Source organism: Pseudomonas sp. Van50, assembly GCF_055390755.1.
Map to the genome: position 1 here is coordinate 1,886,800 of NZ_AP024343.1, position 113,889 is coordinate 2,000,688.

At 59.4% G+C, this 113,889-nt stretch carries 106 protein-coding genes and 2 pseudogenes (2 of these 108 cut by a window edge); 90 read left to right on the plus strand and 18 right to left on the minus strand.

The window, feature by feature from the left end; all coding sequences use genetic code 11:
- The 32 genes from fliF to ACZ5M5_RS08450 form a co-directional block, all read left to right on the plus strand.
- On the plus strand, positions 1 to 192 hold the 3' end of the coding sequence (gene fliF, locus ACZ5M5_RS08295) for a flagellar basal-body MS-ring/collar protein FliF (RefSeq protein WP_060738649.1). It extends 1,593 nt beyond the left edge of the window; 192 of the gene's 1,785 nt are visible here — the last part of the coding sequence; the start codon falls outside the window, past its left edge; the stop codon is at positions 190 to 192.
- Entirely contained in the window at positions 185 to 1,204 is a 1,020-nt protein-coding gene (fliG, locus tag ACZ5M5_RS08300) for a flagellar motor switch protein FliG (protein ID WP_024778656.1), read from the plus strand. The genes fliF and fliG overlap by 8 nt, the downstream gene beginning before the upstream one ends.
- A gap of 7 nt (positions 1,205 to 1,211) precedes the next feature.
- The gene (gene fliH, locus ACZ5M5_RS08305) at positions 1,212 to 2,057 is read left to right on the plus strand and encodes a flagellar assembly protein FliH (protein ID WP_060738648.1); all 846 of its coding nucleotides are present in this window, start codon (positions 1,212 to 1,214) and stop codon (positions 2,055 to 2,057) included.
- Positions 2,047 to 3,405 carry a flagellar protein export ATPase FliI gene (fliI, locus tag ACZ5M5_RS08310; protein WP_003199089.1) on the plus strand — a complete coding sequence of 453 codons (1,359 nt, stop codon included), beginning with the start codon at positions 2,047 to 2,049 and terminating at the stop codon, positions 3,403 to 3,405. Before fliH ends, fliI begins: the two co-directional genes overlap by 11 nt.
- 6 nt (positions 3,406 to 3,411) lie before the next feature.
- On the plus strand, positions 3,412 to 3,861 hold the full coding sequence (gene fliJ / locus ACZ5M5_RS08315) for a flagellar export protein FliJ (RefSeq protein WP_053182982.1): 450 nt from the start codon (positions 3,412 to 3,414) through the stop codon (positions 3,859 to 3,861).
- Positions 3,862 to 3,963: 102 nt separating this feature from the next.
- Complete coding sequence (locus ACZ5M5_RS08320) at positions 3,964 to 4,269, plus strand: STAS domain-containing protein (protein WP_060738647.1); 306 nt, start codon at positions 3,964 to 3,966, stop codon at positions 4,267 to 4,269.
- A gap of 5 nt (positions 4,270 to 4,274) precedes the next feature.
- Positions 4,275 to 5,981: an ATP-binding SpoIIE family protein phosphatase gene (locus ACZ5M5_RS08325; protein WP_060738646.1), complete on the plus strand. Its 1,707-nt coding sequence runs from the start codon at positions 4,275 to 4,277 to the stop codon at positions 5,979 to 5,981.
- Positions 5,982 to 6,012: 31 nt separating this feature from the next.
- Positions 6,013 to 6,357 carry an Hpt domain-containing protein gene (locus ACZ5M5_RS08330; RefSeq protein WP_053178502.1) on the plus strand — a complete coding sequence of 115 codons (345 nt, stop codon included), beginning with the start codon at positions 6,013 to 6,015 and terminating at the stop codon, positions 6,355 to 6,357.
- 88 nt (positions 6,358 to 6,445) lie between these two features.
- Positions 6,446 to 7,819: a flagellar hook-length control protein FliK gene (locus tag ACZ5M5_RS08335; RefSeq protein ID WP_464738890.1), complete on the plus strand. Its 1,374-nt coding sequence runs from the start codon at positions 6,446 to 6,448 to the stop codon at positions 7,817 to 7,819.
- A 231-nt stretch (positions 7,820 to 8,050) separates the two neighbouring features.
- Complete coding sequence (gene fliL / locus ACZ5M5_RS08340) at positions 8,051 to 8,554, plus strand: flagellar basal body-associated protein FliL (protein WP_060738644.1); 504 nt, start codon at positions 8,051 to 8,053, stop codon at positions 8,552 to 8,554.
- Between the two features lie 9 nt (positions 8,555 to 8,563).
- The gene (gene fliM, locus ACZ5M5_RS08345) at positions 8,564 to 9,532 is read left to right on the plus strand and encodes a flagellar motor switch protein FliM (protein ID WP_053120288.1); all 969 of its coding nucleotides are present in this window, start codon (positions 8,564 to 8,566) and stop codon (positions 9,530 to 9,532) included.
- 71 nt (positions 9,533 to 9,603) lie between these two features.
- Entirely contained in the window at positions 9,604 to 10,062 is a 459-nt protein-coding gene (gene fliN, locus ACZ5M5_RS08350; RefSeq protein ID WP_060738643.1) for a flagellar motor switch protein FliN, read from the plus strand.
- Positions 10,063 to 10,500 (plus strand): flagellar biosynthetic protein FliO, encoded by a 438-nt coding sequence (fliO, locus tag ACZ5M5_RS08355; protein WP_060738642.1) that lies wholly within the window; start codon positions 10,063 to 10,065, stop codon positions 10,498 to 10,500.
- Entirely contained in the window at positions 10,500 to 11,249 is a 750-nt protein-coding gene (fliP, locus tag ACZ5M5_RS08360; RefSeq protein WP_060738641.1) for a flagellar type III secretion system pore protein FliP, read from the plus strand. The genes fliO and fliP overlap by 1 nt, the downstream gene beginning before the upstream one ends.
- 23 nt (positions 11,250 to 11,272) lie before the next feature.
- Positions 11,273 to 11,542, plus strand: a complete 270-nt coding sequence (gene fliQ / locus ACZ5M5_RS08365) for a flagellar biosynthesis protein FliQ (protein ID WP_038858957.1) — start codon at positions 11,273 to 11,275, stop codon at positions 11,540 to 11,542.
- A gap of 4 nt (positions 11,543 to 11,546) precedes the next feature.
- Positions 11,547 to 12,329, plus strand: a complete 783-nt coding sequence (gene fliR, locus ACZ5M5_RS08370) for a flagellar biosynthetic protein FliR (protein WP_060738640.1) — start codon at positions 11,547 to 11,549, stop codon at positions 12,327 to 12,329.
- A 3-nt stretch (positions 12,330 to 12,332) separates the two neighbouring features.
- Positions 12,333 to 13,469, plus strand: a complete 1,137-nt coding sequence (flhB, locus tag ACZ5M5_RS08375) for a flagellar biosynthesis protein FlhB (RefSeq protein ID WP_060738639.1) — start codon at positions 12,333 to 12,335, stop codon at positions 13,467 to 13,469.
- A 127-nt stretch (positions 13,470 to 13,596) separates the two neighbouring features.
- Complete coding sequence (locus ACZ5M5_RS08380) at positions 13,597 to 14,277, plus strand: hypothetical protein (RefSeq protein ID WP_464738891.1); 681 nt, start codon at positions 13,597 to 13,599, stop codon at positions 14,275 to 14,277.
- 136 nt (positions 14,278 to 14,413) lie between these two features.
- Positions 14,414 to 16,543 carry a flagellar biosynthesis protein FlhA gene (gene flhA, locus ACZ5M5_RS08385; protein ID WP_060738637.1) on the plus strand — a complete coding sequence of 710 codons (2,130 nt, stop codon included), beginning with the start codon at positions 14,414 to 14,416 and terminating at the stop codon, positions 16,541 to 16,543.
- Between the two features lie 11 nt (positions 16,544 to 16,554).
- Positions 16,555 to 17,904 carry a flagellar biosynthesis protein FlhF gene (gene flhF, locus ACZ5M5_RS08390; protein ID WP_060738636.1) on the plus strand — a complete coding sequence of 450 codons (1,350 nt, stop codon included), beginning with the start codon at positions 16,555 to 16,557 and terminating at the stop codon, positions 17,902 to 17,904.
- 115 nt (positions 17,905 to 18,019) lie between these two features.
- Positions 18,020 to 18,850: a flagellar synthesis regulator FleN gene (fleN, locus tag ACZ5M5_RS08395; RefSeq protein ID WP_003184001.1), complete on the plus strand. Its 831-nt coding sequence runs from the start codon at positions 18,020 to 18,022 to the stop codon at positions 18,848 to 18,850.
- A complete protein-coding gene (fliA, locus tag ACZ5M5_RS08400; RefSeq protein WP_014337177.1) occupies positions 18,847 to 19,590 on the plus strand; it encodes an RNA polymerase sigma factor FliA in 744 nt (247 codons plus the stop codon). Before fleN ends, fliA begins: the two co-directional genes overlap by 4 nt.
- A 166-nt stretch (positions 19,591 to 19,756) precedes the next feature.
- Complete coding sequence (locus ACZ5M5_RS08405; RefSeq protein ID WP_003199125.1) at positions 19,757 to 20,128, plus strand: chemotaxis response regulator CheY; 372 nt, start codon at positions 19,757 to 19,759, stop codon at positions 20,126 to 20,128.
- Between the two features lie 18 nt (positions 20,129 to 20,146).
- A complete protein-coding gene (locus ACZ5M5_RS08410) occupies positions 20,147 to 20,932 on the plus strand; it encodes a protein phosphatase CheZ (RefSeq protein ID WP_060738635.1) in 786 nt (261 codons plus the stop codon).
- A gap of 30 nt (positions 20,933 to 20,962) precedes the next feature.
- Positions 20,963 to 23,215: a chemotaxis protein CheA gene (locus tag ACZ5M5_RS08415; protein WP_060738634.1), complete on the plus strand. Its 2,253-nt coding sequence runs from the start codon at positions 20,963 to 20,965 to the stop codon at positions 23,213 to 23,215.
- A 48-nt stretch (positions 23,216 to 23,263) separates the two neighbouring features.
- A complete protein-coding gene (locus ACZ5M5_RS08420; RefSeq protein ID WP_464738892.1) occupies positions 23,264 to 24,397 on the plus strand; it encodes a protein-glutamate methylesterase/protein-glutamine glutaminase in 1,134 nt (377 codons plus the stop codon).
- On the plus strand, positions 24,397 to 25,137 hold the full coding sequence (locus tag ACZ5M5_RS08425) for a flagellar motor protein (RefSeq protein ID WP_003199135.1): 741 nt from the start codon (positions 24,397 to 24,399) through the stop codon (positions 25,135 to 25,137). The genes ACZ5M5_RS08420 and ACZ5M5_RS08425 overlap by 1 nt, the downstream gene beginning before the upstream one ends.
- Positions 25,138 to 25,152: 15 nt before the next feature.
- Positions 25,153 to 26,037: a flagellar motor protein MotD gene (motD, locus tag ACZ5M5_RS08430; RefSeq protein ID WP_060738632.1), complete on the plus strand. Its 885-nt coding sequence runs from the start codon at positions 25,153 to 25,155 to the stop codon at positions 26,035 to 26,037.
- A 49-nt stretch (positions 26,038 to 26,086) separates the two neighbouring features.
- Positions 26,087 to 26,878: a ParA family protein gene (locus ACZ5M5_RS08435; protein WP_060738631.1), complete on the plus strand. Its 792-nt coding sequence runs from the start codon at positions 26,087 to 26,089 to the stop codon at positions 26,876 to 26,878.
- Between the two features lie 96 nt (positions 26,879 to 26,974).
- Positions 26,975 to 27,850 carry a CheW domain-containing protein gene (locus ACZ5M5_RS08440; protein ID WP_103307868.1) on the plus strand — a complete coding sequence of 292 codons (876 nt, stop codon included), beginning with the start codon at positions 26,975 to 26,977 and terminating at the stop codon, positions 27,848 to 27,850.
- A gap of 72 nt (positions 27,851 to 27,922) precedes the next feature.
- Complete coding sequence (locus tag ACZ5M5_RS08445) at positions 27,923 to 28,408, plus strand: chemotaxis protein CheW (RefSeq protein WP_003199144.1); 486 nt, start codon at positions 27,923 to 27,925, stop codon at positions 28,406 to 28,408.
- Positions 28,409 to 28,804 carry a DUF2802 domain-containing protein gene (locus ACZ5M5_RS08450; RefSeq protein ID WP_060738629.1) on the plus strand — a complete coding sequence of 132 codons (396 nt, stop codon included), beginning with the start codon at positions 28,409 to 28,411 and terminating at the stop codon, positions 28,802 to 28,804. It begins immediately after the preceding gene.
- Between the two features lie 585 nt (positions 28,805 to 29,389).
- Here ACZ5M5_RS08450 and ACZ5M5_RS08455 read toward each other — a convergent pair.
- The gene (locus ACZ5M5_RS08455; protein WP_060738627.1) at positions 29,390 to 29,719 is read right to left on the minus strand and encodes an EscU/YscU/HrcU family type III secretion system export apparatus switch protein; all 330 of its coding nucleotides are present in this window, start codon (positions 29,717 to 29,719) and stop codon (positions 29,390 to 29,392) included.
- Positions 29,716 to 31,287, minus strand: coding sequence for a flagellar hook-length control protein FliK (gene fliK, locus ACZ5M5_RS08460; protein WP_103307867.1), 1,572 nt, complete (start codon positions 31,285 to 31,287; stop codon positions 29,716 to 29,718). The genes ACZ5M5_RS08455 and fliK overlap by 4 nt, the downstream gene beginning before the upstream one ends.
- A gap of 199 nt (positions 31,288 to 31,486) precedes the next feature.
- Here fliK and ccmA point away from each other — a divergent pair, with 199 nt between their 5' ends.
- The 11 genes from ccmA (at position 31,487) to ACZ5M5_RS08515 (ending at position 41,354) form a co-directional block, all read left to right on the plus strand.
- Entirely contained in the window at positions 31,487 to 32,122 is a 636-nt protein-coding gene (gene ccmA / locus ACZ5M5_RS08465; RefSeq protein ID WP_060738625.1) for a cytochrome c biogenesis heme-transporting ATPase CcmA, read from the plus strand.
- The gene (ccmB, locus tag ACZ5M5_RS08470; RefSeq protein ID WP_003183957.1) at positions 32,119 to 32,787 is read left to right on the plus strand and encodes a heme exporter protein CcmB; all 669 of its coding nucleotides are present in this window, start codon (positions 32,119 to 32,121) and stop codon (positions 32,785 to 32,787) included. Before ccmA ends, ccmB begins: the two co-directional genes overlap by 4 nt.
- A 94-nt stretch (positions 32,788 to 32,881) precedes the next feature.
- Positions 32,882 to 33,637, plus strand: coding sequence for a heme ABC transporter permease (locus ACZ5M5_RS08475; RefSeq protein ID WP_103307865.1), 756 nt, complete (start codon positions 32,882 to 32,884; stop codon positions 33,635 to 33,637).
- Positions 33,634 to 33,810: a heme exporter protein CcmD gene (gene ccmD / locus ACZ5M5_RS08480; protein WP_003199159.1), complete on the plus strand. Its 177-nt coding sequence runs from the start codon at positions 33,634 to 33,636 to the stop codon at positions 33,808 to 33,810. Before ACZ5M5_RS08475 ends, ccmD begins: the two co-directional genes overlap by 4 nt.
- A complete protein-coding gene (gene ccmE / locus ACZ5M5_RS08485) occupies positions 33,807 to 34,262 on the plus strand; it encodes a cytochrome c maturation protein CcmE (RefSeq protein ID WP_060738623.1) in 456 nt (151 codons plus the stop codon). The genes ccmD and ccmE overlap by 4 nt, the downstream gene beginning before the upstream one ends.
- Positions 34,263 to 34,265: 3 nt before the next feature.
- Complete coding sequence (locus tag ACZ5M5_RS08490) at positions 34,266 to 36,254, plus strand: heme lyase CcmF/NrfE family subunit (RefSeq protein ID WP_060738622.1); 1,989 nt, start codon at positions 34,266 to 34,268, stop codon at positions 36,252 to 36,254.
- Positions 36,251 to 36,787, plus strand: a complete 537-nt coding sequence (locus tag ACZ5M5_RS08495; RefSeq protein WP_060738621.1) for a DsbE family thiol:disulfide interchange protein — start codon at positions 36,251 to 36,253, stop codon at positions 36,785 to 36,787. The genes ACZ5M5_RS08490 and ACZ5M5_RS08495 overlap by 4 nt, the downstream gene beginning before the upstream one ends.
- Complete coding sequence (locus ACZ5M5_RS08500) at positions 36,784 to 37,257, plus strand: cytochrome c-type biogenesis protein (RefSeq protein WP_060738620.1); 474 nt, start codon at positions 36,784 to 36,786, stop codon at positions 37,255 to 37,257. Before ACZ5M5_RS08495 ends, ACZ5M5_RS08500 begins: the two co-directional genes overlap by 4 nt.
- On the plus strand, positions 37,250 to 38,452 hold the full coding sequence (gene ccmI, locus ACZ5M5_RS08505; RefSeq protein WP_464738893.1) for a c-type cytochrome biogenesis protein CcmI: 1,203 nt from the start codon (positions 37,250 to 37,252) through the stop codon (positions 38,450 to 38,452). The genes ACZ5M5_RS08500 and ccmI overlap by 8 nt, the downstream gene beginning before the upstream one ends.
- Before the next feature lie 14 nt (positions 38,453 to 38,466).
- Complete coding sequence (locus ACZ5M5_RS08510; RefSeq protein WP_060738618.1) at positions 38,467 to 38,874, plus strand: hypothetical protein; 408 nt, start codon at positions 38,467 to 38,469, stop codon at positions 38,872 to 38,874.
- Positions 38,875 to 39,260: 386 nt separating this feature from the next.
- A complete protein-coding gene (locus ACZ5M5_RS08515) occupies positions 39,261 to 41,354 on the plus strand; it encodes an LTA synthase family protein (protein WP_192259489.1) in 2,094 nt (697 codons plus the stop codon).
- A gap of 63 nt (positions 41,355 to 41,417) precedes the next feature.
- Here the strand turns inward: ACZ5M5_RS08515 and ACZ5M5_RS08520 are convergent, their stop codons facing one another.
- Complete coding sequence (locus ACZ5M5_RS08520) at positions 41,418 to 41,570, minus strand: DUF3309 family protein (protein ID WP_003183939.1); 153 nt, start codon at positions 41,568 to 41,570, stop codon at positions 41,418 to 41,420.
- Between the two features lie 230 nt (positions 41,571 to 41,800).
- On the opposite strand from ACZ5M5_RS08520, the gene ACZ5M5_RS08525 reads away from it, so the two are divergent.
- The 3 genes from ACZ5M5_RS08525 to csrA all read left to right on the plus strand — a co-directional run bounded on the left by ACZ5M5_RS08525 (position 41,801) and on the right by csrA (position 43,358).
- Positions 41,801 to 42,616 (plus strand): SDR family oxidoreductase, encoded by an 816-nt coding sequence (locus ACZ5M5_RS08525; RefSeq protein WP_103307863.1) that lies wholly within the window; start codon positions 41,801 to 41,803, stop codon positions 42,614 to 42,616.
- Between the two features lie 57 nt (positions 42,617 to 42,673).
- Positions 42,674 to 43,006: a YnfA family protein gene (locus ACZ5M5_RS08530; RefSeq protein ID WP_060743066.1), complete on the plus strand. Its 333-nt coding sequence runs from the start codon at positions 42,674 to 42,676 to the stop codon at positions 43,004 to 43,006.
- A 151-nt stretch (positions 43,007 to 43,157) separates the two neighbouring features.
- On the plus strand, positions 43,158 to 43,358 hold the full coding sequence (csrA, locus tag ACZ5M5_RS08535) for a carbon storage regulator CsrA (protein WP_060738615.1): 201 nt from the start codon (positions 43,158 to 43,160) through the stop codon (positions 43,356 to 43,358).
- On the opposite strand, the gene ACZ5M5_RS08540 is transcribed toward csrA, so the two are convergent.
- The 5 genes from ACZ5M5_RS08540 to mnmC form a co-directional block, all read right to left on the minus strand.
- Entirely contained in the window at positions 43,347 to 43,574 is a 228-nt protein-coding gene (locus tag ACZ5M5_RS08540) for a YheU family protein (protein ID WP_003199186.1), read from the minus strand. The genes csrA and ACZ5M5_RS08540 overlap by 12 nt on opposite strands.
- Positions 43,575 to 43,755: 181 nt before the next feature.
- Positions 43,756 to 44,946: an osmoprotectant NAGGN system M42 family peptidase gene (locus ACZ5M5_RS08545; protein ID WP_060738614.1), complete on the minus strand. Its 1,191-nt coding sequence runs from the start codon at positions 44,944 to 44,946 to the stop codon at positions 43,756 to 43,758.
- 201 nt (positions 44,947 to 45,147) lie between these two features.
- Positions 45,148 to 46,893 carry an N-acetylglutaminylglutamine synthetase gene (ngg, locus tag ACZ5M5_RS08550; RefSeq protein ID WP_060738613.1) on the minus strand — a complete coding sequence of 582 codons (1,746 nt, stop codon included), beginning with the start codon at positions 46,891 to 46,893 and terminating at the stop codon, positions 45,148 to 45,150.
- 3 nt (positions 46,894 to 46,896) lie between these two features.
- A complete protein-coding gene (locus ACZ5M5_RS08555; RefSeq protein ID WP_464738894.1) occupies positions 46,897 to 48,669 on the minus strand; it encodes an N-acetylglutaminylglutamine amidotransferase in 1,773 nt (590 codons plus the stop codon).
- A 283-nt stretch (positions 48,670 to 48,952) separates the two neighbouring features.
- Positions 48,953 to 50,935 (minus strand): bifunctional tRNA (5-methylaminomethyl-2-thiouridine)(34)-methyltransferase MnmC2/FAD-dependent 5-carboxymethylaminomethyl-2-thiouridine(34) oxidoreductase MnmC1, encoded by a 1,983-nt coding sequence (gene mnmC, locus ACZ5M5_RS08560; protein WP_464738895.1) that lies wholly within the window; start codon positions 50,933 to 50,935, stop codon positions 48,953 to 48,955.
- 151 nt (positions 50,936 to 51,086) lie between these two features.
- Here mnmC and pap point away from each other — a divergent pair, with 151 nt between their 5' ends.
- Entirely contained in the window at positions 51,087 to 52,601 is a 1,515-nt protein-coding gene (pap, locus tag ACZ5M5_RS08565) for a polyphosphate:AMP phosphotransferase (RefSeq protein ID WP_060738610.1), read from the plus strand.
- A gap of 103 nt (positions 52,602 to 52,704) precedes the next feature.
- The gene (locus tag ACZ5M5_RS08570; protein WP_464738896.1) at positions 52,705 to 53,889 is read left to right on the plus strand and encodes a thiolase family protein; all 1,185 of its coding nucleotides are present in this window, start codon (positions 52,705 to 52,707) and stop codon (positions 53,887 to 53,889) included.
- A 177-nt stretch (positions 53,890 to 54,066) separates the two neighbouring features.
- On the opposite strand, the gene ACZ5M5_RS08575 is transcribed toward ACZ5M5_RS08570, so the two are convergent.
- Positions 54,067 to 54,264, minus strand: a complete 198-nt coding sequence (locus ACZ5M5_RS08575; protein WP_060738608.1) for a DUF6316 family protein — start codon at positions 54,262 to 54,264, stop codon at positions 54,067 to 54,069.
- Between the two features lie 191 nt (positions 54,265 to 54,455).
- Between ACZ5M5_RS08575 and ACZ5M5_RS08580 the strand changes: the two genes are divergently transcribed.
- Entirely contained in the window at positions 54,456 to 55,418 is a 963-nt protein-coding gene (locus ACZ5M5_RS08580) for a DMT family transporter (protein ID WP_041475797.1), read from the plus strand.
- A gap of 185 nt (positions 55,419 to 55,603) precedes the next feature.
- Here ACZ5M5_RS08580 and ACZ5M5_RS08585 read toward each other — a convergent pair whose 3' ends face one another.
- A complete protein-coding gene (locus ACZ5M5_RS08585; protein WP_464738897.1) occupies positions 55,604 to 56,998 on the minus strand; it encodes a class II fumarate hydratase in 1,395 nt (464 codons plus the stop codon).
- Positions 56,999 to 57,200: 202 nt separating this feature from the next.
- Here ACZ5M5_RS08585 and ACZ5M5_RS08590 point away from each other — a divergent pair, with 202 nt between their 5' ends.
- The 7 genes from ACZ5M5_RS08590 (at position 57,201) to ACZ5M5_RS08620 (ending at position 65,191) form a co-directional block, all read left to right on the plus strand.
- Positions 57,201 to 57,719 carry a DUF2059 domain-containing protein gene (locus tag ACZ5M5_RS08590; protein WP_060738605.1) on the plus strand — a complete coding sequence of 173 codons (519 nt, stop codon included), beginning with the start codon at positions 57,201 to 57,203 and terminating at the stop codon, positions 57,717 to 57,719.
- Positions 57,720 to 57,731: 12 nt separating this feature from the next.
- Positions 57,732 to 58,031 (plus strand): BolA family protein, encoded by a 300-nt coding sequence (locus ACZ5M5_RS08595; protein ID WP_060738604.1) that lies wholly within the window; start codon positions 57,732 to 57,734, stop codon positions 58,029 to 58,031.
- Between the two features lie 270 nt (positions 58,032 to 58,301).
- Entirely contained in the window at positions 58,302 to 59,243 is a 942-nt protein-coding gene (trhO, locus tag ACZ5M5_RS08600) for an oxygen-dependent tRNA uridine(34) hydroxylase TrhO (RefSeq protein ID WP_192259503.1), read from the plus strand.
- Positions 59,244 to 59,279: 36 nt separating this feature from the next.
- A complete protein-coding gene (locus tag ACZ5M5_RS08605; RefSeq protein WP_177431752.1) occupies positions 59,280 to 59,882 on the plus strand; it encodes a DsbA family protein in 603 nt (200 codons plus the stop codon).
- A complete protein-coding gene (locus ACZ5M5_RS08610; RefSeq protein WP_060738601.1) occupies positions 59,875 to 61,701 on the plus strand; it encodes an ABC transporter ATP-binding protein in 1,827 nt (608 codons plus the stop codon). The genes ACZ5M5_RS08605 and ACZ5M5_RS08610 overlap by 8 nt, the downstream gene beginning before the upstream one ends.
- Before the next feature lie 181 nt (positions 61,702 to 61,882).
- A complete protein-coding gene (locus ACZ5M5_RS08615) occupies positions 61,883 to 64,342 on the plus strand; it encodes an EAL domain-containing protein (protein ID WP_060738600.1) in 2,460 nt (819 codons plus the stop codon).
- A gap of 78 nt (positions 64,343 to 64,420) precedes the next feature.
- Positions 64,421 to 65,191 carry a TenA family transcriptional regulator gene (locus ACZ5M5_RS08620; RefSeq protein WP_219734601.1) on the plus strand — a complete coding sequence of 257 codons (771 nt, stop codon included), beginning with the start codon at positions 64,421 to 64,423 and terminating at the stop codon, positions 65,189 to 65,191.
- A gap of 272 nt (positions 65,192 to 65,463) precedes the next feature.
- Here the strand turns inward: ACZ5M5_RS08620 and ACZ5M5_RS08625 are convergent, their stop codons facing one another.
- From ACZ5M5_RS08625 to ACZ5M5_RS08645, 5 genes are all read right to left on the minus strand, one after another.
- Positions 65,464 to 66,390 (minus strand): GGDEF domain-containing protein, encoded by a 927-nt coding sequence (locus ACZ5M5_RS08625; RefSeq protein WP_060738598.1) that lies wholly within the window; start codon positions 66,388 to 66,390, stop codon positions 65,464 to 65,466.
- A gap of 348 nt (positions 66,391 to 66,738) precedes the next feature.
- A complete protein-coding gene (locus ACZ5M5_RS08630) occupies positions 66,739 to 67,479 on the minus strand; it encodes a YciK family oxidoreductase (RefSeq protein ID WP_060738597.1) in 741 nt (246 codons plus the stop codon).
- 183 nt (positions 67,480 to 67,662) lie between these two features.
- Positions 67,663 to 68,334 (minus strand): N-acetylmuramic acid 6-phosphate phosphatase MupP, encoded by a 672-nt coding sequence (mupP, locus tag ACZ5M5_RS08635; protein WP_060738596.1) that lies wholly within the window; start codon positions 68,332 to 68,334, stop codon positions 67,663 to 67,665.
- 4 nt (positions 68,335 to 68,338) lie between these two features.
- Entirely contained in the window at positions 68,339 to 69,037 is a 699-nt protein-coding gene (gene ubiG / locus ACZ5M5_RS08640) for a bifunctional 2-polyprenyl-6-hydroxyphenol methylase/3-demethylubiquinol 3-O-methyltransferase UbiG (protein ID WP_060738595.1), read from the minus strand.
- 61 nt (positions 69,038 to 69,098) lie between these two features.
- Positions 69,099 to 70,430 carry a TRZ/ATZ family hydrolase gene (locus tag ACZ5M5_RS08645; RefSeq protein ID WP_207281339.1) on the minus strand — a complete coding sequence of 444 codons (1,332 nt, stop codon included), beginning with the start codon at positions 70,428 to 70,430 and terminating at the stop codon, positions 69,099 to 69,101.
- Positions 70,431 to 70,536: 106 nt separating this feature from the next.
- Between ACZ5M5_RS08645 and mtnA the strand changes: the two genes are divergently transcribed.
- The 28 genes and pseudogenes from mtnA (at position 70,537) to ACZ5M5_RS08785 (ending at position 104,764) form a co-directional block, all read left to right on the plus strand.
- Positions 70,537 to 71,613, plus strand: a complete 1,077-nt coding sequence (mtnA, locus tag ACZ5M5_RS08650) for an S-methyl-5-thioribose-1-phosphate isomerase (protein ID WP_060738593.1) — start codon at positions 70,537 to 70,539, stop codon at positions 71,611 to 71,613.
- Between the two features lie 445 nt (positions 71,614 to 72,058).
- Positions 72,059 to 74,722, plus strand: a complete 2,664-nt coding sequence (gyrA, locus tag ACZ5M5_RS08655) for a DNA gyrase subunit A (RefSeq protein ID WP_060738592.1) — start codon at positions 72,059 to 72,061, stop codon at positions 74,720 to 74,722.
- A 324-nt stretch (positions 74,723 to 75,046) separates the two neighbouring features.
- Positions 75,047 to 76,132 (plus strand): 3-phosphoserine/phosphohydroxythreonine transaminase, encoded by a 1,086-nt coding sequence (serC, locus tag ACZ5M5_RS08660; RefSeq protein WP_041024563.1) that lies wholly within the window; start codon positions 75,047 to 75,049, stop codon positions 76,130 to 76,132.
- Complete coding sequence (pheA, locus tag ACZ5M5_RS08665; RefSeq protein WP_003199233.1) at positions 76,132 to 77,226, plus strand: prephenate dehydratase; 1,095 nt, start codon at positions 76,132 to 76,134, stop codon at positions 77,224 to 77,226. The genes serC and pheA overlap by 1 nt, the downstream gene beginning before the upstream one ends.
- Positions 77,227 to 77,239: 13 nt before the next feature.
- Complete coding sequence (gene hisC / locus ACZ5M5_RS08670) at positions 77,240 to 78,352, plus strand: histidinol-phosphate transaminase (RefSeq protein ID WP_192259521.1); 1,113 nt, start codon at positions 77,240 to 77,242, stop codon at positions 78,350 to 78,352.
- Positions 78,353 to 78,380: 28 nt separating this feature from the next.
- The gene (locus ACZ5M5_RS08675) at positions 78,381 to 80,588 is read left to right on the plus strand and encodes a bifunctional prephenate dehydrogenase/3-phosphoshikimate 1-carboxyvinyltransferase (protein ID WP_464739342.1); all 2,208 of its coding nucleotides are present in this window, start codon (positions 78,381 to 78,383) and stop codon (positions 80,586 to 80,588) included.
- Complete coding sequence (gene cmk, locus ACZ5M5_RS08680) at positions 80,585 to 81,274, plus strand: (d)CMP kinase (protein ID WP_014337227.1); 690 nt, start codon at positions 80,585 to 80,587, stop codon at positions 81,272 to 81,274. The genes ACZ5M5_RS08675 and cmk overlap by 4 nt, the downstream gene beginning before the upstream one ends.
- A gap of 120 nt (positions 81,275 to 81,394) precedes the next feature.
- Positions 81,395 to 83,089 (plus strand): 30S ribosomal protein S1, encoded by a 1,695-nt coding sequence (gene rpsA / locus ACZ5M5_RS08685; RefSeq protein ID WP_060738589.1) that lies wholly within the window; start codon positions 81,395 to 81,397, stop codon positions 83,087 to 83,089.
- A 231-nt stretch (positions 83,090 to 83,320) separates the two neighbouring features.
- On the plus strand, positions 83,321 to 83,599 hold the full coding sequence (locus ACZ5M5_RS08690) for a hypothetical protein (RefSeq protein WP_092167526.1): 279 nt from the start codon (positions 83,321 to 83,323) through the stop codon (positions 83,597 to 83,599).
- A gap of 144 nt (positions 83,600 to 83,743) precedes the next feature.
- A complete protein-coding gene (ihfB, locus tag ACZ5M5_RS08695; protein WP_003199243.1) occupies positions 83,744 to 84,040 on the plus strand; it encodes an integration host factor subunit beta in 297 nt (98 codons plus the stop codon).
- A gap of 26 nt (positions 84,041 to 84,066) precedes the next feature.
- Positions 84,067 to 84,291: a lipopolysaccharide assembly protein LapA domain-containing protein gene (locus tag ACZ5M5_RS08700; protein ID WP_041475801.1), complete on the plus strand. Its 225-nt coding sequence runs from the start codon at positions 84,067 to 84,069 to the stop codon at positions 84,289 to 84,291.
- Positions 84,292 to 84,467: 176 nt separating this feature from the next.
- Complete coding sequence (locus tag ACZ5M5_RS08705) at positions 84,468 to 85,523, plus strand: LPS O-antigen chain length determinant protein WzzB (RefSeq protein ID WP_060738587.1); 1,056 nt, start codon at positions 84,468 to 84,470, stop codon at positions 85,521 to 85,523.
- Between the two features lie 618 nt (positions 85,524 to 86,141).
- The gene (wbpA, locus tag ACZ5M5_RS08710; protein WP_060738586.1) at positions 86,142 to 87,455 is read left to right on the plus strand and encodes a UDP-N-acetyl-D-glucosamine 6-dehydrogenase; all 1,314 of its coding nucleotides are present in this window, start codon (positions 86,142 to 86,144) and stop codon (positions 87,453 to 87,455) included.
- Positions 87,456 to 87,472: 17 nt separating this feature from the next.
- The gene (wbpB, locus tag ACZ5M5_RS08715; protein WP_464738898.1) at positions 87,473 to 88,423 is read left to right on the plus strand and encodes a UDP-N-acetyl-2-amino-2-deoxy-D-glucuronate oxidase; all 951 of its coding nucleotides are present in this window, start codon (positions 87,473 to 87,475) and stop codon (positions 88,421 to 88,423) included.
- 110 nt (positions 88,424 to 88,533) lie between these two features.
- Complete coding sequence (locus ACZ5M5_RS08720) at positions 88,534 to 90,384, plus strand: acyltransferase family protein (RefSeq protein ID WP_103308851.1); 1,851 nt, start codon at positions 88,534 to 88,536, stop codon at positions 90,382 to 90,384.
- Positions 90,381 to 90,956: a UDP-2-acetamido-3-amino-2,3-dideoxy-D-glucuronate N-acetyltransferase gene (wbpD, locus tag ACZ5M5_RS08725; RefSeq protein WP_060738584.1), complete on the plus strand. Its 576-nt coding sequence runs from the start codon at positions 90,381 to 90,383 to the stop codon at positions 90,954 to 90,956. Before ACZ5M5_RS08720 ends, wbpD begins: the two co-directional genes overlap by 4 nt.
- 2 nt (positions 90,957 to 90,958) lie before the next feature.
- Positions 90,959 to 92,041 (plus strand): DegT/DnrJ/EryC1/StrS family aminotransferase, encoded by a 1,083-nt coding sequence (locus ACZ5M5_RS08730; protein WP_464738899.1) that lies wholly within the window; start codon positions 90,959 to 90,961, stop codon positions 92,039 to 92,041.
- Positions 92,042 to 92,044: 3 nt separating this feature from the next.
- Positions 92,045 to 93,361, plus strand: a complete 1,317-nt coding sequence (locus ACZ5M5_RS08735; protein ID WP_203225775.1) for a hypothetical protein — start codon at positions 92,045 to 92,047, stop codon at positions 93,359 to 93,361.
- Positions 93,358 to 94,593: an oligosaccharide flippase family protein gene (locus tag ACZ5M5_RS08740; RefSeq protein ID WP_060738582.1), complete on the plus strand. Its 1,236-nt coding sequence runs from the start codon at positions 93,358 to 93,360 to the stop codon at positions 94,591 to 94,593. Before ACZ5M5_RS08735 ends, ACZ5M5_RS08740 begins: the two co-directional genes overlap by 4 nt.
- On the plus strand, positions 94,590 to 95,198 hold the full coding sequence (gene hisH / locus ACZ5M5_RS08745; protein ID WP_060738581.1) for an imidazole glycerol phosphate synthase subunit HisH: 609 nt from the start codon (positions 94,590 to 94,592) through the stop codon (positions 95,196 to 95,198). The genes ACZ5M5_RS08740 and hisH overlap by 4 nt, the downstream gene beginning before the upstream one ends.
- A complete protein-coding gene (locus ACZ5M5_RS08750) occupies positions 95,198 to 95,959 on the plus strand; it encodes an AglZ/HisF2 family acetamidino modification protein (RefSeq protein WP_060738580.1) in 762 nt (253 codons plus the stop codon). The genes hisH and ACZ5M5_RS08750 overlap by 1 nt, the downstream gene beginning before the upstream one ends.
- A 101-nt stretch (positions 95,960 to 96,060) precedes the next feature.
- Entirely contained in the window at positions 96,061 to 97,194 is a 1,134-nt protein-coding gene (locus ACZ5M5_RS08755; RefSeq protein ID WP_103308852.1) for an N-acetyl sugar amidotransferase, read from the plus strand.
- A 30-nt stretch (positions 97,195 to 97,224) separates the two neighbouring features.
- Positions 97,225 to 98,325: a glycosyltransferase family 4 protein gene (locus tag ACZ5M5_RS08760; protein WP_310650536.1), complete on the plus strand. Its 1,101-nt coding sequence runs from the start codon at positions 97,225 to 97,227 to the stop codon at positions 98,323 to 98,325.
- A gap of 7 nt (positions 98,326 to 98,332) precedes the next feature.
- Complete coding sequence (wecB, locus tag ACZ5M5_RS08765; RefSeq protein ID WP_103308842.1) at positions 98,333 to 99,397, plus strand: non-hydrolyzing UDP-N-acetylglucosamine 2-epimerase; 1,065 nt, start codon at positions 98,333 to 98,335, stop codon at positions 99,395 to 99,397.
- A 46-nt stretch (positions 99,398 to 99,443) separates the two neighbouring features.
- Positions 99,444 to 100,664 carry a glycosyltransferase family 4 protein gene (locus tag ACZ5M5_RS08770; protein ID WP_158249654.1) on the plus strand — a complete coding sequence of 407 codons (1,221 nt, stop codon included), beginning with the start codon at positions 99,444 to 99,446 and terminating at the stop codon, positions 100,662 to 100,664.
- Positions 100,665 to 100,678: 14 nt separating this feature from the next.
- Complete coding sequence (locus ACZ5M5_RS08775) at positions 100,679 to 101,635, plus strand: NAD-dependent epimerase/dehydratase family protein (protein WP_464738900.1); 957 nt, start codon at positions 100,679 to 100,681, stop codon at positions 101,633 to 101,635.
- 4 nt (positions 101,636 to 101,639) lie between these two features.
- Positions 101,640 to 102,655: pseudogene (locus ACZ5M5_RS08780) on the plus strand (MraY family glycosyltransferase).
- A gap of 114 nt (positions 102,656 to 102,769) precedes the next feature.
- Positions 102,770 to 104,764: a polysaccharide biosynthesis protein gene (locus ACZ5M5_RS08785; RefSeq protein ID WP_060738573.1), complete on the plus strand. Its 1,995-nt coding sequence runs from the start codon at positions 102,770 to 102,772 to the stop codon at positions 104,762 to 104,764.
- 55 nt (positions 104,765 to 104,819) lie between these two features.
- On the opposite strand, the gene ACZ5M5_RS08790 is transcribed toward ACZ5M5_RS08785, so the two are convergent.
- Entirely contained in the window at positions 104,820 to 105,782 is a 963-nt protein-coding gene (locus ACZ5M5_RS08790) for an acyltransferase family protein (RefSeq protein ID WP_464738901.1), read from the minus strand.
- A gap of 391 nt (positions 105,783 to 106,173) precedes the next feature.
- Here ACZ5M5_RS08790 and ACZ5M5_RS08795 point away from each other — a divergent pair, with 391 nt between their 5' ends.
- The 3 genes and pseudogenes from ACZ5M5_RS08795 (at position 106,174) to ACZ5M5_RS08805 (ending at position 108,198) form a co-directional block, all read left to right on the plus strand.
- Positions 106,174 to 106,509: a ComEA family DNA-binding protein gene (locus tag ACZ5M5_RS08795; protein ID WP_060738571.1), complete on the plus strand. Its 336-nt coding sequence runs from the start codon at positions 106,174 to 106,176 to the stop codon at positions 106,507 to 106,509.
- A 169-nt stretch (positions 106,510 to 106,678) separates the two neighbouring features.
- Positions 106,679 to 107,332, plus strand: coding sequence for a GntR family transcriptional regulator (locus ACZ5M5_RS08800; protein ID WP_103308845.1), 654 nt, complete (start codon positions 106,679 to 106,681; stop codon positions 107,330 to 107,332).
- Between the two features lie 15 nt (positions 107,333 to 107,347).
- Positions 107,348 to 108,198 (plus strand): annotated as a pseudogene (locus ACZ5M5_RS08805) (urea carboxylase-associated family protein).
- 184 nt (positions 108,199 to 108,382) lie between these two features.
- Here the strand turns inward: ACZ5M5_RS08805 and ACZ5M5_RS08810 are convergent.
- Positions 108,383 to 108,550, minus strand: coding sequence for a DUF2897 family protein (locus tag ACZ5M5_RS08810; protein WP_003183831.1), 168 nt, complete (start codon positions 108,548 to 108,550; stop codon positions 108,383 to 108,385).
- A gap of 119 nt (positions 108,551 to 108,669) precedes the next feature.
- A complete protein-coding gene (gene eat, locus ACZ5M5_RS08815; RefSeq protein ID WP_014337249.1) occupies positions 108,670 to 110,034 on the minus strand; it encodes an ethanolamine permease in 1,365 nt (454 codons plus the stop codon).
- 396 nt (positions 110,035 to 110,430) lie between these two features.
- On the opposite strand from eat, the gene kdpF reads away from it, so the two are divergent.
- The 3 genes in view from kdpF to kdpB are tightly spaced (at most 10 nt apart) and all read left to right on the plus strand, a layout consistent with a single transcriptional unit that may run on beyond the window.
- Positions 110,431 to 110,520 carry a K(+)-transporting ATPase subunit F gene (gene kdpF / locus ACZ5M5_RS08820; protein WP_003218754.1) on the plus strand — a complete coding sequence of 30 codons (90 nt, stop codon included), beginning with the start codon at positions 110,431 to 110,433 and terminating at the stop codon, positions 110,518 to 110,520.
- Positions 110,521 to 110,528: 8 nt separating this feature from the next.
- Complete coding sequence (kdpA, locus tag ACZ5M5_RS08825; RefSeq protein ID WP_464738902.1) at positions 110,529 to 112,223, plus strand: potassium-transporting ATPase subunit KdpA; 1,695 nt, start codon at positions 110,529 to 110,531, stop codon at positions 112,221 to 112,223.
- Positions 112,224 to 112,233: 10 nt separating this feature from the next.
- Positions 112,234 to 113,889, plus strand: the 5' portion of a protein-coding gene (gene kdpB / locus ACZ5M5_RS08830) for a potassium-transporting ATPase subunit KdpB (RefSeq protein WP_103308848.1). The gene runs 399 nt beyond the window's last position; the window shows 1,656 of its 2,055 coding nt (coding positions 1–1,656); the start codon lies at positions 112,234 to 112,236; its stop codon lies beyond the right edge, outside the window.

A 113,889-nucleotide genomic window follows, 5' to 3' on the forward strand; every position in this document is an offset into this window, starting at 1 on the left:
CTGGGCGGCATGGGCGGCCTGGATGGCGAATTGGCCAATGATCGCGTCAGCCTCGGCGGGCCGCAGAGCATTCTGCTGCCAAGCCCGAGCGAAGGCTATGACGCTCAGTTGAACGCTATCAAGAGTCTGGTGGCAGAAGACCCGGGTCGTGTGGCCCAGGTCGTGAAAGAGTGGATTAACGCAGATGAGTGATAATCGAGCCGCTGTTGCCAAATTGTCCCGGGTCGACAAAGCCGCAATCCTGCTGCTGTCCCTGGGTTCGACCGACGCCGCCCAAGTGCTGCGCCACATGGGACCCAAGGAGGTCCAGCGTGTGGGCGTGGCCATGGCGCAGATGGGTAACGTGCACCGTGAGCAGGTCGAGCAGGTGATGAGCGAGTTCGTCGATATCGTCGGCGATCAGACCAGCCTGGGCGTGGGTTCCGACGACTATGTGCGCAAGATGCTCACCCAGGCACTGGGCGAGGACAAGGCCAACGGTCTCATCGACCGGATCCTGCTGGGTGGCAATACCAGCGGCCTGGACAGCCTCAAGTGGATGGAGCCGCGGGCGGTTGCCGACGTGATCCGTTACGAGCATCCGCAGATCCAGGCGATCGTGGTGGCTTACCTCGACCCGGACCAGGCCGGCGAAGTGCTGGGCAACTTCGACCACAAGGTGCGCCTGGACATCATCCTGCGTGTTTCTTCGCTCAATACCGTGCAGCCGGCGGCCCTGAAGGAATTGAACCAGATTCTCGAGAAGCAGTTCTCGGGCAACTCCAATGCCTCGCGCACCACCCTGGGTGGCATCAAGCGTGCGGCGGACATCATGAACTTCCTCGACAGCTCGATCGAAGGTCAGTTGATGGACTCGATCCGCGAATTCGACGAAGACCTGTCCGGTCAGATCGAAGACCTCATGTTCGTGTTCAACAACCTGGCCGATGTCGACGACCGGGGCATCCAGGCCCTGTTGCGCGAAGTGTCGTCCGACGTGCTGGTACTGGCCCTCAAGGGCTCGGACGAAGGCGTCAAGGAAAAAATCTTCAAGAACATGTCCAAACGGGCGGCCGAACTGTTGCGCGACGACCTCGAGGCCAAAGGCCCGGTGCGCGTCAGCGATGTGGAAACCGCACAGAAGGAAATCCTCACCATCGCCCGCCGCATGGCCGAAGCCGGGGAGATCGTTCTCGGTGGCAAGGGCGGCGAAGAGATGATCTAAGGTCGTTATGTCTGCCAAGAGTGATGAAGCGCCCAGCGACCTGATCCGCGCCCGGGACGTCGGTGGTTTCGACGTCTGGTCGCTGCCCAGCTTCGACCCCCATGTGCCCGAGCCTGAGCCGGAACCGGTGGAAGAGCTGCCGGAGATGGAGGAGGTGCCGCTGGAAGAAGTCCAGCCACTGACCCTCGAAGAAGTCGAGAGCATTCGCCAGGAAGCCTATAACGAAGGCTTTGCCGTGGGTGAAAAGGAAGGCTTCCACAGCACCACGCTCAAGGTTCGCCAGGAAGCCGATGTGGCGCTGACGGCCAAGCTCCGTGCGTTGGAATCGCTGATGCTCAACCTGTTCGACCCCATCGCCGAGCAGGACACCCAGATCGAGAAATCCCTGGTGGGCCTGGTGCAACACATCGCCAAGCAAGTGATCCAGCGCGAACTGGCCATCGATTCGAGCCAGATCGAACACGTCATGCGTGAGGCGCTCAAGTTGTTGCCGTTGGGCGTGGGTAACGTGCGGCTGTACATCAATCCCCAGGACTTCGAACTGGTCAAGGCCCTGCGCGAGCGCCATGAAGAAACCTGGCGCATCGTCGAGGACGCGGCGCTGCTGCCGGGTGGTTGCCGGGTGGAAACCGAACACAGCCGCATCGACGCCACCGTTGAAACCCGCATCAGCCAGATCATGGCCAAATTGTTCGACCAACTGCACGAACAGGCCCTGCATCCGGCCGCCGCCGACCTGAGCCTGGAGTTGCCGGACGATCCGCAGATCAGTGCCGATGCCGCGCCGGCCGATGTGGAGCTGGAGGTGCCTGAATTGGACGCTTCTGTACCGGACAACCGCGATGCGCCTTGAGCGAACCAGCTTCGGCAAGCGCCTGGGCAGCTACGCCGAGGCCAGTGAACTGGCCGGCCAACCGATCCTGGAAGGTCGCCTGCTGCGCATGGTCGGCCTGACCCTTGAAGCCGAGGGCCTGCGTGCCGCCATGGGTAGCCGCTGCATGGTGATCAACGACGACAGCTACCACCCGGTACAGGTCGAAGCCGAAGTCATGGGCTTCTCCGGCAGCAAGGTCTTCTTGATGCCGGTGGGCAGCGTCGCCGGTATCGCACCGGGCGCGCGCGTCGTGCCCCTGGCCGACAATGGTCGCTTGCCCATGGGCATGAGCATGCTCGGGCGTGTGCTGGACGGGGCCGGGCGCGCGCTGGACGGCAAGGGCGGCATGAAGGCCGAGGATTGGGTGCCGATGGACGGCCCGACGATCAACCCCCTCAAGCGTGACCCCATCAGCGTGCCGCTGGACGTGGGTATCCGTTGCATCAACGGTTTATTGACGGTCGGTCGCGGCCAACGCCTGGGCCTGTTTGCCGGTACCGGGGTGGGTAAGAGTGTGCTGTTGGGCATGATGACCCGCTTCACCGAAGCCGACATCATCGTGGTGGGGCTGATCGGTGAGCGGGGCCGTGAGGTCAAGGAATTCATCGAGCACATCCTCGGCGAGGAAGGGCTCAAGCGTTCGGTGGTAGTGGCTTCGCCAGCGGACGATGCGCCGTTGATGCGGCTGCGGGCTGCCATGTATTGCACGCGCATCGCCGAGTATTTCCGCGACAAGGGCAAGAACGTCCTGTTGCTGATGGATTCGCTGACCCGCTTCGCCCAGGCCCAGCGGGAAATCGCCCTGGCCATTGGCGAACCGCCGGCGACCAAGGGCTATCCGCCTTCGGTCTTCGCCAAGCTGCCGAAACTGGTGGAGCGCGCCGGCAATGCGGAAAAGGGTGGCGGCTCGATCACCGCGTTCTATACCGTGCTGTCCGAAGGTGACGACCAGCAAGACCCCATCGCCGACTCGGCCCGGGGTGTGCTGGACGGTCACATCGTGCTGTCCAGGCGCCTGGCCGAAGAAGGTCACTACCCGGCCATCGACATCGAGGCTTCCATCAGCCGGGTCATGCCGTCGGTGATCAGTGCCGAACACATGAAACGGGCCCAGCAGTTCAAGCAGTACTGGTCGCGCTATCAGCAAAGCCGTGACCTGATCAGCGTCGGTGCCTATGTGCCCGGCGGTGACCGCGAGACCGACACCGCCATCAGTCTTTACCCGGCCATGGCCGTCTACCTGCGCCAAAGCTTGAACGACAACATCGGCATGGGCGCCAGCGAGGCGCACTTGCAGACTATTTTCGCCCCGGTCTCAGGCACGTAACCGGCCATGGCCACGAGTCGTGCGGCGCGCCTGGCACCGGTGGTGGACATGGCGGAAAAGGCCGAGAAGACCGCCGTCCAGCGGCTGGCGTATTTCCAGGGGCAAGTGGCCGTTGCCGAGAGCAAGCTGGCAGACCTGGAGAACTTTCGACTCGAATACCAGGAGCAGTGGATTGCCCGGGGCAGCCACGGGGTGTCCGGGCAATGGTTGCTGGGTTACCAGGGGTTCCTGGCGCAGCTGGGTACCGCCATCGACCAGCAGCGCCAGAGCCTGGTCTGGCACCAGAACAACCTGGAGAAGGCTCGCCAGAGCTGGCAAGAGGCGTTTGCCCGGGTCGAAGGGTTGCGCAAACTGGTGCAGCGCTATATCGATGAGGCGCGACAGTTGGAAGACAAGCGCGAACAGAAACTGCTCGATGAGCTGTCCCAGCGCCTGCCACGCCAGAATCCTTATTGATGCGAAACCAGGATTTTGTCGTATGAACTAGGCAAAACCTTGCTCAGACCTTTACCAGATGCTACACCTTGTACACGTATGTCCATGACAAGGAAGCCGATCATGTCAGTCGTTACCGAAGTATCCCCCGATAGGCAGAAATTGACGATTTCGATCAAGGGTCGATTCGATTTCGGTCGGCATCAAGAGTTTCGTGAGGCGTATGAGCGGCTCGATCCATTGCCAGGATCCGTCGTGGTGGATTTGAAAGACGCGACTTATCTCGACAGTTCCGCCTTGGGCATGCTCCTGCTGTTGCGCGATCATGCTGGCGGCGATGAGTCGGATATCCGGGTCGTCAACAGCAGCTCCGACGTCAAGAAAATCCTCGCGATCTCCAATTTCGACAAGCTGTTCGACATCAGTTGATCGCCATGCAATCGTCGTCGGAGTCACTGACGGTCCTGATTGCCGAAGACAGTGCCGCTGATCGACTGCTGTTGTCGACCATTGTCCGCCGCCAGGGTCACCACGTGCTTACCGCGGCCAATGGCGCCGAAGCGGTCGACGTCTACCTGGAGCAGCGTCCGCACCTGGTGCTGATGGACGCGATGATGCCCGTGATGGACGGCTTCGAAGCTGCGCAGAGAATCAAGCAACTGGCTGGGGACCAATTGGTCCCGATCATTTTCCTCACCTCCCTGACTGAGAGCGAAGGCCTGGCCCGTTGCCTGGAAGCGGGCGGCGACGACTTCCTGGCCAAGCCCTATAACCAGGTGATCCTGGCAGCCAAGATCAAGGCCATGGACCGCTTGCGCCGGTTGCAGGCCACGGTGGTGGAGCAGCGCGACCAGATCGCCCGGCACCATGACTACCTGCTCAACGAACAACGGGTCGCCAAGGCCGTGTTCGACAAGATCGCCCACTCCGGCTGCCTGAGCGCGCCGAACATCCGCTACCTGCAATCACCTTACGCCTTGTTCAATGGCGACTTGCTGCTGGCCGCGTTCAACCCGGCTGGCGACATGCACGTCTTGCTGGGGGATTTCACCGGGCACGGTTTGCCGGCGGCGGTCGGGGCGATGCCGCTGGCGGAAGTGTTCTACGGGATGACGGCCAAGGGCTACGGCCTGGCGCAGATCCTGCGGGAGATGAATGCCAAGCTCAAGCGCATCCTGCCGGTGGATATGTTCTGTTGTGCAACGCTGTTGTGCCTCAGTTTCCAGCGTTGCACGGTGGAAATCTGGAACGGTGGCATGCCCGATGGTTACCTGCATGACAGCCTCAGCGGCGAGCGTACGCCGTTGCCGGCGCGGCACTTGCCGTTGGGCGTGCTCACGCCGCACTTGTTCGATGACCGCACCGAAGTGCATTCGATGTCGCTGGGAGACCGGGTGTTCCTGTTGTCCGATGGCGTAATAGAGACCAGTGACCGCGATGACCAGCCGTTTGGCGTGGAGCGGTTGCAGCAGGTGTTTTCGGCCAACCGTGAACCTGACTGTCTTTTTGAGGACATCCAGCAGGCCCTGCGGGATTTTCGCGGTGAGGCCCGTGACGACTTCAGCATGGTCGAGGTGCGGCTGGTCGCACCGACACAACTCAATCCGCCGCCACCGGTCTATTCCGATAGTGGACAGTCCAGCCCACTGGACTGGTCGGTGAGCTTCGAGTTCCGGGCGCAGACCCTCAAGCGCTTCAACCCGATGCCCTACCTGTTGCAGTTGCTGCTTGAGGTCCATGGGCTCAGGGCGCAGAGTGGCGCCCTTTATAGCGTCATGTCTGAGCTCTATTCCAATGCGCTGGATCACGGGGTGCTGGGGCTCGACTCGAGCCTCAAGCGTGATGCGGCGGGTTTTGCTCGCTACTACAGCGAGCGCAATACGCGCCTGGATGAACTGAGTGACGGTTACGTGCGGGTGCACTTGCACGTTTCGCCAAACGGCGAGGGTGGTCGCCTGGCCATCGAGGTTGAAGACAGCGGCGAGGGTTTCGATGTCGCCCGGGTGCTGGCACGGCCCGTGGACAGTGATCGGTTGTCGGGGCGTGGCGTGAGCCTGGTGCGCCAGTTGAGCCATCAGGCCTGCTGGTCAGACGATGGTCGTAGTGCGCGCGTGGAGTTTTTCTGGGAGGCTCTGGCATAATTGGCGCTATTCTTGATCAGGGAGCGAACAAGTGAACGAGATTCATCTGGACCGCGACGTGCTCAGCACGTTGAAGGAAGTCATGGAGGAGGGGTATCTGGAGTTGCTGGATACGTTTCTCAACGACTCCGAGGCTCGCCTGCGTGTGCTGCATGAAGCGCGGGACGCTGAAAAATTGAGCGCCACCGCCCACAGCTTCAAGGGCAGCAGCAGCAACATGGGCGCCATCCGCCTTGCTGAGCTGTGCGGCGAACTGGAACAGCGTGCCAAGCAGCCGTCACTGGGCGGTATCGAAAATCTGGTCAACGAAATCGACAGCGAGTTCGCCCATGTCCGCAAGCTTTGCCGGGAGGAGCGTGAAGGCTTCCACTGCTGAGATTTGACGGCCACGCAAACGTTGGCCCGTGCCTTGCATTGTCTAGTCTCGACTGTACCTATGATTCCAGTGCAGCGGAGACCTTTTTATGCCCGTTACCCCCAATTCACTGCTTCAGGCCTCTGTCCAGGCCAAGCCCAAGGTCGCCGTCAATTCGCCGGCAGCGGCCCCGGACCTCGGGGATAGAGCCTCCAGCTTCGCTCAAGTCTTCGCCAAGCAGGCGCCTGCCAAAGCGGCGGCGGCCCCGGAGCCCGTGGTGAAATCGGCGCGCGACAAGGCCGCCGATAACACCGTCAAAAAAGACACCGGCAACGAAAGCCCTGCCGCCCCGGAACCGACGGTTGCCGATAGCGGCAAACCCTTGCCCGCGGACAAACCAGCCAGCACCGACGACAAGGCCGCCAGCGATACCAGCGCCGACTCGGCTGAAACGCCCGTGGCGGATGCGGCGCCGGTCGATCCGAGCCTTGATCCTGGTGTGCTGCCGGACATGACGGTGCCGGTCGCGACAGCTCCGGCGGAACCTGCCCCCGTGGCGGTCACGGCTGAGGCCCCGGTCGCCACGGCAGTCGCGGCGCCCGTTGTCCCTTTGGCCGCCGCGGCCCAGCCAGCAGCCCCGGTCGTCGATCCAGCCTTCGACCCGGAAGCCGACCCTCTCGACGCATTGCCCGCCTTGCGCTTGGCGATGGAGCAGGGCGGTCATGTTTCCGCCACCAGCCAGGCGCAGCCCAAGAGCGCTGCCCCGGTGTCGCTCGACGGTGAGCCAACGTCAGCGCAGACCTTTGCCGCCGGTATGGCCAGCATGCTCAGCGTGCAAGCCGATCAGAACAGTACCGAATCCGGTAGCCAGGGGGGCGACAAGGCTTTCGGCGGCTTGATCAGCGAAGGCCTCAAGGACCTGGGCGCCGCGTCCAGCGACACCCGCGTGGATGATTTCGCCAACCGCCTGGCCGCACTGACCCAGGCCGCTACACCCAAAACCGCCAACGCAGTGCCAGTCAACCAACCTATCGCGATGAATCAGAGCGGTTGGACCGAAGAGGTGGTCAACCGGGTGATGTACCTGTCCAGTGTCAATCTCAAGGCGGCCGACATCCAATTGCAGCCTGCGGAGCTCGGACGCCTGGATATCCGGGTGAACATGGTTCCGGACCAGCAGACCCAGGTCACGTTCATGAGCGCCCACTCCGGCGTTCGTGAAGCCCTCGAAGGCCAGTTGCATCGCCTGCGGGACAGTTTTAGCCAGCAGGGCATGGGCCAGGTCGACGTCAGCGTGTCGGATCAATCCCGGGGTTCGCAGAACCAGGAGCAGCAAACCCAGCAGCAGGCCCGGGCCGGACGTACGACGACATCTGGCGGGCGGGTGGATTCAGCGGAGGAGGCAGGCCCGGCCGGCATCGCTGAAGTGGCCGCCAGCACGACCAGCGTCATTGGCACCAGCGCGGTGGACTACTACGCCTGATCCAACGATGCACACCCCTGTGGGAGCGAGCTTGCTCGCGATAGCCGATTGTCAGTCATCCTTGCAGGGGCTGGTTCATCGCTATCGCGAGCAAGCTCGCTCCCACATTGGTTTCATGGGGACTGAAGAGCGTATCTGCCCGTCATCCCAAGTACCGACACTTCTGGCATAACACTTGCTCCTGCCTTGCCGTGCAACAGTGAAAACCCCGATTAGTGACGGATTATTGGCATGGCGAAGAGTGAAGCAGCAGCTGTAAAAGACCCTGCAACCAAAGGCAAACTCAAGCTGATCATCATGATCGTGGTGGGTTTGCTCCTGGCGATCGGCGTGTCCGTGGGGGCGACCTGGTATTTCATGCACAGCGCTCAAAGCAAGCCGGCAGTGGCGGTCGAGGCTGCGCCGGTGGGCAAGCAGCCGGCGATTTTCGAACCGATGGCGCCCGCCTTCGTGGCCAACTACACCGTGAACGGTCGTCAACGCTACATGCAGGTCAGCATTACTCTGCAGGGTCGCAACCAGGCTGACCTGGAAGCGCTGCGGGTACACATGCCACTGATCCGCAATAACCTGGTGATGCTCTTTTCCGGACAGAGTTTCGACACCTTGGCCACGCCCGTCGGCCAGGAAATGCTGCGCCAGAAAGCCACGGCCAGCGTGCAGGAAGTGGCTCAGAAAGAGCTTGGCAAAGTGGTGATCGAACAGTTGCTCTTCACTAACTTCGTATTGCAGTAGGAACACGACATGGCCGTGCAGGACCTGCTGTCCCAGGACGAAATCGACGCGCTGTTGCATGGTGTCGACGATGGTCTGGTACAGACCGAAAACGCTGCTGAACCGGGCAGCGTCAAAAGCTACGACCTGACCAGCCAGGATCGCATCGTTCGCGGACGCATGCCGACCCTGGAAATGATCAACGAGCGTTTCGCCCGGTACACTCGCATCAGCATGTTCAACATGCTGCGCCGCTCGGCCGACGTGGCTGTCGGCGGCGTGCAGGTGATGAAGTTCGGCGAGTACGTGCATTCGTTGTACGTGCCCACCAGCCTCAACCTGGTGAAGATCAAGCCGTTGCGTGGCACCGCGTTGTTCATCCTCGACGCCAAGCTGGTGTTCAAGCTGGTGGACAACTTCTTTGGTGGTGACGGTCGTCACGCCAAGATCGAAGGGCGTGAATTCACCCCGACCGAGCTGCGGGTGGTGCGCATGGTGCTGGAACAGGCCTTCATCGATTTGAAGGAGGCCTGGCAGGCGATCATGGAAGTGAACTTCGAGTACATCAACTCGGAAGTGAACCCGGCCATGGCCAACATCGTCGGGCCGAGCGAAGCCATCGTGGTCTCGACCTTCCACATCGAACTCGATGGCGGTGGCGGCGACCTGCACGTGACCATGCCGTATTCGATGATCGAGCCGGTGCGCGAAATGCTCGACGCCGGTTTCCAGTCGGACCTCGACGACCAGGACGAACGCTGGATCAACGCCTTGCGCCAGGACGTGCTCGATGTCGATGTACCGATCGGCGCGACGGTCGCCCGGCGCCAACTGCGTCTGCGGGACATCCTGCACATGCAGCCGGGGGACATCATCCCCGTCGAGATGCCGGAAGATATGATCATGCGCGCCAATGGCGTGCCGGCCTTCAAGGTCAAGATGGGCTCTCACAAAGGCAACCTGGCGTTGCAGGTGATCGAGCCGATCGAACGCCGCTGAGCGGTGTCAACTTCTTAAGTTTGTAACGGATTTTACGTTTTTTACTGATTTTTGCCCGCCGAGGACAAATGATGGCTGACGATATGAATACCCAGGATGACCAGGCGCTGGCCGACGAATGGGCTGCGGCCCTGGAAGAAACCGGCGACGCCGGGCAGGCTGATATCGATGCCTTGCTGGCCGCCGATAGCGGCAATCAGGGGTCCAGCCGCCTGACGATGGAAGAGTTCGGCAGCGTGCCCAAGAGCAACGAGCCAGTCACGCTGGATGGGCCGAACCTGGATGTGATCCTCGACATCCCGGTATCCATCTCCATGGAAGTGGGCAGCACCGATATCAACATTCGCAACCTGCTGCAGCTCAACCAGGGCTCGGTGATCGAGTTGGACCGCCTGGCCGGCGAGCCGCTCGACGTGCTGGTCAACGGCACCTTGATCGCCCATGGCGAAGTGGTGGTGGTCAACGAGAAGTTCGGCATTCGCCTGACGGACGTGATCAGCCCGAGCGAACGCATCAAGAAGCTGCGCTGAGTGAAAGGTTTCTTCGCCGCAGCGTCGATGCTGCCATTGAGCGTGCTGGCGGCCGAACCGGTTGCCACGGCGGCCGTTGCGCCGGCGGCAGGCAGCGGGGTCGCCGGGCAACTGGCGCAACTGGTGCTCGGTTTGCTGTTGGTGCTGGGCTTGATCTTCTTTCTCGCCTGGTTGTTGCGCCGCGTGCAACAGGCGGGACCGACCGGCAAGGGCCAGGTCATCGACATCGTCGGTTCGCGCGCGCTCGGGCCGCGCGACCGGCTGGTGCTGGTGCAGGTCGGCAACGAGCAGATCCTGCTGGGCCTGAGCCCGGGCACCATCACCGCCTTGCACGTCCTCAAGGAGCCGGTGCAGGTACCCTCCACCGAGCCGGCCAGCCCCGAATTTGCCCAGCGCCTCATGGAGCTGCTGGGGAAAGACCAGAAGGATAAAAAGTAATGCCGTTGCGCATTCTGTTGGCATTGGCCCTGATGCTGGCCGCACCGTTGGCGTTCGCCGCCGACCCGCTGTCGATCCCGGCGATCACCCTGGGGACCAACGCCGAAGGGGCCCAGGAATACTCGGTCAGCCTGCAGATCCTGCTGATCATGACCGCGCTGAGTTTCATTCCGGCGTTCGTCATGCTGATGACCAGTTTCACCCGCATCATCATTGTCTTTTCGATCCTGCGCCAGGCCCTGGGCCTGCAACAGACCCCCTCGAACCAGATCCTCACCGGCATGGCGCTGTTCCTGACCATGTTCATCATGGCGCCCGTGTTCGATCGGGTGAACCAGGATGCGCTGCAACCCTACCTGGCAGAAAAAATCACTGCCCAGGATGCCGTGGCCAAGGCTCAGGTGCCGATCAAGGATTTCATGCTGGCCCAGACCCGCAGCAGTGACCTGGAGCTGTTCATGCGCCTGTCCAAGCGCACCGACATCCCCAGTGCCGACCAGGCGCCACTGACCATCCTGGTGCCGGCGTTCGTGACGTCCGAGCTGAAAACCGCGTTCCAGATCGGTTTCATGATTTTCATCCCGTTCCTGATCATCGACCTGGTGGTCGCCAGCGTGCTGATGGCCATGGGTATGATGATGCTGTCGCCGCTGATCATTTCCCTGCCGTTCAAGATCATGCTGTTTGTGCTGGTGGACGGCTGGGCGTTGATCATCGGTACGCTGGCGGGCAGTTTCGGCGGTGTTTAGGCCTTTTGTGCGGGTAGGACGATATGACGCCTGAAGTAGCGGTAGACCTGTTCCGTGAAGCGCTCTGGCTGACGACCATGATGGTTGCCATCCTGGTGATCCCCAGCCTGCTGGTGGGGTTGCTGGTGGCGATGTTCCAGGCCGCGACCCAGATCAACGAACAGACCTTGAGCTTCCTGCCGCGCCTGCTGGTGATGCTGGTGACGTTGATCGTCGCCGGCCCCTGGATGGTACAAACCTTCATGGAATACATCCTGCAGCTGTACGGCAGTATTCCGCAGTTGATCGGCTGACCCCATGTCGATGCTCGCGCTGACGGACACCCAGATCAGTTCCTGGGTGGCATCGTTCATCCTGCCCTTGTTTCGTGTCACCGCGGTGCTGATGAGCATGCCGGTCTTCGGCACGACCCTGGTGCCCCGGCGTGTGCGCTTGTATTTCGCCCTGGCGATCACAGTGGTCATCGCGCCCGGGCTACCCCCGATGCCGCCGGTCAATGCCCTGGACCTCAGCGCGCTGATGCTGGTGGCCGAGCAAATTCTCATCGGTGCCTTGATGGGGTTCTCGCTGCAGCTGTTCTTTCAGGCTTTCGTGGTGGCCGGGCAAATCATTTCGATCCAGATGGGCATGGCCTTCGCGTCCATGGTCGACCCCACCAATGGCGTGACGACGGCGGTGATCGGTCAGTTCCTGACGATGCTGGTGACGCTGTTGTTCCTCGCCATGAATGGGCATCTGGTGGTGTTCGAGGTGTTGACCGAGAGCTTTACCACCATGCCGGTGGGCAGTGCGTTCCTGGTCAATCACTTCTGGGAAATCGCCGGCAAGCTCGGCTGGGTTCTGGGTGCGGCGATGGTGCTGGTATTGCCGGCGATCACCGCGTTGCTGGTGGTCAACATCGCGTTTGGCGTGATGACCCGCGCGGCGCCGCAATTGAATATTTTCTCCATTGGCTTCCCGCTCACCCTCGTGCTGGGCATGGTGATTTTCTGGGTCAGCCTGGGGGATATCCTCAATCAGTATCAGCCGCTGGCCACCCAGGCCTTGCAGCTTTTACGCGACATGGCACAGGCACGCTGAACCATGGCCGAGAGCGAGAGTGGTCAGGACAAGACAGAAGACCCCACGGAAAAGCGCCTGCGCGAGTCCCGGGAAAAGGGCGAGACCGCCCGTTCCAAGGAACTCAACACGCTGGCGATCATGCTGGCCGGGGCGGGTGGGTTGCTGATTTATGGCGGCGGGTTGGCCCTGGACCTGCTGGAAATCATGCGCCTGAATTTCTCCCTGCCCCGCGAGGTGCTGCTGTCTCCGGGGGCCATGTCCCAGCATCTGCTGCACTCGGGCAAGATCGCGATCCTGGCGGTGCAGCCGGTCTTGATCTGCTTGCTGCTGGCTGCTCTCATCGGCCCGATTTCCCTGGGCGGCTGGTTGTTCGCTGCCGGTAGCCTGGCTCCCAAGTTCAGCCGGATGAACCCGGCCGCCGGTCTCAAGCGCATGTTTTCCACCACGGCGCTGATGGAGTTGCTCAAGGCGTTTGGGAAATTCCTGCTGGTGCTGTTCGTGGCGCTGACGGTGTTGCAGGCCGACATCGATGATCTGCTGCGCATTGCCCACGAACCGCTGGAGCAGGCGATTATCCACAGCGTGCAGTTGGTGGGCTGGAGTACGTTGTGGATGGCTTGCGGCCTGATCCTGATCGCGGCCATCGACGTGCCGATCCAGCTGTATCAGAGCAAGCAGAAGCTGATGATGACCAAGCAGGAAGTGCGCGACGAGCACAAGGACGCGGAGGGCAAGCCGGAGGTCAAGCAGCGTATCCGTCAATTGCAGCGCGAGGTCTCCCAGCGGCGGATGATGGCGGCCATCCCCGATGCCGATGTGGTCATCACCAACCCGACTCACTACGCCGTCGCCCTCAAGTACGACCCTGAAAAAGGCAACGCGCCCGTGTTGCTGGCCAAGGGCAGTGACTTCCTGGCGCTGAAGATCCGTGAGATCGCCGTGGCCAATGAGGTGATGCTGCTCGAGTCCCCGGCGCTGGCGCGATCGATTTACTACTCCACCGAACTCGACCAGGAAATCCCTGGAGGCCTGTACCTGGCCGTGGCCCAGGTATTGGCCTATGTCTACCAGATCCGCCAGCACCGCGCGGGCAAGGGCAAGCGCCCCGAACCGCTCAAGGACCTGCCGATCCCGCCGGATTTGCGCCGCGATTCCTGAGTCAGGCCTCCGTCCCGGCCTGCGACGGGCGCTTGGTGTGCCCTGTACCTGTCAGTCCTGACAGTAGACAGCTGTTTTCTCTAGCCATGTAATGCTTCTGGATGCTCACTCAACCCAGGGGTATGACATGACAATGCGCGAATACAAGAATCTTGGAGGCATGGCGCTGGAGTTTGTGACGGGGGTGGTCGAAGCCAATTTCGGCGAACGGGCTATCGCTTGTGCGTTCACGTTTGACCTGGCACTCGATTTCGCGCGCTTCAAGGCCGCGGCAAACAAGTACGTGCCCAGTTATCTGGAGAATGAGATCAATGCCATTCGGCCGGAATTGGAAGGCCTGGCTTACCACATCTCCTACGATTACTTCGCTGATCAGGCAGGAAAAATCACCAGCAACGAGGTGCTGTTTCATATTTTCACCGGTGCTGACAGCTATTTTGACGGGTGGTCGAGTGGGGTCATGGAGCAGCGTTATCACAAACCGATTTTCCAGATCCTTGACGGTAAATTGAGGCTGGCCGCGCGTACGGATTTTCGATGGGAGGACCCCCAGCGGCTCATCACGATCGCGGATCTCCCGATCATTCGGTTCCAATGGGCGCTCAACGTGATGGAGGGCCACCAGATAAACGCGCCTGAACAACCTTTGTCCGATACCAAGGCGCCGACTTCGATGGTGGTGTTCACGTACACGAGCGAAGACCGGGTTGAAGTCGATGGTCAGCAAATGTACAGGGGGACGCGTTATGTCAGGGGCTGGAAACTGGATTTTGGCCCGATCACACCGCAGCAGATACTGACAGCGTAGTGACCAACCGGTGAGTTGAACCCGGCTGAATGCATGCTGTTGCGAATGTTGGCTGCAAGTTGGAAGGCTTCTTGCAATACCCCGTCTGCGCCCCTTCGGGCGTCAAAAGTTTGCTTCACAGGAACGGGGAAAATCGGTGGATCGCTCACAGTTATTCAGCACTGCGCGCAGCAATGTCGTAGACCTCAGCCGGGGTAATCTGGGCGTGCCGCTGTTGCTGCTGGTCATGCTTGCCATGATGATGCTGCCGGTGCCGCCGTTCCTGCTGGACGTGTTCTTCACGTTCAACATCGCCCTGTCGATCGTCGTGCTGCTGGTATGCGTCTACGCCCTGCGGCCACTGGATTTTGCCGTCTTCCCGACCATCCTGCTGGTGGCCACGCTGCTGCGCCTGGCGCTGAACGTGGCGTCCACCCGCGTGGTGATGCTCCACGGCCAGGACGGGCACGCCGCCGCCGGTAAGGTGATCCAGGCCTTCGGTGAGGTGGTGATCGGCGGTAACTACGTGGTCGGTATCGTGGTCTTCGCCATCTTGATGATCATCAACTTCGTCGTGGTGACCAAGGGTGCCGGGCGGATTTCCGAGGTGAGCGCGCGTTTCACCCTCGATGCGATGCCCGGCAAGCAGATGGCGATCGACGCCGACCTCAACGCCGGTCTCATCGACCAGAGCCAGGCCAAGCTGCGTCGCCTGGAAGTGGCCCAGGAAGCCGAGTTCTACGGTTCCATGGACGGTGCCAGCAAATTCGTGCGCGGTGACGCCATCGCCGGCCTGCTGATTCTGTTCATCAACCTGATCGGCGGCATGGCTGTCGGCATCTTCCAGCACAACATGTCGTTTGGCGACGCCGGCAGGGTCTACGCCTTGCTGACCATTGGTGACGGTTTGGTGGCGCAATTGCCATCACTGTTGTTATCCACAGCGGCCGCGATCATGGTGACCCGTGCTTCGGGCTCCGAAGACATGGGCAAGCAGATCGGTCGGCAGATGTTCGCCTCGCCCAAGGCCCTGGCCGTTGCCGCCGGCCTGATGGCCGTGATGGGCCTGGTGCCGGGGATGCCGCACATTTCCTTCCTGACCATGGCCGCCGCCGCCGCGGGTGGTGCCTACCTGTTCTGGAAGAAGCAGAACGTGCAGAAAGTCCAGGCCCTGCAAGAGGTCAAGCGTCAGCAGGAGTTGCTGCCGTCGCCGGCCCGCGCCATGGAAACCAAGGAGCTGGGCTGGGATGACGTGACCCCGATCGACATGATCGGCCTGGAAGTCGGCTATCGCCTGATTCCCTTGGTCGACCGTAACCAGGGTGGGCAGTTGCTGGCGCGGATCAAGGGCGTGCGCAAGAAGCTCTCCCAGGACCTTGGCTTCCTGATGCCCACCGTACACATTCGCGACAACCTCGACCTGGCGCCGAGCGCCTATCGCCTGACCTTGATGGGGGTGATCCTGGCCGAAGCCGAGATCTACCCCGACCGCGAATTGGCGATCAACCCTGGCCAGGTCTATGGCAGCCTCAACGGCATCACCGCCAAGGATCCGGCTTTCGGCCTGGAAGCGGTGTGGATCGAAATCAGCCAGCGGGCCCAGGCCCAGTCCCTCGGTTATACCGTGGTGGACGCCAGTACCGTGGTGGCGACCCACTTGAACCAGATCCTGTACAAGCACTCCAGCGAGCTGATTGGCCACGAAGAAGTCCAGCAACTCCTGCAAGTGCTGGCCAAAGGCTCGCCGAAGCTGGCTGAAGAGCTGGTGCCGGGTGTGGTTTCGTTGTCGCAGTTGCTCAAGGTGCTGCAGGCGCTGCTGGCCGAACAAGTGCCCGTGCGCGACATACGCAGTATCGCCGAGGCCATCGCCAACAACGCCTCCAAGAGTCAAGATACCGCCGCCTTGGTGGCTGCGGTTCGGGTCGGTGTGTCCCGCGCAATCGTCCAAAGCATTGTAGGCACTGAGTCTGAGCTGCCTGTGATCACCTTGGAGCCAAGGTTGGAACAGATATTGCTCAATAGTCTGCAGAAGGCAGGACAAGGCTCGGAAGAGGGTGTTCTGCTGGAGCCAAGCATGGCCGAGAAGCTGCAGCGTTCGCTGATCGAAGCAGCCCAGCGGCAGGAGATGCAAGGCCAACCGGTGATCCTGCTGGTGGCCGGTCCGATTCGCGCGATGCTCTCGCGATTCGGTCGCCTCGCGGTCCCGGGGCTGCATGTGTTGGCGTACCAGGAAATACCGGACAACAAGCAAGTGACCATCGTTGCGACAGTAGGGCCCAACGGCTGAGGTAGTGGTTTATGCAAGTGAAGCGTTTTTTCGCCGCCGACATGCGTCAGGCCATGAAACTGGTTCGTGACGAGCTGGGCGCTGAAGCAGCCATCATTGGCAACCGTCGTATCGCCGGCGGTGTCGAGCTGACGGCGGCCCTGGATTACAAACTGTCTGCGCTGGCCCCGCGGGTTCCGAACATGGAACTCGAAGACGAGCTGCGCAAGACCCAGTCGCGCATCGCCAGCGCGCAGGCCGAACTGAGCCTGCGCAGCAGCGAAGGCGAGGGTGCCGCGGGCACCAATCGTCAATTGTTCGCCGGTCAGCCGCTGACCGCCGGCCTGCCGTTGACCGCTGCCGAGCCGCTGATCGAGCAGGCCCAGGCCGAACCGCGTCGTCCGGAGCCGGCACCCGCCGCGCCTGCCCGCGGGCTCGACCCGCGCGCCCTGGACTCGATGCGCTTCGAGCTCAACAGCCTGCGCGAGCTGATGGAAGTCCAACTCGGCTCCCTGGCCTGGAACCAACTGCAAGGCAGCCGTCCGGCCCAGGCCAACCTGTGGCGTCGCCTGCAACGCATCGGCTTGTCCGGCCCGTTGTCCCGAGACCTGCTGGCGCTGATCAATGGTATCGAAGAGCCTCGCCAGGCCTGGCGCATGTTGCTGGCGCACCTGGCGCGGATGATCGCCACGCCGGAAGTCGAGCCGCTGGAGGAGGGCGGGGTGATTGCCATGGTCGGTCCTGCCGGCATGGGCAAGACCACCACCCTGGCCAAGCTCGCCGCCCGCTATGTACTCAAGTACGGCGCCCAGAGCATCGCCCTGGTGAGCATGGACAGTTTCCGCATCGGTGCCCAGGAACAACTCAAGACCCTGGGCCGGATCCTCAATGTGTCGGTGACCCATGTGGATCCGGGCCAATCCCTGGCCCAGGCGCTGGAGCCGCTGCTGCGCAAACGCGTCGTGCTGATCGATACCGCCGGCCTGCAAGCCAGCGATCCGGCCCTGCGCATGCAGCTCGAAAGCCTGGCCGGACGCGGTATCAAGTCAAAAAATTATCTCGTGTTGGCAACCACCAGCCAGAAACAGGTTCTAACCGCCGCATACCACAGCTACAAACGCTGCGGACTGGCTGGCTGCATCCTGACTAAGCTGGACGAAACGGCAAGCCTGGGCGAGGTGTTGAGCCTGGCGATCGGTCATGAACTGCCGGTGGCCTACCTGACCGATGGGCCGCGGATCCCGGATGATTTGCATCTGCCGCGCCGTCATCAACTGGTCAGTCGTGCCGTGAGTGTGCAAATGCAGGAAGAACCCAGCGAAGAAGCCATGGCTGACATGTTCGCTGACATCTACCACAGCCCGACCAAGCAGGTCGGCTGAGGTAATCATGAATATTTTTTGTACCTACATCGATGGTCTGCCATGCATTGTTCCTTATGCGAACGCGCAGCCAGTAATGTGGCCTCCGTCTAAGAAGACAAGGTAAAGAACGAACATGGGCAGCATGCATCCCGTACAGGTGATCGCGGTGACCGGCGGCAAAGGTGGCGTCGGGAAGACTAACGTGTCAGTGAACTTGTCCCTGGCTCTGGCAGAGCTTGGCCGACGGGTCATGCTGCTGGACGCCGACCTGGGCCTGGCGAACGTCGACGTGCTGCTGGGGCTTACCCCCAAACGCACCCTGGCGGACGTGATCGAGGGCCGTTGCGAACTGCGCGACGTGCTGTTGCAGGGACCTGGCGGGATTCGCATCGTGCCGGCTGCCTCCGGTACCCAGAGCATGGTCCACCTGACCCCGGCCCAGCACGCGGGCCTGATCCAGGCCTTCAGCGACATCGGCGACAACCTCGATGTGCTGGTGATCGACACCGCGGCCGGCATCGGCGACTCGGTCGTCAGTTTCGTCCGCGCCGCCCAGGAAGTGCTGCTGGTGGTCTGCGACGAACCGACGTCCATCACCGATGCCTACGCCCTGATCAAACTGCTGAACCGCGACTATGGCATGAACCGCTTCCGCGTCCTGGCCAATATGGCCCAGAGCCCGCAGGAAGGGCGCAACCTGTTCGCCAAGTTGACCAAGGTCACCGATCGCTTCCTGGACGTCGCCCTACAATACGTCGGCGCCGTGCCGTACGACGAAAGCGTACGCAAGGCCGTCCAGAAGCAACGCGCCGTTTATGAAGCTTTTCCACGTTCCAAATGCGCGCTGGCGTTCAAGGCGATCGCCCAGAAGGTCGATACCTGGCCACTGCCGGCCAACCCCCGCGGGCATCTGGAATTTTTCGTCGAGCGTCTTGTGCAACAAACAGCAGGGCCCGTGCTATGACAGCCAGCGGTTACAACCATCTCTACAAAAAATCGGCACGGGACGCCCAATACGAATTGATCGAGCGTTATGCGCCACTGGTCAAGCGTATTGCCTACCACTTGCTGGCGCGGTTGCCGGCCAGTGTCCAGGTCGAGGACTTGATCCAGGCCGGCATGATCGGCCTGCTTGAAGTGTCGAACAAATACGACGCCAGCAAAGGTGCCAGTTTCGAGACCTATGCCGGTATCCGCATTCGCGGGGCGATGCTCGATGAGGTCCGCAAGGGCGATTGGGCGCCGCGTTCGGTGCACCGCAATACCCGCATGGTCAGTGACGCGATTCGGGCAATTGAAGCTAAAACCGGGCGTGACGCTAAAGATCACGAAGTTGCGGCCGAACTCCAGTTGAGTCTCGACGATTATTACGGGATTTTGAACGATACCTTGGGCAGCCGCCTGTTCAGTTTCGACGACCTGTTGCAGGACGGCGAACACGAAGGGCTGCACGAGGATAACGCGAGTGCTCACATGGAGCCGTCGCGTGACCTGGAAGATGAACGTTTCCAGAGTGCGCTGGCGGATGCGATTGCCAATTTGCCGGAGCGTGAGCGGCTGGTCTTGGCGCTGTACTACGACGAAGAGCTGAACCTCAAGGAAATCGGTGAGGTCCTGGGGGTCAGCGAATCGCGGGTCAGCCAGTTACACAGCCAGTGCGCGGCCCGTTTGCGGGGGCGTTTGGGGGAGTGGCGAGCGCGTTGACAGGCAGTGTGGGGACACTGCGACGAGGCTGGCCTGGCAGGTGCTGTGCCAGTCTCCATCCGTTGTGCTCCAGACCGTTGTCGAGTGTTGTGCCGGATTGATTGAAATGGCGCGTCCAGGTGCTGGGCGCGTTTAAGACTGCTTGGAGGTCGAATTGGACAAGAACATGAAAATCCTCATCGTTGATGACTTCTCAACGATGCGGCGGATCATTAAAAACCTGTTGCGTGACCTTGGGTTCACCAACACGGCCGAAGCAGATGACGGGACCACTGCGCTCCCGATGTTGCACAGTGGCAACTTCGATTTTCTGGTCACCGACTGGAACATGCCAGGCATGACCGGTATCGACCTGCTGCGCCAGGTGCGTGCCGACGAAAAACTCAAGCATCTCCCGGTGTTGATGGTCACTGCCGAAGCCAAGCGCGAGCAGATCATCGAAGCGGCCCAGGCCGGTGTAAACGGCTATGTGGTCAAACCCTTCACGGCCCAGGCGTTGAAAGAGAAGATCGAAAAAATCTTCGAACGCATCGGTTAACGGCGCCACGGGGGAGCTATGGACAACGAATCTTCAATGGGCGATTTCGAATCGACCCTGAAAAAACATGCCCGCGAACTGGTCGACAGCCTTGAAAAAGGTCGCTTTGGCGATGCGGTTCAAATGATCCATGAGCTCAACCAGACCCGTGACCGCGGTCTGTATCAGGAAGTGGGCAAGCTCACGCGTGAACTGCACAGCGCGATTGTCAATTTCCAGATCGACCCGCACATGCCGCAGGCCGAGGAAGTCTCGCAGATCACCGACGCCACCGAGCGCCTGGGGTATGTGGTCAAACTGACCGAAGCCGCGGCCAACCGCACCATGGATCTGGTGGAAAGCGCAACGCCGCTGGTCAATGGCCTGAGCGAAGAGGCCCAGGCCTTGAGCACCGACTGGGGCCGGTTCATGCGTCGTGAAGTCGGTGCTGAAGAGTTTCGGGAGCTGGCCCGCCGGGTCGACGGTTTCCTGACGCGCAGCAGCACCGAGAACCGCGCCGTGGCAAGCAACCTCAACGACATTCTGCTGGCCCAGGACTATCAAGACCTGACCGGCCAGGTAATCAAGCGTGTGACCCAGTTGGTCACCGAAGTGGAAAGCAACCTGCTCAAACTGGTGTTGATGGCCAGCCAGGTCGACCGCTTTGCAGGCATCGAACACGACCGTGAAGCGATGCTTGCTGAAAAAGATCCACAAAAACATCTCTCTCAGGGTGAAGGTCCGCAAATTCATGCCGATAAAAGAGAAGACGTTATGTCCGGTCAGGACGATGTGGACGATTTGCTGTCCAGCCTTGGATTCTGAGTTTTAGCCCTGTTTTAGGAGCAGCCATTAATGAGCTTCGGCGCCGATGAAGAGATCCTTCAGGATTTCCTGGTTGAGGCCGGCGAGATTCTAGAGCAACTGTCTGAGCAACTGGTCGAGCTGGAAAGTCGACCCGATGATGCAGACTTGCTCAATGCAATTTTTCGCGGTTTCCACACTGTAAAAGGAGGCGCCGGCTTCCTCCAGCTCAACGAGCTGGTGGAGTGCTGTCACATTGCCGAGAACGTGTTCGACATCCTGCGCAAGGGTGAGCGTCGCGTTGACTCGGAATTGATGGACGTGGTGCTCGAAGCGCTGGATGCGGTCAACAGCATGTTCAGCGAAGTGCGCGAGCGCTCGCCGATCACCCCTGCCACCCCTGAGTTGCTCGCCGCGCTGGCACGCCTGGCCGAGCCGCAATCGGCTGACGAAGCGGCGCCGGTTGCCGAAGCGGTGGTTGAAGAGCCGGTCGCCGAAGAATCGGGCGACATCACCGATAACGAATTCGAACAACTGCTGGACTCCCTGAATACCGTCAAGGCCGAGGCCGAGGCGCCGGCTGCTCAGGTCGCACCTGCTGCACAAGCCGCCGGGGCTGCCAGCGATGAAATCACCGATGCCGAGTTCGAGTCGCTGCTCGACCAGCTTCACGGCAAGGGCCAGTTCGCGCCGGATGCGGTCGTCCCGCCGACGGCACCGGTCGCCGCGAAAGCGGCGGGCGACAGCTCCGACATCACCGACGACGAATTCGAAGCGTTGCTCGACCAGTTGCATGGCAAGGGCACCTTTGCCGTTGACGCACTGGATTCGGCCATCGCTTCGGCGCCGACCCCGGCCAAGCCGGCCGCCGCTGCCGCTGGCAGCGATCTGATCAGCGACCACGAATTCGAATCGCTGCTCGATGAGCTGCATGGCAAGGGCAAGTTCAGCGAAGTCGGTACGGCGTCTGCCGCGCCTGCCGCCACCGCGGCGGCACCGGCGGCCAAGGCTGCGCCCAAACCCGCTGCCAAGGCACCGGAACCCAAGGCCGAGCCCGCCAAGCCTGCCGCTGCCGCCGCCGCGGCGCCAGCCCGGGCTCCGGCGGCTGCGCCAGCGGAAAAACCGGCCAGCGAAGCCGAGACCACCGTTCGGGTCGACACGGCACGCCTGGACGAGATCATGAACATGGTCGGCGAACTGGTGCTGGTGCGTAACCGTCTGGTGCGCCTGGGCCTCAACAGCCAGGACGAAGCCATGTCCAAGGCCGTGTCGAACCTCGACGTGGTCACGGCCGACTTGCAGACCGCGGTCATGAAGACCCGGATGCAGCCGATCAAGAAAGTCTTCGGGCGCTTCCCGCGCCTGGTTCGCGACCTGGCTCGCCAGCTCAAGAAAGAAATCAACCTGGAACTGGTGGGTGAAGAGACCGACCTCGACAAGAACCTCGTCGAGGCCCTGGCCGATCCGCTGGTCCACTTGGTGCGCAACGCGGTCGACCACGGCATCGAGTCGCCGGAAGAACGCGAAGCCTCGGGCAAGGTCCGCAGCGGCAAGGTAATCCTGGCCGCCGAGCAGGAAGGCGACCATATCCTGCTGTCGATCTCCGATGACGGCAAAGGCATGGACCCGAACGTGCTGCGTTCCATCGCGGTGAAACGCGGTGTAATGGACAAGGATGCCGCCGACCGCCTGAGCGACACCGAGTGCTACAACCTGATCTTCGCCCCGGGTTTCTCGACCAAGACCGAGATTTCCGACGTGTCGGGCCGTGGCGTGGGCATGGACGTGGTGAAAACCAAGATTTCCCAGCTCAACGGTTCGATCAACATCTACTCGACCAAGGGCCAGGGCTCGAAGATCGTCATCAAGGTCCCGTTGACCTTGGCGATCATGCCGACCTTGATGGTGATGCTGGGCAATCAGGCCTTCGCCTTCCCGCTGGTCAACGTCAACGAGATCTTCCACCTCGACCTGTCGCGCACCAACGTGGTGGACGGCCAGGAAGTGGTGATCGTACGGGACAAGGCATTGCCGCTGTTCTACCTCAAGCGCTGGCTGGTCAGCTCCGCGGCTCATGTGGAGCAGGGCGAGGGCCATGTGGTGATCCTTTCGGTGGGCACCCAGCGGATCGGCTTCGTCGTCGACCAGTTGGTGGGCCAGGAAGAAGTGGTCATCAAGCCGTTGGGCAAGATGCTCCAAGGCACCCCGGGCATGTCCGGCGCCACCATCACCGGCGACGGCCGCATCGCGTTGATTCTCGATGTGCCAAGCATGCTCAAGCGTTACGCCGCCCGGCGTATTTGATTCTGGAGGGGGGCGGCCCAGCGCCGCGCCTCGTCTAACGGAGTGTTTATGGTAGTTAAAGTCCTGGTGGTGGACGATTCGGGTTTTTTCCGTCGCCGCGTCTCGGAAATTCTTTCGGCGGACACGAGTATTCAGGTCGTCGGTACCGCGACTAATGGCAAAGAGGCGATCGATCAGGCCCTGGCACTCAAGCCGGACGTGATTACCATGGACTACGAGATGCCGATGATGGATGGCATCACGGCCGTGCGGCATATCATGCAGCGCTGCCCGACCCCGGTCTTGATGTTCTCGTCCCTGACTCACGAAGGCGCCCGGGTAACCCTCGATGCGCTGGACGCCGGGGCGGTGGATTTCCTGCCGAAGAATTTCGAAGACATTTCGCGCAACCCCGACAAAGTCCGGCAGTTGCTGTGCGAAAAGGTCCATAGCATTTCCCGCAGCAATCGTCGTGTCGGTGCCTACAGCGCACCGGCGTCAGCCCCGGTTGCGGCGCCAAGCCCTGCGCCAGCGCCGACGGCATCGAGCAGCTTCAATCCGGCCCCGGTACGCAGCGCCCCGGCACCCGCGCCGACGCGTTCGGCACCTGCCAGTGCAACGTCGCCGGCACCCAAGCGCAAAGCCTACAAGCTGGTGGCGATCGGGACGTCCACGGGCGGCCCGGTGGCACTGCAACGGGTCCTGACCCAATTGCCGGCCAACTTCCCGGCGCCCATCGTGCTGATCCAGCACATGCCGGCGGCGTTCACCAAGGCGTTTGCCGAGCGTCTGGACAAACTGTGCAACATCAACGTCAAGGAAGCCGAGGATGGTGACATCCTGCGTCCGGGCCTGGCATTGCTGGCGCCGGGTGGCAAACAGATGATGATCGACGGCCGTGGTGCGGTGAAAATCCTGCCGGGCGATGAGCGCCTGAACTACAAGCCGTGCGTGGACATTACCTTCGGTTCCGCGGCCAAGTCCTACGGTGACAAAGTTCTGGCGGTGGTGCTCACCGGCATGGGCGCCGACGGTCGCGAAGGCGCACGGTTGCTCAAGCAGGGCGGCAGTGCGATCTGGGCCCAGGACGAAGCCAGTTGCGTGATCTACGGCATGCCGATGGCCATCGTCAAAGCCGATCTTGCCGACGCGGTGTACGGGTTGGACGACATCGGTAGACACCTGGTCGAGGCCTGCCTGTAATGGATGTGCTCAGCCTGATTGGCATCATCATGGCGTTCGTCGCCATCATTGGCGGCAATTATCTGGAAGGCGGTCATCTGGGCGCGTTGGCCAACGGCCCTGCGGCGTTGATCGTGCTCGGTGGCACCATTGGCGCGGCGCTGTTGCAGTCGCCCATGAGCGCTTTCAAGCGGGCCATGCAGGTGCTGATCTGGATTCTGTTCCCGCCTCGTGTCGACCTGGCCGGTGGCATCGACCGCGTGGTGAACTGGAGCCTGACCGCTCGCAAGGAAGGCCTGCTGGGCCTGGAAGGAGTGGCCGACGCCGAACCCGACAGCTACTCACGCAAAGGCCTGCAATTGCTGGTGGACGGCGCCGAGCCGGAAGCCATTCGCAGCATTCTGGAAGTGGATTTCTACACTCAGGAAAGCCGCGACATCGAAGCGGCCAAAGTATTCGAAAGCATGGGCGGCTACGCGCCGACCATCGGCATCATCGGTGCGGTGATGGGCCTTATCCACGTAATGGGCAACCTGGCTGATCCATCGCAGTTGGGCAGTGGTATCGCCGTGGCGTTCGTCGCCACGATCTACGGCGTGGCCAGTGCCAACCTGGTGTTGTTGCCGATCGCGGCCAAACTCAAGTCCATCGCGTTGCGCCAGTCGCGCTATCGCGAAATGCTGCTGGAAGGGATCCTGTCGATCGCCGAAGGTGAAAACCCGCGCTCCATTGAGTTGAAGCTCCAGGGCTTCATGGACTGATGGGAGACATGGAAAATGGCACGTCGCAGGCATCGTGAAGAACACGTCAACCATGAACGCTGGCTGGTTTCCTACGCCGACTTCATCACGCTGCTGTTCGCTTTTTTCGTGGTCATGTATTCGATTTCATCGGTCAACGAAGGCAAGTACAAAGTCATTTCCGAGGCGTTGATCGGGGTCTTCACCGATTCCGACCGAGCCCTCAAGCCCATCCCCATCGGCGAGGAGCGGCCCAAGACCACCACCCCGGCCAAACCCTTGGTCAAGGACAGCGAGCAGGTCGATGCCGGTATCGCCGGCAGCAGCGATCCGTTGAAAAGCATCGCCGACGATATCAGCGCGGCGTTCGGTGACCTGATCAGCTCCAACCAGATGACCGTGCGTGGCAACGAGCTGTGGGTCGAGATCGAACTCAATTCCAGCCTGTTGTTCGGCAGCGGCGATGCCATGCCCAGCGACATGGCGTTCAACATCATCGATAAGGTCGCGGCGATCCTCAAGCCCTTCGACAATCCGATCCATGTCGAAGGCTTCACGGACGACCAGCCGATCCGTACCGCGCAATACCCGACCAACTGGGAACTGTCCTCGGCCCGTTCGGCGAGCATCGTGCGCATGCTGGCGATGCAGGGTGTGAACCCCGGTCGCCTGGCCTCGGTGGGCTACGGTGAGTTCCAGCCAGTGGCCAACAACGCCACGGCCGAGGGGCGTGCGCGCAACCGGCGGGTGGTGCTGGTGGTGTCGCGTAACCTCGATGTACGTCGTAGCCTGACCGGTACCGGTACGGCCAATGCAACCCCGGATGCGGCATTGAAGCGGGCTGGCACACAAACTGCACCGGCTCCGGTCAAGTCGCCGGGAAGACAGAGTGCCGTCAATTCTCCGTCACCCGCTTTATAACCGAGCTATTTCTCGGTCGAGCCTGTTTCGGCCGGGAGGAACGATCCGAATGAGAGTCTGGGCAGTCGCCAATCAAAAAGGTGGTGTGGGCAAGACCACATCTTCCATCGCTTTAGCCGGGTTGCTGGCCGAGGCGGGCAAGCGCGTGGTCATCGTCGATCTGGACCCCCATGGCTCGATGACCAGCTATTTCGGTTACGATCCCGACAGCCTGGAGCACAGCAACTTCGACCTGTTCCTGCACAAAGGCGTCGTGCCCGAGGGCTTGCCGGGGCAATTGTTGTTGTCCACCAGCGACGAGCGGATTTCCCTGTTGCCGTCGAGCACCGCCCTGGCCACCCTGGAGCGACAATCGCCCGGGCAGAGCGGTCTGGGCCTGGTGATCGCCAAGAGTCTGGCGCAGCTTTGGCAGGATTTCGACTACGCGATCATCGACAGCCCGCCGTTGCTGGGGTTGCTGATGGTCAATGCCCTGGCCGCCAGTCAGCAATTGGTGATCCCCGTGCAGACCGAGCATTTGGCCGTCAAGGGGTTGGAACGCATGGTCAATACACTGGCAATGGTCAACCGCTCGCGCAAACAGACGCTGGCCTTCAACATCGTGCCGACGCTGTTCGACCGTCGCACCCAGGCGTCCCTGGGAACCCTGCGGGTGTTGCGGGACAAGTACCCGGATGACATCTGGCAGGGTTATATCCCCGTCGACACCCGGCTGCGGGATGCCAGCCGGGCCGGTGTGACCCCTTCGCAATTCGATGGCAAGAGCCGTGGCGTGCTGGCTTACCGAGCGCTGCTCAAGCATCTGCTGGCCCAACAGCTTGTTCCGCAGCAGGTGGCTTAAGGTGACGAGGCTTTCCATTGGTAGTGTGTTCGCTTGCGAACGCTCAAGTCCTGCCGCATTCATGCCGATAACCTCTTCAAGTGGCGCACTGTTCCCATGAACCGCCCAGTAAAGACAACCTCGCGTCCGCAAATGGCCCTGCAGTCCTATCTGGATGGGCTGTTGCAGGAAGCGACCGAAGAACTGCCACCGCCGCCAAGCGTGATCGAGGCGTTGCCCGAACACGTCGAAGCCGAGGGTGTGCTGGATGAATTTCAAGCGGCCGTGCTCGAAGAGCAGGCCCGTGACGCACGGAAATCAGTGGTGGCCGCGGCGGTCGAAGCACCGTTCATCAAGCCACAGCTGGCGGTAATGGAGGCACCTGCTCCGATCCTGGCGCCGGTCTCGACCGTTGCCCCGTTGCTGCAGGGGCTGGTGACGCCAGTGGTGGAAGTCCACTTGCCACCGAGCAACCCACCGCCACCGGTGCCGGGCGACGACCGTCCGGCCTGGGCTGCCGAGCCGTTCGAGTGTTTGTTGTTCGATGTGGCCGGGTTGACCCTGGCGGTGCCGCTGGTTTGCCTGGGATCGATTTACTCCCTGGCCGGGCAGGAGCTGACGCCGTTGTTCGGCCAGCCGGAATGGTTTCTCGGGATCCTGCCGAGCCAGGCGGGCAACCTGAAGGTACTGGATACGGCGCGCTGGGTGATGCCGGACCGTTATCGCGATGATTTTCGCCAGGGCCTGCAATACGTGATTTCGGTGCAAGGTTACGAGTGGGGATTGGCGGTGCACCAGGTCAGCCGTTCGCTGCGCCTGGATCCGAACGAGATCAAGTGGCGCAGCCATCGAGGGCAACGGCCATGGCTGGCCGGTACGGTGATCGAGCACATGTGCGCCTTGCTGGACGTTGCCGAGCTGGCGGAGTTGATCGCCAGCGGCGGGGCAAAACACCTGGGTGGCAGCAAGAAGCCGGTCCAGAAACCGAAATAAGACAACCGGTGGCGCACAGCGTCGCCGGACAGAATACACGCCGCCACAGGCGGTTTTTCGAGGGGTCAAGGTATGAATGATAAGGCGTCGTCTCAAAAGGGTTCTGAAGATCCGATTCTGCAATGGGTGACCTTCAAGCTCGATAACGAAACCTACGGCATCAACGTGATGCGCGTTCAGGAAGTGCTGCGCTATACCGAGATCGCCCCGGTACCGGGTGCACCCAGCTATGTGCTGGGCATCATCAACCTGCGTGGCAACGTGGTCACCGTGATCGATACCCGTCAGCGCTTCGGCCTGATGAACGCCGAGATCAGCGACAACACCCGGATCGTCATCATCGAAGCCGACAAGCAAGTGGTTGGCATCATGGTCGACAGCGTCGCCGAAGTGGTTTACTTGCGCCAGTCGGAAATCGAGACGGCGCCGAACGTGGGTAACGAAGAATCCGCCAAGTTCATTCAAGGCGTGTGCAACAAGAATAACGAGTTGCTGATTCTGGTTGAACTGGACAAGATGATGAGCGAAGAAGAGTGGTCGGAACTGGAGAGTATCTGATTGATTCTTGAGGTAGCAGTCATTGTCCTGTTCCTTTTCTGGGCAGGTACGCTGGCGATGTTCTTGGCATACATACGTGGCCAGCGGCAGATTGCCGCTCAGCAGGCCCAGGGCGATGCGCTGCGCGACCAGCGCATCAAGGACCTGGCCAAGCGCGTCGACGATTACCAGAACGGCACCGTGCGCATGGGCGAAGCGCTCCATGAGCTGCGTGCCGTGGTTGCGCCGTTGCCGGACAAACTCGCCCAGTTGGAACAGCGTGACCCCTCCAGCCTGTCCTTCGCTCAGGCCGCCCGCCTGGTGGGCATGGGCGCCAGCGTCGACGAACTGACCCAAGCTTGCGGCCTGACCCAAGCCGAGGCGGAGTTGATGAGCAAGCTGCACCGAGGCGGCTGATCGTTTTCTTCACAGACCCCATGTGGGAGCGAGCCTGCTCGCGATAGCGGTGTGACCGTCGACAGCGATGTTGAATGTGCGCCCGTCATCGCGAGCAAGCTCGCTCCCACAGGTTTTTCTGGCGTTCACACTGATCGTTCCAGCCTGCCGGCGAGGGAGCTTGCTCCCGCTGGCCTGGAAAGCGGGCCCCAGCATTTTGCCCGTACTCTGTCGCAGACCCCATGTGGGAGCGAGCTTGCTCGCGATAGCGGTGTGACCGTCGACAGCGATGTTGAATGTGCGCCCGTCATCGCGAGCAAGCTCGGCTCCCACAGGTTTTTCTGGTGTTCACACTGATTGTTCCAGCCAGCCCATAACCCCTGTGGCGAGGGAGCTTGCTCCCGCTGGCCTGGGAAGCAGGCCCCAGCATTTTGCCCTTACTCTGTCGCAGACCCCATGTGGGAGCGAGCTTGCTCGCGATAGCGGTGTGACCGTCGACAGCGATGTTGAATGTGCGCCCGTCATCGCGAGCAAGCTCGCTCCCACAGGTTTTTCTGGTGTTCACTTCTGATCATTCCAGCCAGCCTATCGCTCTTGTGGCTGTGATCAGTAGTCGTCGCCGCGGTCGGTCACATCCTTTTCGACACTCGGCGCATTCGGGTCATGGCCTTGGGGGAACTTGCCCTTGAGGTTCCAGGCGAACGCGATGATCTCGGCAATCGTGCGGTACAGCTCTTCCGGGATGCTATCGCCCAATTCCATCCGTGCCAGCAGCTTCACCAGCTCGGCATTTTCATAGATCGGTACTTCACTGTCCCGGGCGATGCGCAGGATTTCCTCGGCCAGGGCTTCGTCGCCCTTGGCAGTAAGGGTCGGGGCGTGGTGGCCGTCGTATTTGAGGGCGATGGCCTGGCGGGGTTCGGTGTGGGTTGTCATGCGGTTTCGTCCACCCAGCGTTGTTCCAGGCGAGTCTTGGGGCCTTGGGGCGGGGTGCCAAGGTGGCAGTCCAAGTCGCCGACGTTCAGGCCACAGGTCACCAGGCGCTCACGCAGTGCTGTCAGGTTGCTTTCGATCAGGCTCGCGGTGTACGGCCGTTCTGCCCACAATTGGCTGGACAGGCTGCCGCTGAGCAACTGGGCTTGAATCTGCAGCGGACCGAGCGGTTCCATGTCGAATGCCAGTTCGACCCGCCAGAGCTGCTGTTTCGGCTCGCGTTCTTCCCTGCGTTCGTCTGGTTGCTCCCGGGGCGGGGTTTCCTCGCGCTGGAACTTGACCTGCAACGGCACGATGTCCTGCAGGTTGCGCATCGGGATCTCCAACTGCCAGGTGCTCATCAAGCGACCGTCGTCGGTCAGGCCGGTTTGTTCCAGGCTCGACAACTGATGGCTTTGCAGACGCGACACGGCAGCGGCGGCCAGACGCAGCAGGTGCTCCAGATCACCGCCTTCGTCCTGGTCTTTCAACTGGCGCGAGGGCAGCGGAAAACTGGTGGGTTGCGGCTTGGCGCTGACCTGGCCGAGCATCCCCAGGGCGCTGCGCACGAAACTCGGCAGGACCTGGGCCAGCGTATTGGCGGCAATGATGGCGCTGAGGTTGGTGGAGGCGGGCAGGGCCGGTGTCAGTTGGGCAATCAGTTTCAGCAGGTCGCCTTTCATGTCCGGCGCCAGGCTCGGTGGCTGGCCGGCGAGCAGTTTGCTTTCCAGGAACACCCCGCTGGCGACCATGGCCTGGGCCAAGCCCTTGGGCGTGCTCAGTTGCTGGACATCCGGCAGCCCAGCCAGCAAGCGAGTCACCGCGGCGCGCAGCTCGGTGCCGGTGTCGTCGGTGACCGGCAGGTTTTGCAGGGCAGTGATCAGGCTGTCCAACGAGCCCTGGCGGCTCACTTGGGTGAGCAGTTGCTGGCTCACCGCCAGTTGCTCCTGGCGGTTGCTCAGGGGAACGAATTTCAGCGTCTGGGCATCTTGCACCTGGGCGCTCAAGAGCGTGCCGATGCGCAGCGGTCGGGGGCTGTCGATGTCCAGGGTACTGCCGGCCTGGGCGGTGTTGAGCAGGCTCACCAATGACCGGTAGACCGCCGGCTGCCCAGGCAATGACGGCAATGCCTGGCTGGTCAGCACCTTGCCTTGCAGCAGCGTGCCGACCGGCATCTGCGCCGTGTCGATGCGCGTCAAGGTGGCGACGCTGGAGGCGACGGCCTGCTGCACGGCAATCGTCAGGTTGCTGGGGGACGGTTGGGTCACGGCCAGGCTGGTGCCCTGGGGTAATGGCTGGGTGCTGGTGGCTTGCACGGTGGTCTGGCGGCCGCTCTCCAGGGTGACCTTGAGCAACAGCTGGAAAGTCTGGTCGGCCTGCTTGAGCGACAGCACTTCGGCCTGGGCGGTCTGGCCGGGGCCGATCAGCCCTTCGGCCGGAGCCAGCAATTTGAGCAGCTCCCCCGTCACCGCTGGCATACGCGCCGTTGCCGTGGCCTGGGGCAGCGGCGGGATGTTGATGTCGCCTGTCATCTGCGGTCTTACCCTGGGGAAAATAAGCCCTCTTGAGAGTAGGGCATCACATGTATAATGCCGCCCGTCTTTCAGGGAGTGGCGAAAACCTTGCAATTGTTTGACGCAGCTCTGTGGAACAGGCCGTCAAAGCATCTATGCTGCACCTCTTTAACGGCCGCTGCACCGCCGACTTGAACCGTATAAGGCCCGCGATCCCTTGACCAGTCCTCTCCTGCAAACCGTTGGCCTCGCCTGTGAGCGAGACTTGCGGCTGCTTTTCGAAAATCTCGAATTGAGACTCTCGCCTGGCGATATGGTGCAGATCAGTGGCCCCAACGGTAGCGGCAAGACCAGCCTGTTGCGCCTGCTCGCCGGATTGATGCAGCCCACCGCAGGCCAAGTGTTGCTCAATGGCCAGCCCTTGCACAGCCAGCGCAGCGAGCTGGCCCGTAACCTGCTCTGGATCGGCCATGCCGCCGGCATCAAGGACTTGCTCACCCCCGAAGAAAACCTCAGTTGGCTCTGCGCTCTGCATACGCCGGCCGGTCGCGAGGCGATCTGGCAGGCGTTGGCGGCGGTCGGGCTGCGGGGCTTCGAGGATGTACCGAGCCACACCCTGTCCGCTGGCCAGCAGCGCCGGGTGGCCCTGGCCCGGTTGTACCTGGACGGTCCACCGCTGTGGATCCTCGACGAGCCGTTCACTGCCCTGGACAAGCAGGGCGTCGCGCAGCTCGAGGAACACCTGGCACGGCATTGCGAAAACGGCGGCATGGTGCTGTTGACCACCCACCATACGCTGGCGCGGATGCCGTCCGGCTATCGCAACATCGATCTGGGGAACTGGGCCGTATGAGTGTGTTTGGCCTGTTACTGGCCCGCGAGGCGCGCCTGCTTTTTCGTCGTCCGGCCGAATTGGCCAATCCGTTGGTGTTCTTCGCGATCGTCATCGCGCTGTTCCCGCTGGCGGTCGGTCCGGAGACTCAATTGTTGCAAACCTTGTCTCCGGGACTGGTCTGGGTGGCCGCGCTTTTATCGGTCCTGCTCTCGCTGGACGGGCTTTTCCGCAGTGATTTCGAAGACGGTTCCCTGGAACAGTGGGTCCTTTCGTCGCACCCCCTGGCCCTTCTGGTTTTGGCCAAGGTACTGGCACACTGGGTTTTTTCCGGGCTGGCGCTGGTGCTGCTGTCGCCGCTGTTGGCGATGATGCTGGGTTTGCCTGCCGCGTGCATGCCGGTGTTGCTGGTATCGCTGCTGCTGGGCACGCCGGTGTTGAGCCTGCTCGGTGCGGTAGGCGCGGCGTTGACGGTGGGGTTGAAGCGCGGTGGCCTGTTGCTGGCGCTGCTGATCCTGCCCTTGTATATCCCGGTGCTGATCCTGGGCAGTGGTGCCTTGCAAGCGGCGTTGCAAGGCATGCCCGCGACCGGTTATCTGCTGTGGCTTGGGAGCCTGACCGCCCTGGCGATAACCCTGACACCCTTTGCAATAGCCGCTGGCCTGAAGATCAGCGTCGGCGAATAATAATGAGGCCTGGTCAAGCATTGACCACTTCTGCGGAAGTTAAGGCAGACCTGGCAGCTCGTGATGACGAGCCGCAACCGTGATGGAAACAGCAATGAACTGGACCTGGTTTCATAAGCTCGGCTCACCCAAGTGGTTCTACGGCATCAGCGGCAAGATGCTGCCCTGGTTGAGCATCGCCGCTCTGCTGCTGATCGGCTCCGGCGTCGTCTGGGGCCTGGCCTTCGCCCCACCGGATTACCAGCAGGGCAACAGCTTCCGCATCATCTACATCCACGTTCCCACCGCGATGCTGGCCCAGTCCATCTACGTGATGCTGGCCGTGTGTGGTGTGGTCGGGCTGGTGTGGAAGATGAAGCTGGCCGACGTGGCCCTGCAATGCGCCGCGCCCATCGGCGCCTGGATGACCGCCGTGGCGCTGGTCACCGGGGCCATCTGGGGCAAGCCGACCTGGGGGTCGTGGTGGGTCTGGGATGCCCGACTGACGTCGATGCTGATCCTGCTGTTCCTGTACTTCGGTCTTATTGCGCTGGGCAACGCCATCAGCAATCGTGACAGTGCCGCCAAGGCCTGCGCGGTGCTGGCGATTGTCGGTGTGATCAACATCCCGATCATCAAGTACTCGGTGGAGTGGTGGAACACCCTGCACCAGGGCGCGACGTTCACCCTCACCGAAAAGCCGGCGATGCCCGTGGAAATGTGGCTGCCGCTGTTGCTCACCGTATTGGGCTTCTACTGTTTCTTCGGCGCGGTGCTGTTGCTGCGCATGCGCCTGGAAGTGCTCAAGCGCGAATCCCGGGCCAGTTGGGTGAAGGCCGAAGTACAGAACAGCCTGGAGGCCGCTCGATGAGTTTCGCTTCATTCGGCGATTTCCTCGCCATGGGTCATCATGGCCTGTATGTCTGGTCAGCCTATGGCATTTGCCTGGTGGTGCTGGCCCTCAACGTGGCGGTGCCGATCCTGGCCCGCAAGCGGTATCTGCAACAAGAGGCGCGTCGTCTGCGCCGGGAGAACGGTCAGTGAATCCGCTGCGCAAAAAACGTCTTGTCATCATTCTGGCGATCCTGGTGGGTGTCGGTGCCGCGGTCGGCCTGGCCTTGAGTGCCTTGCAGCAGAACATCAACCTGTTCTACACCCCGACCCAGATCGCCAGTGGCGAAGCGCCCAAGGACACCCGCATACGCGCTGGCGGCATGGTGGAAAAAGGCTCGCTGGTGCGCTCCGGGGATTCACTGGACGTGAAATTCAATGTCACCGACTTCAACAAGACCGTGACCATCACCTATCGCGGCATCCTCCCGGACCTGTTCCGCGAAGGGCAGGGCATCGTCGCCCTGGGCAAGCTCAACGCTGATGGCGTGGTGGTGGCCGACGAAGTGCTGGCCAAGCACGATGAAAAATACATGCCGCCGGAAGTGACCAAGGCCTTGAAAGACAGCGGCCAGTCGGCGCCCGCTCCCGTGAAGGAGGGCTGATCGATGACTGCTGGCATCTTTATTCCCGAGTTGGGCCACCTGGCGATGATCCTGGCCCTGTGTTTCTCCCTGGTACAGGCCGTGGTGCCCTTGCTCGGTGCCTGGCGCGGCGACCGCTTGTGGATGAGCCTGGCCCAGCCGGCGGCGTGGGGGCAGTTCGCCTTCATGCTGTTCGCCTTCGGTTGCCTGACCTATGCGTTCATGGCCGACGACTTTTCCGTGGAGTACGTCGCCAGCAACTCCAACAGCGCCTTGCCCTGGTACTACAAGTTCAGCGCCGTGTGGGGCGCCCACGAAGGTTCGCTGTTGCTTTGGGCGTTGATCCTCGCCGGCTGGACTTTCGCGGTCTCGGTGTTTTCCCGGCAGTTGCCCCAGGTGATGCTGGCACGGGTGTTGGCGGTGATGGGCATGATCAGTACCGGCTTCCTGTTGTTCCTGATCGTCACGTCCAACCCGTTCAAGCGCATCCTGCCGCAGATGCCGATGGATGGCCGCGACCTCAACCCATTGCTGCAGGACATCGGCCTGATCGTTCACCCACCGATGCTCTACATGGGCTACGTCGGTTTTTCCGTGGCCTTCGCCTTCGCCATCGCCGCGTTGCTCGGCGGTCGCCTCGATGCCGCGTGGGCACGCTGGTCGCGCCCGTGGACCATCGTCGCTTGGGCCTTCCTCGGTATCGGCATCACCCTCGGTTCGTGGTGGGCCTACTACGAACTCGGTTGGGGCGGCTGGTGGTTCTGGGACCCGGTGGAAAACGCCTCGTTCATGCCCTGGTTGGTGGGCACGGCGCTGATTCACTCCCTGGCTGTCACGGAAAAACGCGGTGTGTTCAAGAGCTGGACCGTGTTGCTGGCCATCGCGGCGTTCTCCCTGAGCCTGCTGGGAACGTTCCTGGTGCGTTCCGGCGTGCTGACGTCGGTGCATGCCTTCGCCTCGGACCCTGAGCGTGGCGTGTTCATCCTGATGTTCCTGCTGTTCGTCGTCGGCGGTTCGCTGACGTTGTTCGCCCTGCGTGCGCCAGTGGTCAAGAGCCAGGTCGGTTTCAACCTCTGGTCACGGGAAACCCTGTTGCTGGGCAACAACCTGGTGCTGGTGGTGGCCGCGTCGATGATCCTGTTGGGGACGTTGTACCCGCTGGTGCTCGATGCGCTGTCCGGCGCCAAGCTGTCGGTCGGCCCGCCGTATTTCAACGCGTTGTTCATCCCGCTGATGGCAATCCTGATGGTGGTGATGGCCATCGGTGTGCTGGTGCGCTGGAAGGACACGCCGGTCAAGTGGCTGCTGGGCATGTTGACCCCGGTGCTGCTGGGCACGGCCGCCCTGGCCGTGGTGGCCGGCGTGGCCTATGGCGACTTCAATTGGGCGGTGCTGGCGACGTTCGTGCTGGCGGCCTGGGTGTTGCTGGCCGGTGTCCGGGATATCTTCGACAAGACCCGCCACAAAGGCCTGATCAAAGGCCTGCCGACCCTGACCCGCAGTTACTGGGGCATGCAGATCGCCCACCTGGGCATCGCCGTCTGCGCCCTGGGCGTGGTGCTGTCCAGCCAGAACAGTGCCGAGCGCGACCTGCGCCTGGCGCCGGGCGAGTCCATGGACCTGGGCGGTTATCAATTCGTGTTCGAGGGCGCCAAGCATTTCGAGGGGCCGAACTTCACGTCCGACAAAGGCACCGTGCGGGTGATTCGCAACGGTGAGGAAATCACCGTGCTGCATCCGGAAAAACGTCTCTATACCGTGCAGAACTCGGTCATGACCGAGGCTGGGATCGATGCCGGTTTCACCCGCGACCTCTACGTGGCCTTGGGCGAATCCCTGGGCGACGGCGCATGGGCGGTGCGGGTCCACGTCAAGCCGTTCGTGCGCTGGATCTGGTTCGGTGGCTTGCTCACCGGCCTGGGTGGGGTGCTGGCGGCGCTGGATCGGCGCTATCGGGTCAAGGTGAAAACCCGGGTGCGTGAAGCCCTGGGCGTGACGGGAGCCACTGCATGAAACGTTGGTTGATGGTGTTGCCGCTGGCGCTGTTCCTGTTGATGGCGGTGTTTTTGTTCCGGGGGTTGTACCTGAACCCGAGCGAATTGCCCTCGGCAATGATCGGCAAGCCGTTCCCGGAGTTTTCCCTGCCCTCGGTGCAAGGTGACAAGACCCTGACCCGCGCCGACCTGCTGGGCAAGCCGGCGCTGGTCAACGTGTGGGGCACCTGGTGCATTTCCTGCCGGGTCGAACACCCGGTACTGAACAAGCTGGCCCAGAACGGCGTGGTGATCTACGGCGTCAATTACAAGGACGTCAATGCCGACGCCTTGAAGTGGCTGGCCGAATTCCACAACCCGTATCAATTGGACATTCGTGATGAAGATGGCTCCCTGGGCCTGAACCTGGGTGTCTATGGCGCACCGGAAACCTTCTTCATCGATGCCAAGGGCGTGATCCGCGACAAGTTCGTCGGCGTGATCGACGAGCAGGTCTGGCGCGAGAAACTGGCCGCCAAGTACCAGGCCCTGGTGGATGAGGCCAAGCCATGAAGCGTTGGTTAGCCGCCGCCATCCTCGGCTTGAGCCTGGTCGGTGTGGCCCAGGCCGCCATCGACACCTACGAATTCGCCAACGATGGCGAGCGCGAGCGGTTTCGCGAACTGACCAAGGAACTGCGCTGCCCCAAGTGCCAGAACCAGGACATCGCCGACTCCAACGCCCCGATTGCCGCCGACCTGCGCAAGGAAATCTTTCGCATGCTCGGCGAGGGCAAGGACAACCAGCAGATCATCGACTTCATGGTCGATCGCTACGGTGAGTTCGTGCGCTACAACCCCGCCCTGTCCTCCAAGACCGCGCTGCTCTGGTTCGGCCCCGCCGGGCTGTTGCTCGGCGGTTTCGTTGTCATCGCGGTGATCGTGCGCCGCCGCCGGGTCCAGCGTACAGCCGCCCCGGACACGCTTTCCGTCGAAGAGCGCCAGCGCCTCGACCAACTGTTGGATAAAACCAAGCATGATTGATTTCTGGCTCGCCGCAGGTCTGCTTCTCCTGATTGCCCTGAGTTTTCTGTTGATCCCTGTGCTGCGTGGTCGTCGCGCTCAACGCGAAGAGGACCGAACTGCGCTCAACGTGGCGCTGTATCAGGAGCGCGTCGCCGAATTGCAGGCTGAACGGGAGGAGGGCGTGCTCAACGCCGCGCAACTGGACACCGGTCGCGCCGAAGCCGCCCGTGAACTGCTCGCCGACACCGAGGGTGCCGACGCACCGCGCGAATCCCGGCTGGGCAAGCCATTGCCGTTGCTCGCCGCCGTGCTGGTGCCGGTGTTGGGCCTGGCGCTGTACCTGCATTTCGGTGCCAGTGACAAGGTCGAGCTGACCCGTGAATTCGCCCAGGCGCCGCAGTCGATGGAAGAGATGACCCTGCGCCTGGAACGCGCGGTGGCGGCGCAGCCGGATAATGCCGAGGGGCTGTACTTCCTCGGGCGTACCTACATGGCTCAGGATCGGCCGGCGGACGCGGCGAAGGTCTTCGAGCGCACCGTGGCCGTCGCCGGTCGTCAACCGGAACTGTTGGGCCAGTGGGCCCAGGCGCAGTACTTCGCCGATGGCAAGAAATGGTCGGATAAAGTCCAGGCCTTGACCGACGAAGCGCTCAAGCTCGACCCGAAGGAGGTTACCAGCCTCGGCCTATTGGGCATCGCCGCGTTTGAAGGAGAGCGTTATCAGGATGCGATCGACTACTGGGGGCGTCTGCTCGCGCAACTGCCGGAAGGCGACAAATCCCGCGAGGCGCTGCAGGGCGGTATTACCCGTGCCACCGAGAAGCTGCAAGCCAGCGGTGGCAAAGTCACCCAGGCCCCGGTGGCCAAGACCGGGGCGTTGCTCAAGGTCCGCGTCGATCTGGCCCCGGCACTCAAGGCCAAGGTGCAGCCGGGCGACAGCGTGTTCATCTTCGCCCGTGCCGTTTCCGGCCCACCGGCGCCGTTGGCCGCCAAACGCCTGACGGTGGCCGATCTGCCGGTCACGGTGGAATTGGGCGATGCGGACGCCATGATGCCGCAGTTGAAACTGTCGAACTTCCCCGAAGTCCAACTGATGGCGCGCATCTCCCGGGCCGGTCAGCCGACCGCCGGTGAGTGGATCGGCCGCAGCCAGCCCCTGGCGAGCAGCACCACGGCGCAACAACAATTGACCATCGACAGCCCGGACAAATAACAGGAATTCGCACCATGACCGCCATCGCTCGTATCACCCTGCTCACGCTCGTCATGGGCCTGAGCGCTTGTGCGGTCCAGCGTCCGTCGGAGCCCTCGGCGCCGCTGCCACCGATTCCACCGTCGACCCCAACCACCAAGCCGGCCCCGTCCACGCCGCCAGGCAAGCCGGCCATCCCGAACAAACCGGCCAAGCCGCTGCCGCGCACTTCCGCCAGCTTCGCCCCGCCACCGGGTGGCAACAGCCATTGGGACGCCAAGCTGGGGGTCTACGTGCTGGACAACCAGACCAATACGTTCTATCGCCAGCGTACCTATTACCGCTGGAACAACGGCTGGAGCCGTTCCGTCAGCCCGAATGGCCCATGGGAAGACACCACCATCGAAGGCGTGCCGGCGGGTCTTGGACGGCAATTTCACTGAGCACCGGGCTCCTGGAGCCAGGGGCATCTGTGGGAGCAAAGCTTGCTCGCGATGAAGGCGATGCGGTCTTTCAGAAATTGTGGCGTCTGTTTCGCGAGCAAGCTTTGCTCCCACAGATAAATCCCCTCGCCACCCTAGTGTTCGGCTCAACCGCATTACCAGGCCGGGGATTTTGTGTTTCTGGATATTCTTTGAACGAAATTTTCACTAAATCTTGCGGACAATCCCCCGCGCTCATATCGCCGTCGGTTATTTAATGGCAATGCCATAGCCGTTCGTGCAACATTTGCGCACTCGCGCAAGCCCCGGGGCCAGGCTTTGGCCAACAGAGGGCGCGCCGTTGTTTCTCTTTTGTCACTCCAATTCCAATAGGGTCCTTAAACGACATGGCAATCCCGGACGCCCTGAGTCAGCAGCGCACCACGCATCGCCTGCTGCAACCGACCGTCAAATCGCACCTGGCCTACACGTTGCTTTGCGCCCTGGTGATGATGGTTATGTTAAGCCTGCTGCGCGTGGCGCTGCTGGTCTATAACCGCGAGATGATTCTCGACACCCCGGCCTCGACCTTCGTTGAAGCGTTCGCCAACGGCCTGCGCTTCGACTTGCGCCTGGTGGTCTACCTCTGCATCCCGTTGCTGCTGGCGTTGTTCAGCGCAAGGGCCATGGCTGCCCGTGGGTTTTTTCGTTTCTGGCTGACCGTCACCTCCAGCATCGCGCTGTTCCTCGGCTTGATGGAGATGGACTTCTACCGTGAATTCCACCAGCGCCTCAACGGCCTGGTCTTCCAATATGTGAAGGAAGACCCGAAAACCGTGATGAGCATGCTCTGGTACGGTTTCCCGGTGGTGCGCTACCTGCTGGCCTGGGTCGGCGGCACCCTCATCCTCGCCCTGGCGTTCAAGGGCGCCGACCGCGCCACCCGTCCCCGTGGGCCGTTCAGTGGCGGTACTATCGGCACCCGGCAGATCGCCCCGTGGTATGGGCGTGTCGCGGTGTTCATGGTTTGCCTGCTGGTGGCCGTGGCCGCCGCGCGCGGCACCTTGCGCCAAGGTCCGCCGCTGCGTTGGGGGGATGTCTACACCACCGATTCGAACTTCGCCAACCAGTTGGGACTCAATGGCACGTTGTCGCTGGTGGCGGCGGCCAAGAGCCGGATGTCCGAAGACCGTGACAACATCTGGAAAGCCACCCTCGAGCAGCCGCTGGCGCAGCAGACCGTGCGTGACATGCTGGTGATGTCTGACGACAAACTCGTGGACACCGAGACCGCCGCCGTGCGCCGCGACTACACGCCGCCGGCGGACAAGACCCTGCCGATCAAGAACGTGGTCGTGATCCTCATGGAAAGCATGGCCGGTCACTCGGTGGGCGCCCTGGGCGCGCCGGGCAACATCACGCCTTACATGGACAAATTGTCCAAGGAAGGTCTGCTGTTCGACCGTTTCTTCTCCAACGGCACCCACACCCACCAGGGTATGTTCGCCACCATGGCGTGCTTCCCGAACCTGCCGGGTTTCGAATACCTGATGCAGACGCCGGAGGGCAGCCACAAGCTGTCAGGCTTGCCGCAACTGCTCAGCGCCCGGGACTACGACGACGTGTATGTCTACAACGGTGATTTCGCCTGGGACAACCAGTCGGGGTTCTTCAGCAGCCAGGGCATGACCAATTTCATCGGGCGTAACGACTTCGTGAACCCGGTGTTTTCCGACCCCACCTGGGGCGTGTCCGACCAAGACATGTTCGACCGTGGCCTGATCGAGCTCAAGGCGCGGGAAAATGGCAAGCCGTTCTATGCCTTGCTGCAAACCCTGTCCAACCACACGCCTTATGCGTTGCCGACACCGTTGCCGGTCGAGCCGGTCACCGACCGTGGCAGCCTGAACGAACACTTGACGGCCATGCGCTACGCCGACTGGGCGCTGGGCCAGTTCTTCGAGAAAGCTCGCAAGGAGCCTTACTTCAAGGAAACCCTGTTCGTGGTGGTGGGCGACCATGGCTTTGGCAACGAACGCCAGATCACCGAAATGGACCTGGGCCGTTTCAACGTGCCGATGCTGTTGATCGGCCCGGGCGTCCAGGAAAAATTCGGCCAGCGCAGCCACACCGTGGGGACCCAGGTCGACATCGTGCCGACCATCATGGGCCGGCTCGGTGGGCAGGTACGGAACCAGTGCTGGGGCCGTGACCTGTTGAACCTGCCGGAAGGCGACACCGGTTTTGGCGTGATCAAGCCGTCGGGCAGTGAACAGACGACGGCGATCATTCGCGACGACAAGATCCTGGTCCTGCCGAAGGAGAAGGAAATGCCGCCGAAGATGTACCGTTATGAACTGGGCGCCAACCCTCATGCGCAAATCATCCCGGACGCACCGGACACCGCCGAGATGAAACTCAAGCTCGAATCGTTCCTGCAAACCGCGACCAAGAGCCTGTTGGATAACACCGCCGGCGTCGTCGACGGCAAGCCGGACTGATAAACGGCGAGCATAAAAAAGAGGCCTGTAAAGGCCTCTTTTTTTTTGCGCTTACTTAGTGGTTTATATCTTGCCCAGTAATAGCAGGACCAACAGCACCACCAACACTACACCAATGATACCGGACGGACCGTAACCCCAACTTCTGGAGTGCGGGAAGACCGGAAGACCACCGATCAGCAGGAGGATCAGGATGATGATAAGTATTGTGCCCATTTGTAGATTTCCTTATTGGTCAGTTTTGGAGTGTTGTAACTTCCAACTACCAGCACGCATGCGTTAAATCCGGGCGGCTTAATAAGTCCGACCGTAACGTCTGGTAAAAAATTCAAAGTTTTTGTAGCGGCTACGGTTTGCCCTCGCCATTCAGCAATTTGATGGAGCGTGGGTCCGGCAGGCGCCTTCGCTACACTCGGCCTATCTCTCCCGGAACAAGGCTGTTTGCTATGCAAAATCGCATGATGATCACTGGCGCCGGCTCCGGCCTGGGTCGCGAAATCGCGCTGCGTTGGGCCCGCGAAGGCTGGCACCTGGCCTTATCGGATGTCAGCGAACCAGGCCTTGTGGAAACCCTCAAACTCGTGCGCGCGGCAGGTGGCGACGGCTTCACCCAGCGCTGCGATGTGCGCGACTACAGCCAATTGACTGCGTTCGCCCAGGCTTGCGAAGAGAAGCTCGGCGGCATCGATATCATCGTCAACAATGCCGGCGTCGCTTCGGGCGGGTTCTTCAGCGAACTCTCCCTGGAGGATTGGGACTGGCAGATCGCGATCAACCTGATGGGCGTGGTCAAGGGCTGCAAGGCGTTCCTGCCGCTGCTGGAAAAAAGCCGCGGCAAGATCATCAACATTGCTTCCATGGCCGCCCTGATGCAGGGGCCAGCCATGAGCAACTACAACGTGGCCAAGGCCGGTGTGGTGGCGTTGTCGGAAAGCCTGCTGGTTGAACTGGCGCAGCAGGAGGTGGGCGTACACGTGGTGTGCCCGTCGTTCTTCCAGACCAATCTGCTGGACTCCTTCCGCGGTCCGACCCCGGCCATGAAAGCCCAGGTTGGCAAATTGCTGGAAAGCTCGCCGATCAGCGCCGCCGACATTGCCGACTACATCTACCAGCAAGTCGCCCAGGGCCAGTTCATGATCCTGCCCCATGAACAGGGACGCATGGCGTGGGCCCTCAAGCAGAAGAACCCACAGTTGCTGTACGACGAAATGACCGTCATGGCCGACAAGATGCGCGCCAAGGCCCGGCAGAACCTGAATTGACCTGGCTGCCCGATGTCCTCAGGATGGCGCCATTCGGCCTTCCTGATGGACATCTGCATGCTCAATTACTTGTGGTTTTTTCTCGCCGCGCTGTTTGAAATCGCCGGTTGCTACGCCTTCTGGATGTGGCTGCGCCAGGGCAAGAGCGCGTGGTGGATCGCCCCGGCGCTGCTCAGCCTGACCTTGTTCGCCCTGTTGTTGACTCGCATCGAAGCGACGTACGCCGGGCGTGCCTACGCCGCCTATGGCGGCATCTATATCATTGCCTCGATTGGCTGGCTGGCCGTGGTGGAGCGGGTCCGGCCACTGGGTTCCGACTGGATTGGCGTGGCACTCTGCGTGTTGGGGGCGAGCGTGATTCTATTCGGCCCACGGCTCTCGGCGTCCTGAAATAACCTACGGTTCGGCAGGGTTTTGCAGGAAGTTTCCTTCAGTCGCAAGAACTTTGCTTGTAGGGCCTTACTGAATTCTCGACGGTGTCTTGAGAACGGAAAGCAGGCCGGGCATGGTCAGGGTCCAGACATTCTTAAGGACAAGAACCATGCTCGTATTAAGCCGCGCTGTGGGTGAGTTGATTTCCATCGGTGACGATATTTCCGTCCGTGTGTTGTCGGTCAGCGGCACCACCGTGCGTTTTGGCGTGGAAGCGCCACGGCACGTCGATGTCCATCGCTCCGAAATCTACGAAAAGATCCAGAGGAAAAAGGCCCACGCCGCCCGCAAGGCGTGTTCAGTCGAATAGGTGCTTGGGCACGTCGTGCTTGAGCATCAGTTGGCACTGTTCGCTTTCGGGGTCGAAGACGATCAACGCCTGGCCTTTGGTCAGCGCTTGCCGGACCCGTAGAACCCGCGTTTCCAGGGGCGTGTCGTCACCGTTGTCGGTGCCGTCGCGGGTCACGAAGTCCTCGATCAGGCGAGTGAGTGTGTCGACTTCGAGTTGGTCGTGGGGGATGAGCATGGGGTACCTCGGCTAGACAATGAGGCGATGCTACGGCCAATGGGCTTTTGCGGCTAGCCTTGGGTTTTGTGGGGCCTGTTCTGGCCTCATCGCGAGCAAGCTCGCTCCCACAGGGGAATGCATCTCAAGTGTGGGAGCGAGCTTGCTCGCGATGGCAATAGCCCAGGCAGTGAATGTTGGATCAGCTATCCGACCGCTGCCCCACCAGGCTATCCACCGACGGCACTCGGGTATCGCTTTCCATCTGTGCATCGTGCTCGATCTGGTGACTGAAGCGGTCCAGCGAGCCTTGGGCCGGTTGTGCGTCGCTGGCGAACACCGGTGGGCTGAGAATGTAGGCGCCGAGCAGGCGGCTGAGGGCGGCCAGGCTGTCGATGTGGGTGCGTTCGTAGCCATGGGTGGCGTCGCAGCCGAAGGCGAGCAGGGCGGTACGAATATCGTGGCCGGCGGTGATGGCCGAATGAGCGTCGCTGAAGTAATAGCGGAACAGGTCCCGGCGTGCCGATATGTCGTTCTCCTTGGCCAGTTTCAGCAAGTGCCGCGACAGGTGATAGTCGTAGGGGCCTCCGGAGTCCTGCATCGCTACGCTGACCGAATGCTCGCTCGAGTGCTGGCCGGGGGCGACGGGGGCGATGTCGATGCCGACGAATTCACTGACGTCCCAGGGCAGCGCGGCCGCGGCGCCGCTACCGGTTTCCTCGGTGATGGTGAACAGTGGGTGACAATCGATCAGCAGTTCTTCACCGCTGTCGACAATCGCCTTGAGCGCCGCCAGCAGCGCCGCGACCCCGGCCTTGTCGTCCAGGTGCCGGGCGCTGATGTGGCCGCTTTCGGTGAATTCCGGCAGGGGATCGAAGGCCACGTAATCGCCGATGCCCACCCCGAGGGTTTCGCAGTCGGCGCGGGTGGCGCAATAGGCGTCCAGGCGCAATTCGATGTGGTCCCAACTGATGGGCATTTCGTCCACGGCGGTGTTGAACGCGTGCCCGGACGCCATCAATGGCAGTACGCTGCCGCGAATCACGCCGGTGTCGGTAAACAGGCTGACCCGGCTGCCTTCGGCAAACCGGCTGGACCAGCAACCTACCGGGGCCAGGGTCAGGCGACCGTTGTCCTTGATGGCCCGCACCGCGGCACCGATGGTATCCAGGTGCGCCGAGACGGCCCGGTCGGGGCTGCTCTTGCGGCCCTTGAGCGTGGCGCGGATCGTGCCGCGACGGGTCATTTCGAACGCGATACCCAGCTCCTCGAGCCGCTCGGCGACGTAGCGCACGATGGTGTCGGTAAAGCCGGTAGGGCTGGGAATGGCGAGCATTTCCAGCAGGACTTTCTGCAGGTATTCGAGATCCGGTTCGGGAATTTTACTGATCATGGAAACTCCTGATGGGTTGAGCGCATCGATGGTTTCGATGAGTGAGTCCGACTGTTGGATGACGGTGCCTGCACTGGCCTTATCGCGAGCAAGCTCGCTCCCATAGAGTTTTTGCAGTGAACACAGAATGTATAAACACCAAAAATTCCATGTGGGAGCGAGCTTGCTCGCGATGAGGACTGTTCAGGCACCACAGTTCTGCTAGGCCACCGTCTGGCTATGAGGAAACAACAAATCCACAAAGCGCTCGGCGGTGGGCTGGGGTTCGTGGTTGGCCAGGCCGGCGCGTTCGTTGGCTTCGATGAACACGTACTCGGGTTGATCGGCCGCCGGCACCAGCAGGTCGAGGCCGACCATGGGAATGTCCAACGCCCGCGCGGCGCGCACCGCCGCATCGACGAGGGTCGGATGCAGGATGGCGGTGACATCCTCCAGCACGCCGCCGGTATGCAGGTTTGCCGTACGCCGGACGAACAGGTGTTCCCCGGCCGGCAGCACGCTGTCGTAGTCGAACCCCGCCGCGTTGAGTGTGCGCAGGGTCTCGGCATCCATCGGGATCTTGCTTTCGCCGCCCGTGGCGGCCTGCCGTCGGCGGCTTTGGGCTTCAATCAACGCGCCGATGGTGTGCCGGCCGTCGCCGATCACCTCCGCCGGACGCCGGATCGCCGCCGCCACCACTTCAAAGCCGATCACCAGGATGCGCAGGTCCAGCCCTTCGTGGAAGCTTTCCAGCAACACCTGGCTATCGAACTGCCGAGCCGTCTCGATGGCGCTCTGCACTTCCTCGATGGTGCGCAGATCCACCGCCACGCCTTGGCCCTGTTCCCCGTCCAGCGGCTTGACCACCACCCGTTCGTGCTCATCGAGGAACGCCAGGTTGTCATCGGCATTGCCCGCCAACTGTTGGGCCGGCAGGTTCAGGCCGGCGCTTTTCAGTACCTTGTGGGTCAGGCTTTTGTTCTGGCACAAGGTCATGCTGATGGCGCTGGTCAGGTCGCTCAGGGATTCGCGGCAGCGCACCCGGCGGCTGCCGTGGACCAGGGTGAACAAGCCGGCCTCGGCATCGTCCACCTGCACTTCGATGCCTCGACGGTGAGCTTCTTCGACAATGATCCGCGCATAAGGATTGAACTGCGCCTCGGGACCTGGGCCGAGGAACAACGGCTGGTTGATGCCGTTCTTGCGCTTGATGGCGAAGGTCGAGAGATGGCGAAAACCGAGTTTGGCGTAGAGGTTTTTCGCCTGGCGATTGTCATGCAGCACCGACAGGTCGAGGTAACTCAAGCCCCGGCTCATGAAATGCTCGATGAGGTGACGCACCAGCACTTCGCCCACACCGGGCCGTGGGCATTGCGGATCGACGGCCAGGCACCAGAGGCTGCTGCCGTTTTCCGGGTCGTTGAAGGCCTTCTGATGATTCAGGCCCATGACGCTGCCGATTACCGTACCGGTGTCGTCGTCTTCGGCCAGCCAGTAGACCGGGCCGCCCTCGTGGCGCGGGGTCAGTCGCAGCGGGTCGATGGGCAACATGCCCCGGGCCTGGTAGAGCTGGTTGATGGCCTGCCAGTCGGTCTCGCTCTGGGCCCGGCGAATTCGGAAACCGCGAAACACCCGGGTGGACTGGCGATAGTCGCTGAACCACAGGCGCAAGGTGTCGGATGGATCGAGGAACAGTTGCGCCGGTTCCAACCCCAGCACTTGCTGGGGCGCGGCCACGTACAAGGCAATGTCGCGTTCACCGGGTTGTTCGTTGAGCAGTTCCCGGGCCAGGCTCGCCGGGTCCGGGAAGGTGTGGCCGATCAGCAGTCGGCCCCAGCCGCAATGCACCGCGATCGGGTCGGCGCCCAATTCGCTGCCGTCTTCGGCCAGGCGTGCCTGCAGGCGTTCGTAAGAAGGCGCCTGGCCGCGCAAGAGGCGTTGGTTGTGAACGGTTGCGTGAGGTTTCATCGATCAGATTCCTTGCTCGCTGAGCCACAGGTTCAGCGCCGCCAGTTGCCACAGTCGCGAACCGCGCAACGGCGTGAGCTGGCCGTTGGGGTCGGTGAGCAGGCGGTCGAGCATGGCCGGGTTGAACAGGCCGCGATCCTGGCTCGGATCCAGCAGCAGCTCGCGGACCCAGGCCAGGGTATGGCCTTCCAGGTGCTTGAGGCCCGGCACCGGGAAATAACCTTTCTTGCGGTCGATCACCTCGCTGGGGATCACCCGTCGGGCGGCTTCCTTGAGCACCTGCTTGCCGCCATCGGGCAACTTGAACTGCGCCGGGACCCGGGCCGAAAGCTCCACCAAGCGGTAGTCCAGGAACGGCGTGCGCGCTTCCAGGCCCCAGGCCATGGTCATGTTGTCGACGCGCTTGACCGGGTCGTCCACCAGCATCACGGTGCTGTCCAGGCGCAGGGCCTTGTCCACCGCGGCATCGGCTCCGGGTTGGGCGAAATGTTCCTTGACGAAGTCACCGGCCGCATCATTGGCCGTCAGCCAGTTGGGTTGCACAGTGGCGGCATATTCTTCGTAGCTGCGGTCGAAGAACGCAGCGCGATAGGCGGCGTACGGATCGCTGGCGCCATCGACCTGCGGGTACCAGTGGTAACCGGCGAACAGCTCGTCGGCACCCTGGCCGCTTTGCACGACTTTGCAATGCTTGGCCACCTCCCGCGACAGCAGGTAGAAGGCGATGCAATCGTGGCTGACCATCGGCTCGCTCATGGCGCGGAACGCGGCGGGCAGTTGCTCGATGATCTCTTTTTCGTCGATGCGCAGTTGGTGGTGGCGGGTGCCGTAGTGCTTGGCGATCAGGTCCGAATATTGGAATTCGTCACCGCGTTCGCCGCCGGCATCCTGGAAACCGATGGAGAACGTGGAAAGGTCTTCCCCGCCCACTTCCCGCAACAGACCCACCAACATGCTTGAGTCGACGCCCCCGGACAGCAGCACGCCGACATCCACGGCGGCACGCTGGCGAATGGCGACGGCTTCACGGGTGCTGTCGAGCACACGGTCGATCCAGTCTTCCAGGTTCAGGTGCTGTTCGTCGGCCCGAGGGCCGTAGGGCAGGGTCCACCAGGTTTTCTGCTCGGTGGTGCCGTCGGCTTCGATTCGCATCCAGGTAGCGGGCGGCAGTTTTTCAACACCGGCCAGCAAGGTACGGGGCGCCGGAACCACGGCGTGGAAATTCAGATAATGGTTGAGAGCCACCGGGTCGAGCATGGGGTTGATGTCGCCGCCCTTGAGCAACGCCGGCAATGCCGAGGCGAAGCGTAGCCGCTGGCCGGTGCGCGACAGGTACAGCGGCTTGACGCCGAGGCGGTCGCGGGCGATGAACAGCCGCTTGGCATCGCGCTCCCAGATAGCGAACGCGAACATGCCGTTGAGCTTGGGCAGCAGCGCTTCGCCCCAGGCGTGGTAGCCCTTGAGCAGCACTTCGGTGTCGCCACCGGAATAGAAGGTGTAGCCCAGGGCTTCGAGTTCGGTGCGCAGTTCCGGGTAGTTGTAGATCGCGCCGTTGAAGGCCAGGGACAGGCCCAGTTGATTGTCGATCATCGGCTGGGCCGAGCCGTCCGACAGGTCCATGATTTTCAGGCGCCGATGGCCCAAGGCGATCGGCCCCTGGCTATGAAAACCCCACGCATCGGGGCCGCGAGGGGCCAGGTGATGGGTGATCCGCTCTACGGCCGCAAGGTCCGCAGGTTGTTGATCGAAACGTAACTCTCCAGCTAATCCGCACATAAGTCCTTACCGGTTTTTCCGTTGGGGAGGGGTCAAGCAGCACGCGCCAAAAGGGCGGGTACCCTGAAACTGACCGGAGGGATTGCTGTGAGTTTTAGATCGATGCGTTATAAGCCGGCGGGTGGGTGGGTTGGTCTGCCATGGGATTTAAAGATAGGCGAGCCTGTGGGGGCTGAGCTTGCTCGCGATGGCGGTGGATCAGCCGGCATCTTAGTAGGCTGACACATCGCCATCGCGAGCAAGCTCAGCTCCCACAGGGTTTGTTGTGAGCCATCCATCGGGGTCAGGCCTTGCCCCGAATCAAGGCCCGCAACGCAAACCGGTTCGGGTGGCAGGCCTCGGCCACGCTGCGGGGCAGTGGCAGGGGTTCGTTATCCAGCCAGGCGGCGATCAGTTCGCCCGACAGGGGCGCGGTGATCAGGCCTCGGGAACCGTGGCCGCTGTTGATGTACAGGCCCGCGAGCCACGGGCAAGGGGCGTCCGGTACTTGGCGGGCGTCTTTGCCCAGGGCCGCATAGGCGTCGGTAAAGGCCTGGCGGTCGGCCAACGGTCCGACAATCGGCAGGTAGTCCGGGCTGGTGCAGCGAAACGCCACGCGGCCTTCGAGGTGCTCCGGGTCCAAGGTAGCGGCGTTCAAGCGCTGCACCAGGTCTTGGGAGATTTCTTCGAGCATGCGCAGGTTGCCGGCGTGCTCGGCGGCGGTGGGGGTCAGGTCGTCGCTGTTGAAGTCGAAACTGGCGCCCAGGGTGTGTTCGCCCTGCCGCGGCGGCGCCACATAACCTTCGGCGCAGACCACCGTCGCCAGGCTCTGGCTGCGGTGGGTTTGCGGCAGACGGGTGATCTGCCCGCGAATGCGCTTGAGCGGCAAGTCGGCAGCCGGTTCGAAGCGTTTGATCTCGGCAGCACTGGCGAGAATCACCACCGGTGCGCTGGCCAGGCAGCGTTCGCTGTCCCACGCCTGCCATTGGCCGTCGACGCGGCGCAGGTGCAGCACGTCATGATGGGGTTGCACATCGATCGCCGGTCCCGAGGCTTGCCAGCGACACAATGCTGGCGGATGCACCCAGCCGCCCTCGGGATAAAACAAGCCTCCACAAGCCAGGCCGATGCCGGATCGGGCCTGGGCTTCGGACTGATCCAGGGTGTGCAGTAAATCCGTTGGGAACGCCTCGGCCAATTGCGCCTGACGCTCGGCTTCCTTGCTGTTGAAGGCCAGTTGCAAGACGCCACAGGCATCCCAATCAACGCCGCGTTGCAGTTGCTCCAGCACACGTCGGGTGTAGCCGAAGCCGCTGAGGATCATCTGTGACAATGCGGTGCCGTGGGCCGACAACTTGAGGTACAGCACGCCCTGGGGGTTGCCGGAGGCCTCCTCGGCCAACCCGGCATGCCGCTCCAGCAGTGTCACCTGCCAGCCACGGGCGGCGAGGCTCGCCGCGCTGGCACAACCGGCCAGGCCACCGCCGATCACCAGGGCCCGGCGCTCGCCGGTGGGTGGCACGGGGCGGGCGTACCAGGGTTTTGCCGGGGACGGCGTCGCTGTCTGCTCCGGCCAGCCAAGAAACACGCCCCGCAGGATTTCCCACTTATGGCCGATGCCCGGCGTGCGCTTCATCTTGAAGCCCGCCGCGTTCAGCAGGCGCCGGACCCAGCCGGTGCTGGTGAAAGTACTGAGGGTGGCGCCGGGTGCGGCCAGCCGGGCCAGTTCGGCGAACAGCTCGGCGGTCCACATTTCGGGGTTTCGGGCCGGTGCGAAACCGTCCAGGAACCAGGCGTCGATCTGCCCGTCCAACTGCGGCAACTGCTCCAGGGCATCGCCGATCAACAGGGTCAGCGTCACCCGCCCATTGGCCAGGACCAGGCGCTGGAAACCCTGATGGATCGCCACGTATTGCCCAAGCAGTTGCTCGGCCTGGAGGGCGAGCTGCGGCCAGAGGGCCAGGGCCCGACACAGGTCCTGCGGGGTCAATGGGTACTTCTCGACGCTGACGAAATGCAGCCTCGCCCCGGTCGGCGCGCATTGTTCGAACAACTGCCAGGCGCAGAGGAAGTTCAAGCCGGTGCCAAAGCCGGTTTCGCCGATCACCAGGCGCCCGTCGGCGGGCAGCGCGGCAAAGCGCTCGGCCAGGTTGTTCTGCTCGAGGAACACGTAACGGGTTTCTTCCAGCCCGGACTGATCGGAGAAATACACGTCGTCGAATACCCGCGAGCGCGGGCGACCCTGGTCGTCCCAGTCGAGTTGGGCGTGGTGCTGTACAGGCGTCATGGCAGGCTCGGTCGAAACTGAGCGGCCATTCTAGCCGATCGGTATCGGCTTGCTTGACCCATCGCAACACAGCGTTGTTCTTGATGGAATCTGCTGCACAGGGCCGCATCCAATCCGCTAGTCTTGCCCCAATCCCTGGAAGGAGCTGTCCATGTTCGAATCCGCTGAAATCGGTCACGTCATCGATAAAGAAACCTTTGAAGCCGAGGTGCCGGCCCTGCGTGAAGCACTGCTGGAAGCGCAGTTCGAGTTGCAGCAACAGGGTCGGTTTCCGGTCATCGTGTTGATCAACGGCATCGAAGGCGCGGGCAAGGGCGAGACGGTGAAGTTGCTCAACGAATGGATGGACCCGCGGCTGATCGAAGTGCGCACCTTCGATCAGCAGACCGACGAGGAACTGGCGCGGCCTCCCGCGTGGCGTTATTGGCGGATGCTGCCGGCCAAGGGGCGCATGGGGATTTTCTTCGGCAACTGGTACAGCCAGATGCTGCAAGGCCGGGTCCATGGCGAATTCAAGGATCCACGGCTCGACCAGGCGATCGCCGGTGCCGAGCGCCTGGAAAAAATGCTCTGCGATGAAGGCGCGCTGATTTTCAAGTTCTGGTTCCACCTGTCCAAGAAACAGATGAAGGCCCGGCTCAAGGGGCTCAAGGATGACCCGCTGCACAGTTGGCGCATCAGCCCGCTGGATTGGCAGCAATCCCAGACCTATGACAAGTTCGTCAAATACGGCGAGCGTGTGCTGCGCCGCACCAGTCGTGATTACGCGCCCTGGCATGTGATCGAAGGCATGGACAGCTGTTATCGCAGCCTCACCGTCGGGCGGATCCTGCTCGACGGCTTGCGCCAGGCCCTGGACCGGCCGAAGATCAAGCCGCAAAAGGTCAGCGTGGCGCCGCTGCCCGAGTTGGATGGCCAGATCACGTTGCTCGACAGCCTGGACATGACCCGGCGCCTGGACAAGGCCGACTACGAAGAACAACTGATCACCGAGCAGGCGCGCTTCGCCGGGCTGCTGCGGGACAAACGCATGCGCCAGCATGCCCTGGTGGCGGTGTTCGAAGGCAACGACGCGGCGGGCAAGGGCGGGGCGATCCGGCGGGTCACGGCGGCCCTGGACCCGCGCCAATACAGCATCGTGCCCATTGCCGCACCCACGGAAGAAGAACGCGCCCACCCCTACATGTGGCGGTTCTGGCGGCATATTCCCGCACGCGGCAAGTTCACCATGTTCGACCGCTCCTGGTACGGCCGGGTGCTGGTGGAGCGGGTCGAAGGGTTTTGCAGCCAGGCCGACTGGCTGCGGGCCTACGGGGAAATCAACGATTTCGAGGAACAGCTCGCCGATGCCGGCGTGGTGGTGGTCAAGTTCTGGCTGGCCATCGACAAGGAAACCCAGCTGGAGCGTTTCCAGGAGCGCGAGGACATCCCGTTCAAGCGCTTCAAGATCACTGAGGATGACTGGCGCAACCGCGACAAGTGGGATGCCTACCGCGCCGCGGTGTGCGACATGGTCGACCGCACCAGCACCGAGATTGCCCCCTGGACCTTGGTGGAGGCCAATGACAAGCGCTGGGCGCGGGTCAAGGTGTTGCGCACCCTCAACCAGGCGCTGGAGGCGGCTTTCGAGCGCAGTGCGAGACAGGCTCGCAAGAAGAAGCGCTAGGGCGATGGGCGCGCATACGCGAGGTGAATGATTGTCGCGGTCGGTTATCCAGTGGATCTATGCTCGATCCACTCTCAACCGACTACAACAATGAGGTACAGCCATGCGTGAAGTGGTGATCGTCGACAGCGTACGGACCGGCCTGGCCAAGTCCTTTCGTGGCAAGTTCAACATGACCCGTCCGGATGACATGGCGGCCCATTGCGTCAATGCCTTGCTGGCGCGCAACGACATCAACCCGGCCAGTGTCGAGGACTGTATCGTCGGGGCCGGGTCCAATGAAGGTGCCCAGGGCTACAACATCGGGCGCAACGTGGCGGTGCTCTCGCAATTGGGCATCGGCACGGCCGGCATGACCCTCAACCGCTTCTGTTCTTCGGGCCTGCAAGCCATTGCCATCGCCGCCAACCAGATCGCTTCCGGTTGCAGCGACATCATCGTGGCCGGCGGGGTGGAGTCCATCAGCCTGACGATGAAAAGCGTCAACACCGACAACCTGATCAACCCGCTGCTCAAGGAGCAGGTGCCCGGGATTTATTTTCCCATGGGCCAGACCGCCGAGATCGTCGCCCGCCGTTACCAGGTCAGCCGCGAGGAGCAGGACCGCTACGCATTGCAGAGCCAGCAACGCACCGCCACGGCCCAGGCGGCGGGGTTGTTCGATGACGAAATCATCCCGATGGCGGTCAAGTACCGGGTCGAGGACAAGAACACGGGTGTCGTGCAGATCCTCGATGGCGTGGTCGATCGTGATGACTGCAACCGTCCCGACACCACCTATGAAAGCCTCGCGGGCCTGAAGCCGGTGTTCGCCGAAGACGGCTCGGTGACGGCGGGCAACTCCTCGCAGTTGTCCGACGGTGCCTCGATGACCTTGGTGATGAGCCTGGAAAAGGCCCTGGCCCTGGGGCTCAAGCCCAAGGCGTTTTTCCGTGGCTTTACGGTGGCCGGTTGCGAGCCGGACGAAATGGGCATCGGCCCGGTGTTTTCGGTGCCCAAGCTGCTCAAGGCCAAGGGCTTGCAGATCGCCGATATCGACCTGTGGGAACTCAACGAGGCGTTCGCTTCCCAGTGCCTGTACAGCCGCGACCGGCTGGAAATCGATCCGCAGAAATACAACGTCAACGGCGGCTCGATCTCCATCGGCCATCCGTTCGGCATGACCGGTTCGCGGCAGGTGGGGCATCTGGTGCGTGAGCTGCAACGGCGCAACCTGCGTTACGGCATCGTGACCATGTGCGTGGGCGGCGGGATGGGGGCTACGGGGTTGTTCGAGGCGGTGGGATAACCACGGGCTTATGGAGGTCGGCGGCTTTTGTGGCCAGGGAGCTTGTGTGGCGAGGGAGCTTGCTCCCGCTCGGCTGCGAAGCAGTCGTTAACCTGTCGATGCGGTTTATTGGCGGGGCAGGGGGGCCGCTTCGCGACCCAGCGGGAGCAAGCTCCCTCGCCACAAGAGAGCGGTGCGCTAGCTGGCGACCTGAGTCAGTTGCAGCATTCGCTGTACGTACGCCTCCACCTCCCGCAACGCATCCTCGCGACTGGCGAATGGCCCTTCCTGGGTGCCTTCCCGGGTATTGAAGTAAAACTCGCCGTTTATCCGGCAAATCCGGTCACTGGGAAAGACCATCGCAGGGGCGAGGTCCTGGGCGCGTTTGCCGAGCATGGGGGGCTCCAAAGAGGTGGCGGGATCAGGTTGAGTGAAGTTTAGGGGCTGGTGCTGACGGCTGCTTGGCGAGCCGATAGGCGGCCATGTGCCATACCCGTAGCCGGTTCAATTAATCCCCAACTGTTCCTGTGTTGCTGGGCGATAGACGCCTAGAATGGGCGTTCTTTGTCTTGGGCTTCGAGGGTTGCATGCACATATCGTCCGGTCGCTGGGTCTACGGCTTGTTCCTTGCCCTGTTGACCGCCCTGCTCTGGGGAATCCTGCCGATCAAGCTCAAGCAAGTGCTGCAAGTGATGGACCCGGTCACCGTGACCTGGTTTCGCTTGCTGGTGTCCGGCGGTTTGCTGTTCATCTATTTGGCGGCCACCCGGCGCCTGCCCAGTCGCAAGGTGCTCGGCCCTCGTGGCGGCTGGCTGGTGGCGATGGCGGTGCTCGGGCTGGTGGGCAACTACGTGTTGTACCTGATGGGCCTGAATCGTTTGAGCCCCGGCACCGCGCAACTGGTGGTGCAGATGGGGCCGATCATGTTGCTGGTCGCCAGCCTGTTCGTGTTCAAGGAGCGGTTCAGCGTGGGGCAGGGCATCGGCCTGCTGGTGTTGCTGATCGGTTTCACGCTGTTTTTCAACCAGCGCCTGGGCGAGTTGCTGACGTCCCTGAGCGACTACACCGCCGGGGTGCTGATGGTGTTGCTGGCGTCGACGGTCTGGACGTTCTATGCCCTGGGCCAGAAGCAATTGTTGACGGTGTGGAACTCGTTGCAGGTGATGATGGTGATCTACCTGTTCTGCGCGCTGCTGCTCACACCCTGGGTGCATCCGTTGGAGGCGCTGCAATTGAGCCCGCTGCAAGGCTGGTTGTTGCTCGCTTGCTGCCTCAACACCCTGATTGCCTATGGCGCGTTCGCCGAAGCCCTGGCCCATTGGGAAGCGTCGCGGGTCAGCGCGACCCTGGCGATCACGCCGCTGGTGACCTTCGCCGCGGTGGCGATGGCGGCCTGGTGGTGGCCTGATTATGTCCATGCCGAGCAGATCAACCTGCTGGGCTATGGCGGGGCGGTGCTGGTGGTCCTGGGGTCGGCGCTGGTCGCCCTGGGGCCCTCGCTGATCGCCGGCCTCAGGGCCCGGCGCGAGCGTTTGGCTGTCGGGCGTTAGCCCCCTGTGGGAGCGAGCCTGCTCGCGATAGCGGCTCACGAGTCAACAGTGATGCCGAGCCTGCCGGGCTCATCGCGAGCAAGCTCGCTCCCACAGTGGATCTTCAGTGGATGTAATGTCGCGGTCCACGTTGCCCTGTGGGAGCGAGCTTGCTCGCGATAGCGCACTATCGATCAAGGCAAAACTCAGCCCTGGCTACCCGCTTCCAGCATATTCTCCGGCCTCACCCAGGCATCGAACTCTTCATCGGTGAGATACCCCAGCTGCAACGCCGCTTCGCGCAAGGTCAGCCCTTCACCGTAGGCTTTCTTGGCGATTTCCGCTGACTTGTCGTAGCCGATGTGCGGGTTCAGCGCGGTCACCAGCATCAACCCACGTTCCAGGTGCGCGGCCATCTGCTCGGCGTCCGGTTCGAGCCCGGCGATGCAGTGCTGCTGGAAGTTGCTGCAGCCATCGGCCAACAGGCGAATCGATTGCAGCAGGTTGTGGATGATCACCGGTTTGAACACGTTCAACTGCAAATGCCCCTGGCTGGCGGCAAAACCGATGGTCACGTCGTTGCCCATGACCTGGCAGGCCAGCATCGACAAGGCTTCGCACTGGGTCGGGTTGACCTTGCCGGGCATGATGGAACTGCCCGGTTCGTTGGCCGGCAATTTCACCTCGGCGAACCCGGCCCGTGGTCCGGAGCCCAGCAGGCGCAGGTCGTTGGCGATTTTCATCAGGGTCACGGCGAGGGTTTTCAGCGCGCCGGACAACGAGGTCAGGGGTTCATGGCCGGCCAACGCGGCAAACTTGTTGGGTGCGGTGACGAACGGCAGGCCCGACAGCGCCGCCAGTTCAGCGGCAATCGCTTCGCCGAACCCATGGGGTGAATTGAGCCCGGTGCCCACTGCCGTGCCGCCCTGGGCCAGTTCGCAGACCGCCGGTAGCGCAGCGCGGATCGCCCGTTCGGCGTAATCGAGTTGGGCAATGAACGCCGACAGTTCCTGGCCAAAGGTGATCGGCGTGGCATCCATCATGTGGGTACGGCCGGTCTTGACCAACTTCATGTGGCGCGCGGCCAGTTCCGCGAGACCGCCGGACAGCTCGCCGATGGCCGGCAACAATTGCTGATGGACGGCCTGGGCGGCGGCGATGTGCATGGCGGTGGGGAAGCAGTCGTTGGAACTCTGCGAACGGTTGACGTGGTCGTTGGGGTGCACCGGGCTCTTGCCGCCGCGGGGGTTGCCGGCCAGTTCGTTGGCGCGTCCGGCGATTACTTCGTTGACGTTCATGTTGCTCTGGGTCCCGCTGCCGGTCTGCCAGACCACCAGCGGGAATTGGTCGTCATGCTGGCCGTCCAGCATTTCGTCGGCGGCCTGTTCGATCAGGCGGGCGATGTCGGCGGGCAGGTCGCCATTGCGATCATTGACCCGCGCGGCGGCCTTCTTGATCAGCGCCAGGGCGTGCAACACCGACAGCGGCATGCGTTCGTTGCCAATGGCGAAGTTGATCATGGAACGCTGCGTCTGCGCGCCCCAGTAGGCGTCGTCCGGGACTTCAACCTGGCCAAGGCTGTCGGTTTCGATACGGCTCATCGGGTCAAACTCCTTAAAGGCTGAATGCGCAGTTTAGGCCCAGATGGGCCGCTCCGGTTCCCTCAATCATCCCTCAATCCAGCAACGGTGGCTTGGGCCCGTCAATCGGACCCGACAACCGTCGGGGTTGAGCCCCAGCGTTTTTTAGGCGCAGAATGGTCGCCCTTGGGGTTTTACCTCGCCTGTAATGAAAGGAAACTCGATGACCCGTCTTCGTGCCATCTGTACCGCAGTTGCTCTGGTGTGTGCCAGCGGCCCTGTTTTCGCCGATACCGCCAGCCACAACGCCAGCGCCGAAGCGTTCCTGACCCTGGCGCACGCTGACAAACTGGGCACTCCGGTGTACATGCAAGTGCAGCAGATGTTTGCCCAGCGCTTTGAACAGACCAAGGCCCCTGAGTCGAAAAAAGCCACCCTGGAAACCTACCAGGCCAAGGCCAATGCCGCGCTGGACCAAGCCATCGGCTGGAACAAGCTAAAGCCGGACATGGTCAAGCTCTACACCAGCAACTTCAACGAATCGGAGCTCAAGGACCTGGTCGCTTTCTACCAGTCGCCATTGGGCAAGAAAGTCCTGGAAAAAATGCCACAGTTGACCCAGCAATCGGCCCAACTGACCCAGGCCAAGCTTGAGAGCGCAGTGCCGGTGGTCAACAAGCTGCTGGCCGACATGACGGCCGAGCTCGAGCCAAAAGCCGCTCCAGCCAAGAAAAAGCCGTAAGCGGAGCCCGGTATGAGCATGCAACAACGCATCGAATCAACGCTTGGGCTATTGCAGCCCGAGCATTTGCAAGTGCTGGATGAAAGCCACATGCACAGCCGTGGCCTGCAGACCCACTTCAAGGCGGTGGTGGTCAGCCAGCAGTTCGAAGGGCTCAATCGTGTCAAGCGTCACCAGAAGGTCTATGGCACGCTGGGCGAGCTGATGGGCGAATTCCATGCGTTGGCGCTGCACACCTACACACCCGAGGAGTGGGCCCGGATCGACGCCGCCCCGGCTTCGCCGACCTGTGCCGGTGGCAGCAAGCACTGAAAGTGGTTGTTTGTCGCGCGGATGCTTGTTGTGGCGAGGGAGCTTGCTCCCGCTGGACCGCGAAGCGGTCCCCTGGAAACTGATCCAGGCGACGGCTTTGCCGCCGAGCGGGAGCAAGCTCCCTCGCCACAATTGGTCCAGCTCCCAGGCGCGTGCAGCTCCTAAAGCCACCGTGTCTTTGCTAGAATCCGCAACGCGCCGCTCACCCGGCGCGTTTTTTTTTCGCATCCGGTTCACCCTTTACGAGGGTAGCCACCTGGAGAAACACCCATGACACAACCCATTGTCGTGGCGGCACTGTATAAGTTCGTCACCCTGGAAGATTACGTCGAGCTGCGTGAGCCCTTGCTCAAGGCCATGCTCGACAACGGCATCAAAGGCACGTTGCTGATCGCCGAGGAAGGCATCAACGGCACGGTCTCCGGCACCCGCGAAGGCATCGACGGCCTGCTGGCCTGGCTCAAGAACGATCCGCGCATGATCGACATCGACCATAAAGAGTCGTATTGCGATGAGCAGCCGTTCTACCGCACCAAGGTCAAGCTCAAGAAAGAAATCGTCACCCTTGGCGTCGAAGGCGTGGACCCGAACAAGCAAGTCGGCACCTACGTCGAACCGCAGGACTGGAACGCGCTGATCAGCGATCCGGAAGTGCTGCTGATCGACACCCGCAACGATTATGAAGTGTCCATCGGCACCTTCGAAGGCGCCATCGACCCCAAGACCACCAGCTTTCGCGAGTTCCCCGAGTACATCAAGGCTCACTTCGACCCGGCCAGGCACAAGAAAGTCGCGATGTTCTGCACCGGTGGTATTCGCTGTGAAAAAGCCTCCAGCTACATGCTCGGCCAGGGGTTCGACGAGGTCTATCACCTCAAGGGCGGCATCCTGAAATACCTCGAAGAGGTCCCTCAGGAAGAAACCAAGTGGCGTGGCGACTGCTTCGTGTTCGATAACCGCGTGACCGTTCGCCACGACCTCAGCGAAGGGGACTACGATCAATGTCACGCTTGTCGTACTCCGGTGAGCGTAGAAGACCGCGCTTCGGAGCACTATGTGCCTGGCATCAGTTGCCCGCATTGCTGGGATAAGCTGAGCGAGAAAACCCGTCGCAGTGCCATCGACCGGCAGAAACAGATCGAGTTGGCCAAGGCGCGCAACATGCCGCACCCGATCGGCTACAACTACAAGCAAACATCTTCCGAGGCTTGAGCCATGACGTCACGCCTGCTCTATGTGATGGACCCGATGTGTTCCTGGTGCTGGGGCTTTGCGCCAGTGGCCGAGGCGTTGGTCGAGCAGGCGCACGCCGCGGGTGTGGAGTTGCACCTGGTGGTGGGCGGTTTGCGCACCGGCAGCGGTTCGGCGCTGGAGCCGACCACCCGGCGCTACATTCTCGAGCACTGGCAGGCCGTGACCCAGGCCACCGGCCAGCCCTTCAAGCTTGAAGGCGCGTTGCCGGATGGTTTCGTCTACGACACCGAACCCGCCTGCCGGGCATTGGTAACGGCCCGCAGCCTGGCCCCGGACCTGGCCTGGACGCTGGTGAAACTAATCCAACAGGCCTTTTATGTACAAGGCCGTGACGTCACCCACGCCAGCGTCCTGGTGGAGCTGGCCGAGCAGGCCGGGCTGCCACGCATCGAATTCGCCGCGGCTTTCGACCGCGCCGACCAACATGCGGCCACCGCAGCGGATTTCACCTGGGTCCAGGATTTGGGTATTGCCGGGTTCCCCACGCTGCTGGCCGAGCGTGACGGCCAGTTGGCCTTGCTGACCAACGGTTACCAGCCCCTGAGCCAGTTGTCGCCCTTGCTTGGCCGCTGGCTGGAGCGCGCGACCTGTGCCTGAGCGACCGTCAGCCCCATCGACCTCGCAGCGCATCGACCGGTTGAGCTGGGCGGAGATCCGTCGCCTGGCCCTCAAACATAAAAAAGCCCTGTGGATCGCCAACGGCGTGGCCGTGCTGGCGACGCTGTGCAGCGTGCCGATTCCGTTGCTGTTGCCGCTGTTGGTGGACGAGGTCCTGCTGGGCCACGGCGATGCGGCCTTGAAGGTCATGAACCATGCCTTGCCCACGGCGTGGCAGAGCGCAGCCGGCTATATCGGGCTGATGTTGCTGGCGACCCTGACCCTGCGCTGTGGCGCCTTGCTGTTCAACGTGGTGCAGGCGCGCTTGTTCGCCAGGCTGGCCAAGGACATTGTCTATCGCATTCGCATCCGCTTGATCGAACGTCTCAAGCGAATCTCCCTGGGCGAGTACGAAAGCCTGGGCAGCGGCACCGTGGCGGCCCACCTGGTCACCGACCTGGACACCCTCGACAAATTCATCGGCGAGACCCTCAGCCGTTTCCTGGTGGCGATGCTGACCCTGGTGGGCACCGCCGGGATCCTGGTGTGGATGCACTGGGAACTGGCGCTGCTGATCCTGCTGTTCAACCCGCTGGTGATCTACGCCACGGTGCAACTGGGCAAGCGGGTCAAACACCTCAAGAAACTGGAGAACGACAGCACCTCGCGCTTCACCCAGGCCTTGACCGAAACCCTGGATGCCATCCAGGAAGTGCGCGCCGGCAACCGCCAGGGTTACTTTCTTGGCCGATTGGGGATGCGTGCCAAGGAGGTCCGCGATTACGCCGTGAATTCACAGTGGAAAACCGACGCCTCGAACCGCGCCAGTGGTTTGCTGTTCCAGTTCGGCATCGATATTTTCCGCGCGGCGGCCATGCTCACCGTGGTGTTTTCCGACCTGTCCATCGGCCAGATGCTGGCGGTGTTCAGCTACCTCTGGTTCATGATCGGTCCGGTCGAGCAACTGTTGAACTTGCAGTATGCCTATTACGCGGCCGGCGGCGCCTTGAACCGGATCAACGAACTGCTGGCCCGGGCTGACGAGCCCCAGTACACGGGGGGCGTCGATCCGTTCAAGGGCCGTGACACCGTGGGCATCGAAATCCAGGGGTTGAGTTTCGGTTACGGCGAGGAGCTGGTGCTCGACCAGTTGAACCTGTCCATTTCCCCGGGCGAGAAAGTCGCCATCGTCGGGGCCAGTGGCGGCGGCAAGAGCACCTTGGTGCAGTTGCTGCTGGGGCTGTACACGCCACAGTCGGGCAGCATTCGTTTCGGCGGCGCCACGCAGCAGGAGATCGGCCTGGAAACCATTCGGGAGAATGTTGCAGTGGTGTTGCAACATCCGGCGCTGTTCAACGACACGGTACGGGCCAACCTGGCCATGGGCCGTGAGTGCAGCGACGACGATTGCTGGCGGGCATTGGAAATCGCCCAGCTCGACGCCACGGTACGGGCGCTGCCCCAGGGCCTGGAAAGCGTTGTAGGGCGTTCCGGGGTTCGGCTGTCGGGCGGACAGCGCCAACGGCTGGCCATCGCCCGCATGGTACTGGCCGACCCACGGGTGGTGATTCTCGACGAAGCCACCTCGGCATTGGACGCAGCCACCGAGTACAACCTTCACCAGGCACTGGCGCGTTTTTTGAGCGCACGCACCACGTTGATCATCGCCCACCGGCTTTCGGCGGTGAAGCAGGCCGATCGGGTATTGGTGTTCGACGGTGGGCAAGTCGCCGAAGACGGCGACCATTTGCAGTTGATTGCCGACGGGGGCCTCTACGCTCGACTCTACGGTCATTTGCAACAGATACAACAGCCTTGAGTTTCCCGCCGTTTTCTGTGCTTAGTATCGGAAAAAACAGGCAAACCCGCCGATTCTTCCAAATTCCACGCAAAGATCTCTTCATCCATTCATTCTATGGGTCGAAAACTAGCCTAGGCTGTTGAGTCAGGAGCGGAATTCTGGCGGGTGTTCGTCCGGCAGTACCTGTGCAAGGGACCTCATGAAGCAAAAGCAGACTCTCGGAACACCACGGCTGCTGGGCATCGTCTGGCCCTTTATTGCCGTTGTGCTATTTCAGGCATTGCTTGGCGGCGTCAGCCTTTACGTGCTTTCCGCAGTCCGCGGCTATGTAGCGGGGGAGAGTCTCTGGTCCAAGGGCCAGAAAGACGCGATCTATTACCTCAACCTCTACGCCGACAGCCGTGACGAGGCGATTTTTCGCAAATACCAGCAAGCCATCGCCGTACCCGAGGGTGGCCATGAGCTGCGGGTAGCGCTGGACCGCCAACCGCCGAACCTGGAAGCGGCGCGGGCCGGCATCCTCAAGGGCGGCAATCATCCGGACGATGTGGCCAGCGTGATCTGGCTTTATCTGAATTTCCGTCACTTCAGTTACCTGGAAGAAGCCATCGATCTCTGGACGGTGGGTGATGGCTACCTGACCGAACTGGATAACGTCGCCCGGCAGATGCACAGCAGTATTGTCGCGGGCCAGGCGTCAGAGGTGGATATTCGCGGCTGGAAGGCCCAGATCTTTGCGATCAACGATTCCGTCACCCCGGCTGCCAAGGCGTTCAGCGACGCCTTGGGCGAGGGGTCGCGTTTCATCCTGCGGCTCTTGCTGGTGACCAATTTCGCCACCGCCCTGGGGTTGATCGTCCTGGCGTTGTTGCGTACCCATAAACTGCTGGCCCAGCGGCAGGTGTTCGCCAATGCGCTGCAGATGGAGAAAGAGCGGGCACAGATCACCCTGCAATCCATCGGTGATGGGGTGATCACCACCGACGTGGAGGGGGGCATCGCCTACATGAACCCCGCCGCCGAAGCGATGACCCATTGGAAGGCCGAGCACGCCACGGGCTTGCCCCTGGCGGCGCTGTTCAATTTGCTCGATGACAATGCCCAGACCGAAGGGCTGACCCTGATCGAGCACATCCTCAGCGGTCGGCTCAGCGGCGCCAGTGAACATTCGAAACTGATCCAGCGCCTGGATGGCAGCACCGTGTCGGTCACCCTGGTGGGCGCGCCGATCCGCCATGCGGGCAAGGTCAGTGGCGCCGTGCTGGTGCTGCATGACATGACCCAGGAGCGGCAATACATCGCCAACCTGTCATGGCAGGCCACCCATGACGCCCTGACTGGCCTGGCCAACCGCCGGGAGTTCGAGTATCGCCTCGAGCAGGCCTTGCACAACCTCACTCGCCAGATCGGGCGCCATGCCTTGATGTTTCTCGACCTGGATCAGTTCAAGCTGGTCAACGACACCTGCGGTCATGCGGCGGGTGACGAATTGTTGCGGCATATCTGCGCCTTGCTGCAGTCGGGGTTGCGGGAAAATGACACCCTGGCCCGATTGGGTGGCGATGAGTTCGGGATCCTGCTGGAGAACTGTTCGCCGGAGGCGGCGGAAAAAATCGCCGAAGGGCTGCGCCAGACCGTGCAGAACCTGCACTTTGTCTGGAAGGGCCGGCCGTTCGTGACCACCGTGAGCATCGGCCTGGTGCATATCGCCCAGACCCCGACGACCCTGGAGGCTTCCCTGCGGGCCGCCGACATGGCCTGTTACATGGCCAAGGAAAAGGGGCGCAACCGGGTCCAGGTCTATCATGCCGACGACTCGGAGTTGTCCCTGCGCTTTGGCGAGATGGCCTGGGTCCAGCGCTTGCACATGGCCCTGGAGGAAAACCGCTTTTGCCTGTATGCCCAGGAAATCGCCGCGCTGGGGCCGGGCGATCATGGTGGCGGGCACATTGAAATCCTGTTGCGCCTGCATGACGAAGCCGGGCGGATGATCCTGCCGGACAGCTTCATTCCCGCGGCGGAACGCTACGGGCTGATGACGTCCCTGGACCGTTGGGTGGTGGAGAATGTCTTCAAGATTATCCGCCAGTGCCTGAATGAATCGCGGCAGGGGCCCATGGCGATGTGTGCGATTAATCTGTCAGGCACAACTATCGGAGATCAGGCGTTCCTCGACTTCCTGCGTAAACAGTTCGTGGCCTACTCGATTCCGCCGGAAATGATTTGTTTTGAAATTACAGAGACCAGCGCTATTTCGAATTTGGGCAGTGCGATCCGCTTTATCAATGAACTCAAGAGCTTGGGCTGCTATTTCTCTCTGGATGACTTTTGCGCCGGAATGTCTTCATTCGCTTACCTGAAACATTTACCTGTAGACTTCTTGAAGATCGACGGGAGTTTCGTAAAGGATATGCTGGACGACCCGATTAACCGTGCAATGGTCGAAGTGATCAATCACATCGGTCACGTCATGGGTAAGCGCACGATTGCCGAGTTCGTTGAAACCGCCCAGATCGAGCAGGCATTGCTGGAGATAGGGGTGGACTTCGCTCAGGGGTATGTGATCGAACGCCCGCAATTGTTTACCTGCGACACGTTGCAATGTCGGCCGGCCCGGCCCCAGCCGCTGTTATTCAAGGCCCCCGGCACGTTCCGCTGAACCTCTTGTTGATCCGAGAAAATCACAATCAAAAGGAGCCCGACAGTGATCGACACATTCAACCGAACAGGCCCGCTCATGGACGCCACAAGCTATCCGAAATGGGCACAGCAGCTCATTACCGATTGCAGCGAGAGCAAGCGCCGGGTTGTCGAACACGAACTGTATCAGCGCATGCGCGACAACAAGCTCAGCGCCAAGACCATGCGCCACTACCTCATTGGTGGTTGGCCGGTCGTCGAACAGTTCGCTTTATACATGGCACAGAACCTCACCAAGACCCGCTTTGCCCGCCACCCCGGCGAGGACATGGCGCGTCGCTGGCTGATGCGCAACATTCGTGTCGAACTCAACCATGCCGACTACTGGGTCAACTGGAGCGCCGCCCATGGCGTGACCCTGGAAGACCTGCAAGCCCAGCAGGTACCGCCTGAGCTGCACGCCTTGAGCCACTGGTGCTGGCACACCAGTTCCTCGGACTCGTTGATCGTGGCCATCGCCGCGACCAACTACGCCATCGAGGGCGCCACGGGAGAGTGGTCGGCGCTGGTGTGTTCCAACGGTGTCTACGCGGCCGCTTTCGCCGAGGAAGACCGCAAGCGGGCCATGAAGTGGCTGAAGATGCATGCCCAGTACGACGATGCCCATCCTTGGGAAGCCCTGGAAATCATCTGTACGCTGGCGGGGATGAACCCGAGCAAGGCGCTGCAAACGGAACTGCGCCAGGCCGTGTGCAAGAGCTATGACTACATGTACCTGTTCCTGGAACGTTGCATGCAGCTGGAACAGGCGGAGCCTGCCAGCAGGGCGTCAGCCACCCGTGAGCGTCTGGCACTGGCCGGTAGCTGATTACTACCGCTACAGATAGCCACAACCTGTGGGAGCGAGCCTGCTCGCGAAGAGGTCTGACAGTCGACGGGGAGGTTGACTGCCAGGCCGCTATCGCGAGCAAGCCCGCTCCCACAGTTGTTTTGGATGAGTGCTGGCTTCAGGTTCACCCCAAATCCCTGTGGGAGCGAGCTTGCTCGCGATAGCGGTGGGTCAGTTCGCGCAGATGTTGGATGTGCTGCCGTCATCGCGAGCAAGCTCGCTCCCACACAAGCTCGCCCCCACAGTGGTTTTCAGCCGGCCATCGCCAGCCGATTGCGGCCTTCGCGCTTGGCTACGTACAGCGCGCTGTCGGCCCTGCGCAGCAGGCTTTCCGAGGATTCCCCCGGTAGCAGGGTGGCGCACCCCAGGCTGACCGTCAGCTCGATCCTTGTGCCTGTGGCGAAGTAATCCTGGGCCTGGGCGGCATAACGCAGTCGTTCACCGACCATGGCGGCGGCATCCCGGCTGGTATTGGCCAGCAGGATCAGAAATTCTTCACCACCGAACCTGAACACCATGTCCACATTGCGCAGTTGGCCCTTGATCGACTCGGCCACGGCCTTGAGCACTTCGTCGCCAACACCGTGACCATGGCTGTCGTTGATGCGCTTGAAATGATCGATATCGAGCATCAGCACCGACAAGGGTTGCGAATGACGCTTGGCCATGTCGATTTCCCGCATCAGGGTCTGGTCCATGGCGATGCGGTTGCCGGTGCCGGTCAGCGGATCGCGCAGGGCGCTTTGGGTCGCGGCGCGGTAGAGCAGCGCGTTGCGCAGTGGATAGAGCAGCGTCGACATGATGGATTCGAGGTCGCTCTGTTCCGCCTCGGAGAAACGTTGGTTACGGCGGAATACCAGTTCACCCAGGTGTTCGCCTTCATGGCTGAGGTTGTAGCTGAGGGTGTGATGCCCGCGTTGCCCGAACTCCAGGCGCAGGTCACTGGCCTTGTGCTGATAGGCCAACGCATCCAGGGGCACCAGTCGCTGAATTTCCCGGAAAAACAGGCCCAGGATGCGCTGTGGCTCCAGGCTGGTCTGTAGTTGCTGGCTCAGTTGCTGGCGCAATTGCGACAGACTGACGGAGCGTGCAGGGAGCGGCGCTGGCTGAGTCAGGCCCAAACGCTGCAATTTGGCGCTGTCGAAGTCGAACGCGTTGATCTGGTTGGGCGTTTTCATATGGCGTTAGCCCCTAAGCTAAATCTGTCCCGACAGGTTGGGTGTGGCGGCTTTGGGCTGCACGTCGTACTGGTCCTTCAGTCCCGTAGGACACCTGATTTGAGTCTAGTCCGCTTCCATGGCAGGCATAAGTCTCGTCTCAACGTCCATTACCTGCCGAACATGGCATGTTTGAAGAGGTTAGAGCGAAAGTCGTGCCATTCGGTTCACTTGCGTAAAAACCGATTAGAAATCAATGAATTGATAGCGAGTCGCGAATGCAGGGGCGACGTGGCCTTGGCGGTTCGCCTGGTTTGGCGTCGACCGGGGCCGGCATCGCGACGGTAAATCGTCGCGATGCCGGCTTCATTATTGTGCGTTGAACGCCTGACCGTTGACGCCGGTGCTGTCCGGGCCCATGAGGTACAGGTAGACCGGCATGATCGCTTCGGGCGTCGGATTGTTGAGCGGGTTTTCTCCCGGGTAGGCCTGGGCGCGCATGCTGGTGCGGGTGGCGCCGGGGTTGATGCTGTTGGCGCGCACGGCGGCGACGGTATCGACTTCGTCGGCCAGGGTCTGCATCAGCCCCTCGGTGGCGAACTTGGACACGCCATAGGCGCCCCAGTAGGCCCGGCCCTTGCGGCCGACGCTGCTGGAGGTGAACACCACGGACGCATCCTTGGAGAGCTTGAGCAGCGGCAGCAAGGTGCTGGTGAGCATGAACATCGCGTTGACGTTGACGTGCATCACCCGCATGAAGTTCTCACCGGACAACTGTTCCAGTGGCGTACGTGGGCCGATGATCGAGGCGTTGTGCAGCAAGCCGTCCAGATGACCGAACTCGGTTTCGATCATCGCCGCCAGTTCATCGTACTGATGAGGCAGTGCGGTTTCGAGGTTGAACGGGATCACCGCTGGCTGCGGATGACCGGCCGCTTCGATTTCATCGTAGACCTGGGTCAGGTTGGCTTCGGTCTTGCCCAGCAGCAGTACGGTGGCACCGTGGGCGGCGTAGGTTTTCGCCGCAGCGGCACCGATCCCGCGACCGGCGCCGGTGACCAGGATCACCCGGCCATTGAGCAGGTCGGGACGGGCGGAATAATCAAACATAAAAAACCTCAACAATTAGAGCGGCACAGTACCGGTGACGAGGAAGCTTTTGTGGCAAAGAGGCTTTTGTGGCGAGGGAGCTTGCTCCCGCTCGGCGGCGCAGCCGTCGTCCAGGGGACCGCTTCGCGCTCCAGCGGGAGCAAGCTCCCTCGCCACAAGGGCGGTAGCATCGATTCCGTCAGTTCAGCAACTGCACAACGCGTTATCCAGCACTTCGCGCAGCGCCGAGGGGTGGTCGATCACCACATCCGCGCCCCAGTGCCTGGGGTTGTCGTCCGGGTGGATGTAGCCGTAGGTCACCGCGCAGGTCTTGGTGCCGGCGCTGCGGCCGGACTCGATGTCCCGCAGGTCATCGCCCACGAACAGCACGCTGGCCGGGTCCAGGTCGAGCATCTTGCAGGCCAGGGTCAGCGGTTCCGGGTCCGGCTTGCTGTTTTTCACGTGGTCAGGGCAGATCAGCACTTTCGAACGCTCGGCCAGGCCCAGTTGCTGCATGATCGGTTCGGCGAAACGCACGGGCTTGTTGGTGACCACGCCCCAGATCAGGTTGGCCGCTTCGATATCGGCCAGCACTTCGGCCATGCCGTCGAACAAGTGGCTGTGGACCGCACAACCCTTGAGGTAGCGGTCGAGGAACTCCTGGCGCAATTCCTCGAACCCTGGTGATTCCGGGTCCATGGAGAAGGTCACCGCGACCATCGCCCGGGCGCCGCCGGAAATCTCGTCACGAATGTGTTGGGTGTTCATCGGTGGCAAGCCGCGGTCGGCGCGCATGGCCTGGCAGATGGCGATGAAGTCCGGCGCGGTGTCGAGCAGCGTGCCGTCCATGTCGAAGAGAACCGCTTTGAGACGCATCGCCTTACTCCTCGCGCAGGGTCTGGATCATGTAGTTGACGTCAACGTCGGCGGCCAGCTTGTAGTGCTTGGTCAATGGGTTGTAGGTCAGGCCGATGATGTCCTTGACGGTCAGCCCGGCCGCGCGGCTCCAGGCGCCCAGCTCGGAAGGGCGGATGAATTTCTTGAAGTCGTGGGTGCCCCGTGGCAGCAGCTTCATGATGTATTCGGCGCCGATGATGGCGAACAGGTAGGCCTTCGGGTTGCGGTTGATGGTGGAGAAGAACACCTGGCCGCCCGGCTTGACCATGCTAAAGCAAGCGCGGATGACCGAGGACGGGTCCGGCACGTGTTCGAGCATTTCCAGGCAGGTGACCACGTCGAATTGGCCGGGCATTTCTTCGGCCAGGGCTTCGGCGGTGATCTGCCGGTATTCCACGCTGACGCCGGACTCCAATTGATGCAGTTGCGCCACCGCCAGCGGCGCTTCGCCCATGTCGATGCCCATCACCGTCGCCCCGCGCTGGGCCATGGCCTCACTGAGGATGCCGCCACCGCAACCGACGTCGAGGACCTTCTTGCCGGCCAGGTTGACCCGTTCGTCAATCCAGTTGACCCGCAGCGGGTTGATGTCGTGCAGCGGTTTGAATTCGCTTTCACGGTCCCACCAGCGATGGGCCAGGGCTTCGAACTTGGCGATTTCGGCGTGGTCGACGTTGCTCATGTGCAGATCCTCGAAAAGCTTGAAAAATCAGATGCCCCGAGCCGTGGCTCCAGGGGCGTGGTCATTCGTTGTGGCCGCTGATGCGCCGACCCCAGGCCTGGGCCGTGGCGATCAGTGTCGGTTCGTCCATGCGGGTCAGCCGGCCATCCTCCAGTAACGGCTTGCCGCCTACCCACAAGTGTTTGACGCAATCGCGGCCGGTGGCATAAATCAGTTGCGACACCGGGTCGTAGATCGGCTGCTGGGCCAGGCCTGACAGGTCGAAGGCCACCAGGTCGGCGGCCTTGCCGACTTCCAGGGAGCCGACGGTCGCTTCGATGCCCAGCGCCCGAGCGCCATTGAGCGTGGCCATGCGCAGCGCCCGATGGGCATCCAGGGCCGTGGCCGAACCAGCGACGGCCTTGGCCAGCAGGGCGGCGGTGCGGGTTTCGCCGAGCAGGTCCAGGTCGTTGTTGCTCGCCGCACCATCGGTGCCGAGGGCGACATTGACGCCGGCTTGCCACAGGCGTTCCACCGGGCAGAAACCGCTGGCCAGCTTCAGGTTCGATTCCGGGCAATGGATCACGCTGCAATTGCTTTCTACCAGCAGGGCCTGGTCCTCGTCGCTGATCTGAGTCATGTGCACGGCCTGGAAGCGTGGCCCCAGCAGGCCAAGGCGTCCCAGGCGAGCCATTGGCCGCTCAGCGGTGTTATCCACAGCCTGCTGCACTTCGAAGGCGGTTTCGTGAACATGCATATGAATGGCCGCGTCCAGTTCCTCGGCGATCACGCGGATTTTCTCCAGGTTCTCGTCGCCTACCGTATAGGGCGCGTGCGGGCCGAATGCGACTTTGATCCGCGGATGGTGCTTGAGGTCGCCAAACAACTCGATGCCCTGACGAATGGCGTCGTCGGCGCTGGCCGCACCGGGGATCGGAAAGTCGAGGATCGGAATGGCGATTTGCGCGCGAATACCGCTGTCGTGGACGCACTCGCTGGCGATCTTGGGGTAGAAATACATGTCGGAGAAGCAGGTGATGCCACCCTTGATCTGCTCGGCGATTGCCAGGTCGGTGCCATCCCGGACGAAATCTTCATCGACCCATTTGGCTTCAGCCGGCCAGATGTGCTGTTCCAGCCAGGTCATCAAGGGCAGGTCGTCGGCCAGGCCGCGAAAAAGGGTCATGGCCGCGTGGCCGTGGGCGTTGATCAGGCCGGGGCTGAGCAGCATGCCGGGCAGTTCACGGACCTCGGTGGCGTCACACTTCAGGGCTTCTGCCCGTGGACCGATGAACACGATGCAACCGTCGCGAATGCCCAGGCCATGGTCCTTGAGCACTACACCGGCGGGTTCGACAGGCACCAACCAGGTCGGCAGCAATAATAAGTCGAGCGCAACGGCAGGCTTGGGCATCGTGGAACGGTTCCATGGGGTATAAAGGATGGCGAAGTATACCCGAGCGTCTTCGCGGAGGGATCGCTATAATCGGCGGCTTTTGTTCATGAGTACGGGGTGAAGGATGCGCGATCGACTATTGGCTGCGGAGAAGGTGAAGGCCATCGATTGGCGTGATGGCGTCCTGTACCTGCTGGACCAGCGTATCTTGCCGTTCGAGGAAAGCTGGATCGCCTGCACCCGTGTCGCCGATGTGGCCGAGGCCATTGGCTCGATGGCCGTGCGCGGCGCGCCGGTCATCGGCATCAGTGCGGCGTATGGCGTGGTGCTGGCGGCGCGGGCCAGGATGGCCGAAGGCGGCGATTGGCAAGCGGCCCTGGAGGCCGATTTTGCCTTGCTGGCCGAGGCCCGGCCGACGGCGGCGAACCTGTTCTGGGCGCTGGATCGAATGCGCGACCGGCTGGGGCGCTTGAAAGAGCATGCCGAGCCGCTGGCGGTGCTCGAGGCTGAAGCCATCGCGATCCACGTGAGCGATCGCGAAGCCAACCTGACCATGGCCCAGTTGGGGGTCGACCTGATCCGCAAGCACCAGGGCAATGCCCAGGCGATTCTCACCCATTGCAACACCGGCGCCCTGGCCACCGGCGGTTTTGGTACGGCCTTGGGGGTTATCCGGGGTGCGTATATCGAAGGCATGGTGGAGCGCGTCTATGCCGACGAAACCCGGCCGTGGTTGCAAGGCTCGCGCCTGACGGCGTGGGAACTGGCCCGCGAAGGCATTCCGGTGACCCTCAACGCCGATTCCGCCGCTGCCCATATCATGAAGACCAAGGGTGTGACCTGGGTGATCGTCGGTGCCGATTGCATCGCCGCCAATGGTGACGTGGCGAACAAGATCGGCACTTATCAGATGGCGGTCTGTGCCATGCACCATGGCGTGCGTTTCATGGTGGTGGCGCCGAGCTCGATCATCGACATGAGCCTGGCCAGCGGTGAAGACATCCCGGCGGAGGAGTGCGACGGGCGCGAACTGCTGGAAATCGGCGGCAGGGAGCTCGACGCGCAGGTGGGTGCCTTCAACCCGGTCTTCGATATCACCCCGGCGGACCTGATCGATGTCATCGTCACGGAAAAGGGCATCGTCGAGCGCCCGGACACCGCGAAGCTGGCGCAGTTGATGTGCCGCAAGCGGTTGCACTGATGGTTTGTGCTGTCTGACCTGTCGCCATCGCGAGCAAGCTCGCTCCCACATTGGATCGGGTCGTGGCGGAAATCTCGAGCGTGCACAGATCCCTGTGGGAGCGAGCTTGCTCGCGATGAGGCCCTTAAAGGCAACAAATCCCTTGCATTTGGCCCCTGAATCTCTATCGGCAGTGCTTCTAAGCCCCTCTGGTCCCATATCAGCCTGTCACCGGTCAACTAACTACGCACCATGCGCATCTGGGGGATAGGTGCGTGGCGGCTCTTGTGATAACATCCGGCGGTTTCCAGGGCTGCCTCGCGAGGTGGCCTTTACTGCGCAGATCCATGGCATAACTCGTTGATTTGTCGTAAGTCGCTGCACGGCATTTGTTCTGCAGCGGCGAGCTTCGTTCGTCCCATCTGGATGTGACGAGGTTTCACCAGAAAAAGGAATCAGGCTTCTCATGGGCGAACTGGCCAAAGAAATCCTCCCGGTCAATATCGAAGACGAGCTGAAACAGTCCTACCTCGACTACGCAATGAGCGTAATCGTCGGGCGGGCGCTGCCGGATGCGCGCGATGGCTTGAAGCCCGTGCACCGGCGCGTGCTGTTCGCGATGAGCGAGCTGGGCAACGACTTCAACAAGCCGTACAAGAAATCCGCCCGTGTCGTCGGCGATGTGATCGGTAAGTATCACCCCCACGGCGACACTGCCGTGTACGACACCATCGTTCGTATGGCGCAACCCTTCTCCTTGCGCTACCTGCTGGTAGACGGCCAGGGCAACTTCGGTTCGGTGGACGGCGACAACGCCGCGGCCATGCGATACACCGAAGTGCGCATGACCAAGCTGGCCCACGAGCTGCTGGCCGACCTGCACAAGGAAACCGTGGACTGGGTGCCGAACTACGACGGCACCGAAATGATCCCGGCGGTCATGCCGACCCGTATCCCGAACCTGCTCGTCAACGGCTCCAGCGGTATCGCCGTGGGCATGGCGACCAACATCCCGCCGCACAACCTCGGTGAAGTCATCGACGGTTGCCTGGCGCTCATCGACAATCCCGAGTTGACCGTCGATGAGCTGATGCAATACATCCCCGGTCCGGACTTCCCGACCGCTGCGATCATCAACGGTCGCGCCGGCATCATCGAAGCCTACCGTACCGGCCGTGGCCGCATTTACATGCGCGCCCGCTCGACGGTCGAAGACATCGACAAGGTCGGCGGCCGCCAGCAGATCGTCATCACCGAACTGCCGTACCAACTGAACAAGGCTCGCCTGATCGAGAAGATCGCCGAGCTGGTGAAAGAGAAGAAGCTCGAAGGCATCACCGAGCTGCGTGACGAGTCCGACAAGGACGGCATGCGTGTCGTGATCGAGCTGCGCCGTGGCGAAGTGCCTGAGGTGATCCTCAACAACCTCTACGCCCAGACCCAGCTGCAAAGCGTGTTCGGCATCAACATCGTTGCGCTGATCGACGGCCGTCCGCGGATCCTGAACCTCAAGGACCTGCTGGAAGCCTTCGTGCGCCACCGTCGCGAAGTGGTCACCCGCCGCACGGTGTTCGAGCTGCGCAAGGCTCGCGAGCGTGGTCACATTCTCGAAGGCCAGGCCGTTGCCCTGTCGAACATCGACCCGGTGATCGCTCTGATCAAGGCCTCGCCAACCCCGTCGGAAGCCAAGGAAGCGCTGATCAGCACCCCTTGGGAGTCCACCGCGGTGGTGGCGATGGTCGAGCGCGCTGGCGCCGATTCGTGCCGCCCCGAGAACCTCGACCCGCAATACGGCCTGCGCGAAGGCAAGTACTTCCTGTCCCCGGAGCAGGCGCAAGCCATCCTGGAACTGCGCCTGCACCGCCTGACCGGCCTCGAGCACGAGAAGCTGCTGGCCGAGTACCAGGAAATCCTCAACCAGATCGGCGAGCTGATCCGCATCCTCAACAGCGCTACGCGCCTGATGGAAGTGATCCGCGAAGAACTGGAAGTGATCCGCGCCGAATACGGCGACGTGCGCCGCACCGAGATCCTCGATGCGCGCCTGGACCTGACCCTGGGTGACATGATCCCGGAAGAAGAGCGCGTGGTGACCATTTCCCACGGCGGCTACGCCAAGACCCAGCCGCTGGCCGCCTACCAGGCCCAGCGTCGCGGCGGCAAAGGCAAGTCCGCGACGGGCGTCAAGGACGAGGACTACATCGCTCACCTGCTGGTCGCCAACAGCCACACCACGCTGCTGCTGTTCTCCAGCAAGGGCAAGGTGTACTGGCTCAAGACCTACGAAATTCCGGAAGCGTCCCGTGCCGCTCGTGGCCGTCCGCTGGTCAACCTGTTGCCGCTGGACGATGGTGAATACATCACCACCATGTTGCCGGTGGAAGAGTACACCGAGGGTCACTACATCTTCATGGCCACCGCCAACGGAACCGTGAAGAAGACCCCGCTGGAATCCTTCAGCCGTCAGCGCAGCGTCGGTCTGATCGCCCTGGAGCTGGACGAAGGTGATGTGCTGATCTCCGCTGCCATCACCGACGGCGAGCGTGAGGTCATGCTGTTCTCCGACGGCGGCAAGGTCACTCGCTTCAAGGAGTCTGACGTTCGCGCCATGGGTCGTACCGCCCGCGGTGTGCGCGGCATGCGCCTGCCGGAAGGCCAGAAGCTGATTTCCATGCTGATCCCCGAAGAAGGCAGCCAGATCCTCACCGCTTCGGCCCGTGGTTATGGCAAGCGCACGGCCATCAGCGAGTTCCCTGAGTACAAGCGTGGTGGCCAGGGCGTGATCGCCATGGTCAGCAACGACCGTAACGGTCGTCTGGTGGGTGCTGTCCAGGTGCTCGATGGCGAGGAGATCATGTTGATCTCCGACCAGGGCACCCTGGTGCGCACGCGGGTCGCTGAAGTGTCGAGCCTGGGCCGTAACACCCAGGGTGTGACGCTGATCAAGCTGGCCAGCGACGAAACGCTGGTCGGGCTTGAGCGGGTCCAGGAACCGTCGGAGGTTGAAGGCGAGGAGTTGGACGGCGAGGACGGCGTGGCGTTCGACGGCACTCTCGGTGCCGATGTCGACGACGCTGTCGGCGACCAACCGCTCGACGCTGCCGCAGACGAAGAAGAACCGCAGGACTAAGCGGACACGCAAGGGGGCGGATGAAGATTCGCCCCCTTGTTGTTTGTTTCGTTTGAAAATTTGCGACACTGCGCATCCCCCCTGTGGGGGTAATGCTGCTCACTTAAGGTTCGTTTGATTCACTGTGGCGAGGGAGCACGCTCCCTCGCCACGGATTCATCCATACCTGAAGTGAACGATACCCTCTGTGGGAGCGAGCTTGCTCGCGATGACGGCCTGACATTCAGCATCACTGTTGACTGTTACATCGCTATCGCGAGCAAGCTCGCTCCCACAGTGCAGACTCAAGATTTATGTGACCACCAGATCAGAGCGAGATTGGATGTGAGCAAGAGAGCCTATAACTTCTGTGCCGGCCCGGCGGCGCTTCCTGAAGCGGTCCTGAAGCGTGCCCAGGGTGAACTTCTCGACTGGCACGGCAAGGGCCTGTCGGTCATGGAAATGAGCCATCGCAGCGATGAGTTCGTGTCCATTGCCACCAAGGCCGAGCAGGACCTGCGTGATCTGCTGAACATCCCGTCCAACTACAAGGTGCTGTTCCTGCAAGGCGGCGCGAGCCAGCAGTTCGCCCAGATTCCGTTGAACCTGCTGCCGGAAAACGGCAAGGCCGACTACATCGACACTGGCATCTGGTCGCAGAAAGCCATCGAAGAAGCTTCGCGATACGGTCACGTCAACGTGGCCGCCACCGCCAAGCCCTACGACTATTTCGCGATTCCCGGCCAGAACGAGTGGAACCTGTCCAAGGACGCGGCCTACGTTCACTACGCGCCGAACGAAACCATCGGTGGCCTGGAATTCAACTGGATCCCGGAAACGGGCGATGTGCCATTGGTGGCCGACATGTCCTCGGACATTCTCTCGCGCCCTGTGGATATCTCCCGTTTCGGCATGATCTACGCGGGTGCCCAGAAGAACATCGGCCCAAGCGGCATCCTGGTCAGCATCATTCGTGAAGACCTGCTGGGTCGTGCCCGCTCCCTGTGCCCGACCATGCTCAACTACAAGGTCGCGGCCGACAACGGCTCGATGTACAACACCCCGCCGACCCTGGCCTGGTACCTGTCGGGCCTGGTGTTCGAATGGCTGAAGGAGCAGGGCGGTGTCGAAGCCATCGGCAAGCTCAACGAGGTGAAGCAGCGCACGCTGTATGACTTCATCGACGCCAGCGGCCTCTACAGCAACCCGATCAACAAGACCGATCGCTCCTGGATGAACGTGCCGTTCCGCCTGGCCGACGACCGTCTCGACAAGCCGTTCCTGGCCGGTGCCGACGAGCGTGGTTTGCTGAACCTCAAGGGCCACCGTTCGGTCGGTGGCATGCGCGCCTCCATCTACAACGCCGTCGACATCAACGCCGTCAATGCGTTGATCGCCTACATGGCAGAGTTCGAGAAGGAACATGGCTGATGTCTGAGCAAGAACTCAAGGCGCTGCGCCTGCGTATCGATGCCCTGGACGAAAAGGTCCTGGAGCTGATCAGCGAGCGCGCGCGCTGCGCCCAGGAAGTCGCCCGGGTGAAGATGGCCTCCCTGGCCGAAGGCGAAGTGCCGGTGTTCTATCGCCCCGAGCGTGAAGCGCAGGTGCTCAAGCGTGTCATGGAGCGCAACAAGGGGCCGCTGGGCAACGAAGAGATGGCGCGGCTGTTCCGCGAAATCATGTCTTCGTGCCTGGCCCTCGAGCAGCCGCTGAAAGTCGCCTACCTGGGGCCGGAAGGCACCTTCACCCAGGCGGCGGCCATGAAGCACTTCGGTCACGCCGTGATCAGCAAGCCGATGGCGGCCATTGACGAAGTGTTCCGTGAAGTGGCCGCCGGCGCGGTGAATTTTGGCGTGGTGCCGGTGGAGAACTCCACCGAAGGCGCGGTCAACCACACGCTGGACAGCTTCCTCGAGCACGACATGGTGATCTGTGGCGAAGTCGAGTTGCGCATCCACCACCACCTGCTGGTGGGCGAAAACACCAAGACCGACAGCATCAGCCGGATCTATTCCCACGCCCAGTCATTGGCCCAGTGCCGCAAGTGGCTGGACGCCCATTACCCGAACGTCGAGCGCGTGGCGGTATCGAGCAACGCCGAGGCGGCCAAGCGGGTCAAGGGCGAGTGGAACTCGGCGGCGATTGCTGGCGATATGGCGGCGGGCCTCTATGGGCTGACGCGCCTGGCCGAAAAAATCGAGGATCGCCCGGACAACTCCACGCGATTCCTGATGATTGGCAGCCAGGAAGTCCCGCCGACCGGCGACGACAAGACCTCGATCATCGTTTCCATGAGCAACAAGCCCGGCGCGCTCCATGAGCTGCTGGTGCCGTTTCATGACAACGGTATCGACCTGACGCGGATCGAGACTCGTCCGTCGCGCAGCGGTAAATGGACCTACGTGTTCTTCATCGATTTCGTCGGCCACCACCGCGATCCGCTGGTAAAAGGTGTGCTGGAGAAAATCAGTCAGGAAGCAGTGGCACTCAAGGTGCTGGGTTCCTACCCCAAGGCAGTTCTTTAAGGGCGGATAGCAAATGAGTGGCAACTTCCTCGCTCTGGCTCAGCCAGGCGTGCAACAACTCTCGCCTTACGTTCCGGGCAAACCCGTGGACGAGCTGGCCCGTGAGCTGGACCTGGATCCGGCCAGCATCGTCAAGTTGGCGAGCAACGAAAACCCGTTGGGCGCGAGCCCCAAGGCACTGGCGGCGATCCGCGACGAACTGGCCGAGCTGACTCGTTACCCCGATGGCAATGGCTTCGCACTCAAGAGCCTGCTGGCCGAGCGCTGTGGTGTCGAGCTGAACCAAGTGACCCTGGGCAATGGTTCCAACGATATCCTTGAGCTGGTCGCTCGTGCGTACCTGGCGCCAGGTCTCAACGCGGTGTTCAGTGAGCACGCGTTCGCGGTCTACCCGATCGCGACCCAGGCCGTCGGCGCGGATGCCCATGTGGTTCCCGCCAAGGACTGGGGGCACGACCTGCCAGCCATGCTGGCCGCCATCGACGCCAACACCCGTGTGGTTTTCATTGCCAACCCGAACAACCCGACCGGCACCTGGTTCGATGCCCAGGCCCTGGATGACTTCCTGCAGGATGTGCCCGCGCACGTGCTGGTGGTGTTGGACGAGGCTTACATCGAATACGCCGAAGGCAGCGATTTGCCCGATGGCCTGGATTTCCTAGCGGCCTACCCGAACCTGCTGGTTTCGCGCACCTTCTCCAAGGCCTATGGCCTGGCCTCGCTGCGGGTCGGCTACGGCCTGTCCACCGCCGTGGTGGCCGATGTGCTGAACCGCGTGCGTCAGCCGTTCAACGTCAACAGCTTCGCCCTGGCCGCCGCCTGTGCGGCCTTGCAGGATGAAGCCTACCTGGCTGAAAGCCGTCGCCTGAACGCGGCCGGCATGCAGCAGTTGGAGGCGGGGCTGCGTGAGCTGGGCCTGGGCTGGATTCCATCCAAAGGCAATTTCATCTGCGTCGACCTGGGGCGTGTCGCCGCCCCGGTGTACCAGGGGTTGTTGCGCGAAGGTGTGATCGTGCGTCCGGTGGCCAATTACGGCATGCCGAACCACCTGCGCATCACCATCGGCCTGCCGGCGGAAAACAGCCGTTTCCTCGAGGCGTTGAGCAAGGTTCTGGTTCGTGGTTGATGTCACTTCGCTGCAACCTGCTGCCCCTATGATCGGTCGCCTGGTGGTGGTCGGCCTGGGGTTGATCGGCGGTTCGTTCGCCAAGGGCTTGCGTGAAAGCGGCCTGTGCGGCGAGGTGGTCGGTGTCGACCTGGATCCGCAGTCGCGCAAGCTGGCCGTGGAGCTGGGTGTGGTCGATCGCTGCGAGGATGACCTGGCGATCGCTTGCCAGGGCGCGGACGTGATCCAGCTGGCGGTGCCGATCCTGGCCATGGAAAAACTGCTGGCACGCCTGGCGAGCATGAATTTGGGGCAGGCGATCCTGACCGATGTCGGCAGCGCCAAGGGCAACGTCGTGCGCGCCGCCACCGAGGCCTTCGGCGGTATGCCGGCGCGCTTCGTGCCCGGTCATCCGATTGCCGGCTCGGAGCAGAGCGGGGTGGAAGCCTCCAACGCCGAACTGTTTCGTCGTCACAAAGTGATCCTCACGCCGCTGGACCAGACGGATCCTGCCGCGCTGGCGGTGGTGGATCGTTTGTGGCGCGAACTGGGCGCCGATGTCGAGCACATGCAGGTCGAGCGTCACGATGAAGTGTTGGCGGCCACCAGCCATTTGCCGCACCTGTTGGCGTTCGGCCTGGTGGATTCATTGGCCAAACGCAATGAAAATCTTGAGATCTTCCGCTACGCTGCCGGCGGTTTCCGCGATTTCACGAGAATCGCTGGAAGCGACCCGGTCATGTGGCACGACATCTTCCTCGCCAACCGCGAAGCTGTCTTGCGCACACTCGATACATTTCGCAGCGACCTCGACGCCTTGCGCGACGCGGTCGATGCAGGGGACGGGCACCAATTGCTGGGCGTTTTCACGCGCGCCAGGGTGGCCCGCGAGCATTTCAGTAAAATCCTGGCCCGTCGGGCCTATGTGGACGCTATGAACTCCAACGATCTGATTTTCCTGGCACAACCTGGTGGCTCCCTGAGTGGGCGTATTCGTGTACCGGGCGATAAATCGATTTCCCACCGTTCGATCATGCTCGGCTCCCTGGCCGAAGGCGTGACCGAGGTGGAAGGCTTCCTCGAGGGCGAAGACGCCCTGGCGACGCTGCAAGCGTTTCGCGACATGGGGGTGGTCATCGAAGGTCCGCACCACGGCCGCGTGACCATCCATGGTGTCGGCCTGCACGGCCTCAAGCCTGCCCCAGGGCCGATCTACCTGGGTAACTCCGGGACTTCGATGCGTCTGTTGTCCGGCCTGCTGGCCGCGCAGGACTTCGACAGCACCCTGACCGGCGACGCCTCGCTGTCCAAGCGCCCAATGAACCGCGTCGCCAATCCGTTGCGGGAAATGGGTGCGGTCATCGAGACTGCCGCCGACGGTCGTCCGCCGATGACCATCCGCGGTGGCAACAAGCTCAAGGGCCTGACCTACACCATGCCGATGGCCAGCGCCCAGGTGAAATCCTGCCTGCTGCTGGCCGGTCTCTACGCCGAGGGCAAGACCACCGTCACCGAACCGGCCCCGACCCGCGACCACACCGAGCGCATGCTGCGCGGCTTCGGCTACCCGGTCACGGTGGACGGCGCCACGGCGTCCGTCGAATCTGGTAATAAGCTGGCCGCGACCCACATCGAAGTGCCGGGCGATATCTCGTCCTCGGCATTCTTCCTGGTGGCCGCCTCGATCGCCGAAGGCTCCGACCTGGTGCTCGAACACGTCGGCATCAACCCGACCCGTACCGGCGTGATCGACATCCTGCGCCTGATGGGCGCTGACATTACTCTGGAAAACCAGCGTGAAGTCGGCGGCGAACCCGTAGCGGACCTGCACGTACGAGCAGCTAAGCTCAAGGGTATCGAGATTCCGGAGGCGCTGGTTCCGCTGGCCATCGACGAGTTCCCGGTGCTGTTCGTGGCGGCCGCCTGTGCAGAAGGGCGCACCGTGCTGACTGGTGCCGAAGAGCTGCGGGTCAAGGAGTCGGATCGCATCCAGGTGATGGCTGACGGCTTGCTCGCCCTGGGCGTCAAGTGCCAGCCGACGCCGGACGGCATTATCATCGACGGCGGCCAGATCGGCGGCGGCGAAGTCCATGGTCACGGTGATCACCGCATCGCCATGGCCTTCAGTGTTGCGTCTTTGCGCGCCAGCGCACCGATTCGCATCCATGATTGCGCCAACGTCGCCACGTCGTTCCCGAACTTCCTGGCGCTGTGCGCACAGGTCGGTATTCGAGTAGCACAAGAGGCGCAGTCGTGAACATCAAGGCACCGGTCATCACCATCGATGGCCCAAGCGGCTCGGGCAAGGGCACCGTCGCCGGGATCCTGGCCAGGCAGTTGGGCTGGAACCTGCTCGATTCGGGTGCCTTGTACCGGCTGCTGGCATTCGCCGCCGCCAACCATGGCGTCGACCTGACCAACGAGGAGTTGCTCAAGGCGCTGGCGGCTCACCTGGACGTGCAATTCATTGCGGCGACTGACGGCCAGCTCCAGCGCATTATCCTGGAAGGCGACGAAGTCAGTGATGTCATCCGTACCGAAAGCGTGGGCGCCGGGGCCTCCCAGGTCGCCGCGCTGCCAGCGGTGCGCGAAGCGTTGCTGCAACGTCAGCGCGCCTTTCAGGAGCCGCCGGGGCTAGTGGCTGATGGTCGCGACATGGGCACGGTGGTCTTTCCTGACGCGCCTTTGAAGATTTTCCTCACCGCCAGCGCCGAGGAGAGGGCGCGCCGCCGATATTTGCAGTTGAAGGGCAAGGGCGAGGATGTTAGTCTGTCGAGTCTGCTAGATGAGATCCGTGCACGCGATGAGCGTGACACCCAGCGCGCAGTAGCCCCGCTCAAGCCGGCGGCCGACGCGATACAGCTGGATTCAACGGAGTTGTCCATCGATCAGGTGCTGCAACGCATCATGAGCGAGATCGCCATTCGCGATATCGCCGGGTGACCAGGAAGCTTCGCAGGGGACCAGTCATAGTCCTGCGATGCTTCTTTTATATGAAACTAACCCACACCGTCTGGGGTGTGGAGGCGGGCGTATTCTTCGCCCTAATCAACAGGAATTAAAATGAGCGAAAGCTTTGCGGAACTCTTTGAAGAAAGCCTGAAAACCCTGAACCTTCAGGCAGGCTCCATCATCACCGGTGTTATCGTTGATATCGATTACCAAGCTCGCTGGGTAACCGTTCACGCTGGTCTGAAGTCTGAAGCACTCATCCCGCTTGAGCAGTTCTACAACGACGCTGGCGAACTGAACATCAACGTCGGTGACGAAGTTCACGTTGCGCTGGACTCGGTTGAAGATGGCTTTGGTGAAACCAAGCTGTCCCGTGAAAAAGCCAAGCGCGCTGAATGCTGGATCGTTCTGGAAGCGGCTTTCGCAGCTGAGGAAGTGGTCAAGGGCGTTATCAACGGTAAGGTTAAAGGCGGCTTCACTGTCGACGTTAACGGCATCCGTGCGTTCCTGCCAGGTTCCCTGGTTGACGTCCGTCCAGTGCGCGACACCACGCACCTGGAAGGCAAAGAGCTGGAATTCAAGGTCATCAAGCTGGACCAGAAGCGCAACAACGTTGTCGTTTCCCGTCGCAGTGTCCTGGAAGCCGAGAACTCCGCCGAGCGTGAAGCTCTGCTGGAATCGCTGCAGGAAGGCCAACAGGTCAAGGGTATCGTCAAGAACCTCACCGATTACGGCGCATTCGTCGATCTGGGTGGCGTCGATGGCCTGCTGCACATCACCGACATGGCCTGGAAGCGTATCAAGCATCCTTCGGAAATCGTCAACGTTGGCGACGAGATCGATGTCAAGGTTCTGAAGTACGATCGCGAGCGCAATCGTGTTTCCCTGGGCCTCAAGCAGCTGGGTGAAGATCCATGGGTTGCTATCAAAGCCCGTTACCCAGAAGGCACCCGCGTCACCGCTCGTGTTACCAACCTCACCGACTACGGCTGCTTCGCTGAGCTGGAAGAAGGCGTTGAAGGTCTGGTACACGTTTCCGAAATGGACTGGACCAACAAGAACATCCACCCTTCGAAAGTCGTACAAGTCGGCGACGAAGTGGAAGTCATGGTTCTGGACATCGACGAAGAGCGTCGTCGTATCTCCCTCGGCATCAAGCAGTGCAAGTCCAACCCATGGGAAGACTTCTCTGGCCAGTTCAACAAGGGCGATAAAATCTCCGGCACCATCAAGTCGATCACCGATTTCGGTATCTTCATTGGTCTGGACGGCGGCATCGACGGCCTGGTTCACCTGTCCGACATCTCCTGGAACGAAGTGGGCGAAGAAGCCGTACGCCGTTTCAAGAAGGGCGACGAGCTGGACACCGTTATCCTGTCGGTTGACCCAGAGCGCGAGCGTATCTCCCTGGGCATCAAGCAACTGGAAAGCGATCCGTTCTCCGAGTACGTTCAAGAGAACGACAAAGGCGCAATCGTTAAGGGCATCGTGAAAGAAGTTGACGCCAAAGGCGCCATCATCACCCTGGCCGACGATATCGAAGCGACTCTGAAAGCCTCCGAAATCAGCCGTGACCGCGTTGAAGACGCGCGCAACGTTCTGAAAGAAGGCGAAGAAGTAGAAGCCAAGATCATCAGCGTTGACCGCAAGAGCCGCGTAATCCAGCTCTCCATCAAGTCGAAAGACGATGCTGAAGAGAAAGAAGCAATCCAGAGCCTGCGCGACAAGCCAGCTACCTCTGACATTGCTGCTGGTCCTACCACTCTGGGCGACCTGTTGCGTGCACAAATGGAAAAACAGAACTGAGTTCTGTCAGACCATGAAAAAGGGCGACTTCGGTCGCCCTTTTTTGTGGGTGCGATATTTCATAGCCCTTTGCTTCCTGCAAGCCGTTGTCGATGATGGTGTTCATTTGGGATATTGCGAAACCAATCCTGCGACCAAGATGTCTCTTTTATGAAGCCGATCCTCGTCTATTCAGGGCAAGGCTCCGGCTTGTATAAGTGATCGATCTGGGTCTTTGTCTAAAGGAATTGAATGAATAGGCTCTTTCTGGTGTTGAGTGTCCTGGTGGTGGCGGGTTGCTCTACGAGCGCCAAGACCCATGCAGTGCGTGGAGTCAGTGGTATCGAGGTCGACTGTTCGGGGCTGGGCTCTGGCTGGGAGAAGTGCCATAAGAGGGCTGCCAGGGAGTGCAAGGGGGCTGGCTACAAGGTCATTACCCGGTCCGACGACGCGAAGGATGACGATCAGTACCCTTTTGGTTTTAATCCGGCTGGCTATTTGACTCGTACGATGCTGGTCATCTGTCGATAGCTTGAGGAAAACTTCCTGTCTGCATGGAAAGAAGCAACAAGGGACTGGTGAAGAATGTCAATACTTGGGCTGTTCAAATCCCTCCGGTCATGCTAAAACCTTTTCAAGCGATTTTCCTAGCTGCTTGAAAAAGAAGGGAAAAATATGACGAAGTCGGAGTTGATCGAACGAATTGTCACCCATCAAGGGCTACTCTCATCCAAGGATGTGGAGCTGGCCATCAAGACCATGCTTGAACAAATGTCCCAGTGCCTGGCAACGGGGGATCGTATTGAAATCCGTGGTTTTGGCAGCTTTTCCCTGCATTACCGCGCTCCGCGTGTAGGCCGAAATCCAAAGACCGGTCAATCTGTCAGCCTCGATGGAAAGTTTGTCCCTCATTTCAAGCCGGGCAAAGAGCTTAGGGATCGTGTTAATGAGGAGGAGGGGGATGAGCTCTGACGCAGCACCTAAACAGAGGAGTCTTCATGCGGAACTTTAAGCGTTTGGCCCTTGTCGTACTGGCGCTACTTGTGGCCTCGGCTATTGTCCTGTTCGTACTTGAAAACAACCAGCCGGTCGCACTCCTGTTTCTGGGCTGGTCAGCTCCGCAGCTTCCCGTTTCGGTTTTCGTGATCCTGGCGCTTCTCGCTGGTATGATAGTCGGGCCGTCGCTTGCGTGGTTCCTGGGAATGCGTAGACGGCCGAAATAATGGATATGTGAGCCCAGTAGTCTTGGTGTAAGGATCACGGCCAACAATTTTTTCTGACTTTGGGTGCGTTTTGTTCAAATTTAACTTGATCCAGTCTATCGCTGTGCCTGTCTTGCCTTTTAGTGAGTTCGATGTGTCTGTCGACGCAATGCCAAAAAAGGGAGGCGGAATCACCCATGCCAAATAATCGTATTGAAACCCAGGGCACCAATGAAATCGATCTGATCGCACTTGCGCGCGGGCTCTGGGGGCAAAAGTGGTTGATCCTTGCGGTCACCTTGTTGGTTACCGTGGGGGCAGCTGCTTATGCGTACCTCAGCAAACCGGTCTACCAAGCTCAACTTTTTATCATGCCTCCTACTCAGAATGGTATTGCTGAGTTGAACTATGGTCGAGGGAAAAGCACTGAGCTGGATCCTTATTCCATCAAGCATGTCTATGACGTATTTGCCCGAAACTTACAGGGTGAATCTCTTCGTCAGACATTCTTCAATGAAGTTTATCTTCCTTCACTTGATGAATCCCAGCGAACGGGCGCGCTCGACCGATTGTACGAACGTTTCTCTCGAGAGTTAATAATCAAGGGGCCTGGTAAGGATACGCCGGATCGCTATTCGGTAACGGTCCAGGGCGGAGATCCCGTTCGAGCCACGGAGTGGGCGAAGGCTTATGTGGCGCGCGCCAGTGAAGCGGCTGAGTCAGAGCTGATCAAGAACGTTACGGCTGAGGCTGCGGTAAGAGCGCGTAATCTGGAGCAGCGTATTGTCGGTTTGCGTGAGACTGCGCAGCGAATACGTGAGGATCGGATTCAGCAGTTGCGTGAAGCATTGAAGATCGCAGAAGCAATTGGTCTCACCAGTCCGAGCATAAATTCTACGGCGGCTGTTGATATAACGGTAGAAACTGGCAATAAAATGGATTACCAGCGAGGCAGCAAAGCCTTGGCTGCGGAAGTGAAAGCGCTGGAGTCGAGGGCTTCTGACGACGCCTTCATATCGGATTTGCGTTCGCTCCAAATGCGATACAGTTTTTATCGTAAGTTGAATATTGATCCAGACAGCATTTCGGTTTATCGGCAAGATGGCAGCGTTGAAGTGCCGCAAAGCCCGATTAAACCAAGAAAGGCTTTGATTTTGCTGCTGGGCATTATTGCTGGCGGGATGCTGGGTAGTTTCATTGCGTTAATTCGATTTGCGGTTATTCGGAGTAAGGAACAGCAAGTGCAGGGTTGAGATGGTCAATTTTTCGATCCTAAAGTATTTTCGTAACTCTTTAGAGAGAATTCCGAATGCTTGTTTGAGCCCGTCTTTATGAGGATTATCTTCGTAAGGCGGGTTTTTTATTGGTGTGGCGAATAACTCTAAGTGTTCATGGTTTTAATGTGTGCCGAGGCTCCATCGGTTGTAGTCACGAGGTGCTCCGACGGGGCGGGTCTCAGTGGTTGGATGTCATAATGATGGCAAAAGCGAGCCGTTCAACTGAAGCAAGCCCTGCAAAAACTAGTCAGAACTCAGTAAAGTACAATCCAGGAAAGCCATTTTGCTACATAACAGGCATAATGGCGGTTTGTGAGGGACGGGATGGCCGTCTCGTTCGGAGGTCGGTAGCAACAGGCCTGTGGCGTATCGAAATTTGTGCATGGTGGGGACATCTGGAGAGTCGGCGGTAGGCGCCGGAGATGCTGCTCCATAATGAGTTTTGGCAAGAACTGAAGTGAAAGCGTCCAGCATCCGTTCGGCGGGCTGAGGCGGAGGTTTGCCAGTTGTGCAATGGTAGGGGTCAGGCGGATTCAGGCTTGATTCATAGCTCTGATGAATTAGATGGTTTTGACAAGTTAAATGGAGAGTTGGATGTCGAGCATAAAGCAGGCGAGCGTCGCCAAATTTAAAGCAAAAGAGGCCGTCATCGGTATCGTCGGTCTTGGATACGTCGGCCTGCCTTTGATGCTGCGTTATAATGCGATCGGGTTTAAAGTCATTGGGCTTGATATCGATAGTTCAAAAGTTGAACTTCTGAATTCAGGTAAAAGCTACATCGAGCACATTCCTGGCGAAAAAATCGAAGCCGCTTGCCAAAACGGATTTGAAGCCACTACCGATTTTACTCGTGTGCCTGAATGTGATGCGCTGATTCTCTGCGTACCGACACCATTAAATAAATATCGCGAACCCGATATGAGTTTTGTGATAAATACGACTGATGCGATAAAACCCTATTTAAGGGCGGGCCAAGTCGTTTCTCTTGAAAGTACAACCTATCCGGGCACGACAGAAGAAGAGCTGCTACCACGTGTCCAAGAGAAAGGACTGCGTGTTGGTGAGGATATCTTCCTGGTTTATTCTCCGGAGCGCGAAGATCCGGGCAATCCCAACTTTGAAACCCGTACCATTCCAAAGGTAATCGGTGGTCATACGCCTGAGTGCCTCGAGGTCGGTGTCGCTCTCTATGAGCACGCGATTGACCAGGTTGTGCAGGTCAGCTCTACCAAAGCAGCTGAAATGACCAAGCTACTGGAAAATATCCATCGTGCGGTCAATATCGGTTTGGTGAATGAGATGAAAGTGGTCGCTGACCGCATGGGCATCGATATTTTCGAAGTGGTCGACGCCGCTGCAACCAAGCCCTTCGGTTTTACTGCCTACTACCCTGGCCCTGGTCTCGGTGGTCACTGCATTCCAATTGACCCGTTCTACCTGACTTGGAAAGCCCGTGAGTATGGTTTGCATACACGGTTTATCGAGCTTTCGGGAGAGGTCAACCAGGCCATGCCGGAGTACGTCCTGAGCAAGTTGATGGACGGCTTGAATGAGCGCGGTAAACCTTTGAAAGGCAGCAAGATTCTAGTGCTTGGTATCGCCTACAAGAAGAACGTAGATGATATGCGTGAGTCGCCTTCGGTTGAAATCATGGAACTGATCGAGGCCAAAGGTGGCGTCGTAGGGTACTCCGATCCGCACGTCTTGAAGTTTCCGAAGATGCGCGAGCACCACTTTGACCTTTCCAGTGAGCCTCTGACAGCTGAAGTTCTAAAAGCTTATGATGCTGTCATCCTGGCCACCGACCACGATAAGTTCGACTATGAGCTTATCAGCCAACATGCTCAACTGATCATCGATAGTCGCGGTAAATATCGCGCCCCTCAATCGAACATTATCAAAGCTTGATGACAGGAGAGTTCTGGATGAAACGTTTTGCTCTAATTGGTGCTGCCGGTTATATCGCCCCACGCCATATGCGCGCCATTAAGGATACCGGCAATACATTGGTATCTGCTTATGACATTAATGATTCGGTAGGCATCATCGACAGCATTTCACCGCAAAGCGAATTCTTTACCGAGTTAGAGTTCTTCCTTGATCACGCTCACAGCCTCAAGCGCGATCCAGAGACCGCCTTGGATTATGTGTCGATCTGCTCGCCCAACTACCTGCACCAACCGCACATTGCCGCCGGTCTGCGCTTGGGCTGTGACGTGATCTGCGAAAAACCGCTAGTGCCGACCCCGCAGCAGTTGGACCAGTTGGCCCTGATCGAGCAGGAAACCGGCAAGCGCCTGTTCAACATCCTGCAACTGCGCCATCACCAGGCAATCATTGCCTTGAAGGACAAGGTTGCCCGCGAGAACAACCCGCACAAGTACGAAGTCGACCTGACCTACATTACTTCCCGTGGCAAGTGGTACCTGCAAAGCTGGAAAGGTGACCCACGCAAGTCCTTCGGCGTAGCCACCAACATTGGCGTGCACTTCTACGACATGCTGCACTTCATCTTCGGCAAGTTGCAGCGCAACGTTGTGCACTTCACTTCCGAACACAAGGCGGCCGGTTACCTGGAGTACGAGAAAGCACGTGTACGCTGGTTCCTGTCGGTCGACGCCAACGACCTGCCGGAGTCGGTAAAGGGCAAGAAGCCAACTTACCGTTCGATTACCGTCAACGGTGAGGAAATGGAGTTCTCCGAAGGCTTCACTGACCTGCACACCACCAGCTACGAGGAAATCCTGGCTGGGCGTGGTTATGGCATCGAGGATGCTCGCCACTGCGTGGAGACGGTCAACACCATTCGCAGTGCGGCCATCGTCGTTGCAGCGGACAACGAAGCGCATCCGTTCGTCCAAGCCCTTTCTCGCTGATCGGCGAGACAACACGGGTGGCCTTGCGCCACCCGTTTCAAGTTTCCCAAGCAGGATCGCAAGCCAGCGTGTCGAACGATAATTTCAACAAGCCAAACGAAGCGGGCGAGATGCGCCGCATGCGCAGCATTCGTCTCGATATTCAGGGCTTGCGTGCAATCGCGGTGCTGGCGGTCATGCTTTATCACGCCAATAGTGGCTGGCTGAAAGCCGGCTATGTCGGCGTCGACATCTTTTTTGTCATCTCTGGCTTCATCATAACGGCATTGTTGACCGAGCGAAGCGACAAGGTCGATCTCGTTTCATTCTATGCCAGCCGCATCAAGCGCATTCTGCCGGCGTATTTCGTCATGCTGGTGGTGGTGTCCGCGCTGTCCGCGCTCCTGTTTCTGCCTGATGACTTCGCATTTTTCCTCGACAGCCTGAAGTCCTCGGCGTTGTTTACCAGCAACCAGTACTTCTCTGGCTTCGGCAGTTATTTCGCGCCGCGGGCCGATGAATTGCCGCTTCTGCATACCTGGTCATTGGCCATCGAGATGCAGTTCTATCTGTTCTTCCCGGTGCTGGTCATTTGCTTGCCAAAGCAATGGCGTCTCATAACGTTTGCCTTGCTAGCCGCCAGTCTGTTTGCCTGGAGCGGCTACCGTGGACTGGGCGAATCGCAAGAAGGGATGTACTTTGCCCTGTCGGCACGGATTCCCGAATTCATGGTCGGTGCCATCGTTGCCTTGCTGATGCGCCAGCGCGAGCTGCCCATGTTACTTGCAAGCGTATTCGGTGGGCTGGGCGCAATCCTGCTGGCTTGGGCGGTGCTGGCTATCGATAAGCAACACTTCCCAGGCTTCTGGTCTATCCTGCCTTGTGTCGCGGCAGGGCTGCTCATCGTTGCCCGGCGTGGTCCGGTCAGCGCGTTGCTAGCCACTCGGCCGATGGTCTGGATCGGTGGTATTTCCTATTCGTTGTACCTGTGGCATTGGCCGGTGCTGGCGTTCATTCGCTATTACACGGGGCAGTACGAGCTGACGGCTGCATGGTTGCCGATTTTCGTGGCCAGCTCTGTACTGCTGGCATGGCTTTCCTATCGCTTGGTCGAAACACCCGCCAGAAACGCTTCCGGCATGATGCGCCAGCTACCCAAGTGGGCTGTAACCGGTGCTGTGGTCGCGCTGGTGGCGTGGGGTGGACAACGTGTCAACGCCTCGCTGGTCGCTCCGTTGTCTGTGGAACTCACCCGTTATGCTGCTCCAGAGCTTATCTGCCATGGCACCCAAGTGGGCGCGTGCAAGCGAGGCAAGGCGGATGCCGAAGTGTCCGTTCTGGTAATTGGCGATAGCCATGCTGCCCAATTGAACTACTTCTTCGACCAGGTGGGCGAAGAGCAGGGCGTTGCTTACCGCGTGCTCACTGCCAGCAGTTGCGTGCCTATCCCCGGCTTTGACATTGAACGCCTGCCAGCCTGGGCGCAAAAACCTTGCCGCGCGCAGATCGAGGCCGTGGCTCGTGAGTTGCCGAAGGTGGAGCGGGTGATTGTCGCAGGCATGTGGCAGTACCAGATGCAGAGCCAAGCATTCGCCAAGGCGCTTGCTGAATTTCTCGTCGATACTGCAGGAGCCCATAAACATATCGTGGTGCTTGCTCAGGTACCAATGTTTGAAACAGACGTGCAGCGGGTAAGGCGCTTTACCGAGCTTGGCCTGCCGGCGCCATTGACATTCAATCGTGAGTGGCAGGTTGCCAACCAGCAAGTGCAGGCCATTGTCGACCGCACGCCGGGCGTGCGTTTCCTGGACCTTTCCAATAGCAGCTTCTTTGCCGCTGCGCCTTACCAGCAAGGTTTGCTCATCTACCGTGACAGCCACCACCTCAACGAGGTAGGTGCACGTCGTTATGGGCACTATGCTGCCGAGCCACTGCAGCGTGCTTTCGATCAACCTCAGTCTAATGTGAGTCTGAAGCCATGAGTTACTATCAGCACCCCAGCGCGATCGTCGATGAGGGCGCGCAGATCGGTGAAAACTCCCGTGTCTGGCACTTTGTCCATGTTTGCGCGGGCGCCCGCATCGGTGTCGGCGTTTCGCTCGGTCAGAATGTGTTCGTGGGCAACAAAGTCGTGATCGGCGACCGCTGTAAGATCCAGAACAATGTTTCGGTCTACGACAATGTCACGCTGGAAGAGGGCGTATTCTGTGGCCCCAGCATGGTCTTCACCAATGTCTATAATCCGCGTTCGCTGATCGAGCGCAAGGACCAGTACCTCGATACGCTGGTAAAAAAGGGCGCGACGCTTGGCGCCAATTGCACCATCGTCTGCGGCGTTACCATTGGTGAATATGCCTTCGTCGGTGCCGGCGCGGTCATCAACAAGGATGTACCGGCCTATGCATTGATGGTGGGTGTGCCCGCACGGCAGATTGGCTGGATGAGCGAATTTGGCGAGCAATTGCAGTTGAACGAGCAGGGTGAGGCCTTCTGCTCGCATACGGGAGCGCGCTACGTGCTGAACGGAAAACTTTTGAACAAGACGGATGCCTGAGCATGATTGAATTCATTGACCTGAAAAGCCAGCAAGCACGTATCAAGGACAAGATCGATGCCGGCATCCAGCGCGTCTTGAGCCACGGCCAGTACATTCTCGGCCCAGAGGTAGCGGAGCTCGAGGAAAAACTCGCTCAGTTTGTTGGCGCTAAACACTGCATAACTTGCGCCAATGGCACAGACGCCTTGCAAATCGCTCAAATGGCGCTGGGAATTGGCCCGGGTGACGAAGTTATAACACCTGGTTTCACCTATATTGCGACCGCCGAGACAGTTGCCTTGCTCGGCGCAAAACCGGTGTATGTGGATATTGATCCACGCACATATAATCTTGACCCGCAAAAGCTGGAAGCAGCAATTACCCCGCGTACGAAAGCTATCATTCCGGTTTCTCTATACGGGCAATGTGCAGACTACGATGCGATTAATGCGATTGCCGTTAAATACTCAATCCCAGTAATCGAAGACGCAGCACAAAGCTTTGGCGCTACCTACAAAGGGAAACGCTCCTGCAACCTCACCACAATAGCGTGTACTAGCTTCTTTCCAAGCAAACCGCTGGGATGCTATGGGGATGGTGGCGCGATTTTTACCAATGATGACGAATTGGCCAAAGTACTGCGTCAAATCGCCAGGCACGGACAGGACCGTCGCTATCACCATGTACGCGTGGGAGTTAATAGTCGCCTGGATACGCTTCAAGCGGCAATTCTCTTGCCAAAACTTGAAATTTTTGAAAAGGAGCTTGAGCAACGTCAGCGTGTTGCAAGGTTGTACGGTGAGTCACTCGAGGCCTTGGGGGTAAAGACAATCCCTTATGTGGAAGAATGGAACACCAGTGCCTATGCTCAATATACAATTCTTGTTGACGAGCGTGACCAGTTACAAGATAAGTTAAAGAAGCAGGGCATTCCGACGGCAGTTCATTATCCCATCCCGTTGAACAAGCAGCCCGCTGTAGCCGATGCAAACGCCCATTTACCTACGGGAGACCGCGTCGCAGAACAGGTCATGAGTTTGCCAATGCATCCGTATCTGGATGACGAGGCTGTCGCAATTATTTGTGCTGCGGTGGCTGGTTAAGCTATGTACATTTCTTTAAAAGTTGATAAAGCAACTTTTTTGAATGCCTTGTACTTTTTTGTCTATTTTGTCCTGTTGTTGTGGATGAATAATAATTATCTGTACTTGCTGTATGACTATATGGGGGCCTCCCAGAAAAGCTTGGATGGCCTCCAGATCGTTTACTTGTTGCTTTTAGCTGTGGGCAGTTCTCTTTTATGCGGTTCAAGTATAAGTAAGCCTGGGGATATCGTCGTAGCCTTGCTGTTTTTGGTTATCGTGCCTCATGCGCTTGTTTTGAACGGGGCGAACGCATTTTACCCAGAGGCCAGCCCATTTTCTGGGCTGTGTTTGTCAGTGCTGATGGGTGTTGTTCTTGTCTCACTTATTAATAAGATTAAATTTCGTCGTGACAGCGGTCAATCCAGTAGTGGTGAAAGATATCTGTTTATTGTTTCAGTAGTTAATATATTGGTTTTGGTGTTTATTCTGCTCAAAAGTATGTCGTTTTTTTCTCTCGACTTTTCTGGTCAATACCTTCGACGTGCTATCGCACGCGACGTTTTTTCAGCAGGATCTATAGATGGATATATTGCGTCGATAGGGACGCAGGCATTTTTTCCTGTTTTATTTGCTTGGGGAGTCTATAAAAAATCCAATTTCTTCTTTTGGCTTGGGGTTGTTAACGTTTTGATCCTGTGGGGAGCCTTTGGGCAGAAATATCCCTTTGTTGTTTTATTTTTGGTTTATGTTCTGATGACCTATTTTAGATATTATGGAAAGGTCAATGTCTCTTGGTTGCTGTTTGGTGCAATAGGCTTGTTGCTTGCAGGTTTTCTTGAGTTCGAGCTTATGGGGTATTCTTACCTGAATGACTATCTGATTAGGCGAGCCTATACCGTACCCGCCACAATGTTGGGGGCTGCGGAGCTGTTTTACGACTCGTACGGGATTAATAATTATAGCGATACAGCAATAGGTCTTTTGTCCGGTTTTAGCAAAAGTGAATCGATCACGTTTCGAATTGGTGAGTATATTTATAATAATTCGGAAACTAATGCCAACGTGAATTTTTTTGCGGTGGCCTATCTGAGGCTTGGGTACACGGCAGTAATAATCGAGGCTTTTATTGTTGCTGTGATTGTTATGTTGTTGAATCTTCTTTACATGAAGCGCTCCATGTTCATTGCGATGCCCGTTGCATTGCTCTTCGTAACTAAAATTGTTGAGCAATCGTTGCCAACGGTTTTGTTAGGTTCTGGTATTTTCTTCATGCTGTTGCTTCTAATGTTGATGGCTTTCTCTAGGGAGTCCAAGAGCAGGACTAGGAGTATAGCTTGAAGAGTCAATTCTTTTCTCGAGTAAGAAGTGTGCTCGTCGGGACTCTAGGGGCCCAGTTGATATCGTTGGGTGTGATGCTGCTTCTGGTAAGGCTGTACTCTCCAGAAGAATTGGGATCATTTAACGTTTGGCTTTCATTCGCTACGATAATGGCTGTTTTGGTCACGGGGCGTTATGAGTTGGCGTTGTTCAGCGGTGATACGAAGGATGACTCAAAATCGATCATTAAACTGGTCTTGCTGATAACCGTTGCACTGTCGATTTTAGCTACGTTTTTAATCGCAGTTGTGAGTTCGTTTGTTGAGGAAATTCCGCCGATAGTCAAAAGTTACTCCCTTGTCCTGGCTTTTGTTGTCTTTGGGATGGGGGCTAATAAAGCACTCCTTTCGTTATTGGCTTTTCAACAAGCCTTTAACAAACTTGGCGTTGCCAGAATTGCTCTGGCGGGCGCTGTCGCGGTGGCTCAGGTGGTGGCTGGTTATTTCGCGTTGGGAGTCAGCGGCCTGATCTACGGCCAAGCGGTTGGTGTGCTATTGGCTACGCTGTTGGTATTTTTTTGGTTTGATCGCTCTTGGCTAAAAGCATGCTGGAGTGAAAGTATTGGTTCAGTTAAAAGCGTCGCGTACAGATACAGGGACTTTCCAAAGTTCTCGCTGCCCGCTGATCTGATCAACACCATCGCCAGCCAATTACCTGTCATTTTGATAGCCTCCCGATTTGGCGCGGAGGCTGCAGGCTGGTTCGCACTAACAATAAAAATGATGGGGGCACCCATTACCCTGCTTGCTACTTCAGTCCTGGATGTGTTCAAAGAGCAAGCCGCTCGGGATTACAGGGTGACGGGCTCTTGCCGTTCCGTTTTCTTGCGTACTTTCATTGTCCTCTCCCTATTAGCCTTTCCGCCATTTCTTTTATTTTGGTGGTTGGGTGAGTGGGCGTTCATGTTTGTATTTGGTACAGAATGGATTGAGTCAGGGAAGTATGCAATTTTACTTATCCCCATGTTTTATATGCGTTTTGTCGTGAGCCCTCTTAGTTACACTATCTATATTGCCCAACGACAAGGATTGGACCTGATTTGGCAACTGGGGTTACTGGTCATCACGGCGGCATGCTTTCTGCTCGCGGGGGAGGTGACGGAGGCCCTGTGGTGGTACTCGGCAAGCTATGCCATAATGTATGTTATTTATTTTGCGATGTCATATCGTTGTGCTAAGGGAGTTTCCTCATGATTGTAGTGGTCGATTATGGCGTGGGGAATATAGCCTCGGTGCTGAATATGTTGAAGCGAGTTGGGGCGAAGGCCAAGTCCTCCAACCTAGTCGACGATATTGTAAACGCAGAAAAGCTGATTTTGCCCGGTGTTGGTGCGTTTGATGCCGGAATGAAAACCCTGCGTGAGAGCGGTCTCATAGATGTACTTAATCAACAGGTGCTTGTCGCTCGTAAACCTGTGATGGGAGTATGCTTGGGGTCGCAGATGCTGGGGCGTCGTTCTGAGGAGGGTGTCGAACCAGGGTTAGGCTGGATTGATATGGATATCAAGCGTTTTGAGAAGCGCCCAGAACGAAAAGTGCCTCACATGGGGTGGAGCCATGTTTCCTGTAATTATGAGCATCCATTGGTTCGAGGTCTGACAGAGGAAAGTCGCTATTATTTTGTGCATGGCTATTACATGTGCCCTGACAATGAGCGCGACACGCTTCTGACGGCTGATTATGGGCAGAAATTTACGGCTGCGGTCGCCAAAGATAATATTTTCGGTTTTCAGTTCCATCCTGAAAAGAGTCATCGCTTCGGCATGCAGCTTTTCAAGAATTTCGTCGAGTTAATCTGATGCAGAGAAAACGCGTAATTCCATGTTTGCTGTTAAAGGACAGGGGACTGGTTAAAACGGTGAAGTTTAAGTCTCCGAAATATGTGGGCGACCCTGTTAATGCCATTCGTATTTTCAATGAAAAAGAAGTTGATGAGCTGGTTCTACTGGATATAGAAGCGTCTATATTAGGTCGTGAACCTGACTATGAGCTGTTAGCGGAAGTGGCCGGCGAATGTTTCATGCCTATTTGTTATGGTGGTGGTATTCGTACGCTGGAACACGCACAACGTGTTTTTGCTTTGGGCGTTGAAAAAATAGCCCTGAATACCGCAGCTTTGGCAGATGTCGAGCTTCTTCGAAAAATAGCTGATCAATTCGGTTCTCAAAGCGTCGTCTGTTCTATCGATTGTAAGAAAAGTTTACTAGGCCGCTATTCGGTCTATTCTCAATCAGGTACGAAAGATACAAAAGTTTCACCAGTCGAGTGGGCAAAGAGAGTCGAGGATGCCGGAGCCGGAGAAATATTCCTGAACTCCATAGATCGCGATGGAACGATGCAAGGGTTTGACATACCGCTCATCAAGTCGGTTGTTGCTGGGGTTCATATACCTGTCGTCGCATGTGGTGGGGCGGGTTCAATAGCTGATCTTAACGAACCCTTTGAAAAGGCGGGCGTGTCGGCGGTCGCAGCGGGAAGTTTTTTTGTTTTTCACGGAAAGCATAAAGCGGTTTTGATAAGTTATCCGGACCTTAATCAGTCCATGTCCGGAAGTAAATAAATTGCTTTTCTTGAATATTGATGAGTACCTAGAGCCTGCTCGTACCGTCATTATTGATTTGAAAGCGAAAAGTAGTTGTAATGAATTCGAGAGGGAAGACTGTGTATAAAGTATGTTCACGCTGTGTGATGGATGAGACTGACGCGAATATCAAGTTTGACGAGCATGGCGTTTGCAATCATTGTCATAGATTTGATGAGGTACAGTCTCTTCAATTGTTTAGCGGGGTTGACGGAAAGACCCGGCTGCAAAACATTGTGGACAAGATAAAGAAGGAAGGGGCTGGTAAAGAATACGATTGCATTATCGGTTTGAGTGGTGGGGTTGACAGCTCTTATTTGGCTGTAAAGATCAAGGATTTCGGACTGCGTCCATTAGTCGTGCACGTCGATGCAGGTTGGAACAGCGAGCTTGCGGTTAGTAACATTGAGAAAATTATCAAACATTGCGGATACGATCTTCATACCCACGTCATGAACTGGGAGGAGATGCGTGACTTGCAGCTTTCTTATATGAAGGCTGCAGTAGCCAATCAAGATGTTCCTCAAGATCATGCGTTTTTTTCGAGCATGTATCACTTTGCGGTGAAGAATGATATTAAATACATTCTGAGCGGTGGGAATCTTGCAACCGAGGCAGTATTTCCAGATTCTTGGCACGGAAGTGCGATGGATGCTATTAACCTAAAAGACATTCATAGAACGTACGGTTCCAAACCCTTGCGTGATTATAAGACTATTAGCTTTTTTGAGTATTATTTTTGGTATCCTTTTGCTAAAGGAATGCGAACTGTAAGGCCGCTGAACTTTATGGAATATGATAAGCGCGAAGCGGAAAAGTACCTTCAGGAAACAGTGGGATATAGGTCATATGCTCGCAAGCATGGTGAGTCCATCTTCACCAAGCTGTTTCAGAATTACTATCTCCCTACCAAGTTTGGCTATGACAAGCGTAAGCTGCACTATTCCAGCATGATTCTTTCTGGGCAGATGTCGCGTGAGGAGGCGATTGTTAAGCTTGCGGAGCCTTTATATGCCGCAGATGAACTAGAGAATGATATTGATTATTTCTGTAAAAAAATGCGAGTCAACCGGCAACAGTTCGATGAGTTAATGCAAGCCCCAATCCATGATTACTCTGATTTTAAGAGTTGGGATAAGTTGCAGGCGTTTGCCAAAAAGTCTCAAGTCTTCCTGCAGAAGCTTCTGGGGCGGCGTCTCAGTGTTTATTCTTAAAGATATAATAATGGAGACGCCTTTTTGAAAGTGGCACATGTAACTTCAGCTCATACTCGTTTCGATATTCGCATTTTTCAGAAAGAATGCAAGACATTGGCTGCGCATGGTTATGACGTTTCGTTAGTAGTCGCTGATGGTAAGGGCGACGAAAAGGCTGATGGAGTCAATATTGTGGATGTGGGATTCTTGCGTGGACGCTTGAATCGAATGTTCAAAACTACCAAGATGGTTTACAAAAAAGCGGCCTCTCTTCAGGCTGATATTTATCATTTGCACGATCCTGAATTGATTCCAGTCGGGCTTAAATTAAAGAAGCTTGGAAAAATTGTAATTTTTGACTCCCATGAGGATGTTCCTAAGCAAATATTGAGTAAGCCCTATTTGCGCCCGGCTTCGCGCAGAGTTATTTCTTTCCTGTTTTCCGTTTATGAACGTTTCGCCTGTCGTAAGATGGATGGCATTTTGACCGCGACGCCATATATACGAGATAAGTTTTTGTCTATCAATGCGAATGTTGTAGATATTAATAACTTTCCCTTGGTGGGTGAACTTGCTGCTGATGTCGCATGGGGCGAAAAAAAACAGGAAGTTTGCTATGTGGGCGGGATCACCTCAATCCGAGGTATTCGCGAAGTTGTTGAGGCGATGGGGCTTGTTCATACGGGTTCGCGGCTGAATCTGGTGGGTAATTTTTCTGAGCCCGGTGTTGAGGTTGATGTTAAGAAAAAGAATGGATGGTCTTCCGTTAATCAATGTGGCCAGTTGGGTCGTTCCGAGGTGCGTGATATTTTGGGACGGTCGGCTGCAGGTTTGGTAACTTTTTATCCGCTGCCCAATCATGTCGATGCCCAGCCCAACAAGATGTTCGAGTATATGTCTTCGGGAATCCCAGTTATTGCTTCTAATTTTCCCCTGTGGCGTGAAATTATTGAAGGCAATGACTGTGGGGTTTGTGTAGACCCGCTGAGTCCACAGTCTATTGCCGACGCGATCGATTTTATAATAGAGAACCCCGAACGTGCCGAGCAGATGGGGCGTAACGGTCAGAAGGCCGTCACTGAGCGCTATAACTGGGACGTTGAAGGGCGTCGATTACTGAAATTCTACGCCGGCTTGGCCAAGGGATAATAATATTATGAAATTACTCACGATTATTGGTGCTCGACCTCAGTTTATCAAGGCCAGCGTTGTATCCAAGGCGATTATTGAGCAGGCCGGATTATCCGAAAAAATCATCCATACCGGGCAGCATTTTGATGCCAATATGTCGGAGATTTTTTTTGACCAGCTGGGTATTCCTAGGCCGGATTTTCAATTAGATATCCATGGCGGTTCGCATGGTGAAATGACTGGCCGAATGCTGATGGAAATTGAGCGGGTCATGATTCAGGAGAAGCCGGACCGGGTACTGGTTTACGGTGATACGAACTCAACCCTGGCGGGTGCTTTGGCAGCGGCCAAGCTTCATATTCCGGTGGCCCATATTGAAGCCGGCCTGCGGAGCTTTAATATGCGCATGCCCGAGGAGATCAATCGTATTTTGACTGATCAGATGAGTGATCTTCTCTTTTGCCCTACGCAAACCGCGATTAATAATCTGGCTAAGGAAGGTTTTTCGGACAAGCCTGTAAAAATATGGAATTCGGGCGATGTCATGCAGGACAGCGCCATGTTCTTTGCTCGTCGTGCATCTAAGCCGGAGGGTTTCAATCTTTCCGACGGTTTTGTCCTGGCAACACTGCATAGAGCGGAAAACACCGATGACCCTGTTAGGTTGAAGTCTATCGTTGATGCGCTGAACACTATTCATAATACAGTGGCGCCGGTTGTATTACCTTTGCATCCTCGTACCCGGAACATGATCGAAAAAACAGGCCTCGCATTGGAAGTCAATCTGATTGACCCAGTCGGGTACCTGGAAATGATCTGGCTCCTTCAACGCTGTGGTTTGGTATTAACTGATAGCGGTGGTGTCCAGAAGGAGGCTTTTTTCTTTTCAAAACCTTGCGTAACCATGCGCGACCAAACCGAATGGGTAGAGCTCGTTGAGTCTGGGGCGAATGTGTTATGCGGGGCGGACTCTGGTTTAATTACTACTGCAGTACGTGATGGTATCAATCGCACCGTGCATGACAACGAGAACTTATACGGTGGTGGGCAGGCGGCGTCATTCATAGCTGATTGTCTTTCTCGCTCATGAGCTGTCATGAGTTAGATAAGCGCTTATGGTCGTGTTGGGAAGCACAATGAATATTTGGTATATCAACCCTTATGCCGGCGGCCCTGGAGTCGGGCGCTATTGGCGCTCCTTTTATCTGGCGAACGCATGGCAGGCTCAGGGACATGATGTGGAGATAATCACGCCTGGTTATCACCATTTGATGGACGACGACTCAGGGAAAGCCGGGGGACAGGTCCTGGAAGGCGTTTCATATAATTTTGTTCCAGCTCCTAAATATAAAGGGAATGGCCTGGGGCGATTTTTGTCCATGTTGTGTTTCGGCTTTTTTCTCTTCTTTTTTCTTCTGCGCTTGGGGTTGAAGAAAAGGCCGGATCTGGTTTTGTATTCTTCTGCCCATCCCTTTGGGTACCCTGCTGCCTATCTATGTGCAAAATTATTCAGATCGAAGATTCTATTTGAGGTTAGGGATATCTGGCCTTTGAGTTTGGTGGAAATTGCTGGATTCAATAAATTCCATCCCGTCGTTTTGGTTTTGTCGCTTATTGAGAGGTTCGCATATTATTCAGCGGATGCTGTGATTTCCCTTTTGCCGGGTGCCAAACAGCACATGGTGTCACGGGGAATGAAACCGGGGAAATTCAGATACGTTCCTAATGGTTTTTCGCTTAATGATATAAATGCAAGCGTTGAGTCTCAGGGGGCTAGTTTATTGGATGACCTGATGGGATTTAAATCGCAAGGCGATTTTTTGTTTTTTTACGCCGGCGCCTTGGGGGAACCCAATGCGATGCACCTGTTTTTGGATGCGTTGCATTTTTTTGAGATTCCAGAGGGCGTGTCAGTAAAATTTATCATCGTTGGCAAGGGGGAACAAAGTGCTGAGCTTAATGCTCGCTGTCGTAAACTCGGTTACGACTTTGTTCTTTTTTACCCGCAGGTTGATAAAGCAGAGATCCAGCAAGCTCTTCGTGTTGTCGATGTCGGGTTTTTTGTTATGCATGACCTGCCTATTTACAGATTCGGTGTGAGTTTAAACAAGTTATATGATTACATGGCTGCCGGGATCCCTGTCATTGCTTCTTATAATGCCTTTAATGATCCAATAAAAGAGGCTGGTTGCGGCATGTCCGTGGTTCCGGGTCAACCTGAGCAGCTTGCACATACGTTCCAGGAAATGTTGTTACTTGATGGGACTGTTTTGCGTGAGATGGGCGCGAAAGGTCGCCTTTTCCTTGAGGCTAATTTTGAGTATACGTCTCTGGCTCGGCGGATTCTGGAAAATTGATTAAGGTGCATCGCATGCAGTTGGTTACCGGGGCGTCAGGTTATATAGGTAGTTTGCTTTGTAAGGTTCTGAAGGCGCGAGGCTACGCCGTAAAGGGCATAGGTCGTAGCTCCATGACTCCGTCACAAGATTTTGACTATGTTTGCCTGGATCTTGAAAACGACCCTTTGGACGGGGTATGTCTTGGTGTCGAGACAATCGTACATCTTGCGGGAAGGGCACATATTCTGAATGACAAGGAAGAGGATCCTCTTTCGGCGTTCAGGCGTGCGAATGTAAACGCGACTCTTCGCTTAGCCAAAGAGGCAATGCGTGGGGGGGTCAAGAGGTTTGTTTTTATCAGTTCAATTGGTGTCAGCGCCACTGAGACAAAGAATTCAAAGGTTTCAGAGTTGAGTGGCAATAACCCAAGTACGCCGTATGCGCTTTCAAAATTTGAAGCTGAAGAGGCGTTAAAAGCGCTGGTCAAAGATTCCTCCATGGAGCTGGTTATTATCCGCCCACCCTTGGTCTATGGCGGGAGTGCTCCTGGGAACTTTCACCGCTTGCTAAAGATTGTTCGACTCGGTATGCCACTTCCCTTCTTGGCAGCCAATAATCAACGTAGCATGATAGCGCTGGATAATCTTATTGACTTTATCGTGCATTGTATTAAGCATCCTGCTGCGGCTGGGGAGCTATTTTTGATTTCCGATGGAACGGATGTCTCTACTGTAGATATTGTGCGTACCATTGCCAATGGTATGGGGCGTAAACCTCGCTTGATTTATGTACCCGTTGGAGTCATCCGTGTGGCGGCGAAGCTATTAGGGCGAGAGAATATGTTTTCCCAATTGTTTGGTTCTTTGGTTATCGATTCCGGCAAGGCGCATCAGCTGCTTGGCTGGACCCCGCCGCTTGGAACAACTGAAGCGTTATCCAAGGCCGGCGCGGATTATATGACCCTTTCATCAAAAAAAGGTCGAGTTTGAATTCATGGCAATTTTTTTTGTAGTGTTTGTAGTGTTTTTTGTTTCGTTGGTCTTAACCGGTGGCTTGCGACGTTACGCTTTGGCGCGAAGCCTGATGGATGTTCCGAACGCACGAAGTTCTCATTCGGTTCCAACCCCTCGCGGTGGTGGGGTGGCGATCGTATTAGGATTTCTATCGGTGTTGCCGATCCTGGCTTTTCTTGGGGGCTTAGTTGGACATTCACCTGGGCCTTGTTGGGGGCGGGATCAGGTATAGCGCTTTTGGGCTTTCTCGACGACCATGGTCACATCGCGGCACGCTGGAGATTGCTGGGACATTTCCTCGGTGCAATCTGGGCGCTTTTTTGGCTGGGTGGCTTGCCTGCATTGGAGCTGTTTGGTTTCGTATTGGATTTGGGCTGGCTAGGGCATGTGCTCGCGGCGATTTATCTGGTTTGGATGCTTAATCTTTATAACTTCATGGACGGGATCGACGGAATCGCCAGCGTCGAGGCTATTTGTGCTTGTCTTGGAGCCTGCCTGCTCTATTGGTTGGGAGGTTTTGAAAACCTGATCTTGGCTCCGCTGGTACTAGCGATGGCTGTAGCGGGGTTCTTGTATTGGAATTTTCCTCCCGCCCGTATCTTCATGGGCGATGCGGGTAGTGGATTTCTTGGCATTATCCTGGGGGTGCTGTCGCTGCAGGCGGCTTGGAGTTCACCTAAGCTGCTGTGGGTCTGGCTGATTTTGCTGGGGGTCTTTATTGTCGATGCAACCCTTACATTGTTACGGCGCCTGCTACGTGGAGATAAGGTCTACGAGGCTCATCGCAGTCATGCCTATCAATTCGCTTCCCGTCATTATGGCCGTCACCTGCCGGTTACGTTGGTGGTGACAGCAATCAATCTGTTCTGGCTGCTGCCTTTGGCAGCTTGTGTCGTGTTGTGGAACATGGATGGAGCATTGGCTTTAATATTGGCTTACGTGCCACTGCTCGTGCTGGCGGTCAGGTTTCACGCCGGTGAGCTTGAGAAAGCCTGATTTCGCTGTAGGGTTCGCGTTTTTCGTTTATCGATTGTCCAACGGACGAAGATGTAACTGCGTGTATCGAAAATGGATTGGATTTAGGAGCTGGCCGAGGTGCGTGAAGGGTTTATGGACAAATTGAGAACCGTCCTGCTGGGGCTGCCGAGACGCCACAAGCGAGCTATCCAGGTGGCCACTGATGTCGTTCTGGTCTGGGTCGCCTTATGGCTGGCGTTCGTCGTGCGGCTGGGAGTCGAGGCTTTGGCCAGTCCGATCGAAACGCATCTTTGGCTTTTTGCCTCCGCGCCACTGATTGCCATCCCGATTTTCATCCGTTTTGGCATGTATCGCGCCGTCATGCGTTATTTCGGCAACGATGCGCTGATTACCATTTGCAAGGCTGTCAGCCTTTCGGCCTTGCTGCTGGCTCTTGTGGTGTATTGGTACAGCAATCATAAGACCGTAGTGCCACGCTCTATCATTTTTAACTACTGGTGGTTGAGCCTGATCATGATTGGCGGGCTGCGTCTGGTGATGCGGCAGTATTTTCTCGGGGATTGGTTTACCGCAGCCCAGCATGTGCCGTTTACCAGTCGTGACGATGGCCTGCCCAAGGTCGCTATTTATGGTGCTGGGGCCGCCGGTAACCAACTCGTTGCTGCATTGCGCATGGGGCGAGTGATGCGGCCGGTCGCGTTCATCGACGATGACAGTAGCATCGCCGATAGAGTTATTGCAGGGTTGCAGGTCTATCAACCTAAACACATTCAAAAAATGATTGATGCCACCGGCGCGCAGGAGATTTTGCTTGCTGTTCCGTCCTCCTCGCGAGGTCGCCGGCGAGAGATATTGACGCTGCTTGAAGGTTTTCCGCTGCATGTGCGTAGCGTCCCCGGCTTCATGGACCTGGCCAGCGGCCGGGTCAAAGTCGACGACATCCAGGAAGTCGATATCGCGGATCTCCTTGGGCGTGATCCGGTACCCGCACAGGCTGATTTGCTTGAGCATTGCGTCGCGGGACAGTCGGTTTTAGTGACAGGGGCGGGTGGTTCGATCGGCTCCGAACTTTGTCGGCAAATCCTTGCTCTCAAGCCAACCACGCTGCTGTTATTCGAACATAGCGAATTCAATCTCTATAGCATTTTGTCCGAACTGGAGCCTCGAATTGCTCGTGAGTCACTGTCGGTTCGATTATTACCTATCCTCGGATCGGTGCGGGATCAGGACAAGTTGCTGGACGTGATGAAAACATGGAATGTCGATACGGTCTATCACGCAGCCGCTTATAAACATGTGCCGATGGTGGAGCATAATATTGCCGAAGGCGTTTTGAACAATGTGATCGGCACGCTGAATACTGCGCAAGCCGCACTTCAGGCAGGTGTATCGAATTTTGTATTGATTTCGACGGATAAGGCCGTACGTCCAACGAATGTGATGGGCAGTACCAAGCGCCTTGCCGAACTGACCTTGCAAGCCCTTAGCCGTGAATTGGCGCCCGTGCTGTTTGGCGACAACGCCAACGTATCACGCGTCAACAAAACCCGTTTTACGATGGTCCGTTTCGGTAATGTACTGGGGTCATCCGGTTCGGTTATTCCACTGTTTCATAAACAGATCAAATCAGGTGGACCATTAACCGTTACCCATCCGAAGATCACACGTTATTTCATGACGATCCCCGAGGCCGCTCAACTGGTCATTCAAGCGGGCTCTATGGGGCTGGGTGGGGATGTGTTTGTGCTGGATATGGGCGAGCCGGTGAAGATTGTCGAGCTGGCGGAAAAAATGATTCACTTATCCGGCTTGAGTGTGCGTTCGGAGAAAAACCCTCAAGGCGATATTTCAATCGAGTTCACAGGGTTGCGTCCTGGCGAGAAGCTCTACGAGGAGTTGCTGATCGGCGACAACGTTGTCGCAACCTCCCATCCGATGATCATGAGCGCCAACGAAGATCATCTGCCATGGGATGTGCTTAAGGCGAGGTTGGCTGAGTTGCTGGCCGCCATCGAGCATGATGACTACTCGAGAGTCCGTCAGTTGCTGCGGGACACGGTCAGTGGATACGCCCCTGACGGGGAGATTGTCGACTGGATCTATCAACAACGTCGTCTTGAGCCTTGACGAAGTGCGTATGCCTAGGGCCTGAGATCAGGCCCTAGGCATCTTAAGCTAATTGTTAATCCAGATTTCTCGCGACAGTTAATTTCTCCGGACTGAAAGCTTCATCGTCCTTTGACTTTTTCTCTTGCCAGGAATATTTTTTCTTTAGCTTCAATAGCGGTTTTTCAAAGAATATGTAGCTTAATGGGGCGACTACAAAAGTTAGCCATAAGCCGATGTCCACGCTGGGCGGAAAAACATGTTCTGTTCGATAAGGGCCGTTACCTGTAAAAATGCCTTGCCATACATACAGACCGTAGCTGATGACTCCAACGGCTGCTAAAGGTTTGAGCTCAAGTAACTTGACCAGCAGAGAGTCCTGATTGTGATAGATATATAAAACTAAGGCGCCTACCGAGACAAGCCAGGCAGCTTCCGTTTTTATGAAGGCCGGTGCAGTGAGTCCAGCCAAAATCGAGATGAGTAATATTCCCGATGTGGCCGTATTTGTGAAGATGCTCTTGACCTTTTCAATGTTGCAAACAAAGGCAACCAGGCAGCCGACTAAAATCGGCAACATTGCCGGAAAAGTCCACCGGCTCAAATAATAGAGCGTTGTAGGTTCATAAAGACTGGTTCCGAAATAAAGGCAGCCGAGGACCAGCAGCGAAATCGTCGTGATCGCGGTTCGTTTGCCAAAAGCAAAAACTATTGGCCAGAACAAATAAAAATGTTCTTCAACGGACAGAGACCAGAAGTGTGACATTGCAGAAAACGCGCACGCCTTGGGGGCGAAGTTTATGGTGTATGTCAATGCATAGGGATAAATGCAATTGGTTATTCCGGCTTTTCCCGTTACATCCATGATTATCAGGAAGAAAATAGCCAGATAATAGAGTGGGAATATACGTAGGGCACGTCGTTTTATAAAGGAAAAGATGTCGACTCTTCCAGTAGTCTCTTTCTCTTTAATGAGCAAAAAGGTTATCAGGAAGCCAGATAGAACAAAGAAGGTGCTGACACCTACATGAGGACTCAAAACTGACAGGAAGGCAGGGTTCGTGACCCCTATGACAGGCTAGATGACCGCGTGGGACATAATAACAAGTAGCACCGAAATGCCCCGCAGACCGTCAAGTCCCTTTATCTTTAAACTCATCACTTTCCCCAAAATTAAAAGCGCGGCAAGTTTGCCGTATGGTCACGGTGCGTGCAACCGCCAAGGCCGCTTCCCTGGGGCTTCCAGTTTTTAGCCCGATATTCAGGGTCATAAGGATGCCGCCGACCACGACTTCACCTCGATGGATTCGCGCTCTTTCTTACGCTTTCTGTAACATTCTGATTTTTGACAAGCTATCTTCATGGCCTAAGTTTGAGAGGCAGCTTCGGAAAAGCTGCTTCTCTCTTAACGATGTCATGGAGCGTCATTTATGCGTACAGGCTATTTCTACTCTTTGATTTTTGCCCTTCTGACCAGCGCCTCTATAGCCACCATCGCTGCGCCGGCGGTCAAGCCACAGACCACGGCTGCGTCGCCTGCGACGGAAATGACGGCGAAGCCGCAAAGCGCCAAGGTGGATCTCAATGGGGCGGATGCCGCTACGTTGCAACGCGAATTATTGGGAATAGGCGAGGCCAAGGCCAAGGCAATTGTTGCATATCGTGAGGGTAATGGAGCCTTCTCGTCGGTAGAGGAGTTGTTGGAAGTCAAGGGGATTGGCAAGGCGATCCTGGACAAGAATCGCGACAAGCTGGAAGTGAACTGAGGCATGACAAGAGGCCAGTCGAATGACTGGTCTCTTTTTGTTCTGAAGGATGAAAGCCTATTCTTGAGTGATTTCCGGAGCCCAAATCGAAATTACCGCGCAAGATCACTTGGCACAGAACGTGATTACTTACAGCCAGTAGATTGTTGAACAATCATGAGGCCTGAGCGTGACCAACGGACTTTCCTTAGCCGACCAAATCACCCTGGAACTGCGCGCCGACATCATCAGCGGCCGCTTGTTGCCAGGTATGGCCCTGATAGAGAACAACCTGGTTTCAGCCTACAACGCCTCGCGCAACACCATCCGCGAAGCGTTACACCGCCTGGGTCAGGATGGGTTGACCCGTTACGTACGCAACAAAGGGGTGATGGTTCGCAGGTTAGGTGTCGATGATGTGCGAGATCTGTTCAGGGTCCGTCGCACCTTGGAGCTCCAAGCCATCTTGGGCAGCCAACCATTGCGTGAGTATCAATCCGACCGGATGCTTGAAGCCCTTGAGGCGGCGGACTTGGCTCGGGAGCGTGAGGACTGGCGTTCGGTCGGCACCCATGGCCTGGCCTTTCATCAGCACATCGTCGGCTTGATGCGCAGTCCGTTGCTCGATGAGTTTTTCACTAATGTGGTTGCACAACTGCGCCTGGTGTTCAGCTCCGCGCCCGATGAGGCGTGTTTCCAGGCTCCGTGGTTGGCTCGTGACCGGTACATCCATGATTCGCTGGCCGAAGGCGACAAGCTTGCGGCTCACGAAGCCATGGGTCTTTACCTCGACGATTCCGAGCAACTGCTTTTGCAGTTGCTGGCTCCCACCCATCACCAATGATCAAGGACCTGCGCCATGTACAAAGACTACCCAGCCGCCTACCAGGTCAGCAAAGGTTCTGCCCTGCAGGTGGATAAACCTTTCTACGAACGAATTCGCGCGCAGCAGGACAAGCGGACCCTGATCGAACAGTTCGAGGTGCCGATCCGTACCGGTCGCGCCTGGCACGTACCGGCCGGGCATGTGTTCCGCATCACGACGCCAGTAGGGCCCCAGGTGGGGGACTTCAACGTCTGGAACGCCAACGATCCGCGGGAACGCTTGTGGGCGGCGCGCACGCGCCAGCTCCAGGGCGCCCACGTCAGCACCCATGATCGGTTGTGGTCGAACCTGCCATTCCTGCGACCCTTGGTGACCATCACCGATGACAGCCTGGCAGGCTATGGCATCGACGAGCATGGCGGACGACTGCACGATCTGCTTGGTACGCGCTGTGATCCGTATGTGAACAGGATGCTGACAGGGGAGGATTTCCATCATCACTGCCATTCGAACCTGACCCGTGCGGTGTTGCCCCACGGCCTGACGGAGTTCGATGTGCACGATGTACTGAATATTTTCCAGTGCACGGGGCTTAACCATGACGACATGTACTTCATGAAGGCCTGTCCGGCGCAGAAGGGTGATTACCTGGAGTTCTTTGCCGAGATCGATCTGTTGTGTGCTTTGTCCACCTGCCCGGGGGGGACCTGTCGCTGGCCATGTGGGGGCCGGATGCACAGGATCCTCTCAGCGTCTGTCGTCCGCTGGGTGTGGAGATCTATCGGTTGGAGGATTCATTGCTGGAAGGCTGGAGCCAGCCTGAGCGGGCGGCATACAAAGGGATGCATGGCTTGCACATCGCCAAGGCGGATTGGGAGAAGTAGTGCCATCGGCGCGGCAAGGCCCGGAGCTTGTGTGGCGAGGGAGCTTGCTCCCGCTGGGCTGCGCAGCAGCCCCAACAGTCACGATTCAATCAGCCAGGCACACCGAGCCAGTAGCTTTGAGGGCCGCTTCGCGCCCCAGCGGGAGCAAGCTCCCTCGCCACGAGATCGGTGTGTGAGGTCGCGGTTAACGATCCTTGGCTTCTTTCGCATCCATTTCCGCATTGCGCTCGGCAACACGCTTGCGCTGTTCATCCGTCAGTTCGACCTTGTTGGCGGTGTCGCGCAGCATCATCAGACCACCAACGATCGAGCCGATTGCAACAATCAGAATCAACCAGGCATACCAGGGCATAGGGCTCTCCTTGATGGCGCGATGGACGGACGAACATTCGTCGATCCATCGCCCCTACCACTTATGAGCGAAGGTTGTTCGCAGTGGTTCAATACTACGCCCGTTCGGCTGGCTTCACCTCAAAGCCCGGTCAGCATCGCATCGGCGGGCGCGTCTGCGCGCAATTGTGCGGTGAGGATGAAGTAGACGAAGCCCACTGCCATGAACCCGAGGAAGATCAGCCCGATCAGTGCGTTGAACCAGGCCATCGCCACCAGGCACACCACCGCCAGCGCCAGGGCGATTCCCGGCACGATCGGATAACCCGGTGCGCGGAAAGTACGTTCCAGGTTGGGTTCGGTTTTACGCAATTTGAACAGGCTGAGCATGCTCATGATGTACATGACGATGGCGCCGAACACGGCCATGGTGATCATCGCCGCTGTCAGGGTCATGCCGCCGAGGTTGATCAGGCCGTCGCTGTAGATCGCGGCAATGCCGATCAGTCCACCGGCGATGATCGCCCGGTGCGGGGTCTGGAAACGTGACAGTTTGGCCAGGGAGGCGGGCAGGTAGCCGGCGCGGGCAAGGGCGAAGAACTGCCGCGAGTAGCCCAGGATGATCCCGTGGAAACTCGCCACCAGGCCGAACAGGCCGATCCAGACCAGCATGTGCAGCCAGCCGGAGCTTTCGCCGACCACGGTTTTCATGGCTTGGGGCAGGGGATCGTTGATGTTCGACAGGGTGCGCCAATCGCCGACGCCGCCGGCAAAGAACATCACACCCATCGCCAGGAACACCAGGGTCAGGATGCCGCTGATGTAGGCCTTGGGAATCGTGCGTTTCGGGTCCTTGGCTTCTTCGGCGGCCATGGCAGCGCCTTCGATGGCCAGGAAGAACCAGATGGCGAAGGGGATCGCAGCGAACATGCCGGCAATGGCTGGGGCGCCGAACACATCCGAACCGGCCCAGCCGTTCAGGGCAAAGCTGCTGAAACTGAATGCCGGGGCCACGACGCCCATGAACACTAGCAGTTCGGCCACCGCCAGGACGCAGACAATCAGCTCGAATGTCGCCGCCAATTTGACCCCGAGGATGTTCAGGCCCATGAACACGATATAGGCGCCGACCGCGGCGTGTTTCGGGTCCAGCGCCGGGAACTGCACGTTCAGGTAGGCGCCGATGGCCAGGGCAATGGCCGGCGGCGCGAAGACGAATTCGATCAGTGTCGCCAGCCCTGCAATCAATCCGCCTTTCTCGCCGAAGGCGCGACGGCTGTAGGCAAACGGCCCGCCGGCATGAGGGATGGCGGTGGTCAGTTCGGTGAAACTGAAAATGAAGCAGGTGTACATGGCCGCCACCATGAAGGACGTCACCAGGAAACCCAGCGTCCCGGCCACGCCCCAGCCATAGCTCCAGCCGAAATACTCGCCGGAAATCACCAGGCCGACGGCAATGCCCCATAAATGCAGGGTGCCCAGGGTGGGTTTGAGTTGTGTGTTCATCGGTGGCTCCCCTCGATCCATAGCAAAAGCGCTGGGGAGGGGCAGTGCAGTGGGCGTGCCAGTGTGGCGGGAACGGTCGTAATAGGTGAAATCGTGTCGTATCGGGGATGTTCGCTACCGGATGGCCTGGTTTTGTGCCCCAGTTCGGAGCGTCGGCGCCTGTCCGGGCCTCATCGCGAGCAAGCTCGCTCCCACAGGGTGGACACAGATTCTGTATTCACAACAGATCAAAATGTGGGAGCGAGCGTGCTCGCGATAGGGCCAGCCCAGCCAACCAACCCGTCATTTTTTACACTTTCTTTATCCCCCATGCCCTCTCTCGATCTCGTTCCTTTACAGCCTCCCTGCCGACAATCACTCCACACACGGCACGACGCCGTATCACGGAGAAATCCCATGAGTGTTCTGGACGGGGTGTCGCTGCTGCTGGCAGTGGCGCTGTTCATCTATCTGCTGGTTGCGCTGTTGCGCGCCGATCGGAACTAGGAGCGGCTATGCACGGTTATGACTACGGGCTGATCCTCGCCTTTTTCGCCCTGGTGCTGATTCCGGCACCGTTTCTGGGGCGTTTTTACTACCGGGTGATGGAAGGCCAGCGCACCTGGCTCTCCCCGATCCTCGGCCCGGTGGAGCGCGGTTGCTATCGCCTGGCCGGTGTCGATTCCAGCGCTGAGCAAAGCTGGCAGAAATACACCCTGGCCATGCTCGCGTTCAACCTGGCGGGTTTTGTGCTGCTGTTTGCGGTTCTGCTGCTGCAGGGCCATCTGCCCCTCAATACCGAGCAACTGCCCGGCATGGAGTGGACCCAGGCCTTCAATACGGCCGTGAGTTTCATGACCAACACCAACTGGCAGTCCTACAGCGGTGAAGCGTCCCTGAGTTACCTGAGCCAGATGGTCGGCCTGACCGTGCAGAACTTCGTCAGCGCCGCCACCGGCCTGGCCGTGCTGGTGGCGCTGTGTCGCGGGATCGGGCGCAAGTCCGCCACGACACTGGGTAATTTCTGGGTCGACATGACCCGTGCCACCCTCTACGGGTTGTTGCCGCTGTGCCTGCTGCTGGCGTTGTTCCTGGTCTGGCAGGGCGTGCCGCAGACCTTCGCGCACTATGTGCACGGGGTCACGATGCAGGGCGCCGACCAAGTCATCCCGCTGGGGCCGGCCGCCAGCCAGATCGCGATCAAGCAACTGGGTACCAACGGCGGCGGTTTCTTCGGCGTCAACTCGGCGCACCCGTTCGAAAACCCGACGGCCTGGAGCAACTTGTTCGAAGTCGCTTCGATCATCCTGATTCCCGCCGCGCTGGTGTTCACCTTCGGCCATTACGTCAAGGACCTGCGTCAGAGCCGCGCGATCATCGCTTGCATGCTGGCGCTGTTCCTGATCGGTGGGGCGACGTCGCTGTGGGCCGAATACCAGCCCAACCCGGGCCTGAACAATCCTGCCGTCGAACAGACCGCGCCGCTGGAAGGCAAGGAGACGCGCTTCGGCACCACCGCCACGGTGCTGTGGTCGGTGACGACCACGGCAGCGTCCAACGGCTCGGTCAACGCCATGCATGACAGTCTCAACCCGCTCAGTGGCATGGTGGCCCTGGTGAACATGATGGTCGGCGAGGTGATCTTCGGCGGCGTCGGGGCTGGGCTCTACGGCATGCTGTTGAACGTGTTGATCGCGGTGTTCCTGGCCGGCTTGATGATCGGTCGCACCCCGGAGTACCTGGGCAAGAAGCTGGGCGCCCGAGAGGTGCAACTGTTGGTGGCGACCCTGCTGGTGATGCCCGTCAGCGTGCTGGTGCTGGGTGCCGTCGCCGCGAGCCTGCCCGGGCCTGCCGCAGCGGTGAGCAACCCGGGTGCCCACGGTTTCAGCCAGTTGTTGTACGCCTACACCTCGGCGGGAGCGAACAACGGTTCGGCATTCGGCGGGTTCGGCGCCAATACACCCTTTCATAACCTGATGCTGGGCCTGGGCATGTTGATCGGCCGGTTCGGCTACATCCTGCCGGTGCTGGCATTGGCTGGCAGCCTGGCCTTGAAGAAGAGCGCGCCGATTGGCCAGAACAGCTTTCCCACCCACGGCCCGCTGTTCGTGACCTTGTTGACCGTGACCATCCTGCTGGTGGGCGGCTTGACCTTCCTGCCGACCCTGGCGCTGGGGCCGATTGCCGAACACCTGAGCATGGGCTTCTGAGGACCTGATGATGAATATGCCGATGAGCAAAGCCGTCGCCGCCAAGGCGCCGGAACAACCGAAGACCCACCTGTCGGCCCTCTGGCGGCCAGCGTTGGTGCAAGCCTTCGTCAAGCTCGATCCTCGCCAGTTGCACCGGGCCCCGGTGATGCTGGTGGTGGAACTGACCGCGATCCTCACCACTGTGTTGTGCTTCATTCCCGACACTACGGTGCCGACGTTCGTCGCCGCGCAGATTGCACTGTGGCTGTGGTTCACCGTGCTGTTCGCCAACTTCGCCGAAGCCTTGGCCGAAGGGCGCGGCAAGGCCCGGGCCGACAGCCTCAAGGCCGGCAGCGAAGGCCTCAATGCACGTCGCCAGACTGCCAGCGGGTTTGAAACAGTCCCCGCCACTCGTCTGCGCAAAGGCGATGTGGTGCGCGTCGAGGCCGGCGACATGATCCCCGGCGACGGTGAGGTGATTGACGGCATCGCCGCGGTCAACGAGGCGGCGATCACTGGCGAATCGGCGCCGGTCATCCGCGAGTCCGGCGGCGATCGCTCGGCTGTCACCGGCAATACGCGGCTGGTCTCTGACTGGCTGCTGATACGCATCACCAGCAATCCCGGCGAGTCCACCCTGGACCGCATGATCGCTTTGGTGGAAGGCGCCAAGCGCCAGAAAACGCCGAACGAGGTGGCGCTGGATATCCTGCTGATCGGTCTGACGCTGATCTTCCTGTTGGTGGTGGTGACGCTGCAACCGTTCGCCCATTTCGCCAACGCCAGCCTGCCGCTGGTGTTTCTGGTGGCGCTGCTGGTCACCTTGATTCCCACCACCATCGGCGGGCTGCTGTCGGCCATCGGCATCGCCGGGATGGATCGGTTGGTGCGCCTGAACGTGATCGCCAAATCCGGCCGTGCGGTCGAGGCGGCGGGAGACGTGCATGTGCTGATGCTGGACAAGACCGGCACCATCACCTTTGGCAATCGGCGTTGTACCGCGGTCTATGCCGCCCCCGGCGTGAGTGCCAAGGAACTGGCCGAAGGCGCGCTGTTCGCCTCGTTGGCTGACGACACGGCCGAGGGCAAGTCCATCGTCGAGTACCTGCGAGGTTTGCACCCACAGCCCGAGCCGGGCGTCGACGCACTGACGGCCGTGCCGTTCAGTGCCGAAACCCGTCTGTCCGGGGTCGACTATCAGGGGCGCATCTACCGTAAGGGTGCCGTGGATTCCTTGCTGGATTTCATCGGTCTTGCACGCAATGAATTGCCGTCGGCCCTGGCGCGGGAGGTCGACAAGATCGCCCAGAGCGGCGGTACGCCGTTGCTGGTGTGCGTGGACGGCAAGCTGCTCGGCGCTATCCATCTCAAGGACGTGGTCAAGCCCGGCATACGTGAGCGGTTTGCCGAGCTGCGCAAGCTGGGGATTCGCACGGTGATGGTCACCGGTGACAACCCGCTGACTGCCGCCGCGATTGCCGCCGAGGCCGGTGTCGACGACGTGTTGGCGGAGGCCACGCCGGAGAAAAAGCTGGCACGTATCCGTCACGAGCAAAATGACGGTCGGCTGGTGGCCATGTGCGGCGACGGCGCGAACGACGCCCCGGCCCTGGCCCAGGCTGATGTCGGCATGGCGATGAACGACGGCACCCAGGCCGCGCGGGAAGCGGCCAACATGGTCGAC

Excerpts from the sequence above, each read along its gene's own strand:
- ACZ5M5_RS08545 (WP_060738614.1), bottom strand. The coding sequence starts at position 44,946 with ATGATCAGTAAAATTCCCGAACCGGATCTCGAATACCTGCAGAAAGTC.
- ACZ5M5_RS08585 (WP_464738897.1), bottom strand. The coding sequence starts at position 56,998 with ATGAGCCGTATCGAAACCGACAGCCTTGGCCAGGTTGAAGTCCCGGAC.
- ACZ5M5_RS08445 (WP_003199144.1), top strand. The coding sequence starts at position 27,923 with ATGAATGATAAGGCGTCGTCTCAAAAGGGTTCTGAAGATCCGATTCTG.
- ACZ5M5_RS08785 (WP_060738573.1), top strand. The coding sequence starts at position 102,770 with ATGGACAAATTGAGAACCGTCCTGCTGGGGCTGCCGAGACGCCACAAG.
- ngg (WP_060738613.1), bottom strand. The coding sequence starts at position 46,893 with ATGAAACCTCACGCAACCGTTCACAACCAACGCCTCTTGCGCGGCCAG.
- ACZ5M5_RS08750 (WP_060738580.1), top strand. The coding sequence starts at position 95,198 with ATGCAGAGAAAACGCGTAATTCCATGTTTGCTGTTAAAGGACAGGGGA.
- rpsA (WP_060738589.1), top strand. The coding sequence starts at position 81,395 with ATGAGCGAAAGCTTTGCGGAACTCTTTGAAGAAAGCCTGAAAACCCTG.
- mtnA (WP_060738593.1), top strand. The coding sequence starts at position 70,537 with ATGCGCGATCGACTATTGGCTGCGGAGAAGGTGAAGGCCATCGATTGG.
- ACZ5M5_RS08500 (WP_060738620.1), top strand. The coding sequence starts at position 36,784 with ATGAAGCGTTGGTTAGCCGCCGCCATCCTCGGCTTGAGCCTGGTCGGT.
- flhF (WP_060738636.1), top strand. The coding sequence starts at position 16,555 with ATGCAAGTGAAGCGTTTTTTCGCCGCCGACATGCGTCAGGCCATGAAA.
- fliI (WP_003199089.1), top strand. The coding sequence starts at position 2,047 with ATGCGCCTTGAGCGAACCAGCTTCGGCAAGCGCCTGGGCAGCTACGCC.
- fliQ (WP_038858957.1), top strand. The coding sequence starts at position 11,273 with ATGACGCCTGAAGTAGCGGTAGACCTGTTCCGTGAAGCGCTCTGGCTG.
- mnmC (WP_464738895.1), bottom strand. The coding sequence starts at position 50,935 with ATGACGCCTGTACAGCACCACGCCCAACTCGACTGGGACGACCAGGGT.
- kdpF (WP_003218754.1), top strand. The coding sequence starts at position 110,431 with ATGAGTGTTCTGGACGGGGTGTCGCTGCTGCTGGCAGTGGCGCTGTTC.
- ACZ5M5_RS08590 (WP_060738605.1), top strand. The coding sequence starts at position 57,201 with ATGACCCGTCTTCGTGCCATCTGTACCGCAGTTGCTCTGGTGTGTGCC.
- ACZ5M5_RS08705 (WP_060738587.1), top strand. The coding sequence starts at position 84,468 with ATGCCAAATAATCGTATTGAAACCCAGGGCACCAATGAAATCGATCTG.
- ACZ5M5_RS08575 (WP_060738608.1), bottom strand. The coding sequence starts at position 54,264 with ATGCTCGGCAAACGCGCCCAGGACCTCGCCCCTGCGATGGTCTTTCCC.
- fliR (WP_060738640.1), top strand. The coding sequence starts at position 11,547 with ATGTCGATGCTCGCGCTGACGGACACCCAGATCAGTTCCTGGGTGGCA.
- fliG (WP_024778656.1), top strand. The coding sequence starts at position 185 with ATGAGTGATAATCGAGCCGCTGTTGCCAAATTGTCCCGGGTCGACAAA.
- ACZ5M5_RS08520 (WP_003183939.1), bottom strand. The coding sequence starts at position 41,570 with ATGGGCACAATACTTATCATCATCCTGATCCTCCTGCTGATCGGTGGT.
- ACZ5M5_RS08620 (WP_219734601.1), top strand. The coding sequence starts at position 64,421 with ATGGACGCCACAAGCTATCCGAAATGGGCACAGCAGCTCATTACCGAT.
- ACZ5M5_RS08605 (WP_177431752.1), top strand. The coding sequence starts at position 59,280 with ATGTGTTCCTGGTGCTGGGGCTTTGCGCCAGTGGCCGAGGCGTTGGTC.
- wecB (WP_103308842.1), top strand. The coding sequence starts at position 98,333 with ATGAAATTACTCACGATTATTGGTGCTCGACCTCAGTTTATCAAGGCC.
- ACZ5M5_RS08540 (WP_003199186.1), bottom strand. The coding sequence starts at position 43,574 with ATGCTCATCCCCCACGACCAACTCGAAGTCGACACACTCACTCGCCTG.
- mupP (WP_060738596.1), bottom strand. The coding sequence starts at position 68,334 with ATGCGTCTCAAAGCGGTTCTCTTCGACATGGACGGCACGCTGCTCGAC.
- ACZ5M5_RS08410 (WP_060738635.1), top strand. The coding sequence starts at position 20,147 with ATGGACAACGAATCTTCAATGGGCGATTTCGAATCGACCCTGAAAAAA.
- ACZ5M5_RS08320 (WP_060738647.1), top strand. The coding sequence starts at position 3,964 with ATGTCAGTCGTTACCGAAGTATCCCCCGATAGGCAGAAATTGACGATT.
- ACZ5M5_RS08510 (WP_060738618.1), top strand. The coding sequence starts at position 38,467 with ATGACCGCCATCGCTCGTATCACCCTGCTCACGCTCGTCATGGGCCTG.
- ACZ5M5_RS08530 (WP_060743066.1), top strand. The coding sequence starts at position 42,674 with ATGCTCAATTACTTGTGGTTTTTTCTCGCCGCGCTGTTTGAAATCGCC.
- wbpB (WP_464738898.1), top strand. The coding sequence starts at position 87,473 with ATGAAACGTTTTGCTCTAATTGGTGCTGCCGGTTATATCGCCCCACGC.
- ACZ5M5_RS08325 (WP_060738646.1), top strand. The coding sequence starts at position 4,275 with ATGCAATCGTCGTCGGAGTCACTGACGGTCCTGATTGCCGAAGACAGT.
- ccmI (WP_464738893.1), top strand. The coding sequence starts at position 37,250 with ATGATTGATTTCTGGCTCGCCGCAGGTCTGCTTCTCCTGATTGCCCTG.
- ACZ5M5_RS08700 (WP_041475801.1), top strand. The coding sequence starts at position 84,067 with ATGCGGAACTTTAAGCGTTTGGCCCTTGTCGTACTGGCGCTACTTGTG.
- wbpD (WP_060738584.1), top strand. The coding sequence starts at position 90,381 with ATGAGTTACTATCAGCACCCCAGCGCGATCGTCGATGAGGGCGCGCAG.
- fliP (WP_060738641.1), top strand. The coding sequence starts at position 10,500 with ATGCCGTTGCGCATTCTGTTGGCATTGGCCCTGATGCTGGCCGCACCG.
- ACZ5M5_RS08720 (WP_103308851.1), top strand. The coding sequence starts at position 88,534 with ATGCGCCGCATGCGCAGCATTCGTCTCGATATTCAGGGCTTGCGTGCA.
- ACZ5M5_RS08625 (WP_060738598.1), bottom strand. The coding sequence starts at position 66,390 with ATGAAAACGCCCAACCAGATCAACGCGTTCGACTTCGACAGCGCCAAA.
- pheA (WP_003199233.1), top strand. The coding sequence starts at position 76,132 with ATGTCTGAGCAAGAACTCAAGGCGCTGCGCCTGCGTATCGATGCCCTG.
- ACZ5M5_RS08455 (WP_060738627.1), bottom strand. The coding sequence starts at position 29,719 with ATGACAACCCACACCGAACCCCGCCAGGCCATCGCCCTCAAATACGAC.
- ACZ5M5_RS08580 (WP_041475797.1), top strand. The coding sequence starts at position 54,456 with ATGCACATATCGTCCGGTCGCTGGGTCTACGGCTTGTTCCTTGCCCTG.
- fliM (WP_053120288.1), top strand. The coding sequence starts at position 8,564 with ATGGCCGTGCAGGACCTGCTGTCCCAGGACGAAATCGACGCGCTGTTG.
- ACZ5M5_RS08490 (WP_060738622.1), top strand. The coding sequence starts at position 34,266 with ATGACTGCTGGCATCTTTATTCCCGAGTTGGGCCACCTGGCGATGATC.
- ACZ5M5_RS08415 (WP_060738634.1), top strand. The coding sequence starts at position 20,963 with ATGAGCTTCGGCGCCGATGAAGAGATCCTTCAGGATTTCCTGGTTGAG.
- ACZ5M5_RS08440 (WP_103307868.1), top strand. The coding sequence starts at position 26,975 with ATGAACCGCCCAGTAAAGACAACCTCGCGTCCGCAAATGGCCCTGCAG.
- ACZ5M5_RS08630 (WP_060738597.1), bottom strand. The coding sequence starts at position 67,479 with ATGTTTGATTATTCCGCCCGTCCCGACCTGCTCAATGGCCGGGTGATC.
- fliH (WP_060738648.1), top strand. The coding sequence starts at position 1,212 with ATGTCTGCCAAGAGTGATGAAGCGCCCAGCGACCTGATCCGCGCCCGG.
- ACZ5M5_RS08495 (WP_060738621.1), top strand. The coding sequence starts at position 36,251 with ATGAAACGTTGGTTGATGGTGTTGCCGCTGGCGCTGTTCCTGTTGATG.
- ACZ5M5_RS08645 (WP_207281339.1), bottom strand. The coding sequence starts at position 70,430 with ATGCCCAAGCCTGCCGTTGCGCTCGACTTATTATTGCTGCCGACCTGG.
- ihfB (WP_003199243.1), top strand. The coding sequence starts at position 83,744 with ATGACGAAGTCGGAGTTGATCGAACGAATTGTCACCCATCAAGGGCTA.
- ACZ5M5_RS08770 (WP_158249654.1), top strand. The coding sequence starts at position 99,444 with ATGAATATTTGGTATATCAACCCTTATGCCGGCGGCCCTGGAGTCGGG.
- ACZ5M5_RS08615 (WP_060738600.1), top strand. The coding sequence starts at position 61,883 with ATGAAGCAAAAGCAGACTCTCGGAACACCACGGCTGCTGGGCATCGTC.
- ACZ5M5_RS08675 (WP_464739342.1), top strand. The coding sequence starts at position 78,381 with ATGATCGGTCGCCTGGTGGTGGTCGGCCTGGGGTTGATCGGCGGTTCG.
- ACZ5M5_RS08425 (WP_003199135.1), top strand. The coding sequence starts at position 24,397 with ATGGATGTGCTCAGCCTGATTGGCATCATCATGGCGTTCGTCGCCATC.
- flhB (WP_060738639.1), top strand. The coding sequence starts at position 12,333 with ATGGCCGAGAGCGAGAGTGGTCAGGACAAGACAGAAGACCCCACGGAA.
- gyrA (WP_060738592.1), top strand. The coding sequence starts at position 72,059 with ATGGGCGAACTGGCCAAAGAAATCCTCCCGGTCAATATCGAAGACGAG.
- fleN (WP_003184001.1), top strand. The coding sequence starts at position 18,020 with ATGGGCAGCATGCATCCCGTACAGGTGATCGCGGTGACCGGCGGCAAA.
- fliA (WP_014337177.1), top strand. The coding sequence starts at position 18,847 with ATGACAGCCAGCGGTTACAACCATCTCTACAAAAAATCGGCACGGGAC.
- fliL (WP_060738644.1), top strand. The coding sequence starts at position 8,051 with ATGGCGAAGAGTGAAGCAGCAGCTGTAAAAGACCCTGCAACCAAAGGC.
- ACZ5M5_RS08775 (WP_464738900.1), top strand. The coding sequence starts at position 100,679 with ATGCAGTTGGTTACCGGGGCGTCAGGTTATATAGGTAGTTTGCTTTGT.
- ACZ5M5_RS08795 (WP_060738571.1), top strand. The coding sequence starts at position 106,174 with ATGCGTACAGGCTATTTCTACTCTTTGATTTTTGCCCTTCTGACCAGC.
- ACZ5M5_RS08515 (WP_192259489.1), top strand. The coding sequence starts at position 39,261 with ATGGCAATCCCGGACGCCCTGAGTCAGCAGCGCACCACGCATCGCCTG.
- fliN (WP_060738643.1), top strand. The coding sequence starts at position 9,604 with ATGGCTGACGATATGAATACCCAGGATGACCAGGCGCTGGCCGACGAA.
- ubiG (WP_060738595.1), bottom strand. The coding sequence starts at position 69,037 with ATGAGCAACGTCGACCACGCCGAAATCGCCAAGTTCGAAGCCCTGGCC.
- ccmB (WP_003183957.1), top strand. The coding sequence starts at position 32,119 with ATGAGTGTGTTTGGCCTGTTACTGGCCCGCGAGGCGCGCCTGCTTTTT.
- ACZ5M5_RS08435 (WP_060738631.1), top strand. The coding sequence starts at position 26,087 with ATGAGAGTCTGGGCAGTCGCCAATCAAAAAGGTGGTGTGGGCAAGACC.
- eat (WP_014337249.1), bottom strand. The coding sequence starts at position 110,034 with ATGAACACACAACTCAAACCCACCCTGGGCACCCTGCATTTATGGGGC.
- ACZ5M5_RS08555 (WP_464738894.1), bottom strand. The coding sequence starts at position 48,669 with ATGTGCGGATTAGCTGGAGAGTTACGTTTCGATCAACAACCTGCGGAC.
- motD (WP_060738632.1), top strand. The coding sequence starts at position 25,153 with ATGGCACGTCGCAGGCATCGTGAAGAACACGTCAACCATGAACGCTGG.
- kdpA (WP_464738902.1), top strand. The coding sequence starts at position 110,529 with ATGCACGGTTATGACTACGGGCTGATCCTCGCCTTTTTCGCCCTGGTG.
- ACZ5M5_RS08595 (WP_060738604.1), top strand. The coding sequence starts at position 57,732 with ATGAGCATGCAACAACGCATCGAATCAACGCTTGGGCTATTGCAGCCC.
- ACZ5M5_RS08475 (WP_103307865.1), top strand. The coding sequence starts at position 32,882 with ATGAACTGGACCTGGTTTCATAAGCTCGGCTCACCCAAGTGGTTCTAC.
- ACZ5M5_RS08335 (WP_464738890.1), top strand. The coding sequence starts at position 6,446 with ATGCCCGTTACCCCCAATTCACTGCTTCAGGCCTCTGTCCAGGCCAAG.
- hisH (WP_060738581.1), top strand. The coding sequence starts at position 94,590 with ATGATTGTAGTGGTCGATTATGGCGTGGGGAATATAGCCTCGGTGCTG.
- ACZ5M5_RS08525 (WP_103307863.1), top strand. The coding sequence starts at position 41,801 with ATGCAAAATCGCATGATGATCACTGGCGCCGGCTCCGGCCTGGGTCGC.
- ACZ5M5_RS08735 (WP_203225775.1), top strand. The coding sequence starts at position 92,045 with ATGTACATTTCTTTAAAAGTTGATAAAGCAACTTTTTTGAATGCCTTG.
- ACZ5M5_RS08730 (WP_464738899.1), top strand. The coding sequence starts at position 90,959 with ATGATTGAATTCATTGACCTGAAAAGCCAGCAAGCACGTATCAAGGAC.
- fliK (WP_103307867.1), bottom strand. The coding sequence starts at position 31,287 with ATGACAGGCGACATCAACATCCCGCCGCTGCCCCAGGCCACGGCAACG.
- ACZ5M5_RS08570 (WP_464738896.1), top strand. The coding sequence starts at position 52,705 with ATGCGTGAAGTGGTGATCGTCGACAGCGTACGGACCGGCCTGGCCAAG.
- ACZ5M5_RS08810 (WP_003183831.1), bottom strand. The coding sequence starts at position 108,550 with ATGCCCTGGTATGCCTGGTTGATTCTGATTGTTGCAATCGGCTCGATC.
- csrA (WP_060738615.1), top strand. The coding sequence starts at position 43,158 with ATGCTCGTATTAAGCCGCGCTGTGGGTGAGTTGATTTCCATCGGTGAC.
- wbpA (WP_060738586.1), top strand. The coding sequence starts at position 86,142 with ATGTCGAGCATAAAGCAGGCGAGCGTCGCCAAATTTAAAGCAAAAGAG.
- ccmD (WP_003199159.1), top strand. The coding sequence starts at position 33,634 with ATGAGTTTCGCTTCATTCGGCGATTTCCTCGCCATGGGTCATCATGGC.
- trhO (WP_192259503.1), top strand. The coding sequence starts at position 58,302 with ATGACACAACCCATTGTCGTGGCGGCACTGTATAAGTTCGTCACCCTG.
- hisC (WP_192259521.1), top strand. The coding sequence starts at position 77,240 with ATGAGTGGCAACTTCCTCGCTCTGGCTCAGCCAGGCGTGCAACAACTC.
- ACZ5M5_RS08380 (WP_464738891.1), top strand. The coding sequence starts at position 13,597 with ATGACAATGCGCGAATACAAGAATCTTGGAGGCATGGCGCTGGAGTTT.
- fliJ (WP_053182982.1), top strand. The coding sequence starts at position 3,412 with ATGGCCACGAGTCGTGCGGCGCGCCTGGCACCGGTGGTGGACATGGCG.
- ACZ5M5_RS08690 (WP_092167526.1), top strand. The coding sequence starts at position 83,321 with ATGAATAGGCTCTTTCTGGTGTTGAGTGTCCTGGTGGTGGCGGGTTGC.
- ACZ5M5_RS08420 (WP_464738892.1), top strand. The coding sequence starts at position 23,264 with ATGGTAGTTAAAGTCCTGGTGGTGGACGATTCGGGTTTTTTCCGTCGC.
- ACZ5M5_RS08405 (WP_003199125.1), top strand. The coding sequence starts at position 19,757 with ATGAAAATCCTCATCGTTGATGACTTCTCAACGATGCGGCGGATCATT.
- pap (WP_060738610.1), top strand. The coding sequence starts at position 51,087 with ATGTTCGAATCCGCTGAAATCGGTCACGTCATCGATAAAGAAACCTTT.